General features: G+C 69.3%; 87 protein-coding genes, 3 tRNA genes and 2 pseudogenes. 35 read left to right on the forward strand and 57 right to left on the reverse strand.

What is annotated here, in order from left to right; translation table 11 throughout:
- Positions 1 to 322, reverse strand: a pseudogene (locus AC16DP_RS09795) (AHH domain-containing protein); the annotation flags it as partial.
- An 89-nt stretch (positions 323 to 411) separates the two neighbouring features.
- Positions 412 to 487, reverse strand: a tRNA-Thr gene (locus AC16DP_RS09800).
- Between the two features lie 312 nt (positions 488 to 799).
- Between AC16DP_RS09800 and AC16DP_RS09805 the strand changes: the two genes are divergently transcribed.
- Complete coding sequence (locus tag AC16DP_RS09805) at positions 800 to 2350, forward strand: Glu/Leu/Phe/Val family dehydrogenase (RefSeq protein ID WP_329731001.1); 1551 nt, start codon at positions 800 to 802, stop codon at positions 2348 to 2350.
- Between the two features lie 77 nt (positions 2351 to 2427).
- On the opposite strand, the gene AC16DP_RS09810 is transcribed toward AC16DP_RS09805, so the two are convergent.
- Positions 2428 to 2793, reverse strand: coding sequence for a PilZ domain-containing protein (locus AC16DP_RS09810; protein WP_329731002.1), 366 nt, complete (start codon positions 2791 to 2793; stop codon positions 2428 to 2430).
- Between the two features lie 202 nt (positions 2794 to 2995).
- Between AC16DP_RS09810 and AC16DP_RS09815 the strand changes: the two genes are divergently transcribed.
- Complete coding sequence (locus AC16DP_RS09815; protein WP_329731003.1) at positions 2996 to 3673, forward strand: DUF6066 family protein; 678 nt, start codon at positions 2996 to 2998, stop codon at positions 3671 to 3673.
- A gap of 12 nt (positions 3674 to 3685) precedes the next feature.
- Here the strand turns inward: AC16DP_RS09815 and AC16DP_RS09820 are convergent, their stop codons facing one another.
- The 7 genes from AC16DP_RS09820 to AC16DP_RS09850 all read right to left on the reverse strand — a co-directional run bounded on the left by AC16DP_RS09820 (position 3686) and on the right by AC16DP_RS09850 (position 11183).
- A complete protein-coding gene (locus AC16DP_RS09820; RefSeq protein ID WP_329731004.1) occupies positions 3686 to 5134 on the reverse strand; it encodes a trypsin-like peptidase domain-containing protein in 1449 nt (482 codons plus the stop codon).
- A 151-nt stretch (positions 5135 to 5285) separates the two neighbouring features.
- Complete coding sequence (locus AC16DP_RS09825) at positions 5286 to 5906, reverse strand: nucleotide exchange factor GrpE (protein WP_329731005.1); 621 nt, start codon at positions 5904 to 5906, stop codon at positions 5286 to 5288.
- 50 nt (positions 5907 to 5956) lie between these two features.
- Positions 5957 to 6202, reverse strand: coding sequence for a hypothetical protein (locus tag AC16DP_RS09830; RefSeq protein ID WP_329731006.1), 246 nt, complete (start codon positions 6200 to 6202; stop codon positions 5957 to 5959).
- 117 nt (positions 6203 to 6319) lie between these two features.
- On the reverse strand, positions 6320 to 8383 hold the full coding sequence (ftsH, locus tag AC16DP_RS09835; protein ID WP_329731007.1) for an ATP-dependent zinc metalloprotease FtsH: 2064 nt from the start codon (positions 8381 to 8383) through the stop codon (positions 6320 to 6322).
- A gap of 206 nt (positions 8384 to 8589) precedes the next feature.
- On the reverse strand, positions 8590 to 9534 hold the full coding sequence (locus AC16DP_RS09840) for a hypothetical protein (RefSeq protein ID WP_329731008.1): 945 nt from the start codon (positions 9532 to 9534) through the stop codon (positions 8590 to 8592).
- A 1-nt stretch (position 9535) separates the two neighbouring features.
- The gene (locus tag AC16DP_RS09845) at positions 9536 to 9943 is read right to left on the reverse strand and encodes a (deoxy)nucleoside triphosphate pyrophosphohydrolase (RefSeq protein WP_329731009.1); all 408 of its coding nucleotides are present in this window, start codon (positions 9941 to 9943) and stop codon (positions 9536 to 9538) included.
- 88 nt (positions 9944 to 10031) lie between these two features.
- Positions 10032 to 11183: a serine/threonine-protein kinase gene (locus AC16DP_RS09850; protein ID WP_329731010.1), complete on the reverse strand. Its 1152-nt coding sequence runs from the start codon at positions 11181 to 11183 to the stop codon at positions 10032 to 10034.
- Between the two features lie 238 nt (positions 11184 to 11421).
- Between AC16DP_RS09850 and AC16DP_RS09855 the strand changes: the two genes are divergently transcribed.
- The 5 genes from AC16DP_RS09855 to AC16DP_RS09875 all read left to right on the forward strand — a co-directional run bounded on the left by AC16DP_RS09855 (position 11422) and on the right by AC16DP_RS09875 (position 15163).
- Positions 11422 to 11838, forward strand: coding sequence for a helix-turn-helix transcriptional regulator (locus AC16DP_RS09855; protein WP_329731011.1), 417 nt, complete (start codon positions 11422 to 11424; stop codon positions 11836 to 11838).
- 135 nt (positions 11839 to 11973) lie between these two features.
- Positions 11974 to 12462 (forward strand): cytochrome c-type biogenesis protein, encoded by a 489-nt coding sequence (locus AC16DP_RS09860; RefSeq protein ID WP_329731012.1) that lies wholly within the window; start codon positions 11974 to 11976, stop codon positions 12460 to 12462.
- On the forward strand, positions 12459 to 13376 hold the full coding sequence (locus AC16DP_RS09865) for a tetratricopeptide repeat protein (RefSeq protein WP_329731013.1): 918 nt from the start codon (positions 12459 to 12461) through the stop codon (positions 13374 to 13376). Before AC16DP_RS09860 ends, AC16DP_RS09865 begins: the two co-directional genes overlap by 4 nt.
- A gap of 146 nt (positions 13377 to 13522) precedes the next feature.
- Positions 13523 to 14524, forward strand: a complete 1002-nt coding sequence (locus tag AC16DP_RS09870; protein WP_329731014.1) for a hypothetical protein — start codon at positions 13523 to 13525, stop codon at positions 14522 to 14524.
- A 3-nt stretch (positions 14525 to 14527) separates the two neighbouring features.
- On the forward strand, positions 14528 to 15163 hold the full coding sequence (locus tag AC16DP_RS09875) for an ankyrin repeat domain-containing protein (protein WP_329731015.1): 636 nt from the start codon (positions 14528 to 14530) through the stop codon (positions 15161 to 15163).
- Between the two features lie 74 nt (positions 15164 to 15237).
- On the opposite strand, the gene ppsA is transcribed toward AC16DP_RS09875, so the two are convergent.
- The 6 genes and pseudogenes from ppsA to AC16DP_RS09905 form a co-directional block, all read right to left on the reverse strand.
- The gene (gene ppsA / locus AC16DP_RS09880; protein ID WP_329731016.1) at positions 15238 to 17844 is read right to left on the reverse strand and encodes a phosphoenolpyruvate synthase; all 2607 of its coding nucleotides are present in this window, start codon (positions 17842 to 17844) and stop codon (positions 15238 to 15240) included.
- 202 nt (positions 17845 to 18046) lie between these two features.
- Positions 18047 to 19738: a polysaccharide deacetylase family protein gene (locus AC16DP_RS09885; RefSeq protein WP_329731017.1), complete on the reverse strand. Its 1692-nt coding sequence runs from the start codon at positions 19736 to 19738 to the stop codon at positions 18047 to 18049.
- 127 nt (positions 19739 to 19865) lie between these two features.
- Positions 19866 to 20177 (reverse strand): annotated as a pseudogene (locus AC16DP_RS09890) (sensor histidine kinase); the annotation flags it as partial.
- 89 nt (positions 20178 to 20266) lie between these two features.
- Positions 20267 to 21478, reverse strand: a complete 1212-nt coding sequence (locus tag AC16DP_RS09895) for a GNAT family N-acetyltransferase (RefSeq protein WP_329731018.1) — start codon at positions 21476 to 21478, stop codon at positions 20267 to 20269.
- A 59-nt stretch (positions 21479 to 21537) separates the two neighbouring features.
- Positions 21538 to 22713 (reverse strand): DegT/DnrJ/EryC1/StrS family aminotransferase, encoded by a 1176-nt coding sequence (locus tag AC16DP_RS09900; protein WP_329731019.1) that lies wholly within the window; start codon positions 22711 to 22713, stop codon positions 21538 to 21540.
- Complete coding sequence (locus tag AC16DP_RS09905; RefSeq protein ID WP_329731020.1) at positions 22701 to 23819, reverse strand: GNAT family N-acetyltransferase; 1119 nt, start codon at positions 23817 to 23819, stop codon at positions 22701 to 22703. The genes AC16DP_RS09900 and AC16DP_RS09905 overlap by 13 nt, the downstream gene beginning before the upstream one ends.
- A 230-nt stretch (positions 23820 to 24049) precedes the next feature.
- Here AC16DP_RS09905 and AC16DP_RS09910 point away from each other — a divergent pair, with 230 nt between their 5' ends.
- On the forward strand, positions 24050 to 25465 hold the full coding sequence (locus tag AC16DP_RS09910; protein ID WP_329731021.1) for an FAD-dependent oxidoreductase: 1416 nt from the start codon (positions 24050 to 24052) through the stop codon (positions 25463 to 25465).
- Between the two features lie 30 nt (positions 25466 to 25495).
- On the opposite strand, the gene AC16DP_RS09915 is transcribed toward AC16DP_RS09910, so the two are convergent.
- The 6 genes from AC16DP_RS09915 to AC16DP_RS09940 form a co-directional block, all read right to left on the reverse strand.
- A complete protein-coding gene (locus AC16DP_RS09915) occupies positions 25496 to 26554 on the reverse strand; it encodes a gluconeogenesis factor YvcK family protein (protein ID WP_329731022.1) in 1059 nt (352 codons plus the stop codon).
- An 89-nt stretch (positions 26555 to 26643) separates the two neighbouring features.
- Positions 26644 to 28029 carry a sugar transferase gene (locus AC16DP_RS09920; RefSeq protein WP_329731023.1) on the reverse strand — a complete coding sequence of 462 codons (1386 nt, stop codon included), beginning with the start codon at positions 28027 to 28029 and terminating at the stop codon, positions 26644 to 26646.
- A gap of 98 nt (positions 28030 to 28127) precedes the next feature.
- Positions 28128 to 28865, reverse strand: a complete 738-nt coding sequence (locus AC16DP_RS09925; protein ID WP_329731024.1) for a CpsD/CapB family tyrosine-protein kinase — start codon at positions 28863 to 28865, stop codon at positions 28128 to 28130.
- Between the two features lie 40 nt (positions 28866 to 28905).
- Complete coding sequence (locus AC16DP_RS09930; protein WP_329731025.1) at positions 28906 to 30327, reverse strand: GumC family protein; 1422 nt, start codon at positions 30325 to 30327, stop codon at positions 28906 to 28908.
- Positions 30328 to 30354: 27 nt separating this feature from the next.
- A complete protein-coding gene (locus AC16DP_RS09935; RefSeq protein ID WP_329731026.1) occupies positions 30355 to 31509 on the reverse strand; it encodes a hypothetical protein in 1155 nt (384 codons plus the stop codon).
- Between the two features lie 57 nt (positions 31510 to 31566).
- On the reverse strand, positions 31567 to 32208 hold the full coding sequence (locus AC16DP_RS09940; RefSeq protein ID WP_329731027.1) for a polysaccharide biosynthesis/export family protein: 642 nt from the start codon (positions 32206 to 32208) through the stop codon (positions 31567 to 31569).
- A 359-nt stretch (positions 32209 to 32567) separates the two neighbouring features.
- On the opposite strand from AC16DP_RS09940, the gene AC16DP_RS09945 reads away from it, so the two are divergent.
- A complete protein-coding gene (locus AC16DP_RS09945; RefSeq protein ID WP_329731028.1) occupies positions 32568 to 32768 on the forward strand; it encodes a hypothetical protein in 201 nt (66 codons plus the stop codon).
- 54 nt (positions 32769 to 32822) lie between these two features.
- Here AC16DP_RS09945 and AC16DP_RS09950 read toward each other — a convergent pair whose 3' ends face one another.
- Positions 32823 to 32993, reverse strand: coding sequence for a hypothetical protein (locus AC16DP_RS09950; RefSeq protein ID WP_329731029.1), 171 nt, complete (start codon positions 32991 to 32993; stop codon positions 32823 to 32825).
- 305 nt (positions 32994 to 33298) lie between these two features.
- On the opposite strand from AC16DP_RS09950, the gene treZ reads away from it, so the two are divergent.
- The 3 genes from treZ to pip are packed head-to-tail and all read left to right on the forward strand — an operon-like array spanning position 33299 to position 38199.
- A complete protein-coding gene (gene treZ / locus AC16DP_RS09955; protein WP_329731030.1) occupies positions 33299 to 35179 on the forward strand; it encodes a malto-oligosyltrehalose trehalohydrolase in 1881 nt (626 codons plus the stop codon).
- Entirely contained in the window at positions 35176 to 37212 is a 2037-nt protein-coding gene (locus AC16DP_RS09960; protein WP_329731031.1) for an amylo-alpha-1,6-glucosidase, read from the forward strand. The genes treZ and AC16DP_RS09960 overlap by 4 nt, the downstream gene beginning before the upstream one ends.
- A 27-nt stretch (positions 37213 to 37239) precedes the next feature.
- Positions 37240 to 38199 carry a prolyl aminopeptidase gene (gene pip, locus AC16DP_RS09965; protein WP_329731032.1) on the forward strand — a complete coding sequence of 320 codons (960 nt, stop codon included), beginning with the start codon at positions 37240 to 37242 and terminating at the stop codon, positions 38197 to 38199.
- A gap of 68 nt (positions 38200 to 38267) precedes the next feature.
- Here pip and AC16DP_RS09970 read toward each other — a convergent pair whose 3' ends face one another.
- The 3 genes from AC16DP_RS09970 to AC16DP_RS09980 form a co-directional block, all read right to left on the reverse strand.
- Positions 38268 to 38708 carry a DUF6918 family protein gene (locus tag AC16DP_RS09970; protein WP_329731033.1) on the reverse strand — a complete coding sequence of 147 codons (441 nt, stop codon included), beginning with the start codon at positions 38706 to 38708 and terminating at the stop codon, positions 38268 to 38270.
- A gap of 220 nt (positions 38709 to 38928) precedes the next feature.
- Entirely contained in the window at positions 38929 to 43044 is a 4116-nt protein-coding gene (locus AC16DP_RS09975) for an MG2 domain-containing protein (RefSeq protein ID WP_329731034.1), read from the reverse strand.
- A gap of 66 nt (positions 43045 to 43110) precedes the next feature.
- Complete coding sequence (locus AC16DP_RS09980; protein WP_329731035.1) at positions 43111 to 43479, reverse strand: ATP-binding protein; 369 nt, start codon at positions 43477 to 43479, stop codon at positions 43111 to 43113.
- A gap of 47 nt (positions 43480 to 43526) precedes the next feature.
- Between AC16DP_RS09980 and AC16DP_RS09985 the strand changes: the two genes are divergently transcribed.
- From AC16DP_RS09985 to AC16DP_RS09995, 3 genes are all read left to right on the forward strand, one after another.
- Positions 43527 to 44414: an RNA polymerase factor sigma-32 gene (locus AC16DP_RS09985; protein ID WP_329731036.1), complete on the forward strand. Its 888-nt coding sequence runs from the start codon at positions 43527 to 43529 to the stop codon at positions 44412 to 44414.
- 85 nt (positions 44415 to 44499) lie between these two features.
- Positions 44500 to 45168, forward strand: a complete 669-nt coding sequence (locus AC16DP_RS09990) for a spermidine synthase (RefSeq protein ID WP_329731037.1) — start codon at positions 44500 to 44502, stop codon at positions 45166 to 45168.
- A gap of 139 nt (positions 45169 to 45307) precedes the next feature.
- Positions 45308 to 45511 (forward strand): cold-shock protein, encoded by a 204-nt coding sequence (locus AC16DP_RS09995; protein ID WP_043433126.1) that lies wholly within the window; start codon positions 45308 to 45310, stop codon positions 45509 to 45511.
- Positions 45512 to 45601: 90 nt separating this feature from the next.
- Here AC16DP_RS09995 and AC16DP_RS10000 read toward each other — a convergent pair whose 3' ends face one another.
- Entirely contained in the window at positions 45602 to 47080 is a 1479-nt protein-coding gene (locus tag AC16DP_RS10000; protein ID WP_329731038.1) for an amidase, read from the reverse strand.
- Positions 47081 to 47102: 22 nt separating this feature from the next.
- Here AC16DP_RS10000 and AC16DP_RS10005 point away from each other — a divergent pair, with 22 nt between their 5' ends.
- Together AC16DP_RS10005 and AC16DP_RS10010 are read left to right on the forward strand one after the other, a co-directional pair.
- On the forward strand, positions 47103 to 47543 hold the full coding sequence (locus AC16DP_RS10005) for an EVE domain-containing protein (protein WP_329731039.1): 441 nt from the start codon (positions 47103 to 47105) through the stop codon (positions 47541 to 47543).
- Between the two features lie 78 nt (positions 47544 to 47621).
- Positions 47622 to 48569, forward strand: a complete 948-nt coding sequence (locus tag AC16DP_RS10010; protein WP_329731040.1) for a hypothetical protein — start codon at positions 47622 to 47624, stop codon at positions 48567 to 48569.
- A 123-nt stretch (positions 48570 to 48692) separates the two neighbouring features.
- On the opposite strand, the gene AC16DP_RS10015 is transcribed toward AC16DP_RS10010, so the two are convergent.
- The 5 genes from AC16DP_RS10015 to AC16DP_RS10035 form a co-directional block, all read right to left on the reverse strand.
- Positions 48693 to 49301 (reverse strand): hypothetical protein, encoded by a 609-nt coding sequence (locus AC16DP_RS10015; protein WP_047858431.1) that lies wholly within the window; start codon positions 49299 to 49301, stop codon positions 48693 to 48695.
- A 48-nt stretch (positions 49302 to 49349) separates the two neighbouring features.
- Positions 49350 to 50804: an amino acid permease gene (locus AC16DP_RS10020; RefSeq protein ID WP_329731041.1), complete on the reverse strand. Its 1455-nt coding sequence runs from the start codon at positions 50802 to 50804 to the stop codon at positions 49350 to 49352.
- An 85-nt stretch (positions 50805 to 50889) separates the two neighbouring features.
- Complete coding sequence (locus AC16DP_RS10025) at positions 50890 to 51489, reverse strand: periplasmic heavy metal sensor (protein ID WP_329731042.1); 600 nt, start codon at positions 51487 to 51489, stop codon at positions 50890 to 50892.
- A gap of 50 nt (positions 51490 to 51539) precedes the next feature.
- A complete protein-coding gene (locus AC16DP_RS10030) occupies positions 51540 to 52112 on the reverse strand; it encodes a hypothetical protein (RefSeq protein ID WP_329731043.1) in 573 nt (190 codons plus the stop codon).
- Entirely contained in the window at positions 52109 to 52666 is a 558-nt protein-coding gene (locus AC16DP_RS10035) for an RNA polymerase sigma factor (protein WP_329731044.1), read from the reverse strand. The genes AC16DP_RS10030 and AC16DP_RS10035 overlap by 4 nt, the downstream gene beginning before the upstream one ends.
- Positions 52667 to 52778: 112 nt before the next feature.
- Here AC16DP_RS10035 and AC16DP_RS10040 point away from each other — a divergent pair, with 112 nt between their 5' ends.
- Complete coding sequence (locus tag AC16DP_RS10040) at positions 52779 to 53222, forward strand: GNAT family N-acetyltransferase (protein ID WP_329731045.1); 444 nt, start codon at positions 52779 to 52781, stop codon at positions 53220 to 53222.
- Between the two features lies 1 nt (position 53223).
- Here the strand turns inward: AC16DP_RS10040 and AC16DP_RS10045 are convergent, their stop codons facing one another.
- On the reverse strand, positions 53224 to 53811 hold the full coding sequence (locus AC16DP_RS10045; RefSeq protein ID WP_329731046.1) for a tetratricopeptide repeat protein: 588 nt from the start codon (positions 53809 to 53811) through the stop codon (positions 53224 to 53226).
- 290 nt (positions 53812 to 54101) lie between these two features.
- Entirely contained in the window at positions 54102 to 54902 is an 801-nt protein-coding gene (locus AC16DP_RS10050; RefSeq protein ID WP_329731047.1) for an NAD-dependent epimerase/dehydratase family protein, read from the reverse strand.
- 386 nt (positions 54903 to 55288) lie between these two features.
- On the opposite strand from AC16DP_RS10050, the gene AC16DP_RS10055 reads away from it, so the two are divergent.
- Together AC16DP_RS10055 and AC16DP_RS10060 are read left to right on the forward strand one after the other, a co-directional pair.
- Positions 55289 to 57334, forward strand: a complete 2046-nt coding sequence (locus AC16DP_RS10055) for a sensor histidine kinase (RefSeq protein WP_329731048.1) — start codon at positions 55289 to 55291, stop codon at positions 57332 to 57334.
- 79 nt (positions 57335 to 57413) lie between these two features.
- Positions 57414 to 58757 carry a sensor histidine kinase gene (locus tag AC16DP_RS10060; RefSeq protein WP_329731049.1) on the forward strand — a complete coding sequence of 448 codons (1344 nt, stop codon included), beginning with the start codon at positions 57414 to 57416 and terminating at the stop codon, positions 58755 to 58757.
- 15 nt (positions 58758 to 58772) lie between these two features.
- Here the strand turns inward: AC16DP_RS10060 and AC16DP_RS10065 are convergent, their stop codons facing one another.
- Entirely contained in the window at positions 58773 to 59258 is a 486-nt protein-coding gene (locus AC16DP_RS10065; protein WP_329731050.1) for an Imm26 family immunity protein, read from the reverse strand.
- Between the two features lie 174 nt (positions 59259 to 59432).
- Here AC16DP_RS10065 and AC16DP_RS10070 point away from each other — a divergent pair, with 174 nt between their 5' ends.
- Positions 59433 to 61169, forward strand: a complete 1737-nt coding sequence (locus AC16DP_RS10070) for a DEAD/DEAH box helicase (RefSeq protein WP_329731051.1) — start codon at positions 59433 to 59435, stop codon at positions 61167 to 61169.
- A 108-nt stretch (positions 61170 to 61277) separates the two neighbouring features.
- Here AC16DP_RS10070 and AC16DP_RS10075 read toward each other — a convergent pair whose 3' ends face one another.
- The 3 genes from AC16DP_RS10075 to AC16DP_RS10085 all read right to left on the reverse strand — a co-directional run bounded on the left by AC16DP_RS10075 (position 61278) and on the right by AC16DP_RS10085 (position 64343).
- Complete coding sequence (locus AC16DP_RS10075) at positions 61278 to 62924, reverse strand: sigma-54 dependent transcriptional regulator (RefSeq protein ID WP_329731052.1); 1647 nt, start codon at positions 62922 to 62924, stop codon at positions 61278 to 61280.
- A 72-nt stretch (positions 62925 to 62996) separates the two neighbouring features.
- A complete protein-coding gene (locus tag AC16DP_RS10080) occupies positions 62997 to 63935 on the reverse strand; it encodes a GGDEF domain-containing protein (RefSeq protein ID WP_329731053.1) in 939 nt (312 codons plus the stop codon).
- Positions 63936 to 64064: 129 nt separating this feature from the next.
- Positions 64065 to 64343 carry a glutaredoxin family protein gene (locus AC16DP_RS10085; protein WP_329731054.1) on the reverse strand — a complete coding sequence of 93 codons (279 nt, stop codon included), beginning with the start codon at positions 64341 to 64343 and terminating at the stop codon, positions 64065 to 64067.
- A gap of 21 nt (positions 64344 to 64364) precedes the next feature.
- On the opposite strand from AC16DP_RS10085, the gene AC16DP_RS10090 reads away from it, so the two are divergent.
- Positions 64365 to 65537 (forward strand): DUF4388 domain-containing protein, encoded by a 1173-nt coding sequence (locus AC16DP_RS10090; RefSeq protein WP_329731055.1) that lies wholly within the window; start codon positions 64365 to 64367, stop codon positions 65535 to 65537.
- Positions 65538 to 65550: 13 nt separating this feature from the next.
- Here the strand turns inward: AC16DP_RS10090 and AC16DP_RS10095 are convergent, their stop codons facing one another.
- The 3 genes from AC16DP_RS10095 to AC16DP_RS10105 form a co-directional block, all read right to left on the reverse strand.
- A complete protein-coding gene (locus tag AC16DP_RS10095; protein ID WP_329731056.1) occupies positions 65551 to 67230 on the reverse strand; it encodes an RluA family pseudouridine synthase in 1680 nt (559 codons plus the stop codon).
- 23 nt (positions 67231 to 67253) lie between these two features.
- A complete protein-coding gene (locus AC16DP_RS10100) occupies positions 67254 to 67871 on the reverse strand; it encodes a hypothetical protein (RefSeq protein ID WP_483956689.1) in 618 nt (205 codons plus the stop codon).
- Between the two features lie 144 nt (positions 67872 to 68015).
- Positions 68016 to 69455, reverse strand: coding sequence for a penicillin-binding transpeptidase domain-containing protein (locus AC16DP_RS10105; protein WP_329731058.1), 1440 nt, complete (start codon positions 69453 to 69455; stop codon positions 68016 to 68018).
- 163 nt (positions 69456 to 69618) lie between these two features.
- Between AC16DP_RS10105 and AC16DP_RS10110 the strand changes: the two genes are divergently transcribed.
- Both AC16DP_RS10110 and AC16DP_RS10115 read left to right on the forward strand, forming a co-directional pair.
- The gene (locus tag AC16DP_RS10110) at positions 69619 to 70482 is read left to right on the forward strand and encodes an ABC transporter permease (RefSeq protein ID WP_329731059.1); all 864 of its coding nucleotides are present in this window, start codon (positions 69619 to 69621) and stop codon (positions 70480 to 70482) included.
- On the forward strand, positions 70479 to 71393 hold the full coding sequence (locus tag AC16DP_RS10115) for an ABC transporter ATP-binding protein (RefSeq protein ID WP_329731060.1): 915 nt from the start codon (positions 70479 to 70481) through the stop codon (positions 71391 to 71393). The genes AC16DP_RS10110 and AC16DP_RS10115 overlap by 4 nt, the downstream gene beginning before the upstream one ends.
- 101 nt (positions 71394 to 71494) lie before the next feature.
- On the opposite strand, the gene AC16DP_RS10120 is transcribed toward AC16DP_RS10115, so the two are convergent.
- The gene (locus AC16DP_RS10120; protein ID WP_329731061.1) at positions 71495 to 71734 is read right to left on the reverse strand and encodes a sulfurtransferase TusA family protein; all 240 of its coding nucleotides are present in this window, start codon (positions 71732 to 71734) and stop codon (positions 71495 to 71497) included.
- Between the two features lie 219 nt (positions 71735 to 71953).
- On the opposite strand from AC16DP_RS10120, the gene AC16DP_RS10125 reads away from it, so the two are divergent.
- The gene (locus AC16DP_RS10125; RefSeq protein WP_329731062.1) at positions 71954 to 73933 is read left to right on the forward strand and encodes a DsbA family protein; all 1980 of its coding nucleotides are present in this window, start codon (positions 71954 to 71956) and stop codon (positions 73931 to 73933) included.
- Positions 73934 to 74013: 80 nt separating this feature from the next.
- Here the strand turns inward: AC16DP_RS10125 and AC16DP_RS10130 are convergent, their stop codons facing one another.
- Both AC16DP_RS10130 and AC16DP_RS10135 read right to left on the reverse strand, forming a co-directional pair.
- Positions 74014 to 74400, reverse strand: coding sequence for a RidA family protein (locus AC16DP_RS10130; protein ID WP_329731063.1), 387 nt, complete (start codon positions 74398 to 74400; stop codon positions 74014 to 74016).
- Positions 74401 to 74586: 186 nt separating this feature from the next.
- Positions 74587 to 76815, reverse strand: coding sequence for a RelA/SpoT family protein (locus tag AC16DP_RS10135; protein ID WP_329731064.1), 2229 nt, complete (start codon positions 76813 to 76815; stop codon positions 74587 to 74589).
- 119 nt (positions 76816 to 76934) lie between these two features.
- Here AC16DP_RS10135 and AC16DP_RS10140 point away from each other — a divergent pair, with 119 nt between their 5' ends.
- Positions 76935 to 78020, forward strand: coding sequence for an FHA domain-containing protein (locus AC16DP_RS10140; RefSeq protein WP_329731065.1), 1086 nt, complete (start codon positions 76935 to 76937; stop codon positions 78018 to 78020).
- Positions 78021 to 78086: 66 nt separating this feature from the next.
- Here the strand turns inward: AC16DP_RS10140 and AC16DP_RS10145 are convergent, their stop codons facing one another.
- Positions 78087 to 79826 carry a protein kinase domain-containing protein gene (locus tag AC16DP_RS10145; protein ID WP_483956691.1) on the reverse strand — a complete coding sequence of 580 codons (1740 nt, stop codon included), beginning with the start codon at positions 79824 to 79826 and terminating at the stop codon, positions 78087 to 78089.
- Between the two features lie 293 nt (positions 79827 to 80119).
- Here AC16DP_RS10145 and AC16DP_RS10150 point away from each other — a divergent pair, with 293 nt between their 5' ends.
- On the forward strand, positions 80120 to 80878 hold the full coding sequence (locus AC16DP_RS10150; protein ID WP_329731066.1) for an FHA domain-containing protein: 759 nt from the start codon (positions 80120 to 80122) through the stop codon (positions 80876 to 80878).
- A 64-nt stretch (positions 80879 to 80942) separates the two neighbouring features.
- Here AC16DP_RS10150 and AC16DP_RS10155 read toward each other — a convergent pair whose 3' ends face one another.
- Positions 80943 to 81305, reverse strand: coding sequence for a TraR/DksA family transcriptional regulator (locus AC16DP_RS10155; RefSeq protein ID WP_047858457.1), 363 nt, complete (start codon positions 81303 to 81305; stop codon positions 80943 to 80945).
- Positions 81306 to 81440: 135 nt separating this feature from the next.
- Between AC16DP_RS10155 and AC16DP_RS10160 the strand changes: the two genes are divergently transcribed.
- Entirely contained in the window at positions 81441 to 82322 is an 882-nt protein-coding gene (locus tag AC16DP_RS10160; protein ID WP_329731067.1) for a DNA integrity scanning protein DisA nucleotide-binding domain protein, read from the forward strand.
- A gap of 150 nt (positions 82323 to 82472) precedes the next feature.
- On the opposite strand, the gene AC16DP_RS10165 is transcribed toward AC16DP_RS10160, so the two are convergent.
- The 7 genes from AC16DP_RS10165 to dnaK all read right to left on the reverse strand — a co-directional run bounded on the left by AC16DP_RS10165 (position 82473) and on the right by dnaK (position 92182).
- On the reverse strand, positions 82473 to 82904 hold the full coding sequence (locus AC16DP_RS10165) for an acyl-CoA thioesterase (protein ID WP_329731068.1): 432 nt from the start codon (positions 82902 to 82904) through the stop codon (positions 82473 to 82475).
- Between the two features lie 20 nt (positions 82905 to 82924).
- The gene (locus AC16DP_RS10170; RefSeq protein ID WP_329731069.1) at positions 82925 to 84232 is read right to left on the reverse strand and encodes a hydroxyacid-oxoacid transhydrogenase; all 1308 of its coding nucleotides are present in this window, start codon (positions 84230 to 84232) and stop codon (positions 82925 to 82927) included.
- A 16-nt stretch (positions 84233 to 84248) separates the two neighbouring features.
- Positions 84249 to 84821, reverse strand: coding sequence for a PspA/IM30 family protein (locus tag AC16DP_RS10175; RefSeq protein WP_329731070.1), 573 nt, complete (start codon positions 84819 to 84821; stop codon positions 84249 to 84251).
- A gap of 13 nt (positions 84822 to 84834) precedes the next feature.
- Positions 84835 to 87138 (reverse strand): vWA domain-containing protein, encoded by a 2304-nt coding sequence (locus tag AC16DP_RS10180; protein WP_329731071.1) that lies wholly within the window; start codon positions 87136 to 87138, stop codon positions 84835 to 84837.
- 14 nt (positions 87139 to 87152) lie between these two features.
- Positions 87153 to 89678: an AAA family ATPase gene (locus tag AC16DP_RS10185; protein WP_414640761.1), complete on the reverse strand. Its 2526-nt coding sequence runs from the start codon at positions 89676 to 89678 to the stop codon at positions 87153 to 87155.
- A gap of 56 nt (positions 89679 to 89734) precedes the next feature.
- Positions 89735 to 90142: a thiol-disulfide oxidoreductase DCC family protein gene (locus AC16DP_RS10190; protein WP_329731073.1), complete on the reverse strand. Its 408-nt coding sequence runs from the start codon at positions 90140 to 90142 to the stop codon at positions 89735 to 89737.
- Between the two features lie 120 nt (positions 90143 to 90262).
- Positions 90263 to 92182, reverse strand: coding sequence for a molecular chaperone DnaK (gene dnaK, locus AC16DP_RS10195; protein ID WP_329731074.1), 1920 nt, complete (start codon positions 92180 to 92182; stop codon positions 90263 to 90265).
- Between the two features lie 326 nt (positions 92183 to 92508).
- Here dnaK and AC16DP_RS10200 point away from each other — a divergent pair, with 326 nt between their 5' ends.
- Positions 92509 to 93603 carry a diacylglycerol/lipid kinase family protein gene (locus tag AC16DP_RS10200; RefSeq protein WP_329731075.1) on the forward strand — a complete coding sequence of 365 codons (1095 nt, stop codon included), beginning with the start codon at positions 92509 to 92511 and terminating at the stop codon, positions 93601 to 93603.
- Positions 93604 to 93700: 97 nt separating this feature from the next.
- Here AC16DP_RS10200 and AC16DP_RS10205 read toward each other — a convergent pair whose 3' ends face one another.
- The 4 genes from AC16DP_RS10205 to greB all read right to left on the reverse strand — a co-directional run bounded on the left by AC16DP_RS10205 (position 93701) and on the right by greB (position 97015).
- Positions 93701 to 94459 carry an SAM-dependent methyltransferase gene (locus tag AC16DP_RS10205; RefSeq protein ID WP_329731076.1) on the reverse strand — a complete coding sequence of 253 codons (759 nt, stop codon included), beginning with the start codon at positions 94457 to 94459 and terminating at the stop codon, positions 93701 to 93703.
- Positions 94460 to 94528: 69 nt separating this feature from the next.
- Positions 94529 to 94852 carry an HP0495 family protein gene (locus AC16DP_RS10210; RefSeq protein ID WP_329731077.1) on the reverse strand — a complete coding sequence of 108 codons (324 nt, stop codon included), beginning with the start codon at positions 94850 to 94852 and terminating at the stop codon, positions 94529 to 94531.
- A gap of 27 nt (positions 94853 to 94879) precedes the next feature.
- Positions 94880 to 96202: a PhoH family protein gene (locus AC16DP_RS10215; protein WP_043398497.1), complete on the reverse strand. Its 1323-nt coding sequence runs from the start codon at positions 96200 to 96202 to the stop codon at positions 94880 to 94882.
- A 270-nt stretch (positions 96203 to 96472) separates the two neighbouring features.
- Positions 96473 to 97015, reverse strand: a complete 543-nt coding sequence (gene greB / locus AC16DP_RS10220) for a transcription elongation factor GreB (RefSeq protein ID WP_329731078.1) — start codon at positions 97013 to 97015, stop codon at positions 96473 to 96475.
- A 182-nt stretch (positions 97016 to 97197) separates the two neighbouring features.
- On the opposite strand from greB, the gene AC16DP_RS10225 reads away from it, so the two are divergent.
- The 6 genes from AC16DP_RS10225 to hrpA all read left to right on the forward strand — a co-directional run.
- Positions 97198 to 97270: transfer RNA gene (locus AC16DP_RS10225), tRNA-Lys, on the forward strand.
- A 5-nt stretch (positions 97271 to 97275) separates the two neighbouring features.
- Positions 97276 to 97348 (forward strand) — tRNA-Glu (locus AC16DP_RS10230).
- 78 nt (positions 97349 to 97426) lie between these two features.
- Positions 97427 to 98317 (forward strand): NAD(P)-dependent alcohol dehydrogenase, encoded by an 891-nt coding sequence (locus AC16DP_RS10235; protein ID WP_329731079.1) that lies wholly within the window; start codon positions 97427 to 97429, stop codon positions 98315 to 98317.
- A gap of 737 nt (positions 98318 to 99054) precedes the next feature.
- Positions 99055 to 100632 (forward strand): DUF262 domain-containing protein, encoded by a 1578-nt coding sequence (locus AC16DP_RS10240; RefSeq protein WP_329731080.1) that lies wholly within the window; start codon positions 99055 to 99057, stop codon positions 100630 to 100632.
- Entirely contained in the window at positions 100629 to 101528 is a 900-nt protein-coding gene (locus AC16DP_RS10245; protein ID WP_329731081.1) for a hypothetical protein, read from the forward strand. The genes AC16DP_RS10240 and AC16DP_RS10245 overlap by 4 nt, the downstream gene beginning before the upstream one ends.
- A 776-nt stretch (positions 101529 to 102304) precedes the next feature.
- On the forward strand, positions 102305 to 105937 hold a 3633-nt coding region (hrpA, locus tag AC16DP_RS10250; protein WP_483956690.1), incomplete at its 3' end, for an ATP-dependent RNA helicase HrpA.

A 105937-nucleotide genomic window follows, 5' to 3' on the forward strand; every position in this document is an offset into this window, starting at 1 on the left:
GGTGGAGATAGAGAGGGACAGGGCAGTCGGCCAGCCGCAGCGGCACGTTCAGCACCAGGGTGGCCAGGGCGTCATCAAGCTCGGAGTCGCTCACCCGCACCGCCCCGAACCGGGTGGGCACGGAGAGGTGGACCCGCTCGTCCCCGGCTTCACCCACCGCGACCACCGGAGGTGGCCCGGAAGGGGACTCCACCCGCCTGCCGCCCCGAGGCACGCTCGTGACACACGCGGCGTGGAGCAGGAGAACGATGAGGGCCCAGGCGCTCAGCCCCGGACGCCGCCGCGCGCTCGCCGGAGGCATGCCCATGGGAGGGGTACTCAAGCGTCACCTCCCCAGCGCGCCGCCCAGGCAGGAACGGGGAGCCTGAAAAAGAGAACGGGTCGCCAGGCTTTCACCTGGCGACCCGTTCATGGAGCCGACACCCAGATTTGAACTGGGGACCTACTGATTACGAATCAGTTGCTCTACCGACTGAGCTATGTCGGCACAACCACAGCGCTTTTCGGCGTCACCGAAGATGGGCGCGAAGTAACACGCGGTTCCGGACAGGGCAAGCACTTCTTTCATCCCCCCCACTTCTGGCCCCCATCCACCCTTCCCCGGCCCCGCCACGGCCCAGGAGAGCATGCAGGCGAGCACCCGCCGTGAATGACACGCCGCGTTGGCTAACTACCTGAAAAAACTAAAAGTTTGGATTCCAACAAGCCTGTCCAACGGTTGACCTCATGGGGGGGCCTATGCGCATAAGGGCCCCGCCTCTACTCAACAATCGCCTTTCCCCAAGGAGCGATTTTTCACATGGCCAGCGAAGAGAATTTCATGCGCGCCCCGGCCCCGACGCCCAAGCGCACCGTCTACACGGAGGCGATGGAGATCTTCCATCGCGCCGCCGACCTCATCGGTCTCGACAAGCGCGTGCGTCTGGAGCTCGAGGAGCCCGACTACGAGCACATCTTCTACGTCACCGCGAAGCTGAAGGACCGCCTGGTCCCGCTCGCCCCCGAGCAGGCCAAGGACTTCGCCAGCCTCTCCGTCACCCAGGTGCGCAACCCCGAGGGTCTCGAGCGCCTCGCCGACGGGAAGATCATCCTCAACGGCCGCGCCCTCCTCGGCTCGGACGTGAACATCAGCCGCGGCCACCTGCGCCTGCCCGACGGCAACGTGTACCAGCTGGTGCCCGGTGAGTCCCAACGCTTCAAGGCCTACCGCGTGCAGCACAACCAGGCCCGCGGCCCCTACAAGGGCGGCATCCGCTATCACCGCGAGGTCTCCCTGGATCTCTTCAAGGCGCTCGCCGCCGAGATGACCTGGAAGACCGCCATCTCCGAGGTCCCCTTCGGCGGTGGCAAGGGTGGCATCCAGATCGATCCGCGCTCGTACGGCCGCGAGGAGCTGGAGAACATCACCCTGCGCTTCATGTACAAGCTCAAGAGCCTGATCGGCCCCAACATCGACATCCCCGCTCCCGACGTGGGGACCAACGGGGACATCATGGCGCTCATGTACCGCCAGTACTCGGACGGCGAGCGCGAGCGGCACAACATGCGCGGCATCGTCACGGGCAAGGACGTGCGCATCGGCGGCTCCGAGGGCCGTGCGGCCGCCACCGGCCAGGGCGTGGCCTTCTGCATCGAGGACTACTACGCCGAGAAGGGTGAGACCCTGAAGGGCAAGACCTTCATCCTCCAGGGCTTCGGCAACGTGGGCAGCCACGGCGCCGCCATCCTCCAGAAGATGGGCGCCCGCCTGCTCGCGGTCAACGACGCCGACGGCACCATCTACAACGGTGACGGCATCGACGTGCCCGCCCTCATCGCCCACGTGAGCGATCCGAAGAACCTGCGCAAGAGCGTGCTCGGGTTCCCCGGCGCCCAGAAGATCGAGAAGAAGGACTTCTGGGAGGTCCAGGCCGACATGTGCATCCCCGCCGCCCTCGGTGGAGAGATCACCGCGGACGTGGCCGAGCGCCTCAAGGTCAAGCTGATCGCCGAGGGCGCCAACGGCCCCACCACCCCCGAGGCCGATCGCGTCCTGCAGAAGCGCGGCATCGACATGATCCCCGACATCATCGCCAACGCCGGTGGCGTGACGGTGAGCTACTACGAGTGGATCCAGAACAAGCGCATGGAGCGCTGGAGCGAGGCCGAGGTCAACCAGCGCCTCGAGCACGCGATGAAGCGCAACTACCGCATCATCCGCGACATCTCCCGCAACCAGGCCCGCCGCTCGGACACGCACGACAGCCGTCCGTTCTGCATCGGCAAGGAAGTGGATCCCCGCTGCGCCGCGATGATCCTCGCGCTCAAGCGCATCGAGGCCCACTACCTCCTCGAGGGCTTCTCGCAGTAAGCCCCTACCCCTGAAGCACGAAGGGCACGGCCACTCTCAGCGGCCGTGCCCTTTCGCTTTTCCCGCCCCCCGCGGCTTCAGTGCATCACGCGCTCGCGCGCCACCAGCAGCAGGGGCTGATCCTCCGCCACCTCGTAGGCCACCACCCGCAGGCCCACGCCGCGGCTGTTGCCCTCGCGCCCATCCTTGCGCCCGTACGCCAGCGCCACCTGGTAGCGCACCTCGCACAGGCACGTCATCTCCGTGCCGTCCTCGCCCGCGAACGTCACCTTCACCCGCTCGCCCAGCGACAGCTGCTCCCGCGTCTCCACGAACAGGCCCTGGGCGCTGATGTTGCGGCCGATCCCCCGGCTCAACCCCCCCTCCGTCGAGAGGTAGATGGTGAAGACCTTGTCGAAACGAAGGTGGGAACGCCGCTCGCGGACCTGGGCTTGGGGTGCCATCCGGTGACTCCGGGTAGGGGGTGAGGTGGGACGGAAACTACATGGTGAGAGCATGTAGTCAAAATCTCCACCAACCCATACCGCCACATACCAGCACGTACCGCCACGTACCCATCTCCGGAGTGCCCGGAGGGGCCCGGGGGTGGCACCATCGGCCTCCCCGTCCCCTGTTCCCTTCCCCTTTTCCTGGAGTAGCCCCCGCGTGAGACGTCTCTTCCTGGCCACCCTGCTGCTGCTGCCCACGCTCGCCCTGGCGGACGTGGATGCGCGCTTCGCCCAGCTGAGGGATCAGGCCGAGGCCCTGGGCAGCCTCTCGTCGTTCCTGGACAAGTACATTGGCGAGTGCGCCGGCCTGTTCGTCAGCCCCTCCTGCCGGAGCGACGCCGAGGCGTTCCGCGCGAAGTACGGCGGCCGGAAGCTGTACATGATCGTCGGCGAGGAAGCGGCGACCATGCTCACCCCGGGCCCGTACCAGCCCGGCAGCGGCAACTACACCATCCAGGTCATCCCCTACTTCCCGGGGGAGGGCTATGCGCTCACCCAGGGCACGCCCACGCAGACGGACTCGGCGGGCAACCCGCTGCTGCCCCTCATCCGCATCACCGGCACCACCCCCGAGGGCTGGGCCGCCACGGACTTCCTGCGGCTCTTCTCCGCCCGGCAGATCCGCGCGCAGATCGTCTTCACGCCGCAGGGGGTGTGGACGCTGCCGCGCAAGCAGGGCGGCAAGGCGCAGGGGGTCGCGGCGCGGATAGAAGCCATCCTCCTCACGCACGCGCGCACGGGGAATCCGCTGGGCCTGTGGTTCGCCGAGCAGCCCACGACGGCCGCCCCCAAGGAGCCCGCGGCCAAGGGTGGCAAGAAGGGCAAGAAGAAGTAGCCGCCGGGGGGCTCAGTACTTCAGCGCGACGTACTGCTGCACATCCCCGCGCTGCACGCGCAGCAGCACCGAGGCGCCCGCGCCCTTCTCCAGCGCGCTCCGCACCGCCGCGACGTCCTTCACCTTGCGGCGGTTGACCTCCATCACCACGTCGCCCGTGCGCAGCCCCGCGCTCGCCGCCGGGCTGCGTGGCAACACCCCCGACACCAGCACCCCCGCGTAGGGCTCCAGGCCCATGGGGGCGGCCACCTCGGGGGTGACGTCCCGCAGCACCAGGCCGAGCTCGCCCAGGTTGCCCGGGCTGTTCATCGCCGCCAGCACCTCCTGCGCCGGACGGGCGGACAGCTTCACCAGCACCTCCTGCGACACCCCGTCCCGCAGCAGCGTCAGCTTCGCCTCGGAGCCCGGCGCCATGATGGCCACCTTGCGCAACAGCTGCTGGAACGAGTCCACCTGCTTGCCGTTCACCCGCACCACCTGATCTCCCGGGCGGATGCCCGCCTGCGCCGCCGGGCTGGTGGGGTACACCCGCGTCACCACCGCGGCGCGCGTGCCCACCTGGGGCTGCTCGTCGATCACCACGCCCAGCCAGCCCTTCTGCAGCTGGCCGTTCTTGCGCAGGTTGGGCAGCAGATCCTTCACCATGTTGATGGGCACCGCGAAGCCGATGCCCTGCCCCTCGGAGATGATGGCCGTGTTCACGCCCACCACCTCGCCGCGCATGTTGAAGAGCGGCCCGCCCGAGTTGCCCGGGTTGATGAGCGCGTCCGTCTGGATGAAGTCGTCGAAGGGGCCCACGCCGATCACCCGCTCCTTGGCGGAGATCATCCCGTGCGACACCGAGTGGTCCAGGCCGAAGGGGTTGCCGATGGCCACCACCCAGTCCCCCACCTCCATCCGGTCCGAGTCCCCCAGGTACACCGCCGGCAGCCCGCCCACGCCCTTGCCCAACAGCCGCAGCAGCGCCACGTCCGTGGACGCGTCCCGGCCCACCACCTCGGCCTGGAACTCGCGCCCGTCCGACAGGCGCACGAGGATCTCACTGGCGGCCTCGTTCTCGCGCGCCACCACGTGGTTGTTCGTCACCACCAGCCCGTCCGGAGTGAGGATGAAGCCCGAGCCGCTCGCCGCGCGCGTGGGGCCCCGCAGCGGGTGCACCGTCTTCATGACGTTGATGTTCACCACGCCCGCCTCCACCGCGCGGATCAGCGGCGCCAGCGACGTGGGCGGCACGAAACCCGGCAGCATCGGCTCGCTCGAGGCCCACTCCCGCCACAGCCCCATGGGCCCGCTGTTCACCCGGTTGGAGTCCTCGGCCCACGCCGCGTGCTCCCGCGCCCGGGCCTGGAGCCACGGAGCGAGCGCTCCCTGCTGCGCCCGGGCACCCGGGACCAGCACCAGCGAGAGCAGCGCGAGGAGGGGAAGGAGGACGGGAGCTCGGGGATTCACGACACGGGCCATGGCGATGGGCTCGAACAGCCACTCCCCGCGCCTATTTCCCAGGATTGTCCGGATCCGCGTCCAAAGCACGGAGGGGCGAGGGGGGAGACCCTCACCCTAGCCCTCTCCCAAAGGGAGAGGGAACACCCACGATGGGGCTCTGGGGGGCGGATCAGGCCTGGGCGGGGGCGATGTACTTCGCCACCTTCACCCGGGCCGGACGGATGATCCGCTCCTTCAGCTTGTAGCCCGCGCGGGCCTCGGCCACCACCTTCTGGTCCTCGTCCGGGCTGGTGGTGATCTCCATGTCCGTGGCCTCGGCCGTGTTGGGGTCATACGGCAACCCCACCACCTGGATGCGCTCGATGCCCATCTGCTGCAGCTTCGAGAGCAGCCCGTCACGGATCATCTTCACGCCCTGCGCCAGGGGCGACGAGACGTCTCCCCCGCTCATGGCGAGGGAGCGATCCAGCTCGTCCACCGCCTCCAGCAGCGTGGTGGCCACGTTGCCGCGCTCCACGTCCATCATCCGCTCGCGCTCGCGGGTGAGGCGCTGCTTGAATTCCTCGCGGTCCTTCTCCAGCTCCTGGTAGGCACGGGCGAGTTGATCCACGCGCCGCCGGGCCGCGTTCAACTCCGCCTCCAACCGCTGCTTCTCCGCATCCACCACGGGCGCGGCCTCCTGGGCCGGAGTCTGCTGCTGCTCGGTGGACGCCTCGGGCGCAGCCGTGGCGGCGGCCTCCTGGGCCTGCGCGTCCTGGGACGGACCGTCTGTCCGGGGATTGCCGTTCATGCGGCGAACGTAACCAGCCCCGGGGTTGTGTCAACGCTCTGACGACGAGACTAGTGCTCGGCGGGGACGGCGGGCTGCTCCGACATGAAGCCGTGATCCACCTGGCCCGTCACCTCGTCGATGATCTCCACCTGGGCCGCCCGCAGCGAGTAGTACAACAACCACCGCTCGGCCGCCGTGAGGGTCCCCGCGGGCAGGGCCTGCTCGATCTCCTGCACCGACAGGCGGCCCTCCCTCAGTCCCTTGGCGAAGAGTGCCTTGCGCGCCGTGTAGCTCTTTCCGATTCGATTCTCCACGACCTCTCCCTCCTTCCCGGCCAACATAATTTCGCCCTTCCCACACCGCAGAACATGCGGCGTGAAAGGGCGATGGCAAGGCCAGTGAGCAACCGGGCAGGCGCCCGGAGGCCCGGTTCAGGCGTCGGGGATCTTCCCGCTGGAGTGCTGGGCCCCGGGCGGAGGCGTCTCGTCACCGCCCGCCGGGTGGGCGGAGATGACCTGACGGGCCTCCGGGTGCAGCAGTCCCCGGGCGGCGGTGGCCTTGGGGCCGAGGATGCGGAGGATCTCGTCCTCATCCACCACCTCGGTGGCGAGCAGCCGGGCGGCCAGGGCCTCCACCTTGTCGCGGTGGGTGGTGAGCACCTCCCGGGCCCGGTCGAGCGCCTCGGTCACCATCTTGCGGATCTCTTCATCCACCATCCGGGCCGTCTGCTCCGAGTAGGAGCGCACCTCCGGACCTCCCGCCGAGCGCAGGAAGGCATTCTGCTCGCTGCCCAGGGCCACGGGGCCCAGGGAGCTCATGCCGTAGTCGCGCACCATCAGCCTGGCGATCTCCGTGGCCTGCTTCAGGTCGTTGGAGGCACCGGTGGAGACCTCGCCGATGAAGATCTCCTCGGCGGCGCGCCCGCCCATCATCGCGGCCATCTTGTCGCGCAGCTCGTCGAAGGACATGAGGTACCGGTCCTCGAGCGGCAGGGACATGGTGTAGCCCAGCGCGGCGAGGCCACGGGGGATGATGGACACCTTCGTCACCCGCTCCGTGTAGGGCAGCATCCACCCCACCACCGCATGGCCGGCCTCGTGGTGCGCGACGATGTCCTTCTCGCGCTCGTTCATCCGGCGGTTCTTCTTCTCCAGGCCGGCCACCACGCGTTCGATGGCCTCCTCGAAGTCGGCGCGCATGACGAAGTCGCGGTTGCGGCGCGCGGCGAGCAGGGCCGCCTCGTTCACCACGTTGGCCAGGTCGGCGCCCGCGAAGCCCGGGGTGCGCGAGGCGATGGACTTGAGGTCCACGTCCGGTCCCAGCTTCACGCCCCGGGAGTGGATCTCCAGCACCCGCTCGCGGCCACGCTTGTCCGGACGGTCCACCAGCACCTGCCGGTCGAAACGGCCCGGACGCATGAGCGCGCTGTCGAGGATCTCCGGACGGTTGGTGGCCGCCAGGATGATGAGGCCGGCGCGGCTGTCGAAGCCGTCCATCTCCGCCAGGAGCTGGTTGAGCGTCTGCTCGCGCTCGTCATGGCCACCGGCGACCCCCGCGTTGCGGCTCTTGCCGATGGCGTCCAGCTCGTCGATGAAGATGATGCACGGCGCCTTGGCGGTGGCCTGGGCGAACAGATCGCGCACCCGGGCGGCGCCCACGCCGACGAACATCTCCACGAACTCGGAACCGGAGAGGCTGAAGAAGGGCACGCCCGCCTCACCCGCCACGGCCCGGGCCAACAGCGTCTTGCCCGTTCCCGGCGGGCCCACCAGCAGCACCCCCTTGGGGATGCGGCCGCCCAGCCGGCGGAACTTCTCCGGCGTCTTGAGGAACTCGACGATCTCCCGCAGCTCGTCCACGGCCTCGTCCACGCCCGCCACGTCCTTGAAGCCCACGCCGGTGTCGGCCTCGGCCTGTACCTTGGCGCGTGTCTTCCCGAAGCTCATGACGCTCTGCGGACCCTGGCCAATACCTCCAGCCATCCGCCTCATCATGAAGCTCCACAACACGAAGGCGAACGCCAGCGGCAGCAGCCAGACCAGCAGCACATCGCTGAAGCCGGACCGCACCACCGCCTCGTACGGGACGCCCTGCTGCTCCAGCAGCGGGACGAGCTGCTCGTCTCCCTCCACGCGATAGGCCATCCACGGCAGGTCGCTGAGCTCGGGGCGCAGGCGCTCGGCTCCTCCCGAGGGAGTGCCGGACGTACGGGCCGCCGAGCTTTCCTTGAGGAAACCCTTCACCCAGTCCGGCGCGACCTGCACCTTGGAGAACTTGTCCTCCTGGATGGCCGTCCGGAACTCACTGTAGGTCTTGCGCTGCACGCCCGCGTCCTGGAAGACGTTCTTGAAGAGCATGAAGCCCAGGAGGAGCAGAGCGATGTAGCCCAGTGGCGAGCCGAACCGGAACCCCTTGTTGGCGGGTGGAGGCTGAGGCTTTTCCTGTTTCTTTCCGCGAGGGCTCATCCCCGGCGGCATGGTGTTCTGAGGCTTCATCGTCGACGCACTCCCCCTCCCCCATTGCACGTACCCCTGGTGGTACGTGGTACGACTGATCCGCAGGCAAAAGATGTCCACACCCGCCAGCCGGTCAACCCGGCATGCCCCACTCAGCTGGGTAATGGTGGTAACGCCGGAACAGCGCTCGTCCATCCGGGCGACAGCAATGCCCGGCAGCGAACACCTCATGCGGGGAGACACCGCTAGCGGCAGTCCACCCGGTACATGAACTGGGCGGCGAACTCGGAGCCGAGCACGAAGGAGCGGCCACCGGGCAACCAGGTGATGGCCTCGGACTGGGCCTGGCTGGGGCCGGGCACCTCCACCACCTGCCCCCGCACCAGCTCCTCCAGCCGCGAGGCGCCCGGGGCGCGCACCTCCCACACCCGGGTATAGGTGCGCAGGAGCATCCGCTGGCCGGACGGATGGAGCGCCGCCGACGTGGTGCGGTAGTCCACCCCCCCGGGCGCATGCAAGGTGCCCAGGTGCGTGGCCTTCGCCACCGTGCCCGGCGCGAGCCCCTCCAGCGCGAACACCTCGCCCAGCGAGCCGCGCTCCTTGGTGATGACCGCCAGCCGGCCCGTGCCCGGCTCGAGCACGAGCGACTCGGCGTCATGCGGCCTGTCCGGGTACGTGAAGGCCAACGTCTCCACGGCGACACTGCCGTCGGCCACCTCCGGCTCGGGGAAGCGGACGATGCGCACCCGAGGCCGGCGCTCGAAGTTGTCCCCGGTGTCCGCCAGGTAGAGGCACGTGCGCGCATCGCCCGGGGCGCACGGGCCCAGGGTGATGTCCTCCAGGTCCATCCTCGCCGCGTCCTTCGGCTCCAGCCCGGTGAGCGTCACCGTGGCGAGCACCTTGCCGGACATGTCCAGGGCGAACACCCGGAAGGCGTTGCCGGAGTCGTTGTGCGCCCACAGCACCCCCTCGTGGCGGGTGCTGGCGGCGAGGCCGGACAGCTCGGCCAGCTCCAGCGGCACCTGGCCCACGCGCCGGGGCTCCCCATAGAGCACACAGCCGGGCAGGCCCTCGGCGGGCGGGTAGCGCGGATCGGCCGCCGGGGTGGAGGCATCCGGACTGGAGGGCTTCTTCGTCGTGCAGGCCCCGAGCAACAGCCCCGCGAGCACCAGGGCGGTACGACGGCCCACGTCAGGCTTCCAGACCCAGCAGCTTGGCCAGCGTCTTCGCGTCCGCGTCGGGGAACTGGTACTTCGCCATCTCCTCCAGCGTCACCCAGCGGTGATCATGCACGCGCAGGTGCTGGATGGCCGACTCGGCGCTGGTGAGCCGGCAGCGGTAGACGCGGAAGTCGATGTCGTAGCTCGGGTAGTCGTGATGGGTGTGGAGGGCCTGCTCCATCACCTCCACCTCCACGCCCATCTCCTCGCGGATCTCCCGCGCGAGGGCCCGCTCGTCGGACTCCCCCTCCTCCACACGGCCACCCGGGAACTCCCACAGCAGCGGGAGGGTCGCCTTGGGCGGGCGCTGGGTGATGAGGTAGCGCCCCTCGGCGTTCTGAAGCATCGCGCCCACGACGCGGATGTGACGACGAGCCATTTCCGGACTCCTTCTCACGGAAGCAGGAAGGGGGGCGGACTAACACGGCCCGGGGCCCCAGGCCAAGCCTCAGGGCCCCCCGCCGCCCTCAGGAGGCCTTTCCCGGCCCTCCCCGGCGGCCCCGGGTCGCCGCTCCCCTGCCCCGCTTCGGGGTGCCCGGGGGCTGCTCCAGGTCCTCCAGGACGGCCTGGTGGAGCGCGGAGACCTCCGCCACCAGCTCGTCCCGCCCGTACCGCTGGCCCGAGCCCCACAGATGATCCCTCAGCGCCCGGGCCAGCTCCGCCCCCGTGGCATAACGCTCCTCCCGCTGGGGCGCGAGCGTCCGGTGGACGATGGGCCGCAACCCCTCCGGCAGCGAGCGCGTCGCCGCCTGCACGTCCTGCGGGCTGAGCTGGCGCATGCGCTTCATCAACTCGCCGGTGCGCACGGTGCCCAGCTCCTCGAGGCCCGGCACCCGGCCGTCCCCCCGCGCCCGCAGCTGGCGGCTGAGCAGCTCCGCCTCGTGGCGCTCGGCCGCCGCCAGCAGGTGCTGGCCGGTGAGCAACTGCAGGAGGATCAGCCCCAGGGAGAACAGATCCGAGCGCCCATCCAGCTGCTCCAGCATGGCGCGCTCGGGGGAGCTGTAGGCCAGGTTGCCCAGATCGCTGTCGCCCTCGGTGGAGATGCGCCCCTCCAGCCGGGACCAGGCCGCCCCGAAGTCCATCAGCTTCACCTCGCCATGGCGGCCCACGAGGATGCCCTGCGGTGTCACGTCCCGGTGCACGACACCCAGCGCGCGGCCCCGCGGGTCCACGAGCGCGTGCGCGTAGTGCAATCCATCCGCGACCTCGGAGGTCACATGGCAGGCGAAGGCCTCGGAGAAGGAGCGGCCGGCCCGGGCGGCCAGACGCATCAGGTCACCCAGGGGCCGGCCCTCCACGTACTCCAGCAGCAGCAGCGGCGTGTCCGCGCTGCCCCCGAGCATCTGCACCGAGACGATGTTGGGGTGGCGCATCTGGCTGCCCAGACGCGCCTCCTCCACCAGCCGCTGGTAGTCCTCCTGGCGCACCACGCGGTTGAGCCGCTTGAGGACGGTGTAGCCGCCCTCTCCGTCGTGGTAACGCTGGCGCGTGAGCAGCAGCTCACCGTGATGGCCCTGGCCCAACGAGCGCACCAGCTCGTAGCTCACCATCCCGGCATCGAATACCACCGGGTGGGTCTCACGTGGGGAGGTTGTTTCAGGGGTCGTCCGGATCGACATGCGAAGTACTCCTTGGGGGTTTGCACGGGCTGACTCCAAAGGTAAACATGCGCCCCCCGAAGCACCAAGAACGATGACGGGGATCCAGCAGGGCGGACGTTCAGGCCATGACCTCCAAAGTCGTGTCTACCTCTCACATGACTCTTGAAGTCACCACTTTTCCGGTTATCTTAGAAGTCACGTAGGCCCGGGTGCTCCGGGCCCTGCGCCTTCCACTTCTTTCTCAGGATCGCACGGCATGGCACTCCCACGAGGACTGGCTGGGACCATCGGGACAGCGGCCCGGGCGGCTCGGGTCCAGGCCAATCTCACCCAGGAGGACGTGGCCGAACGGGTGGGTCTCGCCACCGAGGTGTATGGACGGTTGGAGCGCGGCGGCATGCTGCCCAGTGTCCCCACCCTGAAGAAGCTGTGTGAGGTCCTGCGCATCCCCTCGGACGTGCTGCTGGGGTTGACGCCCGCCCAGGAGAACTTCTGGACCAAGGAGCCGCCGGCCCGGCCCGTCGAGGAGCCGGGGGAGATCCGCCGCCTGGTGCGCACGGTGAAGCGGCTGGAGCCGGCCGAGTTCCGCCTGCTGAGCCTCATGGCCACCGGCCTGCTGCGCCTGCGGCTGATGCGCCACGGCCGCTCCTCCCACGACTCCTCTCCCCCCTGAGCGTCCCGTCCCTGGACCCTCCGCGGTGCCGGGGGAGCGGGCGGCCGGGGGAGGCTCCGCCCTCCTACCCTCGGGTTTCCCTGGGCAACACCCGGCCCGGGGCGCTAGGTAGGTGTGCCGGATTCCGGCCACCCCATGACAGCTGCCCTCCTCACGCTCACCCTCTTTCTCGCCTCGGGACAGTACGCGCCCCAGCAGGCTGGAAGTGAACCCCTCGCGCCGGCCCTCGAGGCCCGCGTGCAAACGCTCGGCAAGGAGCTGCGCTGCGCCGTGTGCCAGGGCCTCTCCGTCTCGGACAGCCCCTCGTCCATGGCCCGCGCCCAGCTCGATAAAATCCGCGAGCTGGTGTCCGAGGGGAAGTCGGACCAGGAGGTCCGTGACTACTTCGTGGCCCGCTACGGCGAGTGGGTGCTGCTGCAGCCCAAGGCCGAGGGCGTGAATCTGCTCGTGTGGCTGGGCCCGGTGGCCCTGCTGCTGGGCGGCGCCTTCGTCATCTTCCGGCAGGTGCGGCGCGAGCCCGCCGCGGCCACTCCGGCCGCCTCCACGCCCGCGACGCCCCCCGCCGCTTCCACCGATTCCGAGGACCCCTACCTCGCGGCCGTGCGCCGGGAGCTGGATCAATGAACCCCACTGCCACCAACTGGGCTCCTGGCCTCATCGTGCTCACGGTGGGCTTCATCGCCGCCGCGTTGTTCATCTTCACCCGCAAGGTGGCCGCGTCCTCGCCCGAGGCGAAGGATGACGTGCTCGAGGATCTGGAGCGGCGCTACCAGTCCCTCATCGAGCAGCTCAAGGAGCTGGCGGCGGAGAAGCACGCGCTGGAGCCGGAGCGCTACACGGCGGAGCGCAAGCGGCTGGAGCTGGAGGCCGCGGCGGCGCTGCGTGCGAAGGACGAGCACCTGAAGCACGGGGCCACCCCGGGCGCGCGGCGGGAAGCCCCGGCGACGAAGGGCCTGCTGTCACCGCAGCTCAAGGGCGCGCTATGGGGCGGAGGGATCGTTCTGTTCTTCGCCACGCTGAGCTACACGCTGGTGTCCGAGCAGCGCACGCGGGGCGAGGAGGATGCCGCCACGGGCCGGGTGCCGCCGGGCATGGGCGGCACCGCGCAGCAGCCGCAGGAGGATCCGCAGCTGACCGAGGCGATGGAGCGCTTCAAGAACAACCCGTCGGATCTCGACGCCGCGGCGCTGCTGAGCCACGAGCTCATCCGGCGGCAGATGTACGAGGAGGCGGATCGCATCACGAACCGGGCGCTGGCGGTGGATCCATTCAGCGTGGAGCTCCGGGTGCACCTGGGCGTGCTGAAGGCGGTGCGCGGGGACGAGCTGGGCGCGGAGCAGGATCTGATGAAGCTGGTGGACACGTACCCGGACGCCCAGGAGGCGCTGCTGTTCATGGGCGCCATCGCGATGCGGCGGGGAGACAAGGCGAAGGCGCTGGAGATGTTCGAGCGCTTCGCCGTGGAAGTGCCTGGCGAGATGCACCCGCCGCCGCTGCTCGCGGCCATCCAGCAGCTGCGCGGCGAGCTGGGCCGGTAGAAAGCCAAAGCCTGTCCCGATGGGTTCGAATCCCGTCAGGGACAACCTGGAAGGCCCAGCAGAGCCTCACGGACAGATTGCGCAGGCATACTCCGCTCAGCCCCACCAGGACCCTTCAGGTCTTGAAGGGGTTTGAGGACGTAGCCATGCGTTTCCGAGTGTGCATCGCACTTCTGCTTCTTGCATCGGCCTGCGCGAGCGCGCCCGCCCCACTGTCGATTCCACGGCGTCATACCTTCGTCCCGACTCCTCCCTCGGGCCCGAGCATCCGGCTCGTGTCCGCGCCGATGGACCCGGTGCAGCAACAGTCGCGGATTGGAAAAGCGGACCTGGACCAGGCCAGGGCGCTGCTCTCTCGGGCGCGCACGGACCTGGAGCCGCGTCAATGGGAAGCGTTGGACGAGAAGCTCACCGCGGCGGAACGAGCTTTCGAGCGCTTCTCCAGAGCCGCGAAGACGCGCGGGCACGCTGCCGAGGTGTCGAGGGGGGTGGAGGGGGCCGCGCAGGCTGGACGCGCCAGGACGGTCGCTGAAACGAGCCCCCGTGTGGGCCCGTTGCTCGTGGTGCTCGTCCTGCTCTATCCCTTCAACACCGCCCCAGCGGAGATCGACCGCCGCCCGGAGTGGGTCGACGCTCAGCGGGAGTACGAGTCGCGGCTGCTGGACATAGCGGAGGAATCGCGGCGGCTCATGGAGGAATTCGAGCGTCAGGAAGCAGAGGAGGTCGTCACGGCTCCCACCCATTGGCGGAAAAAGACCAATCCGGCGACGGGCAGCAACTACACCAGCGTGGAGGAGTACGACCGAGTCCCCCGCCACGCGGATCAGACCTGCAAAAACAGCCGACTCGACGAGCTTCAGGAGGAGAAGGATCTGCTCACCCGCTCAGTCCCACCCCTCGATCCGAAGTCGCCCAGATCGAAGAACAAAGAGAAGCTGGACAAGGTGCCGTGCTCCAGGATCCGGCTGCGTCTTGAAGCGATGAAGAGAGTTCTGGAGAAGCGGTGGGAGATTGAGAATGAATGCTTTGGAGGAAAACCCGATCCGCGTCACGACCTGGCAATGATCGAACTTGAAAAGGGCATTGCGAATACCGAGAAGCTCGGAAAGCAGAATTGCGCCCCGGGTCATCCGATGGCGGAGCTGTGAGCCATGTCGAAAGAACTCTTCGCGGCGATCAAGCAGCACGATACAGCCCTGGTCAAGGCACTGCTGGCCAGAGGAACCGATCCGAACGAGCCGCAGCAGGAGTGGCCGGGGCTGCTTCCGCTGCAGGTGGCCATTCACGCACTCGACGATGGAGGCGAACTCGATGTGCTCCTGGCACTCCTCGAGCACGGCGCGGACGTCAACGCATGGGATGCCGAGCGGGACAGGACTCCCTTGTTGGAAGCAGTCTGCGAAAACCAGCTGGCGGCAGTCGAAGTACTCCTGAAGGCGGGGGCCGAGCCCAACGTGCGCAGCAGTGAAGGGGACACGCCGCTGCGGGCGTGCGCGGAGATGGGCAACGTGGGAATGGCTTCTCTCCTGCTGGGCGCGGGGGCCATCCGGACGATCAACGACTGGGGCGGGTTGACCGGATGCACCGCGCTCGGGATTGCGATATCGCGGCTGGACATTCCGATGATGAGACTGCTTCTCGAGGCGGGCGCGGATCCGGAGGCCCCGGACGACAACCGCCAGCCCACCCGCGAGCGCCTGCCGCCGCGCGATGAATCCGATTCCCAGACATGGGACGCCGCGTTCGAGCTACTGGGAGGAGCGCAGGGCCGCAACCCGGTAGGATAGAAGGCGCGCGCCTCCGGCTCACGGAGGCGCCTCCATGGAACTGCTACTTCGCTCTCGCTCTACAACCTCGCTCTCTACAGCACCTCCACATACCCGTCCGTTCCATTCACCCGGATCCGCTGCCCGTCCTTGATCAGCCGGGTCGCATGCTGCACGCCGACAACCGCCGGTAAGCCATATTCGCGTGCGATGACGGCCCCGTGGGTCATCAGTCCGCCCACTTCGGTGACCAGCCCCTTGATGGAGACAAACAGGGGTGTCCAGCTCGGATCGGTGAAGGCCGTGACCAGGATGTCCCCATCCTCCAGATCGGCGTCTTCCATGGTGAGAAGGACGCGGGCCCGTCCCTCCACAACCCCGGAAGAAACAGCCAGTCCGACGATGGCCTGGGCGGGAAGCGCTCCCCGTTTGTACGCGCCTGCGATGCACTCCCCCTCAGACGTGATGACCCGCGGGGGACTCAGCTTTTCATACCGCTTGTACTCGTCCTTCCGCCTGGTGACGACCTGGTCATCCAGCTTGTTCGTGCGAACCACTTCGCGGAACTCTTCAAAAGAGAGGTAATAGGCATCTTCCTTCTCATGAAGAACCCTGGCTTGTACGAGCCGCTCGGCTTCTTTCAGCAAGGCCTGTTTGTACACGAAGTAGCGGCTCACCATGCCGTACTTCGGATACTCCCGGTAGCCGATGAGATTCCGGACCAGGCTGATCATTCGCTTCGCCTCCGTGGCTTTGCGATCACCCTCCGGTAGTTGCGCCAACCGCTCCAAGAGCTCCTGCTCTTTTTTCAAAGCCTCCTGCCGCCCCTGCTCGAATCTCCGGCCGCCGGCACCAGGCTCGAAGTTCTTGATGTTGCTGAGGATCGTGGAGACGAGCGTCGCTGGCTTTTCACTCCAACGCGTCCGGGTGATGTCGATTTCCCCGGCACATCGCATACCGAATCTGTCGAGAAACGCTTGGATCGCGTCCCGGGCTTCCCGTCCGCCCTCGAACTTCAGCAACCCGTCCAGAAAGCCATCGTCCGTGGCATGCCGCAGATAGGCAAGCACTTCCGGATATGGACGAATCACATCCGCGACATCCAGGAGCGCCAGACCCATTTCCGACGTGATATTGCCTGACACGGATTGCGTCAGCGTGTCTGCCGCATTCTTCTCACCCAGCCACTCCTTCATGTTCTCATTGATCCACGAAGAAGCATTCAGCGCAGCCATGATCAGGCCGAGGCCTTGCGGATCGAACAAGAGCCGCCTCAACTCCTGGATATCGTCCAGAATGAAATCAAAGAGCTCCGCTCCTGACCTTGTCTGGATGTCCCGCTTCAACGCCTCTATCGAGGCCTGACTGCGCGCAATCAGGGTTGCCGGATCGGTTTCGGTCTGGGCCTGAAGACCCGCAGCCGGCGCACCGGCATTCCCTCCACTGGGAACCGGCGCTTTGTTCTCATCCAGCACCGGCTTGACGAAATCTCCCCGCTCCATGACGGTCAAGAGAGCGTCCTTGATGAGCGGATCGGATTTTCCGAGGCCCTCTATCACCAGGTTCCTGCTGGCAGGCGAAGCCAGTCTCTGGGTGACATCCACGAACAACCTTCCACCCGCTTTGCGCATGGGCGCGGGGGTGGTGAGCAGGAAGAACGACAATCCCAGGGGCTTGATGGGATCGGTCATCATCTGCTGATGACCGACGGAGACGTAGACGTGATTCTCCTGATCACTCGCTTCCGGGACCGGGAATAGCGTGGTGATCGGCCGGCTCTGGACGATGTGGAATGCATCATCCGCCAGGCACCATTCGATGTCCTGGGGCTGGCCGAAATGTTCTTCGATCTTTCTGCCCAAGCGCTCGAGCCGCTGAATCTGCTCGTCCGTCAGCACCTGCCGGTTTTGCTGTTCCGGCGCAATCTCCTGTTCGCTCGTGCCGCCGCCTTTCGCGGCATGAATCGCCAGCTTCTTGGTGGAGATCTTCTTGTCGACGATCTCGCCGTTGCGCACCTTGTAGCTGTCCGCATTCACCCATCCGGAGACCATGGCTTCACCCAGTCCGAAGCCGGCATCGATGGACACCACCTTCCTGTTCGACGTGACGGGGTCCGCGGTGAACAAGATTCCCGCCGCCCGCGGGAAGACCATCTTCTGCACGACCACGCACAACTGAACCTTGCGGTGGTCGAAGCCGTTCTGCATCCGGTAGATGATCGCGCGGTCCGTGAACAGCGAAGCCCAGCATTTGCTGACATGCGCCAGGATGGCCTTTTCTCCGATGATATTCAGATAGGTATCCTGCTGCCCGGCGAAAGAAGCCGTCGGCAGGTCCTCGGCCGTAGCACTGGACCGCACCGCAAACGCACCCTGCTCACCCAACTTCGCGAGAGCGCCCGCGATCTCTTCGGCAATCCCCTCGGGAATGGGAGCTCGTTCGATGGCCAGACGAATCTTCGCGCCGATCCCGCTGATCCGCTCCCGCTCTTCCGCCTTCAGATGCGTCAGCTCATCCAGCAAGCGAGCCAGCCCCTGATTATCGCGGGTCATTGCTTGATACGCTTCGGTGGTCACGCAAAAACCCGCCGGGACCTGGATCCCCTTGATTCCGGACAGCTCGCCCAGGTTGGCGCCCTTGCCGCCTGCAAGCTTCAGCTTCGTTCTGTCGATCTCGTGAAACCCAAGCACGTATGCGTTCATGGATTGTTCCTGGGGAGCAAGAGCTTCAACGAGCCGGTGCCCGCGTTGGCGGACCTGTTGGAGCTCTCGAGTGTCGAGCTGGGCGGAGGGGTGACCCCTGAAACGCGAGACGGCTCAGGGCCCCGGGTTCTCTGGAACCTGGGGCCTTGAGCCTTCTCTAGCGCCGCATCCCCCCCCTTCTAGGGGTTGGGAATGGGGAGTCTCAGGGGAGCAGTTGCACGTCGTCGAGGTAGAGCGTGCCCTGATCGACGCCCGACTGATCCTGGATGTAGACCTCGCGGAGCGTACCGTTGCTCACCCCCAGCGCGCTGAACGGGAGGACGATCCGCTCCCACGTACCCGGCTGGATGGGGTGGCCCAGCGCCTGGTCCAGGCGGATCTCCCCGAGGAAGCTCGAGCCGTCGCTGAAGATGATTCGCGCGATCTGCCCGCCCGAGGTGCCACCGTGCACCCACATCGAGAGGGTCTTGTAGCGGCTCAGGTCCACGCCCGCGCTGGTGTGGAAGTAGAGGGACGACCAGCTGTCCAGCTCGACGGAGAGGGCGGACGTGCCCGCGTGGACGGTGCCGCTCGAGTAGAGGTCGTGCGTGGCCCAGCTCCAGTCATCGAAGCCGGCGCCGAGGCCATCCGCGTAGAGCGAGAAGGCCGCAGGCGGCGGAGGCGGCGTGGTCGTGCCGGCCTTCAACAGCCGGATGTCGTCGAAGTACACGGTGGCCTGGTCTCCGCCCGTGTCGTCCTGGAGGTAGATGTCGCGCACGGTGCCGGTGGACAGGCCCACGGTGCTCAGCGGAACGGTGACCTGCTGCCATGTGCCCGCCAAAATGGGGTGGCCCAGCACCGCGTCCAGCCGCACCGAGCCGAGCAACCGCGAGCCATCGTAGAACACCAGCCGCACGCCCTGGCCACCCGAGGTGCCGCCGTTCACCCACAGCTCGAGGGCCGAGAACTGGTTCGCGGCGAGCCCCGTGTTGTGGTGCAGGAAGAGGGCATTCCAGCCATCGAGCTCGGCGGAGATGGACGTCAGGCCGCTGTGCACCACCGTGCGGTCGGCGAGGTTGTGCGTGGCATAGCTCCAGTCCGCGAAGCCATCGCCCGGGGCGTCGTCATAGACGGTCGCGTTGCCCGAGGTGTCTCCCGTCAGTCCATCCATCAGCGCCACGCCCTGCGCGACGGTGACGGGCTGGAGATTCTTCGTCTGGAGGTAGTCGAGGATGGCCTCGAAGTTGGCCTGGTTGATCTCCATCGACTGGGTGGGCGTGCCGCTCACGAACTGGTGGAAGGTGAGGATGAGCCAGCTGCCATCGGCGGCGGCGCTGTCGATCCACCCGCGCACGGTGTCCACGGTGACGGCGCTGTGCACGTCGTAGGCGCGGAGCTGGAGGATGTTCGAGTCCTTGAAGTTCTGCCCGCCGTTCACCGTGCGGTGGCTGCCGTAGTACTTCTGCACGGTGGCCAGCACGCCCGCGTTGTAGGCGCCGTAGGGCGAGGCGAACGAGGGCACCGCCGCCAGGCCGAACTGCGTCTTCAGCCACGCCTGCGAGTCGCGCAGCTCGGTCTCCACCTCCGTGGCGGACAGGGTGGTGAGATCCCGGTGCATCATCGTGTGGGCGCCGATCTCGTTGCCCTCGGCGATGAGCGTCTGGATTTGCGGCACCGTCATGTAGCCGAGCCACCCGTTGCGGATGCCCTCGGTGACCAGGAAGTACGTGGCGGGGATGCCACGCGCGTTGAGCGCCGGGCGCGCGCCCGTGAACTGCGACGGCCAGCCATCATCCAGCGTGATGCTCACCATGCCCCGCTGGAACGGCGTCGAGGCCCTCGCGGTTCCCGCTCCCACCCACACGGCCACCACGAGCCCGCACAGCACTCGATACAACCCGGTCAATCCGCCCATGTGCACCTCAATGTCATGGATCCCCCCTCGTCCAAACGGCCGCCATCATAGAGAACGTGAAGGGAACGCAATGAATACCGCTCTCCCTTGAGTTTTCCGGATGCGGTTGGATCACTCGAAGTGCGGGTCACCCGTGCCTGGCGGCCTCGAGCCGTTTCATCCACCGGAGCAACGGGTTGGATGCGGTTTCCACGTAGGCGGAGGCCGCCTGGATCCTCACGTCCACCTCCGTGCCGCCCTCCGGCGCGCTGCTCATCCGCAGCGCTCCCCCCAGGCGCCTGGCGCGCTCGAACATGCCCTTGATGCCGTAGCGGCCCGGCTTGCCCTGGTGGTTGGCATAGAGGGGCTCCAGGCCCCAGCCGTCATCCCTCACGCACAGGCTCAAACCGTGCGCGTCATAGGCCAGGGACACGGCGATGGACTGGGCCTTCGCGTGGCGTACCGCGTTGCCACGCTGTCGAACTGTGAAGCACCAGTCCCTGCACGCCCTGGAGAAGCGTGTCGGCTACTCCTGGCTGGCTCGAGGGCTCAACCGCGGACCGCGGAGAGCTTGCGCCGCAACCGGCGCACCCGCTCGACCATGTCCCGCGGCAGCACGCGCCTGGCCACCTCGCGCACCTGCCTCATGGCCTCCTCGCGCCGCACCAGCCACTCCCCTGCCCCACCGGGCGACAGCACGCGCACCGACACCGTGCGCCGCTGCTGCGTCGTCCAGTCGGACTTGTAGGACTCGGTGCCGCGCAGGAAGTCGTACTCGGTGAGCCCCGCCTCGATGGCGTCCTTGAACGTCTCGCCCACCAGCACCAGGCCCACGCTCCGGTTGCGCCACGCCGGATCATAGCCGGACTGGAAGTAGACGAACGTGTCCCGGTGCAGGATGCCGTACACCGAGGCCACCGCCTGGCCTCCCACCTTCATCGTGTACAGGCGCAGCCGCCCCCGCTCCGCCAGCAGCTGCGTCGCGTCACGGTGGAAGGACTCCACGCCCTTCCCTCGAATGCCCTGCGAGCCCCCGTCCGACTCCCACCGCGCCGAGTGCAGCCGGAAGAAGTCCGTCAGCGGCCCCGCCAGCGCCCCAGGCGCCTCCGTCTTCTCGATGCGGTAGCCCTCCTGCTTCTCCAGCCACTTCTTCCGCCGCAGGAAGTTGTCCCGCCGGCTCGTCCGCTTCAGAAAGCCATCGAAGGTCTCGCCCTTCGGCAACGACTCGTACGGGCACACGTACCGCGTGGACATCCGCAGGTCCGCCCGGTACTTCTCGAACGTCTCCCGCAGCACCCGCACCGTCACCGAGTCCTCGCGCAGGTCCGTCAGGTCCAGCACGTCCCACTGATCCCTCAGCTCCCACAGGACCTCGGCGAAGACACGCGCCACTTCTTCCTCGCGGCCCCTCCGCGCGACCACGTCCAGGTAGTCGCTGCCCACGTGCGTCTCGCCCAGGAACGCCAGCCGCCTCACCGGCCTCCCCAGCATCCAGTGGTACTCGAAGCCCAGCGGCATCAGCCCCACCAGCGCCCCCGTCCGATCCTTCGCCTGCAACACGAAGGGTTTGCGGTCCGCGCCGATCCGCCGGCACCACGGATACAGCCACTCCCACGCGTTGAACGGACCCGCGTTGCTCGCGTCGAGCAGCTCGCTCCACGTGCTTCTCAGGCTCGCCAGCTGGGACAGCTCCCGTACGGTGCCCACCTCCAGCCATCGCGCCGGGCTCGGAGTGGGTGACAGTTCCGCTTCGTGGATCACGGTTCGACCTCGTGGGAGGGAGGGACGTCTGGGATGGGTTTCAGGGACGGATGGGTGGATCAGCCCGCGTGCTTGCGGGTGCGCCGGTCCTGCGTCAGCGCTCCCCTCACCGCCAGCGCCACCTCCGCCATCACCTCCGGCGAGAGATCCTGGTGGCACGGAATCTCCACGATGCTCCGCCTCAACTGCATCACCTCGGGGAAGGCCGAGGCGTCGCACGCCGGGTGCATGTGCCTCCAGAAGTCGATGGCCTCGATCCCCCGCGCGTGCAGCCTCGCCAGCACCTCCGCCTTGTCCTCCACCACCAGCGGGTAGAAGAGCGGGCTCACCCCCGCCGGCAGCTGGTTGAACAGCGGCGGCGACACGTCCCTCAGCCGCCCCAGCAGGAAGAAGTAGTTGCGCCGCCTCCGCTCGACGATCGCCTCCAGATCCTGCGCCTGGGCGATCCGCTTCGCGAACGGGCTCATCCCCAGGTCCACGTGCCGCCGGTCGAAGTGCTGCGTGCCCGTGGCCACCCGCTGGATGTCCGCCGCCTTCACCGCGCCCTTGCCCAGGCTCCGGATGAAGCTGCGCACCCCGCGCCCGAACCGGCCCCCGCGCAGCTCCAGGTTCTGCAGCAGCGCGGAGAGCGTGTGGCTCAGCGTGGACGTGAAGGGCGGCGTGGGCGGCTCGGGCAGGCTGTACTGTCTCGGGCCGTTGACGACGAGCGCCCCGCCGTGCGGCAGCGGCAGCGTCTTGTACAGGCAGAAGATGCCAATGTCCCCCGTCGTCCCCAGCTGCACCGAGCCATCCGCGCTCAGCAGCGACAGCGCGCAGTCCTCGATGAGCGGCAGCCCGTGCTTGTCCGCGATCCGCCGCATCTCCTCGGCCGGGCCGGGGAAGCCCGCGTAGTGCGTGAGGTAGAGCGCCTTCGTGTTCGGCCCGATGCGCCGCTCCACGTCCTCCACGTCCACGTCCCACCGGCTGCCCACCCGGTAGAAGCGCGGCGTGGCCCCCGCGTCCGCCACCGCCTCCACCTCCACGCCGTGGTGGTAGGCCGGCATCAACACCTCGCCCTTGTCCAACCCCAGCATCTTCACCGTCAGCCACACGGCGTTGCGGGCGAAGTAGAACCAGCGGACGTTGGGCGCGCTGAAGGGCATGAAGCCGCTCGGCTCACCGCGGCCCAGCAGCATGCCCGGCCACAACGTCGGCAGGGCGGGGACGAACAACTTCGTGGTCTTCAGCGCTTCCATTTCGCCACCACCTCCCTGGCCACCGGGGCCCAGCGGAACTTCGCCGCGCACATCGCGCGGCCCAATGCCGTGTCGTTGAAGACGTAGAGCCACGTGTGGCGGCGCACCTTGTCCGTCCAGTCGCGCTTCCACACCATGTCCGGCCCCAGGAAGTCGAACTCGCGCAGGCCCCGCGAGATGCAGTCGCGCAGCACGTCCTCCATCAGGAGCTGGCCCGGGCTGCAATCTCCCAGCGACTCGTCGTAGCCAGGCTTCAGCAGGAAGTAGCGCCCGCCGTACTCCAGCGCGTACTGGAAGGCCACCGCGCGCCCGTCCAGCCGCATGTAATACAGCGCCAGCCGGCCCGCGTACCCCGCCGTGCGCGCCAGCTCCGAGTAGAAGCCCCGCGTCCGCGTGTCCTGCGCCATCGCCGTCCCGCGCTGGCCCTTCCAGCCGCTCGCCTCCAGCGCGAAGCCCTCCTCCAGCTTCGCCTCCAGCTCCAGCCCGCCCTCCACCCGCTCCACCGTGACGCGGCCCTTCTCCTCCAGCTTGCGGCGCCGGCGGCGGCAGTTGGCCTTGAACTTGGACTGCAGCGTCTGCTGGTACGCCTCCCACGAGCCCGGCAGCGGGATGTAGGGCGACTGCAGCGACTCCCACGTCCCCACCGACAGCCCCGCCGACTTCGCCGCCTCATGGAGCGACCAGCCGGCCCCACCCTCGGGCACGTCCGTGAGCAGCAGCACGTCCCAACTCTTGTCCGCGCGCAGGTGCGAGAAGAACGCCTCCGCGGCGGCCCCGGGCTCGCGCGCCACCACGTCGAAGCGGCACGAGTGGGTATTGGCCGTGGCGCTCAGCTGCCGCACCGGCACCCCATACATCGACGCCCGCCCCGCCATCAGCGGCAGCACGGCGCTCAGCCGCCCCGCCTCGTCGCGCAGCGTCAGCACCCGCGGCCGAGACTCCGGGGCGAAGTTGTCCACCCACACCCGGATGAACTCGTGACGGTAGAAGGGCTCATCGGCCGTGGACTCCACGAGCGCGTTCCACTCGGGCTCGAGCGCCATGAAGGCGGTCCGATCCGGCACCTCGATGACGCCCGGCGCGGGGGAGAGCTGTCTGGCTTCCATGTGAATGTATCCGGCTCCTGACGGCGCGGAGCCCCAAGGGTCCGCGTGCGCCGGAAGGTGGTAACGGACGCGCCCGCCCACAACCCACGCGCGGCATTTCCCTCTGGCCCCCGGGTACGAGCACACATGGTGGGAACCGGTCGCTCCGGGCAGGCAGGCTGTCAGGTGTTCGACGTTCAGGCGGGTTGTCGCCTACGCTCCAGGCCCTCATCCGCGGCACCGAGGTCCTCATGAGCACTGCGACTCCCCTCTCCCCCCCGCCTGCCGGCAAGCACGCCCTCGTCTATGGCGGCAGCACGGCCGGGTTGATCGCCGCGGGCGTCCTGTCCCGCCACTTCGAGCGCGTCACCCTGGTGGAGCGCGACCGCCTGGAGAACAGCCCCCAGCTGCGCAAGGGCGTCCCCCAGGGGGCCCACGTCCACGGCCTGCTCACGCCCGGCATGAACGCCCTGTGCGAGGTCTTCCCCGGCTTCCGCGAGGAGCTCCAGGCCGCCGGCTCCCGCTTCGTCGACTTCACCGGCGATCATGCCTGGTTCATGGGCGGCTTCTGGCGCCCCAGGCTCCGGTGCGGCCTGCACTTCTACGCGCAGAGCCGGCCGCTGCTCGAGTGGATCATCCGCAAGCGGCTCCTGGCCCTGCCCAACGTGACCGTGCGCGATGGCCGCGAGGTGACGGGCTTCCAGACGAGCGCGGACAAGGGCCGCGTCACGGGAGTCCACCTGCGCGTCCCCGGCGGAGGCCAGGAGGAGACGCTCGAGGCCGAGCTGGTGGTGGACGCCAGTGGCCGCGGCTCGCGCACGCCCCAGTGGCTGGAGGCCCTGGGCTACCCGCGCGTGGAGGAGACGCACATCCAGGTCGACGTGGTCTACGCCAGCCGGCTCTTCCGGCGGCCTCCGGACCTGGTGGCGGACTGGAAGATGATGACCCTCGCGCCCCAGCTGCCCACCGAGCCGCGGATGGCCGTGCTCTCCACCATCGAGAACGACCAGATGCTGCTGCTGCTCGGCGGCTGGCATGGCGTGCAACCGCCGCTGGATGATGCCGGCTACGTCGAGTTCACCCGGACCCTGGCGCAGCCCCACCTGTACGAGGTGCTCCAGCGCGCCGAGCCGCTCGGGCCCATCAACGTCTTCCGCTACTCCCACAACCAGCGGCGCCACTACGAGCGCATGCCCCGCTTCCCGGAGGGCCTGGCGCCCGTGGGAGATGCGTTCTGCTCCTTCAACCCCATCTACGGCCAGGGCATGACCACGGGCGCGCTGCAGGCGCGGACCCTGGGCCAGTGCCTGAGCCAGGGCCTGGACAGCGTGGTGCAGCGCTACCGCCGGCAGGTGGGCCAGCTCCTGGAAGCGCCCTGGGTCATGGCGACGACCGGGGACCTGCGCTTCCCCCAGGTGGCGGGCAAGCGGCCTCCCGCGTTCGCCCTGACGAACTGGTACGGCGACCGCTTCCAGCGGCTCGCGTGCTCCGACGAGGAGGCGCTGCTCACCTTCGTGCGGGTGATGCAGATGATCGAGCCCCCCACGGCCCTCTTCTCGCCGCGCCTGGCGCTGAAGGTCCTCACCTCCCAGCCCACCGCCGCCACGCGGGAGCGCAAGCCGGAGCCGCCCTACGCCCCGGCCGCCGTCAAGGAGCAGGCGGCCTGAGCGGGCGGCTCCCCCGGGAGGAGCCCTCGCCTACAGCCCGGAGCGCGCCATCTTCAGCAGGCAGCGCGCCACCTTGCGGCTGTCGTGACGGACGCGCGGGCCCTCCTTGAGGAGGTCCGCCTCCACCGGCACGACGCCCGCGCTGATGAGGGCGCGGCGATCCACCCGGACGGGGAACTGCCCCTTGAGGGCGTAGCGCTTCGCGGCCTCCTCGGACGGCAGGGCGCCGTTGATCAGCACCGCGTCCAGCACCGGGCCCACGTGGTCGATGACGGCGCGCACGTGGTCCAGGCAGTCCATGCCGTCCGTCTCCCCCGGCTGCGTCATCAGGTTGGCCACCATCACCTTCAGCGCCCGCGTCTCGCACAGCGCCTGGGCCACCCCGTCCACCAGCAGGTTGGGCATCACGCTCGAGTACAGCGAGCCCGGCCCGATGGCGATGAGGTCCGCGGTGCGGATGGATTCGATCAACCCGTCCACCGGGGGCGGCGAGCGCGGGCTGAGCAGCACCTTGCGGATGCGGCCGTGGGCGCGGCTGATGTTGCGCTCGCCCACCACCTCGGTGGCGTCCTCCATCTGCGCCACCAGCTGCACCGGCGAGGTGGTGCTGGGCAGCACCCGGCCCTTCACGCCCAGCAAGTCCCCCGAGACGCGCACCGCCTCCAGGAAGTCGCCCTTGAGCTCGGCGAGCGCGGCGATCAGCAGGTTGCCCACCGCGTGACCCGCCAGCCCGCGCTTGCCCGCGAAGCGGTACTGGAAGACCTCGCTCAGGGGGCTGTTGCCCTTGCCGCCCGCCAGGGCCACCAGGCAGTTGCGCACGTCCCCGGGAGGCAGCGTCCCCCGCGTGCGCCGCAGCCGGCCGGAGCTGCCGCCGTCATCACTCATCGCCACCACGGCGGTGATGTCCAGACCCGGGTCTCCCAGCTTCGGATCCGCGCGCCGGGCCAGGCCGCGCAGCACCATGGGCAACCCCGTCCCACCCCCCATGGCGACGATCCGCGTCGGCCGGACATCGAGCGCCTGCAACAGCTCGTTGCGGTTGCCCGTCCGGCGCTCCTCGCGCGCCTCCCACTCCAACGACTCGAGCATGTCCCATCCCTCCAACGCCCATCCCCACCACCACCGCCGGGCCCCCCGGCGGTGTCCACCCGACCCGAGCCACTCCGGCCCGTACCGCCCTACCGCGCTCCCCGCGCCAGCAACACGTGCCGCACGGTGTGGAAGATGATGCCCATGTCCAGGAACAGGGAGCCGTTCTTCACGTAGTACAGGTCGAACTCCAGCTTGTTGCGCGCGTCCTCCACCGAAGCCCCATACGGGTAGCGGATCTGCGCCCACCCCGTGAGGCCGGGCTTCACCGCCTCACGCAACCCATAGAAGGGAATCTGCTGCTTGAGCTGCTCGACGAACACGGGGCGCTCCGGCCGCGGCCCCACGAAGCTCATGTCTCCCGTCAGGATGTTGAAGACCTGGGGAATCTCGTCGATGCGCGTCTTGCGGATGAAGCGGCCCACCCGCGTGACACGGTCATCATTCGCCCGGGCCCACACCGCGCCGTCCTTCTCCGCGTCGGTGCGCATGCTGCGGAACTTCCACAGCCAGTACGTCCTGCCATGCAGCCCCACGCGCTCCTGCCGGTAGAAGAGCGGCCCCTTGGACTCCAGCTTGATGGCCACCGCCACCAGCAGGAGGAAGGGCGCGGCGCACAAGAGCAGCGTCGAGGCCACGGCGATGTCGAAGACACGCTTGGCCCACCGCCGGGGGCGCGACACCGTCAGCTCGTCCGCGAAGGCGAAGTCGCTGGTGCGCAGGTGCGCCACCGGGAAGCGGCGCAGCACGCGCTCGCAGAAGCCGGCGGCCTCGTACACCCGGCGCCCGGCCAGACGGCAGCGCAGCAGCGCCTCCATCCAGTTGGCCCCGCGCATGTCGTCCGCCGCCTGCACCACGAACTCGGCCCCGAGCCGCTCGGCCATCACGTCCACCGGCTCGGCCGGCTCTCCGTTGGCCCGCGGCTCGCGCGGATCCACCAGCGCCACCACCTGGAAGCTGCCCTCACCGCCCTGCTCGATGGCGTTGGCCACCGAGCGCGCCTTGAGGCCATCCCCCACGATGAGCACGCGGCTGGGAACCCCCACCACCGCGCGCAGCGAGGAGCGCACCAGCAGCGTCCCCACCAGGGCGCCCACGGCCCCGCCCAGCAGCGCCCCGGGCGGCAGCTGCACCGGCAGCACCGCCGGCACCGCCAGCATCAACAGGCCCACCACCGCCGTCGTGACGCCCGCCGCCTTGAGCAACCGCGCGCCCCGGCCCCGGTCCTCCGCCGCCACCTTCAGGTTGTACAGATCCATCAGGTAGAGCGAGAACTGGAAGGTGGGAACGAACGTGGCCCCCAGCAGCAGCAACCCCGGCATCGCCTGGTGAAGGGCCAGATGGGTGTCCGCTGGCGCCAGCATCCTCGCGCAGGCCGCCGCCCCCAGCACACACGCGAGGGCAATGGCGGCGCCCTCGATGACGAAGAGCGTCAGCTTCCTGGATGAAAAGTAATGATGGAAAACCCGAAGCACGTATCTCCCTCCGACCGCCTCGCCCAATCCCCCCTGTGCTGCCCCGCGACACCCGGCCACGCACCGCTCCCGCGTGGCCGGGTGGACCGCACCGTCCGCTACTTCCGGACGTAGTTCTTCAGGTACGGCGTGTCGCTCATCTCCGCGCCGTTGAGCACGCAGCCCAGGATGGGCGCGCCGCCCAGCTGCTCCACGGCCTGGTTGACGGCCCGGGCCGGGGTGACGTTGGCGCGCACCACCATGAGCAGACCGTCCGTCTGGTGCCCCAGGATGGCCGAGTCCGCGAAGGGCAGCGTCGGCGGCAGGTCCATGTAGACCTCGTCGAAGTGCTCGCGCACCACCTTGAGGAACTGCTTCATCTTCCCGCTGGCCAGCGACTGGGTGGGCTCCTCGGGCGTGGAGCCCGCGGTGATGACGGCCATGCGCGTGGCGTGGAAGCGGCGCACCAGCTCGCGCACCTCGCACTCCCCGTTGAGCAGCTCCGTCAGGCCGGGCCGGCCCTTGATGCCGAGCACGTCCGCCACCTGGCCGCGGCGCAGGTCCGCGTCGATGAGGAGGATGCGCCGCTCCGGATTCGCCCGGGCCGCCGCCAGGGCGAGGTTGACGGTGGTGACCGTCTTGCCCTCGCCGGGCATGGCCGAGGTGACCCCCACCACCTTGAGCGGACGCAGCTCGCGCATCCGCTCCAGCCGGTAGTAGAGGCTGCGGTACTGCTCCGCCGCACTCGACGCCGGCGCCGTCAGCGACACCACCCGCCTGTCCACCGCGTTGGGCGAGCCCGCCGATTCATCCACCCGGGGAAGGAAATTCCCCGCCCGTTCCATTTGCTGCTCCATTCCATTCCTCCCGGATTCCGCGTTGTTCACCCGAAGTCTCCTAGTTGAGCGGCGAATCGTTCGTGGACGACGTCACCACTCCATTGCGGTTCCCCGTGGCGGGCATCAGCACCCGCTTCTCCGCCTTGCCTTGCATGTTCGGGACCACCGCGAGCACGGGGAGGGGCAGCCGCTCGCGCAGCTCCTGGGTGTCGCGGATGCTGTCGTCGCGCATCTCCATCACCACCCCGGTGAGCACGCCCACGCCCAGGGCGAGCAGGAAGGCGATGAGCAACCCGCTGACCCGGTCCGGCCTCGCCGCCGCCACCGGCACGCCGGCCGGGGAGATGGTGTTGAAGAGGCTCGCGGCGCTCTTGGCCTCGAGCTCCTGGGCCAGCTCCGCCTCCACCCGGCGGGACACCACGCTCTGGTACTTGGTGCGGGCGATCTCGTAGTCCCGGTTCAGCACGCCCAGCGCGTGCGCCCACTGCGGGGTGCGATCCAGGCGCGACTGGTACTCCTTGGCCTGCACGTGCAGCCCCTCGATCTCCTTCTGGATGTTGGTGATGAGGTCGGCCACGCGGGCGCGCTCCTGGCGCTCGGCGAACTGGCGGCTCTCGGCATCCTTGCGGCGCTCACGCAGGGTGTTGAGCTCCTGGGTGATGCGCTTCACCTCGGGGTGATCCGCCGTCCACGAGGAGCGGGCGGCCACCAGGCCCTGGGTGAGGGTGCTCTCGGCGGCCTCGAGACGGCCGGCCTCGCTGTCCGCGGCGTTGCGGGCCCGCGCCAGGTCGGAGCGGCGGGCCTCGGCCACGCGCAGCTCCTCGGACTTCGTCTGCAGCAGCGCGCCCACGCGCTCCAGGCCGCGCATGTTCATCTCCAGCTGCTCGGGCAGCTCACCCTGGTGCTCCACCTTGAACTGGGCGATCTTCTTCTCCCACTCGGTGACGCTCTTGGAGAGCGCGACCACCTCGTCCTCGAAGAGCTGGGTGGCGCGCGCCGCCTGCTCCTGGCGGGACTTCTGCGCCTCCTCCGCGAAGAGCTGCGGCAGCCGGTTGGCCACCCGCGCCGCCACGTCCGCATCCGTGCTGGCGTACGTCAGCTCGAAGGCGCTCTCCCCCTCCACGCGCACGGTGATGTCCTTGCGCATGCGGTTGACGGCCGCCTCCATGCCCTTGTCCGAGACGATGTCCGGATAGAGGTTCATCTCCTCGATGGCCTTCTGCAGCACCGGCCGCGCCATGAGCTCCTGGCGGACGGTGAGCAGCCGCTGCTCCACCAGCTCACTGACGGTGCGCTGCACCATCTCCTCTCCGGGGCGCTGGTGCTGCACGCGCACCACCGCCGTCGCCTCGTACACGTTCGGCTGGCTCAACACGATGGCGGCTCCCACCGCGAACACTCCCAGCACGATGGCCCCGACCAGCACCTTCCGGCGCCACAGTGCCTTGAGCACCTGGTCTGCCGTCATCCCACGCTCCATGTGCGCTCCTCCTCCTCGCTCCACGTGTCACCAAGCCTTCATGTGCAGCCGGACCGCCGCGACGTTCCGGGTCAGGTTCATTCCCGCCGCCACTTCCTCGTCCATCCCCACCTGCGCGATACGGTCCACGGCCGTCTGCATCGACACATACCGGTTGATCTTGAACTCGAGCCCCGCGCCCAGCGCGTAGCCCTGGGCCACCCGCGCCCCCCCATCCCAGGTGAAGGCCCCCTCCCCTGGCGCGCGTCCATTGCGGAAGAAGCTGGCCATGCCGTAGACGGACACCCGGTCGTTGAAGTGCCGGTTGAGCACCAGGCCCGCGAAGTCCGCCCACAGCGCGTTGGTGAAGCCACTGGCTCCCACCAGGTCGTGCCCCGCGACGAAGCCCAGGTCGAACGGCCCCGCCTCGTGCAGCAGCTCCAGCTTCACCCGGGGAATCACTCCCCCGGTCCCATCCTGGGCGGTGAAGAACACCGGGCCACCGCGGGCGGTGAACGTCGTCTGCCGCGACAGCCGGTAGCGCAGCGCACCGAAGGCACCGTGCGCCTGCTGGAAGTTGTCGCCGAAGACGAAGCCCTGGTAGCGGTACTCCGCCCCCAGCGACAACCGCCGCGTGGTGCGCAGCCACAGCTCCGCGAACGGGGTGTGCACGAAGCCGGCGTCGCTGCCCGCAACCTGCACCCTCACGCCCTCGAACGCGTAGCCGGCGCCCACGTCCACCACCCGGCTCAGCCGCCCCGACGCGTACACCCGCGACTGGCCGTACAGCACCGGGTCCGTCGAACGGGCCACGCTGTCACGCGGCAGCGAGGCCGGGTCCGTCACCCGGTAGATGTTGCCGGACACCTCCACCCGCAGGCGGCGCGACAACCGCTTGTTCACCAGCAGCCCGCTGCGGTGATCCAACGTCACCCGGCCACTGCCATGCCGCATCAGCAGATCCGCCGCGTAGTAGCACTCCAGCTTCAGCGTCGGATCCTTCGCGTCCAGCCCGATCCGCGGCGTGACCTTGGTCATCATCTGACCGCCCGTCACACCGGCGTCGTTGAGCCGGAAGTCGTCGTCGTAGCGCTCCTCGAGCGACACCCGGGCCCGAGGCTCCACCACCGTGCTCGCGAGCGCGGCCGGAGAGGTCCCCACGACCGCCGCCGCCGTCAACCATCTCTTCCAGGAAACCCTCACGGCACCCTCCATCCCCACGCACCCACCCAGACCACGCCCCGCGGTGCCTCGTCTCCACTACGGCACGATGATGGTGTCACCGGGCCGCAGGATGAGCGGCTCGTACTTCTGCGGCTGCTCCACCAGGTCGCGGTAGCTCACGGAGATGTAGTCGCCCTGCGTGGCGCCCTCCGTGTCACCCGAGCCACCCGTGCCCGAGCCCTCCGCCTTGTTGGCCTGCTGCGCCGCCGAGCGGCGCAGCACGACGATGGCGTCCTGGTCCGCGAAGTCGGTGAAGCCACCCGCCAGGGCAATGGCCTGGAGGATGGACACCCGGCCGCGCAGTGGGTATGCGCCGGGGTGCGTCACCTCGCCAGTGATGAAGACGCGGCTGCTGTTCACCTCGCGGACGATCACCGTGACGCGGGGCTCCTGCACGTACGGCTTGAGGGCCTCGCGAATCTCATCGGCCAGCTCGTTGGGGGTGCGGCCCTCGGCCTTCACCTCGCCCACCATGGGCAGGGAGATGAAACCATCCGGGCGCACCGGCAACGTGCGCGAGAGATCCGCGTCACGCCACACCGCCACATCGAGGACGTCCTCACGGCCGATGCGGTACGGCTGGTCCGAGTTGTCCACCCGCGCCGTGCCCCGGTGGGCACACCCCGACAGGAGGAGCAATCCCAGCACCACCCACCACCTCGCGCTCGTCTTTCCCATCGCTCGCCTCTCCCCAAAGTCCCCTGCCTCCCAAAAGGACAGGGCTCACATGTTCGCGGGAGGCATTAGCAGCGGGTGTGCCAAAGCCCCCGGGCGGGCAAAGTCCCCGGATCGTCATGGGTTACGCGCTACACCCCTGAGGAAGAGGGAGGGATGTCCGGGAAAAAATTCCGGCATCACACCGTGGGGAGGATGCGGATCACTCGCCCGAGGGCACATACAAAGGGAAAAGCATTTCCCACACCGTGTCAGGGCTTTTCCCATCTCCTCGGGGGAAGACGTGGCACGCCGCTTGAAATCATCTCTCGCGGAACCCGGGCGCGGGAAAGGCCCGGGCGAGCGAGGAGTGGACGGCGGCTATGCGCAAGGCGGCGGCGGGGGCGGTGGTCGGGATGTTCGCGGTGGGAGCGGGAATGATGACGCTGCTCGGCTCGGTGCTGGGCACCTACGCGGAGGCGGCCTCGCTGGCGCTGGTGGGTGTGGGCCTGTTCGCGGGCAGCTCCGTGCTCAGCGGCGGCAAGGAGACGGTACCCACGGCCGGCATCGCCAAGGAGGCCTGAAAAAGCGACGGAGAAGGCTCGCGGAGTGGATGGGAACTCCGCGAGCCCAGGAGGTCAGGCCCCCTTCCCCGCGTCCTGGAAGGTGGCCTGGTGGCAGAGGAAGTTGCCCTGCGTGAAGTAGAAGCCGGTCGAAGCGGAGGTCGCCGTCGAGCTGTAGCAGAGACTCACGACGATCTGGGCGCGCTCCCGGTTCTCTCCCGACACGGTGTAATCGCTGGCGGCCATCAAACAGGTCCCGTCCGTGACCGACCCATTGGTCCTCACCAGGAAGAAGCCGCATGCTGACTCCCCCTCCAGGGATCGCATACGGCGTTCGAGCCCGCTGCTAGCACACTGGCGGCCACGGAGAAGAGGTCGGGCGACACCCACCTGGGTGCCCCGCCCGCTCCCAGGAAGTCGCTTGGCTTCGGGAGGCATGCGGGCGGGCATGCGCAAGGCTCGCCAGGAGAGGTGTCGAGGGAGGCACGCCTTCTCCTGGCGCATGACCCTGCACACCCTCACGGCATCCCCATTCCGCTTGGGAGGAGCCATTGGGGTCCAGAAGCTTCCAACTCACCCTCGGCGCCCGCCTGCTCGAGAATGGCCGCACCCATTTCCGGGTCTGGGCACCCCGGCGCCGGCGGGTGGACGTCTGTCTCCATGAGCCGGGCGGTCTGCGCTACCTGCCCCTCGAGCACACCGGACGCGGCTACTACGAGGGCACCCTGCCCGTCCCGGCGGGCAGCCTCTACAAGTACCGCCTGGACGGCGGAGAGGCCTTCCCGGATCCCTGCTCGCGCTTCCAGCCCGAGGGCCCGCATGGCCCCTCGCAGGTGGTGGATCCCACGCGCTACGCCTGGAAGGACGAGGGGTGGCCAGGCATCACCGTGAAGGGCCAGGTGCTCTACGAGCTGCACGTGGGCACCTTCACCCCCGAGGGCACCTACGAGGCCGCGGCCCGGAAGCTGCCACTGCTCCAGGAGCTGGGCGTCACCACGCTGGAGCTGATGCCCCTGCACACCTGCCCCGGCCGCTTCAACTGGGGCTACGACGGCGTGCAGCTCTACGCGCCCCACCCGGCCTACGGGAGCCCGGACGCGCTGCGGCGCCTGGTGGACGAGGCCCACCGGCTGGGGCTCGGCATCATCCTGGACGTCGTCTACAACCACCTCGGGCCGGACGGGAACTACCTGGCCCAGTACTCCGAGGGCTACTTCAACAAGAAGTACCCCAACGAGTGGGGCGACCCGACCAACTTCGATGACGGGGAGGCGGCCGGCCCCTCGCGCGACTTCTTCATCCAGAACGCCTGCTATTGGGTGTCCGAGTTCCACTTCGACGGGCTGCGCGTGGACGCCACGCAGAGCCTGTACGACGCCTCGCCCCGCAACATCGTCGGGGAGCTCGTCGAGCGGGTGCGCGAGGCCGCGGGGAAGCGGAACGTCCTCCTCATCGGGGAGAACGAGCCCCAAGACGTGAAGCTGGTGAAGCCTCCCACCCAGGGAGGGTACGGCGTGGACGCCCTCTGGGTGGATGACTTCCACCACTCGGCGAAGGTGGCGGCGCTGGGCCGCTCCGAGGCCTACCTGCAGGACTACTGCGGCACGGCGCAGGAGCTGCTGTCGTGCGTGCTGCGCAACTCGCTGTACCAGGGGCAGTACTACCAGTGGCAGAAGAAGCCCCGGGGCACGCCGCTGCTGCGCACGGAGGCGAAGCACGTCGTCTTCTACCTGCAGAACCATGATCAGCTCGCCAACGCCCTGAAGGGCGAGCGGCTGCACCAGCAGGCGGGGCCCGCGCGGGCCCGGGCGCTGACGACGTTCCTCCTGCTGCTGCCACAGACGCCCATGCTCTTCATGGGCCAGGAGTTCTTCGCCTCCTCGCCCTTCCTCTACTTCGTGGACCACCACGCGGAGCTGCAGGAGCTGGTGCGCAAGGGCCGTAATGACTTCCTCTCCCAGTTCGCGAGCGCCCGCCATGCGCTGGAGAAGGAGGGATACCAGGTGCCCTTCGGCGAGGAGGCCTTCCGTCTGTCCAAGCTGGACTGGTCCGAGCGCGAGAAGAACACCTCGGCCCTGGCGCTGCACCGGGATCTGCTGAAGCTGCGGCGGGAGGATCCGGTGTTCGCGGCGCAGGACCTGAGGAACATCGCGGGGGCGGTGCTGTCACCGCACGCGCTGGTGCTGCGCTACTTCGGAAGCGAGCAGGAGGGCGACCGCCTGGTGGTGCTGAACCTGGGGACGGAGCTGGAGGTGGCCCCGTGCCCCGAGCCGCTGCTGGCACCGCCTCCGGGAAATAAGTGGAGCCTCCTGCTGGCTTCTGAGCAGGTCCGCTACGGCGGAATGGGAAGCCCCTCCTTCGCGAACGAGACGCGCATGAGGGTGCCTGGACAGACATCGCTCGTGCTCGCGAGCGAGGAGACGAAGACGTGACCCCTGGAACTGAGTGCCCCTCCCTGCCCCGGCTCGCCTTCGATTGGCCCACCGGCGCGGACTTCTCGGACGTCATCACCCGCGAGTGGCTCGTGACCAACGGGCGGGGCGGGTACGCCTCGGGCACGGTGGCACGGTGCAACACGCGGCGCTACCACGGGCTGTTCATTCCCGGCATGGAGAAGCGCGGCCGCACGGTGATGCTGGCACGGCTGAGCGAGCATGCCATGGTGGAAGGCCGCACGTACCGGCTGGACGCGGAGGAGCGCGCGGACGGGACGCAGGTGGCCGAGGGCCCCACGCTGCTGCGCGGCTTCCACCTGGACGGCCTGGTGCCGCATTGGATCTACCAGGTGGGCGAGGCGCGCCTGCAGCGCAAGCTGGCGCTGGTGCACGGGGAGGACACGCTCGTCGTCCTGTGGGAGCACCTGTCGGGACCGGAGGTGACGCTGCGGCTGCGCCCCTTCCCGGCCCTGCGCATGCACGATGACAAGCTGCACCACACGCTGCTCGAGCCCGTCGTGCACCTGAGGGGCGCGCGCGTGGAGATGCAGGCCACGGACCACGCGCCCCCCATGCGGATGCGCATCTACTCGCCCTGCTCGGTACCGTTCGTGAGCCTGAGCGAGACGAGCACGCCCCAGTTCTTCCGGGTGGAGAAGTCGCGCGGGTACGACTACGAGGAGACGCTGACGAGCCCGGGCTGCTTCGAGTGCACCCTGCGGCCGGGCGAGCACCTGGCGCTGGGCGTCACCACGGAGGACTGGACGATCCTGGAGCGGGACCCGGTGGAGACGCTGAAGCTGGAGTACGAGCGCGAGCGGCGGCTGCTGGTGCGGGTACCGGAGGAGGCGCGCGCGGGCGTGCCGGCGCGGCTGGTGCTGGCGGCGGACCAGTTCATCATCGACCCGATGCGCCCCGCGGACGACGCCTGGGCGCGCGCGGTGGGTCAGGACGCGCGCTCGGTGATCGCCGGCTACCACTGGTTCACGGACTGGGGCCGGGACACGATGATCTCCCTGGAGGGGCTGACGCTGTGCACGGGCCGGCCCCGCACGGCGGCGGCCATCCTGCGCACCTTCCAGCACTACGTGCGCGACGGCCTGCTGCCCAACCTCTTCCCCGAGGGCGGCCACGAGGGCCTGTACCACACCGCGGACGCGACGATGTGGTTCTTCCACGCGGTGGACCGGTACCTCGAGCACACGAAGGACCACGAGTTGCTGCGGGACTTCTACCCGACGATGGCGAGCATCATCGAGCACCACCAGCGGGGCACGCGGCACAACATCCGCATCGATCCAGCGGATGGTCTGCTGACGCAGGGGCAGGAGGGCTACCAGCTCACGTGGATGGACGCGAAGGTGGACGGCTGGGTGGTGACACCGCGGCGCGGGAAGCCGGTGGAGATCAACGCGCTGTGGTTCAACGCGCTGCGGTTGATGGTGGAGTGGTCGGAGCGGCTGGGCAAGGACGCGAGGCCCTACGCGGCGGCGGCGGAGAAGGCGTATGCGAGCTTCAACCGGCGTTTCTGGAACGCGCCGGAGGCGTGCCTGTTCGACGTGGTGGATGGAGAGGACGGGCGGGATGATCCGGCGGTGCGGCCCAACCAGGTGTTCTCCATCTCGTTGAAGTACCCGGTGCTGAGGCGGGACAAGTGGGAGCCTGTGCTGGAGAAGGTGCGCAGGGAGCTGCTGACGCCGGTGGGCCTGCGGAGCCTGGCGCCGGGACATACGGACTACAAGCCGAAGTACGACGGAGATCTGCGGGCGCGCGACGCGGCCTACCACCAGGGCACGGTGTGGGGCTGGTTGATCGGCCACTACGTGGACGCGACGCTGAAGGTGAACACGGACAAGACGGCGGCGCGGGCGTTGCTCAAGGGGCTGGAGGAGCACCTGGAGCACTCGGGCGTGGGGCAGATCAGCGAGATCTTCGATGCCACGGAGCCATACCGGCCGCGCGGATGCGTCGCCCAGGCGTGGAGCGTGGCGGAAGCGCTCCGCGTCTTCCTGAAGACCGGCGTGCATTGAAGCGACCGTCTGCTAGGGTGCGCGCCCATGGCCACCACCGAGCTTCGCACCCTCTACCCGCCCATCGAGCCGTACAACACCGGCCGCCTCCGGGTGTCCGACCTCCATGAGCTCTACTTCGAGGAGAGCGGCAACCCGAAGGGCAAGCCGGTGGTCTTCGTGCACGGTGGGCCGGGCAGCGGCACGGATCCCAAGCAGCGGCGTTTCTTCGATCCGGCGGCGTACCGGATCGTCCTCTTCGACCAGCGCGGCTGTGGCAAGAGCACGCCCTTCGCGAGCGTGGAGGAGAACACCACCTGGCACCTGGTGGAGGACATGGAGACGCTGCGCCGTCACCTGGGCATCGACAAGTGGCTCGTGTTCGGTGGCTCGTGGGGCAGCACGCTCGCGCTGGCCTACGCGCAGAAGCACCCGGAGCACGTCTCGGAGCTGGTGCTGCGCGGCATCTTCCTGCTGCGCCAGCAGGAGATCCGCTGGTTCTACCAGCACGGCGCGCACACCATCTTCCCGGACGCGTGGGAGGACTACCTCGCGCCCATCCCTCCCGAGGAGCGGGGAGACCTGGTCCAGGCCTACTACCGGCGGCTGATGGGGGACGATCCCAAGGTGCGCCAGGAGGCGGCGAGGGCCTGGAGCATCTGGGAGGGCCGCACCAGTTACCTGGCGCCCAACGCGAACTACATCGCGCACCTGGGCGAGGACGACTTCTCACTCGCCTTCGCACGCATCGAGTGCCACTACTTCGTCAATCGCGCCTTCCTGCGCAATGACACGCAGTTGCTGGACGACGTGCCGCGCATCCGCCACATCCCGGCCGTCATCGTCCAGGGCCGCTATGACATGTGCTGCCCCATGGACAGCGCCTGGGCGCTGCACAAGGCGTGGCCGGAGGCGGAGCTGAAGATCATCGCGGACGCGGGACACGCGGCCTTCGAGCCGGGCACCACGAGCGCGCTCGTCGAGGCCACGGACAAGTTCCGCCGGTAGACGCCGGAGCAGGGCCTCCAGACCCTGCTTCAGCCCGACTCGAGTCCCCGTGGGACTCCCCCCACCGCTCAGCCGCCGTGCTTCTCGAGGAGCTTGCCGATGCGGGGGATGGCGGCCTCGACGTTCTTCTTCGCCGTGCCGCGCAGCTTCTCGTAGGTGCCCTTGACGAGCCCGCTCTGCGCGTTGCGCACCTTGCCATCCGTGATGGTGAGCAGCGCATCCGCGGCGCGCCCGGCGTTGGACGTGATGTGCGCCCCCACCGGCTTCCCGCCCGTCTTGGCCTCCTGGAAGAGCGGATCCAGCGCCTTGGCGAAGTCGGGGAGGAGATCCTCCACGGCGTGCCGGATGAAGCCGGGCTTGATGTTCTTCACGGCGCTGTAGCCCGCCTTGATGGCGAGCCCCGAGATGCCGCCCTTGTCGGCGACCTCGGCGTCGATGAGCGTGCAGCAGTCGTCAATGACCGCCGCCTTCTTGTTCGGGTTGGTCAACGTCTCGGTGAGTGACGCCATCGAATCGTGCCTTTCGTTCACTGGACGTGAAACGTGCCCGAAGGCAGCGGAATCCCGTCCGGCCCGCCTGAGCGCATAGCACAACAACCCACCCACGGGAGGGTCCTCGCGCCTCGGTGCGATGCGTCAGGTAGACACGCGAGGAGTCCGAATCAAGGAGGGGGACGCACCGGATGTCCGGGTCCTGGCAGGTGTGAAGGCCTGCCCGGCCGGGAAGCACTCACTGCTTCGGAGCGATGGACACCTTCAGGCCGTCGCGCCAGACCTTGTGATTGTCCGCGTAGTAGAGGTACGCGCGGCTCGCCGGACCCGTGTAGGTACCCGGCACCGCCGCGATGAGCGACAGCGGCACCTCCAGCGTCTTCCGCGGCTCCATGCCCCGCCAGTAGAGGACGACGTCGCGGCCGATGACCTCGTAGGCGTCCACCGTGTGCTTCTTCACCAGCTCCTTGAGCTGGTCATGCCGGACCTCGAGCCCTCCCGGCACGCCGAAGATCGCCACCGTGGTGGACAGCTTCTCGTCGCTCCGGTTCGTCACCCGGACGCGCGCCTCGGTGGGCTCGCCCTCGGACAGGGAGTTCTTCGCCAGCGCCACCTCCAGGTCCACCCGGGTGTCCGGCGAGCTGGCCGGCACCAAGGCGTTGTAGGTGACCTCGATCGAATAGGGCAGCTCCGAGCCGCCTTCCATCCGCAGCTCGATCTTCCGCTCGCCCGCGCTGAGCAGCTCGGACACGTCCGGCAGCTTGAGCGCCTCCTGCGTCTTGCCATCGAACTTCACGGCGCTGCCCACGGGCCGGCCGTCCACATAGACGCGGACCGAGCCCGGCGCCCGCTTCGCCGAGCGCACCTGGTCGTAGGCGACGATGGCTCGCAGCGCGAGCACCGTGCTCTGGGTCGAGCCGTAGCGGCCTCCCTCGCACGAGTCCGCCAGGAAGCGCATCGAGCGCTCCACGTTCACCAGATGAGCAGGCTCCCTCAGCCAGGCCAGCACCGCCAGCGCGGTGGTCTCGATCTCGAGCGTCTCGCCCGAGCTGCCAACGATCGACTGCGTGCCCCCCTCCACCACCCCGGTCTTCCCCTGTTTCGCGGCGAGCCGCTCCATCAGCTTGCGGGCCTCGGCCCCCTCCCCCGCGAGCTTCATCACGTTCGCGGCGAGTGCGAGCACGTAGCTGTTCTTGCTCTGGGTGGCGGCCGCCTTCAACGCGCCCACCTCCTTGGCCAGCTCACGCGCCTGCTCCGCCGGCTTGTCCGCGCTCTCCAGCAGGGCCCAGAGGATGTAGGCATTGGAGGTGTCGGGGTCCTCGATCCAGGTGTGCAGCGCGCGCCGCTTCCGCTCGAAGCCGCCCTTGCCATCGCGCTGCTTGAGCAGCCAGGCCCGCGTGCGCTCGAGCATCGCGGCGTCCACGTCCCGCACCTGCTTCATGTCGCTGAAGTGCATCAACCCGAACGCCGTGAGCGCCTCGTGGCCCGGATTCTCTCCGAACCACTCGTAGCCCTTCTCCGGGCACTCGAAGCCCACCAGCCGCTTGTAGCCCGTCTCCAGCTTCTCGCGCGCCGACGCCACCAGCTCGGGGCTCACCCCGCTGTGCGTCTGGAAGTACTGCTGCGCCATCGTCATCGGATAGGTGGTCGAGCTCGTCTGCTCGAAGCAGCCGGAGGGCTCCTGGATGAGCCGCGCCAGCGACTCGGTCATGTTGGCCAGGGGCGAGGGGTACACCGCGATGGAGGACTTCACGCTGCCGCGCACGAGGTTGGCCGGCAGCGTCACCGCGTGCACCACCGGCTGCCGTGACGACAACAGCCCGCCGAACGAGGCATGGATGGGGAAGCCATTGGGCTTGATGCTCAGCGTGCGCTTCACCGTGTCCACGTAGTTGCCCGCGCTCGCCGTGAGCGACACCTCCACGGGCCGGGACTGGGAACCGACCTTCAGCTCCAGGATGCGCCGGGCCCGCTCGTTCGCGGCCAGGTTCACCCCGCTGAAGGAGGACGCCTTCACGTCACCGCGCAGGTCCACCTTCACCGCCGCCCCCTGGAGCGCCGTGGACGTGCCATTCACCAGCGCCAGCGGCAGGTGGATCACATCCCCGGACGTCACCTCGAGCGGCAGCTTGGGCTCGACATAGAAGGGCTGCACCGACTCGATCGTGGCCACCGCCGAGCCGAGCGCGCCATCGTCCCCCACGCCGCCCGCGAACGCCTTGAAGCTGGTGACCGAGTCGTTCAGGCCAAACGAGACGCGGACCTCTCCCGTCTTCGCATCCGTGCGCACGCCCGCGTTCCAGAAGAGCGTCTCGGTGAAGTCCATGCGGTCCCCCGGCTCGCGCCCGGGCCGCACCGTGTGGGCGTACTCGCGGAAATAGACCCTGACCTCTTCGTCCTGGGTCATTTCCCGCATGAGCACCTCCGCTGGCATGTCCCTGTCCGCGGCGATCGCCTGTTTCCGCGGGGCTTCCTTCCTGGCCCCGCGCTCCGCCTCCACCCTGCCCCTGGGCGCCACGGGTTTCGCGGCAACGGCCGCGGGCGGCGGAGCCTTCACGGGCGCGGGAGCCGGCACGGCCTTGGCAACCGGCGCGGCCTGGGGCACCCCCGCGGCCTGGGGCACCAGGGCGCGCATGCGGGGCGGCCCTCCGGCCATCACCCCGGCGGGGGCCGCCTCGAAAACCGGCTCCGGTTGCGGCAGTGGCACCCGGACGGCGAGCGCGCGCCGGGCCAGATCTCCATGCTGGGCCACGAACTGCTCGGCGTCCGCCAGCGCGAACCGCCGCCAGCCCTGGGTGCCCAGCAGCAGATCCACCGCCAGCTTCGCCTTGGGGTTCTTCTCGTCGAAGTAGATCTGGGCGTCGGCCAGCTCCCGCACCTCGGGCTCGAGCAGCACCATCACCGGCAGCTGGGGCGCCTGATCCCGCTTCTCGATGAGCTCCAGCACCGCGTCGTCCGTGACGGTGAGCATCACCAGGGCCGGCACCGGCTTGCCTCCGCGCGTCGTCCGGGCGGTGAGCTCCACCCGGTCGCCCGGCACGTAGCGCGGCTTGTTCGCCTTCAACTCGATGGACAGGGCCTTCGCGGGCTGGCGGAACACCAGCCGCTCCGCGAGCGGACGGCCGTCGGCGTCCCACACCGTGGCGATGAGCACCCCGTCCGCGTCCTTCGGGTTGAGGATGACCTTCTCGTTCGGATCCACCACGGACGAGGCCAGCTCCACCTCCCGCTGGCTCAGGGTCAGCTTCGCCTGCTTCACCCCCGACAGCCCCACGGTGAGCACCACGGGCTGTCCGGCGGGGATGACGTCCTCGCTCGCACGCAGCACGGCGCCCCGGGCCTTCACCTCGGGCAGCGGGAAGGGCGTGCGGATGCCCGAGGGCTCGTCGATGCGCAGCGCGTACTTCACACCGGCCTTCGGGGTCAGCTCGAAGCGGCCCCGGCCCTCGTGCTCCGAGCGCACCCGCGCCACCACCTCGCCCGTGGCCAGGTTGATCACCGCGCCGGACAGGTCCGCGGGCTCGTGCGCGGGCGTCAGCGCCTGGAAGTAGACGCGCGAGGGCAGCCCCGCCACCAGGTCACCGCCCTCCGGATACACGGTGAGATCGAGCGTCCGCAGCAGGATGGGGATCGTCTTGGCCGCCGTCTCGACCACCCCGCCGTCCTCGATGGCGAAGGCGAGCGAGCCCTCGCCCCGTTCGATCCGGCCAGGCAGCTTGAAGCTGACGGTGCACAACCCCCGCGCGTCGACCACGCCCGTCACCTGCGCCGCGGTGACGCCATCCACCAGGGCGGTGGCGGTGACCCGGGCGCCCGAGGGAATGCCCCCCTCGGCCCGCTTCACGTCGAGCGTGGCGGTGACCGTGTCCCCCGGTCCGTAACCATCACGGAGGAACTCGATCTGCGACTTGAGCCGGGGCGCCCGATAGGCCCGGACGTCGAACTTGCGCTCGGCGGGGGCCTCGCCCGTATGGGGATAGGAGACGCTCAGCGTGTACTCGCCCCCGGCCATGTCCTCCGGAACGGTCCAGGAGTAGCCCCAGACCGAGTGCTCGCTCACCACCTGCGAGGAGGTGACGACATCCCCCTTGGGACCCCGGATCTCCACGTGGGCCAGTACCTGGTTGGCGAGGGGGGTATGACCCTGGGCCTCGAGCACGAGCCCTCGCGCCATCACCTGCTCACCGGGCCGGTAGAGGGGCTTGTCGGTGCTGATGAAGGTCAGTTGCCGGCCGGGCCCGCCGAGTGAACCCGTGTCCGCCCGGGCGGCCAGGATCTGCTGATGGACGGGGGGAAGGACGAGGCCCACGGTGAGGAGGGCGAGGAGGGCGCGTGGGACGACGTGTTCGAGCATGGATTTCCCTGGACCCGAGAATAGGAGCCCACGGGGAACGGCCGTGCACGTCGAAAGTTCTGGGGTTCAGGCCACGGAGTGACGCCCGGGCGCCATGGGGCGCGGCTCCTCGGAGAGCGTTCCTCCCAGCCCCCGGACGATGTCGTGGCTGATGGACAGCCCCAGGCCCGTCCCCTCTCCCACCGGCCTGGTGGTGAAGAAGGGCTCGAAGATGCGCTCGAGGTTCTCCACGGGAATCCCGCAGCCGCCTACCCGAGGGCAGGAGGTGGGCCTCCGTACGTCCAGGTGGGGCCCGAAAAAACCTCCAAAACCGGCCCTGTAAATACGACAGGGTTCCGCCCTAGGCACGATGGGCTCGCGATGCAACCCCGCGCATTCACTGAGGAACGGTGCCAGTTGGCGGCTGGCATCCCCGTTGCTCTTGGCAATGGGCACGAAGTCGCAGCGCGAAGCTCAACGTCCTCCATCCCCCGAGAGACTCCATGCAGGCCTCCCACTCCCTCTCCTCCGCCGAAACCCTCACCACGTACCTCTCGGACATCAGCCAGTACCCGCTGCTGACCGTGCAGCAGGAGCAGACGCTGGCCCGGAACTTCCGCTCGGGCGACCTGTCCGCCGGCCACCGCCTGGTGACGAGCAACCTGCGGTTCGTGATGAAGGTGGCCTACGAGTACCGCTCCTACGGCATCAAGATGTCCGACCTCATCCAGGAGGGGAACATCGGCCTGATGAAGGCGGTGCAGAAGTTCGATCCGGACAAGGGCATCCGCCTCATCTCCTACGCGGTGTGGTGGATCCGCGCGTACATCCAGAACTACATCCTGAAGAACTGGTCGCTGGTGAAGCTCGGCACCACGCAGGCGCAGCGCCGGCTGTTCTTCAGCCTGGCCCGCACGCGCCGCGAGCTGGAGAAGCTGGGCTCGGGGGATGGCGCCATCGTGGACGCCGAGGAGATCGCCCGGAAGCTCAACGTGAAGGCCTCCGAGGTACGCGAGATGGAGCAGCGCATGGGCGGCCGTGACTTGTCCCTGGACGCCCCCGTGGGCGAGGAGGGCGACGCCACGCACCTGGACTTCGTGGAGTCCGAGTCCGCCTCCCAGGTGGACGAGGTGGCCGACCGGCAGCAGGCGCAGATGACCCGCGAGCGCATCCGCATGGCCCTGCAGCGGCTGGATCCGCGCGAGCGCTTCATCATCGAGAACCGGGTGATGGGCGACGCGGAGATGACGCTGAGCGAGCTGGGCGAGCACTTCGGCTTCTCGCGCGAGCGCGCCCGCCAGCTGGAGATCCGCGCCAAGGACAAGCTCAAGGCCGAGCTGGCCTCGCTGATGGCCGAGGTGGGCCAGGACGAGTCGGCCGAGGCCCGCTAGGGGGCGGCGGACCCTCACCCTCTCCCTCACCCAGGGGGAGAGGGGACCTCCACGCTGCCTCGGGAACGCGTAAGGTAGCGGGACGATGAAGCCGTGGAAGGTGATTGATCGGGCGCCCGCGCCGGGCGGCGGAGAGCTGGTGCTGCACCAACGGGGCGAGGAGTTCGCCATCCGGGTGAATGGCCGCGAGCTCATGTCCAGCCGCCAGCACGGCTCCGAGGAGAAGATGGCCGAGGTGGCCTGCACGGGCCTCGGCGGCAAGCGGCCCCGGGTGCTCGTGGGAGGCCTGGGGCTGGGCTACACCGTCCGGGCCACGCTGGAGCGGCTCCCCCCGGGAGCCGAGGTGGTGGTCTCGGAGCTGGTCCCCGCCGTCGTCACGTGGAACCTGGGTGTCCTCGGACCCCTGGCCGGACGGCCGCTGGAGGATCCCCGGGTGAAGGTGGAGACACGCGACGTGGGGGAGCTGCTCCGCCAGGCGGAGGGGCACTATGACGCGGTCCTTCTGGACGTGGACAACGGCCCCGAGGCGCTCACCCAGGAGGAGAACCGCTGGCTCTACGGCGAGCGGGGGCTGGCCTCCATCCGGCGCGCCCTCAAGCCCCGGGGCGTGCTGGTGGTGTGGTCCGCCTCACCGGACGGGGCCTTCGTCACGCGGCTGAAACGGGCCGGGTTCGCCACGGACGTCGTGGAAACCCCGGCACGAGGCAAGGGCGGTGGGCCGCTCCATACGCTCTTCATCGGACGTTCCGGGTGACTCCCCGACACTTTTCGCCAAGAAATGAAAGGGGGGACTTCCTTTGTTCCCTCAAAGCTGCCAGATAGGGGCCTCCGATCGCACAGAGCGGCGGAGATCCGGCGCATTCCACCGCGTCGGACGAGAAAGAAGACAAGTAATGGCGACTGGTACTGTGAAGTGGTTCAACGACGCGAAGGGCTTCGGTTTCATCACGCAGGAGGGCGGTGGCGAGGATCTGTTCTGCCACCACACCGCCATCCAGACCGAGGGCTTCCGCACCCTGGCCGAGGGCCAGCGCGTTGAGTTCGACGTCGCCCGCGGCCCCAAGGGCCTGCAGGCGCAGAACGTGCGCCCCATCTGATGGGGACCTGAGCCACTTCGCTCGACGATAGAGGCTCGATCCAGGGCCTGCCTCCCAACCTCGGGGGCAGGCCCTTGGTGTTTCTGGAGGTCAGGACGGCTTGCGGCCGGCCCACGGGCGCGCCTGCTCGAGCTGCGAGGCGAGGCGGAACAGCGTGGCCTCGTCCCCGAAGCGCGCGGCGAACTGCACGCCCACCGGCAGTCCGGCGGCATTCCAGTAGAGCGGCACGGACATGGCCGGCTGCCCCGTCTGGTTGAAGAGCTGCGTGTTGGGCGTCCGCTCCAGGGAGTTGGCGGCGAGCACGTCCAGCAGCTTGAGGAACACGGGCTTGAGCGGGAGCCTGCGCAGCATGGCCATCGCCGCGAGCTCGGCGGGCTTGGGCGCCAGCTCGCCAATGCGCACCGGCGGGTACGCGAGCGTCGCGTCCAGGAAGAGATCGTACCGCTCGTGGAAGGCCGCCATCATCCGGCCGGCCCGGTGCATGGTGTTGCGCGCCCGCTGCAGGTCCGCCGCGGTGAGGATGCCGCCGAGCTGCACCAGCGCCCAGGTGGAGGGCTCGACGTCGTCCGCCGTCACGGGCTTGCCGGTCGCCCGGGCGATCTCGTCCATCTGCACCGTGGTGTTGGCCGCGACGTTCACCAGGTACGAGCGCACCAGCTCCTCGCGATCGAATTTGGGCGCGTCCTCGACGAGCTCGTGGCCCAGCTCCTGGCAGAGCTTCACCGCGTCCTGGACGGCAGCCTTGCAGTCCGGGTGCACGTGCTTGCCGTAGAGCGAGGCGGTGGAGAAGGCGATGCGCAGGCGGCCGGGCGGCGTGCCCACCTCCTGGAGGAAGGGCCGCGCGGGGGGAAGTACCGCATAGGGCGCGCCCAGGTCCGGCCCCTGGGTCGCATCGAGCATCGCGGCGCTGTCCCGCACGCTCCGGGTCAGCACGTGCTGCTGGACGAAGCCACCCCACCCCTCCCCCACGTCGGGGCCCAGTGGGTTGCGGGCGCGGGTCGGCTTGAGCCCGAAGAGGCCGCACGCGGACGCGGGGATGCGGATGGAGCCACCGCCATCGCCGCCGTGCGCCATGGGCACCACCCGGGCCGCCACGCACGCCGCCGAGCCTCCGCTGGAGCCGCCCGGCGTGTGCTCGGGGTTCCACGGGTTGCGCGTGGGCCCGTTGAGCACCGTCTCGGTGACACCGAGGATGCCCAGCTCGGGCGTGGCCGTCTTGCCCACGATGACGACGCCCGCGCGGCGGAAGCGCGCCATGAGCTCCGCGTCGTGGTCCGGGACGAAGCCCACCAGTGCCCGGCACCCGCCCGCGTAGGGCTCGTTCGCCAGATAGCCGTCCAGGTCCTTCACCAGGAAGGGCACCCCGGAGAAGGGCCCCTGGGGCAGCGGGCCCGCGGCGGCCTTGCGCGCCTGGTCGTACATCTTGTGGACCACGGCGTTGAGCTTCGGGTTGACGGCTTCGATGCGCGAGATGGCTTCTTCCACCAGCTCGATGGGTTGGAGCTCCTTCTCGCGGACCCGCTCGGCGAGCGCCGTGGCGTCGAGTGCGTCGTATCCCTGAATGGCCATGGGCCTGCTATCTAGCACCGCCATGGCGAAACCCCAGTACTGGCTGATCAAGAGCGAGCCCTCCGTCTACGCCTACGCCCAGCTGGAGAAGGACGGCAGGACGGAGTGGACGGGCGTGCGCAGCTTCGAGGCGCGCAACAACCTCCGGGCCATGAAGCCCGGGGACCTGTGCCTCTACTACCACTCGAACGAGGGCAAGGCCGTGGTGGCCGTGGCCCGCGTGCTCTCCGGGCCCACCGAGGACCCCACCGCCCCCGGCGAGGACTGGGCCTCCGTCGTGGTGGGCCCCGTGGCCGCCCTGAAGGAGCCCGTGACGCTCGCCACCGTCAAGGCCACCCGCGATTTGAAGGAGTTCCCCCTCATCACCCGGAGCCGCTTGAGCGTGGCCCCCGTGACGCCCGAGCACTTCCAGCGCATCCTGGAGCTGGGCGGGACGAAGCTGCCCAGGGCCCGCGCCTCCTGAGCCGGCCCGCTGTCGCGCAGGAAGCAGGTGCTCCCCGGGACCCACGCGCCTCCGCGTGCACCGCGCTACGGTGCTCGCATGGCTGATGGTCCCGCAGAGTCCGCTCCCCCGAGCTCCGATGCCGCCCTCGAGCCCTCGGATCCGCTCTCCGCGCTCAACATGGCCTTCCGCGAGGCCTATGCGTCCCGCCGGGATGCCATCCTCGCCAGCATGGGCCCGGTCATCGCCCAGATCGATGACCTGCTCATCCTCCGGCGCGGCGGGCAGCGCCTCGTCGGGCCCGCGCGCACCCGGCGCTACCACGAGCTCAAGGTGGTCGCCCACGTTCCCCTCGCCCTTCATGTGCTGCTCTCGGGCCGGCGTGGTGGGGTGGACCCGGCTACGCGGGAGCGGCTCGCTGGGATACAGCGGATCATCTCCGCCGCCCTGGAGGGTCTCGAGCGCCGTGGGTTCACCCAGGAGCAGAGCGCACGCCAGCGCCGCGTCCTCGAGGCCTCGGCCGCGATTCTCGAACAGGTGCTCTCCGCGGGCGGTGTCTCGGCCGAGGCGCTCTCCGCCTATACCCGCGCCCAGGTCCCCGACATCCTCCGCAATGCCGAGGACGCCGCCCGCGATCAGATCGAGACCATGCACGCCACCATCGAGGCCTGGAAACAGCAGATGACCCCGGAGGAGCTCGCCCGGCTTCGCGCCGTGGTCGCCGTGTCTCACACCGCTCGCCCCGGGAACGTGGCCCTTCAGTACTTCTCCGTCACCCTCGGCGAGACCTGGGAGGGCCGCTTCGACCAGGAGGACCTCCAGCCCGGCAAGCGTGTGCTGGCCTCCGAGACCTCCTTCGACGAGGGCGCCGCCTTCGCGCTCCTCGCCACCCACGTGCTCGATACCTCCGTGGGGTCCCGGTTCTTCGGCGAGGAGATCCGGCTCGAGCGGGATCTGCTCGCGGATGCCGCGGAACGGATCCTCGCACGGATGTTCCACAAGGACCCGGAGCCTCCGGCTACTCCCGATACACCGGCCCCCGGGTGACAGGTTCAACCCGGGGTCCGGATACCCTCACCCCGTCCCTCTCCCGGGGGGAGAGGGGAAATTGAGGGGAGATGGGCGTGGTGTGAACGGGGTTGGTGCGGACGATGGGTGCTGGAAATGGGCTCAGGCATTCGCCGAGTGCAGCTTCTGCTGCAACAGGTTCGCCCGGTTGCGCGCCGACAACAGTTGCTGACGCAGGGACTCGGCATCGCGCGACACGTCGATGAAGTCCTGCGCCTCCGCGTCGCTCGCCAGCTTCCCCGCTCCCTCCGCCACCTCCGTCATCCGCTCGTTCACCGCCTGCAACGAGGCGATGACCTCCTCCGTCTTCATCGCCTGCCCCTGCTGCGTCATCCCCGCCACCTGGTGCATCTGCGAGCTCAACGACGCCGCCTGCTGCCCCAGCTCGCCGAAACGCTCCATCAGCGTCTGGTACACCTTCGTGCGCTCCTGCAGCTCCAGCGCCCGCTCGTTCACCTCGGCCGCCAACGTCTGCTGCCGATCCCTCCACCCGTTCAGCACCCCCAGCAGCGTGCGCATGTGCCCCACCATCCGCTCGTCGCAGTCCGCCACCTGGGTCAGCAGCTTCCCCATCTTCTCCAGGTTCTTCTGCGACTTCATCGTCCCCGTGCGCACTTCCTCCGCCAGTGACTCGAACTTGCGCAGCTCCTCCTCGATGGACGCCGCGGCACTGACCAGCTCGGAGGACTCGGATTGCTGCCGCTTGCTCATACGTGTGCCACTCCAGAAGAAGGGACGTCTCTCGCGTCCTAGCAGATCTCACTTCCCGGAACCCGCCTGGACTGGTGCCGGCGCCAGCAACGTCACCTTCGGCCCCACGAACGTGTGCCGCTGCGATGCCGCCCAGTAGACAATCAGCAGGCCCAGCGCGCCCGCGAAGGTGTACCCCGCCAGCGCGTTGGGCGGCAGGATGAAGAGCACCATCACCACCGCGCTCCAGCCGAGCGCCACCCCGTTCACCAGCGGCGAGAAGCGTCCCAGGTCCCACGGTCCCCGGTGCGCCCACGCCCCGTTGCGCCTCGCCCGCCAGCCCACCCAGATGGGCAGCGCGTACGACGCATAGAGCGCCAGCGTGCTCAGTGCCACCATGGCCGCGTAGGCCCCGCTCCAGATCGCCACCCCGAAGGCCGCCGCCACCGACACCCAGATGGCCACATGCGGGCTGCGGAAGCGCGGAGACACCCGCGCCAGGTGCGTCGAGCCCGGCAATCCCCCGTCCCGCGCGAACGCGAACAGCATCCGCGAGTTGGACGTCACCGAGGACAGTCCGCAGAACCACATGGCCCCGATCGCGATCCACACCAGCGCCCCGCCCAACGCCGGCCCGAGCGACTCGCGCAGCACGTACAGGAAGGGGTTGGGCGCCGCGGCCGCCGCCGGCAGGTTTCCAATGGCCAGCGTCACCCCCACCAGCAGCGCGTAGCCCACCACCGCGCTCACCGCCACCGACAGGAAGATGCCCCAGGGCGCGTTGCGCGTCGGATCCACCGTCTCCTCCGACACGTGGGCGCTCGCGTCATAGCCGGTGAACGTCCACTGCGCCTGCAACAGGCCGATCAGGAAACCGTACGTGTAGACGTTGGGCTCGGAGGTGAAGCGGGTGAGCAGGAAGGCCGCGTCCTGCCGGGGCGCGAAGGCCACCAGCGCGCCGATCACCACCGCCACGCCCGCCACGTGGTACCAGGCCGACAGATTGTTGAGCAGCGCCACCGCGCGCACGCCCACGTGGTTGAGCACCGCGTGCGACAGCAGGATGGCCGCGTAGAGCGGCAGCACATAGCCCCGCTCCCGCGGCATCCCGAGCATGTCCGCCAGGAACTCCGCCAGCCCGAAGTCGATGCCCGCGGTGATGGCGAACTGGCCCATCGTGTTCAGCCACGCCGTGAAGAAGCCCACCCGCGGGCCGCCCAGCATCGCCGACCAGTGGTACAGCGCCCCCGCCGTGGGGAACGAGGAGGCGAGCTGCGCGAGGCTCGCCGCCACCGTCAGCGTCATCACCGCCACCAACGGCCACCCCACCGCCATGACGAACGGCCCGCCAAAGCGCAGGCCATGGCCATAGAGCGTCACCGCCCCGGTGAGGATGGAGATGATGGAGAAGGAGACGGCGAAGTTGGAGAAGCCACCCATGTCACGCAGCAGTTGCTGCGCGTACCCCAACCGCTGGAGCTGGGCCGCATCCGCGTCCAACTGGTGCTTCTTGTCGGCGTCCATGCCCGGCACCATGAACACTCGGCCGGGAGATGGAAGGGGACGCCGGTGCGGAGTGTGGGCTCGTCGGCACTCCGGGGAGGCGGACCTACCGCTTGCGCTCCTGGGGCTCCTGCCCGGGGGGCACGGGAGCGCCCGGCGGGCCACCCCGCGGATCCTCGATGCGCCGCAAGACGTGGACCCGGCGCGGGAAGCCTCCCATGCTCAGACTCCCCATCTCCGCCTCCAGCTTCTGCCAGTTGTCGGGGCCCAGCGCCTTCTTGATGGCCACCATCAGGCCCACCCGGTTCTGCCGCACCGCCGTCTCCGCCCGGCCCACCTTCTCCACCAGGTCCTTCACGCTCCCCTCGTTCGGGGCGGGCTGACGCAGCTCCTTCTCCAGCGCGAGCTGCGCCCGCTTGAGATCCGCCTCCAGGCCGATCAGTGCGTCATTGGCCTCGAAGCTCAGGTCCTGCACCTTCTGCACGAGGGTCTGCGGCAGGCCGATCCTCGCCGCCACCTCCGGCGGAATCCCGAAGGAGGGCGGCCCCATGGGGGGCTCGGGAGGCATCGGCGGCATCGGAGGCCGGGGCGGCATCGGCGCGGCGCCCGGCCCGTGCATCCGGACGCGCACGTCCTCCTCCTTGTCCTGCGCCAGCGAGGGGACCGCGGTGAGGACCACGAGGGCACACAGCAGCTTCTTCATCATGGCTCTGCTCCTTTGTTGCGCATGGCCCTCTCCCAGGGGGAGAGGGGAGATCACCGGGACACCTCGAGGACCGCGAGGGCCGTCTGGAAGGGCTCCGAGTCGAGCGCCGTGACATCCGGCGGGCGCACCCACGCGGCCAGCGCTCCGAAGGGCGCGTACGCCTCGTCCTCGACGCTCGGGTTGGTGCGCGTGTAGCCGTGCACCTCGTCGACCAGCACCTCGAGCGAGACGACCTCGCTCCCCTGCCCCACCGGTGCCTCGGCCACGGGCTCCCCGGCCCGCAGGGAGCCCTCGACGGGGCCTCCCACCACCGGCTCGTTCTCGACGCTCACCGGCGTCCGCACCCGGGGCGAGACAAGGAGCACCAGGGCCACCACGGCGGCCGTGGCGGTGCCGCTGGCCACCCTGCGGCGGCGATGCTGGCGGCGGCGTACCTCGCCGAGGATCGCCTCGCGAGGAATCCGGGCGGGGACCGGCGGGTCCGGCAGACGCAGCGAGTTGGCGGAGGCGTGGAGGCCGGCGAGCGCGCGGCACGCGGCGCACTGCTCCAGGTGGGCCTGGAAGCCGGGAGGCCTGGGCAGGCGCTCGTCCACGAGGGCCGCGGCGAAGTCCTGGCAGCTCATGGGGTGTCTCCTTGGAATTGGAGCGCGTCAGCGGCCTTGAGCTTCTGCAACGCGCGGTAGAGGTGGATGCGGACGGTGCCCCGGCCGATGTTCATGGCATCGGCGATGGCATCGAGGTCGAGCCCCTCCAGGTAACGCAGGGAGAAGGCCGTGGCCTGCTGGGCCGGGAGCGTGCGCAGGGCCCGGCCGAAGGCGCGCCAGCGCTCGGCACCGGCGAAGCGCTCCTCGGGTGAAGGCTGTGGAGCGGGCCCCAGGTCCAGCACCTCGCGCACCACGTTCCACACCCGGCGGCGGCGCAGCAGCCCCATGGCCCGCGAGACGAGGATGCGCCGCAGCCAGGCCGGACCGGCCTTCGGATCCTTCAGGGTGTGGCGCTTCTCGTAGGCATCGGCGAGGGCGGACTGGACCAGGTCCCTCGCCTCCTCCCCGTCCCAGACGAGCCGCCGCGCCAGGCGCAGGAGGGCCGCCTGCTCCCCCTCCACGAGCACGTCGAAGTCGAGGGGGCTGCCCCTCGCTTCCATCGGCGTCTCGTCCATGACGGCGGTGCCCTTCAAGGTTGGACCTCGTTGCCCGGTTTCCAGGAAGGAGGACGCACGAGGCGCCCGGGCGGCATACCGGTGGATTTTCCCCCTATTTTCCGGCCCCTCCGGGAGAATCCCCCGCACCATGGCCCCGTACGAGCTCCAACGAGTCCCCGCCTCGGAGACGCGCTACCTCCGCCACGTCGTGCTCCGCCCCCACCAGCGGCCCGAGGAGCTCATCTACCCGGGCGACGACGCCCCGGACACCGTCCACTTCGCGCTGTACGTGGGGGGCCAGCAGCATGGGGTGGCCTCGCTCTACCGCGAGCCCCGGCCGGGCACGAAGTCCACCACCGAGTGGCGCCTGCGCGGCATGGCGGTGCTCGCCTCCAACCAGGGCAGGGGCTACGGCGCGGCCCTGCTCCAGGCCTGCATCGATCACGCGGCGCGTCAGGGCGGCACCCGGCTGTGGTGCAACGCGCGCACGACGGCGTCCGGCTTCTACAAGCGGCTGGGCTTCAACGTGGAGGGGGCCGAGTTCGAGCTGCCCGGTATCGGCCCGCACTACCTCATGTGGCGCCCGCTCTGACTCAGCCCCCGGAGGCGCGCAGGAGCCGGCCCGCCAGCTGGGTGTACTGATCGCGCTTCTCGGTGTCGCCGAGGTGCGCCCAGACGTCCGCGAGGGACCTGGCCGCCTCGGTGAGCGCCGGGTACAGCTCCAGCGCCATCTCCAGCACGTGGCGCGCGTGCCGGTAGCGCGCCTTGCCCGTCAGCCCGATGCCCCGGGTGCGGTGCTTGCCGGACTCCGTCAGCAGCGCCTCGCCCAGGTTGGCGATCTCCACCGCCGCCGCCTCGCGCCAGGCCAGCTCGGTGTTGAGCTGCAGGGCCTCCTCCAGCAGCCCCCTCGCCGCCTCGGGCTCGTCCAGCTCCAGCTGGCAGATGGCCGCGTTGCGGTAGTGCTCGGCCGTCTCGGGGTCCAGGTCGATGGCGCGCTCGAAACACTTCAGCGCCTCGTGTGGACGGCCCAGACTCGTGAGCGAGGATCCCTTCGCGCTCAGCGCCAACACGTGGCTGGGATCCTGGGACAGCACGCGGTCGAACACCTTGAGCGCGGCCTCGTGGTTGCCGGACATCGAGTGGCTGACGCCCTCGTTGAATGCCGCTAACAGCGTGGACATATGGCCCCTTCTCGCCGGCCCGCTTGCCGGCCCGAGTTCCCGGTCCTTCAGTGTACAGCCGGGGACCCCGAGCGTGACAGGCCGGGGGGCTCGCCGAGAACCCGCAAACGAGAGGCGCTTCTCCACCTGTGGCCCGGGCCACACCGCACACCGGGCGCCCGGCTTCTCCGGGCGGAAAGCACATCTTCTGCACGGGCGCACCCCGCGCTGCGTCAGGGGCGAGGGCCCTTCTCCAGCACGAGCGAGGACTGCGAGAGCGACGGCGGCGTCAGTCGGCGGAATCGCGGCTGTCAGCGCGAGGCGCCGGGGTCCAGGAGGGCCGAGAAACCCGCGATGAAATCCGGGTAGCGGGGCCGCCAGCCCAGGGCCTTCAGCCGGGCATTGGAGATGGCCCGATCGCCCTGGAGGGACTCGTGCAGGGAAGCCAGGGGCACCGAGGGTGGAAGGGGCAGCCCCAGCCGGACGCACAGCCACTCGGCGGTCTCGGCCTGGGTCGCCGGACGGTCATCCGCCACGCACCAGGTGCCTCCCGGCTCGCCGCGCTCCAGCACCACGCGGATGGCCTCCACCAGGTCGTCCACGTGCACCCGGGAGATGCGGCCTCCCCCGCTCTCGGGGATGCGGAGCGTGCCGGTACGGATGCGCTCGTGCAGGCCCCGGCCGGGGCCGTAGATGCCCGCGATGCGCAGGCTGATTCCACCGAGCGGACGGTACGTCGCTTCCCCTTCGATGCGGCCCTGGGCCCTCGGGGAGGCCGAGTCGACGGGCGTGTCCTCGTCCACGTGTCCCCGCGCGCCGCCGTAGACCGCCGTGGAGGAGAGGTAGACGAGACGGGCGGGAGCCGTGCGCGCCAGGGACTCGGACAGGGAGGCGTCGAGCCCGGCCTCCGGCGGGATGGAGAGGACCACGTGGGCGCCTTGCGAGGACGCCACGGCTTCGTCCAGCGAGAGGAGCTGGACACCTTCGCGGGACAGCTCCTCCCGGCGAGCCGCGTCGCGCGTCACCGCCCGTACGGGACGTCCCCGCCGGGCCTCCTCGCGCGCCAGCCGCGTCAACGTATAGCCACATCCCAGCAGGTGGAGAGGAACCATGTCCGAGCCTCGAGCACGCGCGACACCGCCTCGAGCTTCGTCCCCGTGGCCCCGGCCCGTCTACCCCCCGCTCACCTGAAGCACTGCTGGCCAGCGCGCGGAGCCATGGTTGCAGCTCAGGAAAGCAGCCGGGCTTCTCTGGCCGTCCACAGCTGTCAGCGCGCCTCCCGGAGGGCCGTTACAGCCCCCGTGGGCTCATCGAGAAGCACGGAGTCTCCGATTCCGGAGGACCCCCGCGCTCGAGCGGCGAATCAAGGAGGCCCCCGCCCGGGGGAGGAGACCAGGAAGTCCCAGGCAACGTCACCGAAGTCACCCCCATTCCAAGGAATAGAGATGTTTCGATGCAGGCTCCGGCGGGGCCTGCTTTGGGTTCGGGTACCGTGCCAATGACTGCGCCAGGAGGCTCGCCGCTCGAAGTGCTCCTGCGGATGACGGAGCGGATGGAGCAGGCCGGGGAGCCCGAGCAGCGGCTGCAGGCAGCGCTCGGCTGTGCAATGGAGGCACTGGAGGGCTGCCTGGGAGCCCTGGTGCTGAAGGAGCCAGGAGGGCCCCTGCTGCGCGCCACCCGGGGGGAGCCCCGGGAGCGGTGCGCCCCGGAGCCGTACCTCTGCACCTGGATGGCGGCCCGGGCGATGGAGTCCGGACACCCGCTCGAGCTGGAGGAGGCCCGCCCGCACCTGCCGGGCGCCCTGCGGAGCACGAGCCTGGGCGCGCTCCTGGCCATCCCCTTCCACGTGGCGCCGGGCACCCTGCGCGGAGCCCTCTGTCTGGGGACCCGGGCCCCCCGGCGCTTCCGGCCCGAGGAGGTGATGCTGCTGCGGCTGATGGCGGAGCGGCTGGGGCTGGCCCTTGAGCAGGAGCGGCTGCAGGCCGGGCAACGCTACCTGCGGGCCATCTTCGACCAGGTGCCGGATGCCCTCCTCATCGCGGATGATGAGGCCCGGTACCTGGAGGCCAACCCGGCCGCTTGCGACATGCTCGGCATGCCGCTCCCCCAGCTGCTCGGCCGCACCGTCTTCGACCTCGCGGGGGTACCGCCGGAGCACACGAGCGGGCTCTGGCACCAATTCCTCGAGCAGGGCGCCCAGAAGGGTGAGTTCGAGCTGCGCGGCCAGGGAGGACGGCGGCTCTTCGTGGAGTACGCCGCCAAGGCCCACATCATCCCAGGACGCCACCTGTCGCTCCTGCGGGAGGTGACGCGGCGCAAGCGGGCCGAGATCCTCCTGGAGCTGCTGACGGAGGCGAGCGGGGTGCTGGTGGGCTCGCTGAGCCAGACGCAGGTGCTGGAGGCCGTGCCGCCCGTGGCGGTGAAGCAGCTCGGCTCCTTGTGCCTGCTGCGCCTGCTGGAGGAAGGGAGCCCCTGGCACATGGCCCTCTCGCCGCAGTCCCTGGAGCTCGAGGCCCTCCCGCCGGAGCTGCGGCACTACCAGCCGCCCGCCTCCTGGTGGGAGCCGGCCTTGCAGGCCCTGCGCTCGGGCCAGGTGCTGGAGGGACAGACGACGCCGCTGCGGGCGGCCGCGCGCATGGAGGACGCGCGGGTGGCCAGGTGGTTGCTCGGCCTCGAGCCGTACGCCTACCTCGTGGTCCCGATCATGGCGCGCCAGCGGCTGTCGGGGGTGCTCGTGCTCGTCTCCACCCGCCCGGGCTTCCGCTACGAGGAGGAGGAGCGGGTGGCGGCCCTGGAGCTGGCACGGTTGACGGCGCTGGCGCTCGAGAGCGCCCGCCTGCACGAGCAGGCCCGCGACGCGCTCCGGCTCCGGCAGGAGATGATGGCCATGGTCACGCATGATCTGCGCAACCCGCTCAATGCCCTCCTGCTGCGCTCGATCTCCATGGAGCGCAAGGCCTCCAAGGCGGGGGACACCACCACGCAGGCGGACGCCAAGGCCCTCCAGCACATGGCGCGCCACATGGAGCACCTGCTCATGGACATGGTGGACATGGTCGTCATCGAGACGGGAAAGCTGTCCCTCGAGCTTCAACCCCAGTCCGTGGGCGAGCTGCTGAACGAGGCGATGGAGCTGGCCGAGCCGCTGGGAAGGCAGCGCGGGGTGGAGGTGGAGCTGCGGCCCCTGGAGGGCAGCCCCCAGGTGAGGTGCGACCGCCAGCGCATCCTCCAGGTGCTCTCCAACCTGCTGTGCAACGCGCTGAAGTTCACCCCGGCCGGTGGCCGGGTCGTGCTCAGCACCTTCCCCCGGGACGGCCAGTTCGTCTTCTCGGTGAGCGATACCGGGCCCGGGCTCAAGCCCGAGCAGCTGCCCCATGTCTTCGACCGGTACTGGCGGGCCGCCGAGGCCCGGGGCACCACCGGGCTGGGGCTGGGGCTGGCCATCGTCAAGGGCATCATCCAGGGACACGGCGGCAGGGTGTGGGTCGAGAGCCAGCCAGGGCATGGCAGCACCTTCCTCTTCGCCCTCCCGTTGCCGTCCTGAGACGCGCTCCAGGGTGTTCTAAATCGGATGTTTGTGGGGGCACCTCCCTGGCGCCGCCGTGCCGCCGGAGCACCGCGACGTGGCAGCGTTCACTTCGATGCTCGCAGATGACACCGCGCTCCAGGCCCCGCTCCGAGTCAAGCGGAGGATCTTCTTCGTCTCCGCGAGCATGATCCTGGCGATCCCCCTCGTGCGCCTCCTGATCACCGGTACCGTGCTCCCCGAGCTGGCGCTCGTGCAGCTGCTCTGGGGACTGAGCTACCTGCTGCTCGGAGCAGGTGTGGGCAGGGGACTACTGGCCCCCTGGCTCGCGGGCACCGTGGCCGCGATGGTGTGCGTCCCCGCGGTCTCGGCGCTCATCCATTTCACCGGCGGACCGGCGAGCCCCTTCTTCGTGGCGATCGTCTGTGCGCCCCTCATCATCGCGCTGTTCGCCCCGGACTCCCGCCTGCCGACGCTGGTGTCCTACGTGGGCATGCTGGGCGCGGTGGCGGTGTTGAACGTCCTGGCGGGAGTCCCTCCGCGCGCCTGGCTGCACCAGGTCGTCGTGTTTGGCTGCGTCGGGGCCTTCGGCCTCTACGGCGGGCGCACCTACCGGCGGCTCCGGGAAGCGGAGAAGGTGGCGCAGGAGCAGCGGCTGAAGGCATTGGAGCAGCTGGCCGTGAGCGAGCGCCTCCGGCTCCGCGCCGAGCGCGAGCGTTCCGAGGTGGAGCGGCTGGTGCTGGTGGGTCAGCTCGCCTCCGGGGTGGCGCATGAGGTGAACAATCCCCTCGCCTTCGTGAAGTCCAACCTGCACTACCTCGAGCGGGAGCTGCTGGACGCGGAGGGCTACGAGAACAAGGCGGAGCTGCGCGAGCTGCTGGACGAGACGCGGCAGGGCGTCCTGCGCATCCAGCAGATCGTCACGGATCTCCGGCGCTTCTCCCGGGAGGGCCACACGTCCAGCGAGCCGGGCTCGCCGCTGGAGGCCATCGAGGAGGCCCGGCGGCTGGCGTCGGTGCGCCTGCGCAGCCTGGGCGCGGTGGAGGTGGACGCCACGCCGAGCCTGCCCGAGGTGGGGCTGGGGCAGCGGCACCTGGTGCAGGTGCTGGTGAACCTGCTGCTGAACGCGGCGGACGCGGTGGAGGAAGCAGTGCCTCCCCGCCGGGCCCGCATCGTCGTCCGGGCCAGACCGACGGACGGCGGGGTACGGCTGGAGGTGGAGGACAACGGCACGGGAATTCCGCCCGAGGCGCTGCCGCGGCTCTTCGAGCCCTTCTTCACCACCAAACCGCCCGGAAAGGGCACCGGGCTGGGGCTGGCGCTCTGCCACGAGTACGTCAGCCGCACCGGGGGGACGCTCACCGCGGAGAACCGGCCCGAGGGAGGCGCTCGCTTCGTGCTGACACTGAAGGAAGTGGCCGAGACCGCCTCGGCGGCGTGAGCACCCAGGGACAACCTAACGTAGCCGTACCTTCAGGTGCTCCTCAGCCGCATTGGTCCGCCCCAGGAGGTTATCGAGCAGGCGTTCCTCGATGGAGTCCTGTTCCCAGACTGCGGCCCGCTCGAGGCCCACACATTCCTGGGGTTCGGCGGCCCTGCTGTGACCAGCCGTGTCGAAGATCGTGCAGCGGCGGAAGTCTCCCACGTCCTGCATGAATCGGACGAGCGGCCGACACAGGTGCTCCTCGAGCGCTCTCCACCCGATGAGTTCCCACGCATCCAGGGCCAGGTGGCGGACAGCCGTCTTGAAGAGCACGGGTCTCGTGCCGATCCCGTCCAGATCAGAATCCGGACTCATCGTTCTGTGTTGATAGAAGGCCACATAAGGGGATTCGAGCAGCCTTCCGTACCCGAAGGAGCCATCGGCGAGGGCCATTCTCACGAAAGACCCTGGCTTGTGTCCTGGCTGAGGCATGAGGGGCCTCCTGGTTCTGGCCCCCATCGCGGGACCTCGACTCGAAGCTACAGGTAGCTCGAGGGCACCGTCGAGACTGCTGGCGGCGAGCGCCTGGCGCCAGGTGCCCGTCCAGCCTCGGCGGGCAGTGCCCTCATCCCGCCCCCCCCTGCACACAGCGGGAGACCTCGGGCGGCAGGGGTGGTACAAGCCCGCTCCATCGTGAGCACCTCTACCGAGAACATTCCGACTTTCGAACAACTGGGCCTCGGGTCCGCCCTCGTGGAGGCACTCAGCGGCCTTGGTTACGAGGAACCCACCCCCATCCAGCGCGCCGCCCTCCCGCCCCTCCTCGCGGGCAAGGATCTGCTCGGCATCGCCGCCACCGGCACCGGCAAGACGGCCGCATTCTCCCTGCCGCTCCTCCAGAGGATTACCCCCGGCAAGCTCGCGGCCTTCTCCACCTCCGCGCTCGTGCTCGTCCCCACCCGCGAGCTCGCCATGCAGGTGGCCGAGGCCATCCACCGCTACGGCCAGAAGCTCGGCGTCACCGTGCTCCCCCTCTACGGCGGCCAGCCCATCGGCCAGCAGCTGCGCGTGCTCAAGCGCGGCGTGGACGTCATCGTCGCCACCCCCGGCCGCGCCCTGGATCACCTCAAGCGCCAGTCCCTCCTGCTCGACTCCGTGCGCACCGTCGTGCTCGACGAGGCCGACGAGATGCTCGACATGGGCTTCGCCGAGGACCTCGAGGCCATCCTCGAGGCCACCCCCGAGGGGCACCAGACCGCCCTCTTCTCCGCCACCCTGCCCCCCCGCATCGCCTCCATCGCCGAGCGCCACCTGCACCAGCCCGTGCACGTGCGCATCGCGAAGGAGAAGCTGGCCCCCGGGACCGGCCCCCGCGTGCGCCAGACGGCCTACATCGTCCCGCGCGCCTTCAAGGCCGCCACGCTCGGACGCGTGCTCGATGTGGAGGCCCCCACCGCCGCCATCGTCTTCTGCCGCACCCGCACCGAGGTGGATGAGCTCACCGTCTCCCTCAACGGCCACGGCTGGCGCGCCCAGGCCCTCCATGGCGGCATGGATCAGGCCCAGCGCGACCGCGTCCTCAAGCAGTTCAAGACGCACGCCGTGGATCTGCTGATCGCCACCGACGTGGCCGCTCGTGGACTGGACATCGAGAAGCTGTCCCACGTCGTCAACTACGACGTGCCCAATGCCCCCGAGGCCTATGTGCACCGCATCGGCCGCACCGGCCGCGCCGGGCGCGAGGGCGTCGCCATCACCCTCGCCGAGCCTCGCGAGCACCGGCTGCTGCGCAACATCGAGAAGCTCACCGGCCAGAAGATCGAAATCGCCACCGTGCCCACCGTGGCCGATCTGCGCGCCCGCCGCCTCGAGCTGGTGCGCGCCTCCCTGCGCGAGGCCCTCGTGGCCGGCGAGCTCGACTCCTACCGCTCCGTGGTGGAGAGCCTCGGCTCCGAGTTCGACCTGGTGGATGTGGCCGCCGCCGCCGTGAAGCTCATCCACGACGCGCAGGCCGAGGGCCGCGACGAGGCCGAGCAGGACATCCCCGCGCTGCCCCCGCCCTCGGAGAAGCCCCCCAAGCCCGGCAAGAACGCCCGGGCCGCGGCCCGCCCCGGGTTCGGCGATCGGCCGGGTCCGGGTCCCAAGGGGCCCAAGGGTGACAAGCGGCGCGCGGGCCCTCCGTCGCAGGACTTCGACATGGCCCGGCTGTTCATCGGCGTGGGACGGCAGGCCGGGGTCCGGCCCGCGGACCTCGTCGGTGCCATCGCCGGTGAGGCCGGCGTCGAGGGCCGGCGCATCGGCGCCATCGAGATCGGTGACAACTACTCCCTCGTCGAGGTGCCCGAGCCCCTCGCCGAGCAGATCATCACCGCGCTCCGTCAGGCCACCCTGCGCGGCAAGAAGGTCCAGGTCCGCCGGGACAAGGGCTGACCTGAGACGGAAAAAGCCCCATGCGCCAGAGTGGTGGCACATGGGGCTCAATTCAAGGGCCTGTATACCCTCACCCCGTCCCTCTCCCAGAGGGAGAGGGGTGGTGGCTCAGAACTCGGCCGAGGCCCTCGGGTCCACGATGCCGCATTCCTTGATCTTGTAGAGCAGCGCCTTGTAGCTGATGCGCAGCTTGCTCGCCGCCCGGCGCTTGTTCCACGCCGTGCGCTGCAGCATCGCCAGGATCGCCTCCCGCTCCGCCAGCATCGCCGCCCGCTTGCCGATGTCCTTCAGCGACATCTCCCCTTCCGGCACCGTCGGCGGCGGAGGCGGCGGCTGCGGCACGTCGAACGGATTCGCGTACTTCGGCTGCGCCACCACCTGGTTCACCGGCACCTCCGCCGCGGGCACCGCCCCGCGCGCCGACATCTCCAGCACCTGCACCGCTCCGCCCGGACCCGCCACCGGCACCGGAACCGCCGCCACCGGCACCGGCGTCCGCATCGTCGGCGCGGGCGGCTCCACGTCCCCGTCTCCCGCGTACGACGTCGGCAGCGACGGCGCACTCGCCGGCGTACGGCCTCCCGAGCGCAGCTCGTCCAGCACCAGCGTCGGATCCTTCAGCACGCACAGCCGGCGCACCATGTTCTCCAGCTCGCGCACGTTGCCCGGCCACTCGTACTCCGTGAAGGCCCTCAGCACCTCGGGCGGCAGCTCCGCCACCCCGCTCATGTACTGGCGCCCGTACTTCTTCAGGAAGTGGTCCGTCAGCGGCACCACGTCCTCCGGCCGCTCGCGCAGCGCCGGCAGCCGGATCGCCACCACGTTCAGGCGGTAGAAGAGATCCTCGCGGAAGTTGCCCAGCTCGATCTCCCGCTCCAGCTCCCGGTTCGTCGCCACCACCACGCGGCTGTCCACCCGGACGCTCTTCTTGCCGCCCACCCGGAAGAACTCCTCGTCCTGCAACACCTGCAGCAGCTTGGCCTGCAGGCGGATCGCCATCTCGCCGATCTCGTCCAGGAAGATGGTGCCCTGGTCCGCCAGCTCGAACTTGCCCGGCTTCTCCGCCGTGGCGCCCGTGAAGGCGCCGCGCTCGTGGCCGAAGAGCTCGCTCTCCAGCAGCTCGCCCGGAAGCGCCGCGCAGTTCACCTTGATGAACGGCCGGTTGCGCCGGTTGCTGCGCGCGTGGACCTCGCGGGCAATCACCTCCTTGCCCGTCCCGGACTCGCCCAGCAGCAGCACCGGCACGTCCGTGTCCGCGATGCGCTCCACCAGCGCGCGCACCTTGCGCATGGCCGGCGAGTGCGAGATGAGGATCCGCTCACCGCTCGCCTCCTCGCGCGACGCCCCCGCCGCCGCCGCCTGGGCCGCCGCGGCCTGACGCGCCGGCATGCGGCTGCCGAGCGCCCGGCTCATCGCGTCCTCGAGCTCGTCACTGCTGAAGGGTTTGGACAGGTAGTCGCTGGCGCCCATCTTCATGGCGCGCATCGCGTCCTCCGCGCCCGAGAGCGCCGAGAGCACGATGACGGGTGCACCGCCGCCGGAGGCCCGGTAGCGCCGCAGCACCTCCAGGCCACTCATCTCCGGCATCATCACGTCCAGCAGCACCACGTCGAACGAGCCACCGGAGAGCATCTCCAGCGCCTGGGAGCCACTCGACGCGCAGCGCACCTGGTACCCCGAGCTGCCCAGCAGCTCGCCGAGGAACGTCCTCACCTGCTCCTCGTCGTCCACCACCAGCACCGCGATCCGATCCATCCCCTCGCCTCCCCTCACCCTGTCCATCTCGATTCACTCCGTGGGACGCCCACCGCCGGGCTCATCCCTCGCTCAGACCGTCAGTCCCATTCCGGTGCCGCTCCGGCGCTCCTCGCGCGCCCTGCGCAGCGACTGCAGCGCCTGGGTCAGCAGTTGCACCGGCGATCCCATCACGTCCGGGTAGCTCACCGCCCCCAACGCCAACGAGGGGCGCAGCACCTTGCCCTCCACCTGCAGCCGCGCCAGGGCGAAGCGCTCGCCCACGCGCGCCATCACGTCCGGCACGCCCTCCGCCGGTGTCCCCGGCAGCAGCACCGCGAACTCGTCCTCGCCCACGCGCGCCACCACGTCCGCCTCGCGCACCGTCTGGCCGAACACCACCGCGCAGTACACGAGCAGGCGCTCGGCCAGGCCCCTGCCGGACTCCTTGCGCAGGGCGCGGAAGTCGTCGAGCGCCCCCGCCACCACCGAGAAGCTGCCGCCGAAGCGCTCGATGCGCCGCGTCTCCAGGGCCATGAGCTCCAGCAGGAAGGTGCGGTTGTAGAGCCCGGTGAGCGGATCATGAATGGCCGCCGAGCCCGCGTCCTCCGGCAGCATCGCCCGGCGCACGGAGGCCTTGAGGCGCAGCTGGGCGCGCAGGCGCAGCACCAGCTCCTCGCCCGAGCCACTGCGCGGCACGATGTCCACGCACAGCCCCTTCTCCAGGCAGTGCCGCCAGGTGTCCGGCTCGCCCGCGTCCACCAGGTACAGCATGGGGACCGCGCCCCGGCCCATCTGCCGCAGCCGCCGCGCCACCGACACCGCCGCGTAGTCCGGGGCCTGCGCCGCCAGCACCACCGCGTCCGGCCGGATGGCCTCGAACAGCGGCCCCGCCGCGTCGAAGCGCGTCACCGGCACCACCCGAAAGCCCGCCTCACCCAGCACCACCCTCGTGCGCTCCAGGTCTCCCGCCCTCGGCTCCACCACCAACACCGTCAGTGGCTGATCCGCCCTTTTGTGCTTGCTCCTCAACGCCACCGTGTCCCCCGTCCGGCCAGAACCTTTTTCCCCATCGTTCCTCCGGCGTTCTCCCCAGGTTTACAGCCCTACCCGCCGCCGCCCCTTCGCATCCCCCTGTTTTTCCTGAGGGTGGGAAGGGAGTTACTCCCCATGCTCCCTGGAATGAGCAACCGGCGTGCCATGGAGTGCCCTCCGGAGGCACGCCTCGACCTCGGATTCCTCCAGCCGGAGCTTGAAGGTGTCCCGGCCGTCGATGATGACCACGGGGATGTCGTAGCGGTACGCCGCGAAGGTGGCGGGATCGGCGCGAATGTCCTCCTCCACCAGGTCGAAGGGGATGCGCTCGCGGACCCGCTCCAGGACTTCCTTCGCCTGGTCGCAGAGGCAACAGTTCGGTTTCGAGTAGAGTCGGACAATCATTCGGCAGAAGGATGTGACGTCATGCGCGGCCTGTCAGGTGACTTCTCGACGATGCCGTTGAGGGATCTGGTCGCCTACCTCGGCGGCCGGCGGCTCACGGGCACGCTGCGGGTCATGCGGGCGGGCGTGCGCAAGCTCATCCTCGTGCGGGCCGGACAGGTGATCAGCGCCAGCTCCAACCAGCCGCGCGAGTTCCTCGGCCAGTTCCTCATCAACATGGGGCACCTGAGCGAGGAGCAGTTCAGCAAGGCCTACGCCACCCAGCGCGAGACGCAGGTGCCGCTGGGGAAGATCATCGTCATGACGGGGCTGGTACCCGAGCCGACGGTGCGCGCCACGCTCTCCCTGAAGTTCCGCGAGACGCTGCTGGACATGTTCCGCTGGGAGGAAGGCGAGTTCTCCTTCGACACGGGGGCGGTGGCGGAGGTGGAGGGCGTGGACACGCGGGTGGACCTGGCGGAGGTGCGCCGCGAGGGCGACTTCCGCGAGACGGCCTGGCAGTCCATCCGGGCGGCGTTCCCCTCGGGCAACCTGTACCTGACGGTGGACGAGGGCCGGCTGCCGGAGCCGCCCCGGCCGGGCACCCTGGACGCGAAGCTGGTGAAGCGCATCCGCGAGGGGCTGACCATCGACGAGATGGCCAAGGTGCTGCACGCCTCGGACTTCCTGGTGTACCAGCGGCTGTACGCGCTCCACCGGCTGGAGGCGGTGAAGGTGTCGGCCACGCCGCCGCCGGGACGCCAGCGGCCCGCGCCCTCGGAGGAGGAGGACGAGGCGCAGGTGGTGGACATGGAGGTGATCGGCACCGAGTCCCCCACGAGCGAGGTCATCCAGGCGGCGCAGTCCTACCTGGAGAACGGCAACTTCCGGGACGGCGAGGCGCTGGCGCGCCGGGCGCACGAGATGGAGCCCACGCCGGAGACGGAGGCGCTGCTGCGCTCGGCGGAGGCCGCGCTGGTGGGCGCGCTGCGCCGGGAGATGCTGGACAAGCCCCAGGTGCCCTCGCTGCTGATGTCCGCGGCGCAGCTCAAGACGCTTCAGCTGAGCACCCCCGAGCGCTACCTGCTGTCGCGCATCGACGGCAAGCGAGACCTCGGCGCCATCATCTCCATGTCCCCGCTCAAGGAACTGGAGGCGCTGAAGTACTTCCAGTCCTTCGTGGACGGCGGACTGGTGAAGCTCACCCCGCGCTGAACCGTCGCACCGGTCAGAACGGTGCCGGCCGCTCGAAGGAGACGGGCCGGCCCGTCTCCGGGTGCAGGAACGAGAGCGACTCCGCGTGCAGATGCAGGCGGACGTCCTCGTGGCCGTAGAGGCGATCCCCGACGATGGGGGCGCCGAGCCCGAGCGGATGCGCCGCGTGGACGCGCAGCTGGTGGGTCCTCCCGGTGAGGGGGAAGAAGGCCACCCGGGTGCGCTGTCCGCGCCGCTCGAGCACCCGCCACCGCGTCACCGCGGGCTTGCCGTGCACGGGGTCGTGGATCTGCCGGGGCCGGTCATCGAGGTCGACGCGCATGGGGAAGTCGATGGTGCCCTCCTCTTCCCGGACGAGCCCCTCGACCCAGGCCACGTAGCGCTTGTGGATCTCCCGCTGGGCGAACTGCCGTTGCAGGGCCGCGTGCGTCCGGGAGTCGAGCGCCGCGACGAGCAGACCCGAGGTGTCCAGGTCGAGCCGGTGCACGAGCAGCGGGCCCGTCGCATGCGGGTAGCGGGCCCGGAGCCGGGCGAGCACCGAGTCCGTCACCGAGGTGTCCCTCGCGGGCACGGAGAGCAGGCCCTCGGGCTTGTCGACCACGACGATCCAGGCGTCCTCGAAGACGACGGACAGGCCTTCGGTCACGGCGGGCGGTGGCGCGAAGATCCTCGGGGGGTCGACGCGCAGGCCCTCCAGCATGAAGGGAAGCAGGGGCGCGCACTTGTCGCGGCAGGCCGCGTAGAACGCCCCGGCGGCACGGCCCCCCGAGGGCGGTGGCGTCCCCCACCAGAACTCGGCGAGGGCCAGCGGGCGCAGGCCGTGCGCGAAGGCATGGGCGAGGAGCTTCGGGGCCGCGCAATCGGCGGCACCCGAGGGCGGCTCCGCGGGGGCGTACAGGGCCCGGAGTGGACGGCGCTCGCCCCGGGCATTGGGCACCCCATAGGTGTCGTGGAGCCGCTTCATGATCGCGCGGCAGACGATCCACCGCAGACGGTCGAGGGCCCGCAGGCGACGCTCCAGCCGCGACAACCTGGGCTCGATGGCCAGGCGTTCGGCCTCCTGGGCCGCGTCCATCCGGCGCTTCTCGGCCTTGTCGCCCCGGCTCTCCTGATCGAGCGCGTGGAGGGCCGCGCGCTTCTCCTCCGCCGTGAGTGATGCCGAGGACTCCAGCTCGGCCCGGCGCGTGTGGCGCCGCCGCTTCTTCTCCTCGTGCCGGGCGCGCAGCTCCGCGCGGTCCGAGGCATGGCGCGCCTGCTGCGCTTCATGGGTGGCCCGGAGCCCCACGAGCTCCGGCGAGGTCCTCATCTCCTCGGCGCGGGCGAGCAGTGCCTTCACCACGGCCTCACCCGCGGGCTCCACCCGCTCGCGAGCCTCACGGTCGAAGAGCGGCGGGACGAAGCCCGGAACCTCCCATCGCCCGGCGAGCATGCCGGAGAAGGAGCGGAGGAATCCGATGCGTCCATCGGGTGCCCGCACGACCAGCACGCCGAACATCTTGCCGCCCTCGGGACCGTCGAGCAGCGAGGCCGGAATCCCCGGGGCGACGAAGCCCGCCCGGAACTCCGCCTGCAACAACTCCGCGGCCCGGCGCGCCAGGGCGTGGGGCCCGAGCTCGTCGAAGGGGCTCGGGAAGGACCCGGCGACGGCGTCAGGGGCGGGCTGCGGCTCGAAGGGTGTGACCCACGTCTCCACGGATCTCCCGTAGCACGAACCGCTCAGCGATCCACGTCGTTGAGCTCGTTGTAGGGCTCTCCCGGGGCGATGCGGGTGCCATCGGCGGCCACTCGCTCCACCGTGGCGATGGACCAGCAGTCTGGCGTGGCGTCATCGTCGATGTTGGCCGCCGCGGCGCCGATGAACACACCCGGGCCGGACCCATCTGCCGGGAGCGTGACTCCCAGGCCCGCGGGCGTCCCATCCGGCAGCGTCGCGAGCGTGAGCGGACAGCCCGTCTGGGCGAAGGTCTCGAAGGTGCCCCGGAACCTCGGGCTCCCCGGGTCGGCGGGGATGATCTGGTAGGCCATCGTCCTCGACCAGCCCGCCTTGGACCTGGCGGCCTGGCGCTCCCTGTGCGTCAGCACACGCCCTCGGGGGGCCGAGAAATACGTGTACCGGTTCCCCAGTTCCGGCTCGAACCCCATCTGGTTCATGTCCTCCGAGAAGGCCTCGAACTCCTGAACCCAGGCCCGCTCGGTGATGTACAGGGCCTTCAGGTTCGCCTTCGCCTCGTTCACGGGGGCACAGCAATGGTGCCCGGGCAGCAAGCGCGCCACGAGCCGCATCCCCACGACGCCCGTGACGCCGATGAAGGCCAGGACCCCGAGGGACAGCAAAAACCACTGCAGGACGTGAGGTGACCGCGCGGAACCCGGCTCCATGGAGTGCCCCCCTCTGCGGATGGAGACACCGTAGCCGGTCGCGGGTTCCCGCGCTCGGGGACGACCCTCACCCCTACCCTCTCCAGGGGGAGAGGGAGCTCAGGGCCGCGTCATCGCCGCCTTGCTGCCCGGCTCGGCGTGAGCGCCGGCCACCGGCTCGGAGGAGGCTTCCTCTTCCTCGGACTCCTCGTCCGCGGGAGCCTGCTCCTGCGGCTCCTCGTCCTTCGCGGGAGCCACGAGGGAACCCGGAGGCAGGCGCGCCAGCCCCAGGCGCATGGCCTCGCGGCCGAGCCACGTGGCCCGGATGTGCCAGATGGGCTCGTTGACGATGACCGCCGCCACCGCCACCTTCGGGTTGTCCTTGGGCGCGAAGCCCACGAACCACGAGTAGTCGCGGAAGGGATTGCGGTCCGCCAGCGTGCCCGTCTTGCCCACCGCGCCCGGCACGCCCATGCCCCGCTCGCGGAACGTCCGGCGCGCCGTGCCCTTCGTCACCGTCGCCTCCATCAGCGTCGTCAGGGCATGCGCCACCTCGGGAGACAGCACCTGCTCGGCGGGCTTGTGGGCCTGGGCGTCCGCGCCGGTGTCGAAGAGGACGGGGTCCTTCCACACACCGCCGTTGGCCGCCACGGACGCCAGCAGCGCGCCATGCAGCGGCGAGAGGTACACGTCCCCGAAGCCCGCGCCCGTCTGGGCGAAGCGGAACTCGTCCTCGTCCGGCACGGCGGCGAGCGACACGTCCGTGGGCACCGGGAAGGACAGCTCCCGGTTGAAGTGGAAACGGGCCGCCGCGTGCTTGAGCGCCTTGGGCGACAGGTAGCGCTGCGTCAGCTTGGCGAAGATGACGTTGGCGCTCTTGCCCATGGCGTCGGCCAGCGAGTGGCACTGGCCATCCCGCGCGCTGTCCTGCAGCAGCTTCTCGGAGAGCCGCCGCTTGCCGCCGTGGAAGCACGTCTCGTCCGCGGGCGTCACCCCGGCCTCCAGCAGCGCGGCGCCGGTGACGATCTTGAAGATGCTGGCCGCGGGGAACACCGCGCGCGTGGCCAGGCCGCGCAGCCCCGGCTGGGCCCGCGAGTGCTCGGCCATGGCGAGCACGCGGCCCGTGGAGGGCTCCAGCACCACCACCGCCCCATAGGGCACCCGGTACTGCGAGAGGATGCCGGTGAGCTGCGACTGGAGGACCGGGTCGATGGTCAGCGGCACGTCGCCCTGGGGCCCCGGCACCACCAGACGCCCCTGCGCGTCCTTCTTGGCGCGGGCGAGCACGTCCTGCTTCGCCGTCAGGGAGCGCAGGCGGGTGATGGGCGGATCCGACTCCCGCGAGGGCACCGGCACGGGCGGGACGAGCCCCAGCGGCTCCCCGCTCCCGTCGCCGTCCTTGGCTCCGGCGGCGCTCGCCTCCGCCTGACTGGCCTCCGGGGAGGCGGTCTCGGCCACCGGCGCGGTGCCCTCCTCCACGGGGCGGCCATCATCCGCACCGACGAGCAGGAGGAACAGGGGGAGGAGCAGCGTGGCGGGGAGGGCCCGGGGGAGCGTCATGCAGAACCGTCGCGCGAGAGGAGGTGGGGGGGTGGGCATGGTACCCGCCCTTGCGGAGACGTCCATTCCGCCGCGGATGTTCCCCTGGAGAGCGAGAATCCTGGCGAGCCCTTTCTGGGCCCGGTAGGGTTCACCCGCCTTGAACGTCTTGAATGAGACTGCAGTGATCTGGAGCGCCGAGTGCCGCCGCACGCTCCGCAGCGCCCGTGTGCTGGCGCTGCTGGCGCTCTACAGCCTGTTCTCCATGCTGGTGCTGCTGGTGGTGGGCGGCATCACCCGGGCGCTGCGTGAGCAACTGGACATGCAGATCGCCCAGGCCGGTGCGAACGCCGCGGCGGCCGACCAGGTGACCGCGGAGTTCCGCAAGGGCTTCCTCGGGTTCCTGGTGGGAGGCGACCAGGCCGTGATGGAGGCCCTGTCGCAGGTGCCGCTGGTGGTGGTGGTGGTCTTCAAGGCCACCCTCTTCTTCCTGCCGCTCTACGTGGCGATCATGGGCTTCGATCAGGTGAGCGGCGAGGTGGGCCCGCGCTCCATCCGCTACCTCACCGTGCGAGCCCGGCGCCTGTCGCTGCTGCTGGGCAGGTTCCTGTCGCAGGCCACGGTGCTGTTGGGGCTGGTGCTCATCATCGACGCGGGCATCTTCGTCTACGCCTGGCTCACCACGCCGGACTTCACCTTCGGGTCCTTCACGTTCAACCTGCTGAAGTTCTGGCTGGCGGCGATGGTGTTCTCGCTCTCGTACCTGGCGCTCACCACGCTGTGCTCCAGCCTGTTCCGCGCGCCGGCGCTGAGCCTCGTGGTCAACATCTTCGTGCTCTTCGGCTTCTGGCTGGTGAACCTGATCGGCGGCTTCGCCGAGAAGGACAGCCCGGTGGCGTACGTGCGCTACCTGTCGCCGTCGCACTACGCCAATGGCCTGCTGCACCCGGGGCTCGCCGAGTTCGCGGTGAGCGGCCTGGCCTATGTCTTCTTCACGCTGCTGTTCCTCGGCGGCGCCATCGTCATCCTGCGGGAGAGGGACCTGTGAGCGAGCGCGCCATCGAGATCGTCGAGGTCACCCGGCGTTTCGGAGCCAAGGTGGCGGTGGACGGGGTGAGCCTGTCCGTCAACCGGGGCGAGGTGTACGGGCTGATCGGCCCCAACGGCGCGGGGAAGACGACCACCTTCTCCATGATGTGCGGCTACCTGCGCCCCAGCAGCGGCACGCTGCGGGTGATGGGGGTGGACCCCCGCGAGGACGGTGCCCTCAAGGGGAAGATCGGCGTGCTGCCCCAGGACGCCATCCTGCCCGGAGGCTGGAAGGTGGGGCCCCTGCTCACGTACTGGGCCCAGTTGAGCGGCGTGGCCAACCCCGAGCAGGAGGCGCGCACGTGCCTCGAGCGGGTGGGCCTCATCGAGGCGTGGGGCGTGGAGACGCACGCGCTGTCGCATGGCATGGCCAAGCGCACGGCCCTGGCACAGGCGCTGATGGGCCGTCCGCCGCTGGTGCTGCTCGACGAGCCCACCGCCGGGTTGGATCCGCGCATCGCCAACCAGGTGCGTCAGGTCATCCGCGACCTGAAGGACCAGCACACCACGGTGGTGGTCTCCAGCCACAACCTCCAGGAGCTGGAGCAGCTGTGCGACGCGGCGGCCATCCTCGACAAGGGCAGGCTGGCGCAGGCCGGCACCATGGCCGAGCTCACCGGCCAGTCCGCCGAGTTCCGCGTCCAGGTGGCCCGCGGCACCGTCATCGTCCCGGAGCTCGAGGCCCTGCCCGGCGTCACCTCTGCGCGCATGGAGGGCGAGACGCTGCTGCACGTCCGCTTCGACGGCCAGGGCCACAAGCCCGAGGAGGTCATCAGCCGCGTGGTGGGCCACCTGCTGCAGACCGGGGTGCTCATCCTGGGCGTCTCGAGGGGCCGCCGGCTGGAGGAGCGGGTGCTGCAGCTCACGTAGCGGGCAGGCCCCCGTGGGGCGGAAAAAATCCCCCGGAAAATCCGGGGTGAAACTCCGGGGCGGTTCATGTCACCAGCGTACCGATGGTGCCCCGCTCGCTCTCACGCCCCTCCGTCCGCCTTGCGGACCCAGGCCACCCAGGCCGCCCCGCGCCTCTCCAGGCCGAGCAGGGCGTGGCCGGTGGCCTCGCACCACGCGGGCAGATCGGACTGCACCCCGGGGTCGGTCGCCACCAACTCCACCAGCGTCCCCGGGGCGAGCCGGCGAACGGCCTTGGCGATCTCCAGGATGGGAACGGGGCAGAAGGTCCCCGAGGCGTCCACGCGCACGTCTGGCTGCATGGGCCCAGTGTAGGCCTGGAGCGTGGGAGTGGCTGGAGGAATTTTCGCCGAAAACCCTTGTGTTTCCGGGGCCCTGGGTGGCGTCTTCACCCAGTCCGCGCACGCCTGCCCGCCTTGCGTGCTCGGAACGGGCTCTGTTATCTACCCGCGCCCTGCTGACTTGATAAAGCCCGGGATCGTAGTCGGACCTGACGACGTACTTAGGAGCAGAACAGACTCATGAAACCCAATGTGATCGTGGCCCTGCTGGTGGGCCTGGTGCTGGGATTCGCTGGCGGCCGCGCCATCAATGGCGGCACCACGTCTTCCCCCGCTGCCAACAAGCCCACGGCGGCCGCTGCCGCCAACGCGCCTCGCCCGAACAATGCCCGGCAGGTGGACCCCACCGTCTTCAAGGTGCCCATCGACGGCTCGCCCACCAAGGGCAGCGCGGACGCGCTCGTCACGCTCGTCGAGTTCTCCGACTACCAGTGCCCCTTCTGCTCCCGCGCCGACGCGACGGTGAAGCAGCTCCAGAAGGACTACGGCAGCAAGCTGCGCGTGGTCATGAAGCAGAACCCCCTCTCCTTCCACCCGCGCGCCAAGCCCGCCGCGCTGGCCGCCATGGCCGCCGGTGAGCAGGGCAAGTACTGGGAGTACCACGAGAAGCTCTTCGCCAACGCGAAGGCGCTCGAGGACGTGAACCTCGAGAAGTACGCCGAGGAGCTCGGCCTGAACATCGCCCGCTGGAAGGCGGACATGGCCAAGCCGGAGTTCACCGCCATCATCGACCGGGACCAGGCCCTCGCCGGCAAGCTCGGCGCCAACGGCACCCCGGCCTTCTTCATCAACGGCCGCTTCCTCTCCGGCGCCCAGCCCATCGACAACTTCAAGGCGCTGATCGACGAGGAACTCGGCAAGGCCGAGGCCCTGACGCGCTCGGGCACCCCCGCCAGCCAGGTGTACGCCGCCATCATCGCCAAGGGTGTGGAGTCCGCGCCCAGCAAGGCCCCGCAGGAGCAGCAGGCTCCGGCCCAGGCCTACCGCAAGGTGGAGTTCCCCGCCGACGCCCCCTCCTTCGGCCCCAAGGACGCCAAGGTCACCATCGTCGAGTGGTCCGACTTCGAGTGCCCCTTCTGCAGCCGCGTCGGCCCGACGCTCAAGCAGATCAAGGAGACGTACCCCAAGGACGTGCGCGTGGTGTTCCGCCACCAGCCGCTGTCCTTCCACCCGAACGCCAAGGGCGCCGCCGAGGCCTCCATGGCCGCCCATGAGCAGGGCAAGTTCTGGGAGTACCACGACAAGCTGTTCTCCAATCAGAAGGCCCTGGATCGCGCCAACCTCGAGAAGTACGCCCAGGAGCTGGGGCTGAACATGGCCCAGTTCAAGAGCGCGCTCGACACCGGCAAGTTCCGCGCGAAGGTGGAGGCGGACGCCGCCGCCGGCGCCGCGGTGGGCGCCAATGGCACCCCGACGTTCTTCGTCAACGGCCGTGAGTTCGTGGGCGCCCAGCCCTTCGAGAGCTTCAAGCGCATCATCGAGGACGAGAAGGCCCGCGCCGACAAGCTGCTGGCCGCTGGCACCAGGTCCGCGGACCTGTACGCCAAGCTGATCGAGGAGGGCGTGAAGTCCAACGGCTCCGCTCCCCAGGCGCAGGCCCCGGCCGAGCCGCCCGTGCAGAACATCGAGGTCGGCAACGCCCCGTCGCGTGGCGCCAAGAACGCCCCGATCACCATTGTGGCCTTCTCCGACTTCGAGTGCCCCTTCTGCGGCCGCGTGCTGCCCACGCTCAAGCAGATCGAGGACGAGTACAAGGGCAAGGTCCGCGTGGCCTTCAAGAACCAGCCGCTGCCCTTCCACGCCAACGCCAAGCCGGCCGCCGCCGCCGCGCTGGCCGCCAACGAGCAGGGCAAGTTCTGGGAGTACCACGACAAGCTGTTCCAGAATCAGCGCGCCCTGGATCGCGCCTCGCTCGAGAAGTACGCGCAGGAGCTGGGCCTGAACATGAACCAGTTCAAGGCCGCGCTGGACTCGGGCAAGTTCGACGCCCAGGTCACCGCGGACATGAACGAGGCCACCCGCGTGGGCGTCAACGGCACCCCCACCTTCTTCATCAACGGCCGCTCGGTCGTCGGCGCGCAGCCCTTCGAGGCCTTCAAGCGCGTCATCGACGAGGAGCTGTCGAAGAAGAAGGGCACCGTCGCGGCGGACCAGAAGTAATCCCCGCGTCCCGTGAATGAAAAAGGCCGTCGGACCAATCGGGTCCGGCGGCCTTTCTCTTTGCGGGGCGGGGCGCTCCCTCAGGACACGGCGATGGCGTCGATCTCCACCTTGGAGCCGCGGGGCAGCGCGGCCACCTGCACGGTGGCGCGGGCCGGGGGCGCCCCGGTGAAGTAGCGGCCGTAGACCTCGTTCACCTTGGCGAAGTCACCCAGGTCCGTGAGGAAGATGGTGCAGCGCACCACGTGCGAGAAGTCCAGGCCCGCGGCCTTCAGCACCGCCTCCAGGTTCTTCATCACCTGCTCGGACTGGTCGACGACGTCCCCCTCCACCATCTGCATCGTCTTGGGGTTCAGGGGGATCTGCCCGGACAGGAAGGTCATCTTCCCGGAGTCCACCTGCACCGCCTGCGAATAGGGGCCAATCGCCTTGGGCGCGTCGTCGGAGTGCACAATCTTGCGAGCCATGAGTTCACCTCGGAGACGAGGCGGCCGGGAGCGGCCGCGCGTCCGCGGCGGCTCTAGCATCTGCACGGCGGGCGGCCAACCCCTCGGACGACTGGGGCGCGGAGTGGAGAACGGTGACGGGCACCCTCACCCCGGCCCTCTCCCGGGGGGAGAGGGAGAGGAGTGACAGCGCCCGTCCTCCGATTCTCAGATGCGCTCGACGGAGTAAACGCCCGGCAGACGCTCGATGGTGCGCATCAGGTCGGTGAGCTGCTTGAGGTCGGAGATGGTGACCTCGAAGGTGTTCACCGCCCGGTCATCCCCCGTGGCCCGGCAGTTGGCCTGGGAGATGTTCACGCCCTTCTTCGAGAAGGTGTTGGAGATGTCCGCCAGCAGGCCCGTCCGGTCCGCCGTCAGCACGCGCAGGGTGACGGGCCGCTTGAAGTCGCCCCGCACGTCCCACGACACGTCCACGCGACGCTCGGGATCCGTGGCCAGCGCCTTGTCGCAGCCCACCGTGTGCACCGTCACGCCCCGGCCCCGGGTGATGAAGCCCGCGATGGGGTCTCCCGGCACCGGGTTGCAGCACCGGCCGAAGCGCACCAGCACGTCGTCCACGCCGCCAATCTGCACCCCGCTGCTGCTCTGCTTCCCCACCAGCTTCTTGGCGAAGTCGGTGACCCTCGACAGCCCCGGCAGCATGCTGGAGCTGCTCGTGCCGCCGCTGCTCGAGCCCTGGGCCTCCGCCGAGCCGGGCTTGCCATCACCGGTGCTGGCCGCCAGCTTCTCCGGCGGCACCACGCGGACAATCACCTGGTTGGGCACCACCTTGCCGTAGCCCAGGGCCACCAGCAGATCGTCCTCCACCCGGAAGCCGAGCTCCTCGCACGTCTTCTTCAACGCGCCGGTCTTCAGCAGCTTGTTGAAGTTGAGCTGGTAGCGCTTGAGCTCCCGCTCCAGCAGCTCGCGCCCCAGCTGCAGGCTCTTCTCGCGCTGCTGCTGCTTGATGAAGGCACGGATGCGCTGCTGGGCCCGGCTCGTCTTGACGAAGGTGAGCCAGTCCTTGGACGGGTGCGCCTGGGGGCTGGTGAGCACCTCCACCGTGTCCCCGTTCTTCAGCTTGTAGCGCAGCGGGACGATCTTCCCGTTCACCTTGGCGCCCACGCACCGGCCACCCACGTCCGAGTGGATGGCGTAGGCGAAGTCCACCGGCGTGGCCCCGCGCGGCAGGCTCTTCACGTCCCCCTTCGGGGTGAAGACGAAGACCTCGTCGGTGAAGAGGTCCACCTTCACCGTCTCGAGGAACTCCTTGGGATCCTTGAGGTCCTGCTGCCACTCCATGAGCTGGCGCAGCCAGGCGAACTTCTCGTCGTCCTTGCTGACGGTGAGGGCCTTGCCCTCCTTGTACGCCCAGTGCGCCGCGATGCCCTCCTCGGCCACCTTGTGCATCTCCGGGGTGCGGATCTGCACCTCGATGCGCTCGCCCAGCGGCCCCACCACCGTCGTGTGCAACGACTGGTACATGTTGGGCTTGGGGATGGCGATGAAGTCCTTGAAGCGGCCCGGCACCGGCTTCCACAGCTGGTGCACCAGGCCCAGCGCCTCGTAGCAGCTGGGCACCGCGGGCATGAGGATGCGGAAGGCGATGATGTCGTGGATCTGCTCGAACTCGATCCCCTGCGACTTCATCTTCTTGTAGATGCTGTAGACGTGCTTGAAGCGGCCGCTCACGTCGCCCTTCAGGCCGCGCTCCTCCAGCTTGCTGCGGATGAGGTCGCTCACGTCCTCGATGTACTTCTCCCGCTCCTTCTTGCGCTTGTTGAGCTTGTCCTGCAGCGCGAGGAAGTCCTGGGGTTTGACGTAGCGGAAGGACAAGTCCTCCAGCTCGGTCTTGATCCAGCTGATGCCCAGGCGGTTGGCCAGCGGCGCGTAGATGTCCAGGGTCTCCTGGGCGATGCGGCGCTGCTTCTCCTCGGCCATGTGATCCAGCGTCCGCATGTTGTGGGTGCGGTCCGCCAGCTTCACGAGGATGACGCGGATGTCCTGCGCCATCGCGATGATCATCTTGCGGAAGTTCTCCGCCTGCTTCTCCTCCTGGGAGAGCGTGGCCGAGGCCGAGAACTTGGACAGCTTGGTCACCCCGTCCACCAGCTGGGCGACCTCTGGGCCGAAGAGCTCGGTGAGCTCCTCGGACGTGGCGAGCGTGTCCTCGATGGTGTCGTGGAGCAGGCCCGTGACAATGGAGGCCTCATCCAGCTTCAGCTCCGCCAGGAGGCCAGCGACCTCGAGCGGGTGGATGAGATAAGGCTCTCCCGACTTGCGTAGTTGGCCCTGATGAACCTTGGCCGAGTAGACGTACGCCTTCTTGATGATGTCCAGATCGGGGTCCGGATGATAGGAGGCAACCCGCTGGAGGATGTCGTTGAGGCGAATCATCGAATCGTCAGCAATGCTAACTGCCGCCCCCAGGGGGGGCAACGTCACAACCTCGGGATTCGCGCGGGACTCGCTTTCGTTGACCCGGCGTTACAGCCACTCCTAGAGTCGATCTGCCCATGTCACAGCTCCTGCTGTCCGCCCTAGCCGTGGTCTGCCCGAACTGTGACGGCTACAACCCCCCTCGCGCCGAGGTCTGCGCGAGCTGCGGCACCTCGCTGAGCGAGGCGCCGGCCACGGCGAAGCCGCCACCTTCGAGGACCCCGCCCGCCTCCTCTCCGGGCAAGCCCGGCGCCAGTACCCCCCGCGTGCCCCCAGGGCTCGGCCGTCCGCCCGAGTCCCCGCCCGGTCTGCGGCCGGCCGCCTCCCGGACCCCGCCCCCCGTGGCCTCGGCCGGGGGGATTCCGCTGGCCTCCCGCGCCGCGCCTGGAGTGGCCGCGCCCCGCTCCCCGGCGGCGCCCCTGCCCTTGACGCGCCCGGCCGCGCCGCCCTCGGCACCTCCCGTGGCCGCGCCCAAGCCGGCCGTGCCCGCCTCGGGAGCCCGTCCCGTTCCCGCCGCCTCGCGCTTCGGGCTGGCCGTGGTCGCCGGTTCCACCCGGGGCCAGCGCTTCAAGCTGCCCGTCACCGGCTGCACCGTGGGCCGGACCCGCGGGGCCATCCTCTTCGCGGACGACGTCTTCGTCTCCGCCCAGCACGCCACCTTCCTCATCAAGGACAACGTGCTGCATGTGCGCGATGAGTCCAGCGCCTCGGGCGTCTATGTCACCATCCCCGGTGCCGAGACGATCCCGCCCATGTCCTTCTTCAGTGCGGGCCAGCGCCTCTTCCGCTTCCTCGGCAAGCTCGAGGCCCCACCGCCCCTCGCCGGGCGCCCTACCGTCTACGGTGCCCCCGTCCCTCCCGGGCAGGGTGTCTATGGCGTCGAGGAGGTCCTGGTGGGTGGGCGCAGCGGCCGTACGGTGGTGACGTCCGCGCCGCTGCTGACCATCGGGCAGGCCAACTGCGACTTCAGCTATCCGCAGGAGGAGGGTCTTGCGGGCCGGCACTGCGAGCTGAGCTTCACGCCCGCGGGGGCCCAGCTGCGAGACCTCTCCGGAGGCCTCGGCACCTATGTGCGGATTGCGCCCTCGATGGAGCGGCCGCTGCGTCCCGGGGATCGGGTGCGCCTGGGCCAGCACATCGTCCAGGTCGAGCTGATGGGCTGAGGACCGGTGGCGCTCCCGCTCCCTCTGGGAGAGGGCGGGGGTGAGGGTCTTCACCCCCGTGTTCCGCTAGCGGCTCCCGGCGGCCGAAGCCAGCTGCGGCTCCTTGCTCAGCAGGGTGGCACGAGCCTGGGAGGCCGGCAGGTCCCGCAGGTGGCGCTTCCACCAGGCGCGCGCCTCGTCGTGCTTGTCGAGCGCCCAGTACACCTCGCCCAGAATCAACGACAGCTCCGGCGACGGAGCGGCGGCGAAGGCGGCCGAGTACTCGGTGGCGGCGGCTTCGAGGTCGCCATTCTTGAAGGCGGCGTACCCGGCCTGCTGCCGCCGCTGAGCCTCCCGGGGGTTGCGCTTGTCGCTCGGGATGTCCTGCTCGTGGAGCGGCGCGCCCGGGGCGGGCACCAGGGCTCCGGACTCCTGGCCCGGGATGGGGGCGTTCTTCGGCGGAACGAAGGGCTGCTCCTGGGCCTGGTTGCGCCAGTTCGTGTACAGCCACCAGCCCACCAGGCCGAGCGTCACCAGCGCCAGGGTGAGCACGAAGGCCTTGAGGAAGCCGAAGTTGCCACCCGCGTCGGGGATGGTGGCGACGATGGCCTCCGTCTTGTCGTGCATGATCGCCGTGTCAGGCGTCTGCGAGCGCTCCACGAGCGAACGCTCGGTGGTGGCGCGCTCGAGCGGAGAGCGCTCCGGGGGGAAGCGATCGGTCGCGGAACGCACGGAGGCGAGGGGCGCGGGGTGGGGCCGCTCGCGCTCTGGAGCGGGCCGGCTCGGAGGGGCGAGCTGCGTACGCTCCGCCGAGGCCCGGGCCAGGGCGGCACCGGGCGGCATGCGCTCGGACATGGGCTGCATGCGCTCGGGCATGGCGCGCACGGTGGCATCGGACTCGCCGCCCCAACCCGGAGCGGTGACATCCGTGCTCACACCCGAGGGAGGCGGCGTGGCCCTGCGCGGCAGCGGCGCGAGCACGCCCTGGGCGGGACCCCCGCGGCGGACGGGCGGCGCGGCAGTGGCGCGGCGCTCGCGCTCCTTCTCCACGGCGAGCAGCTCGGCCTTGAAGGCCTCGGCGTCCTGCGGCCGGTCATCCGGGCTCTTGGAGAGGGCCCGCATGATGAGCCGCTCCATGGCCGGCGACACGCGGATGTCCGAGCGCTTGCGCGACGGCGGGAGGGGCTCCTCGGTGAGGTGCTTGGTGGCGTAGCCCACGGCCGAGTCGGACTCGAAGGGGAGCCGGCCGGTGAGGAGCTGGTAGAGGATGACGCCCACGGCGTACAGGTCCGAGCGGTGATCCAACGTGGCGCCGCGGGCCTGCTCGGGGGACATGTACTCGGGGGTGCCGCAGACGAAGCCGGTGCGCGTGAGGGCGGGCCCCTCCCCTTCGGCGTCCTGGATCTTCGCGATGCCGAAGTCGAGCACCTTCACGAAGTCCGGCTCGTTGCGGCGCTGCTCCACCATGATGTTCTCGGGCTTCAAGTCCCGGTGGATGACGCCGGCGTTGTGCGCGTCGTAGAGGGCGGAGAGCACCTGGCTGACGATGCGGACGATGCGCTGCTCGGGGAGCGGACCGTCCTTGCTGAGCACGGTGTGCAGGTCCTGCCCCGGGACGAACTCCATCGCGATGAAGAGCGCGCCGTCCTCGGCGATGCCGAAGTCGAGGATGCTGATGGAGTTGGCGTGGTTGAGGCGGCTGGCGGCCTTGGCCTCGCGCTTGAAGCGGGCGACGGTGCGGTCATCACCCAGGAGCGTGTGGCGCAGCACCTTGAGCACCACGAGCTTGTCCAGGGCCACCTGGCGGGCGCGGTACACCTTGCCCATGCCGCCCTCACCGATGAGGGCTTCCACCTGGTACTTCTGGGCGATGGTACGGCCGGTGTACTCGTCCGGCTCCCCACTGGAGAGGGGGGCGTCGCAGGAGGGGCAATACTTGGAGACGTCACCGGCGTCGGCGCCGCAGCTGGGGCAATGCAAGTGGGGCTTCCCGGAATGCGGAGGAATCGGGTGTGGGGGCCCCGAACTTCCCACGAGCGTCGGGTCGCCCGCAAGGTGGACGGGCGATGTTCAACGCCCGAGCAACCCCCGGCGGGGCTTGATATGTACCTCAGCCCGCCATGGCCTCCTTCTGCCCCCGTTGCGACGCCGAGAACCCCGATAACGCCTCCACCTGCCATGCCTGTGGCTCGCCCATGCGCTCCGGCACCATGGTGATGGCCGCGCCGAAGCTGGCGGCCAGGCCCCAGGTGGCCCTCCGGGTGGTGCGGGCGGACGGCGGCCCCGAGTCGGTGGTGCGGATGACGGGGGACACCCTCACCTGCGGCCCCCAGGGGGACCTGGCGCTGACGGATGATCCCTTCATCATGCCCGAGCAGGCGCGCTTCTTCTTCTCGGGAGGGCGGCTGGCGGTGGAGGACGTGGGAGGCGCCAACGGCGTGTTCGTGCGCCTGCGCCAGGAGCGCGAGCTACCGGTGGGCGGAGAGCTGCGCCTGGGGCGGCAGCGGCTGGTGCTCGAGCCCATTCCGGCCGCGGCGGTGGGCCCGGGCGGCGCGCACATCTGGGGCTCGGCGGATCCAGGCTACCGGCTGCGGCTGGTGCAGATCCTGGAGGGGGGGCTGCGCGGGGCGGCCTTCCCGCTCAAGGAAGGCGACAACCAGCTGGGGCGCGAGCAGGGGGAGATCACCTTTCCCACGGACGGCTTCGTCTCGGGGCGTCACGCGCTGCTGAGTGTGAAGCAGGACCGCCTGCGAGTGCGGGACGTGGGTTCGTCCAACGGCACGTTCATCCGGCTGACGGGTCCGGTGTTCGTGGACAACGGGGACCACTTCCTCATCGGCCGCCAGCTGCTCCGGGTGGAGATCCAACTGGCGGCCTGACGAGCGGCAGGAGCGCTTTCACGCGGGCCCGTGCGTGGGGGAGCGCCCCTGCCCTGCCACGGCCTCAGCCGTAGGACTTCTCCTTCTTCTCCTGCTCCTCCTTGCAGCGGATGCAGAGCGTGGTGACGGGCCGCGCCTCCAGCCGCTTGGGGGAGATCTCCTCCTCGCACCGCTCGCAGATGCCGAAGGTGCCCTCCTCGATGCGAGTCAGGGCCCGATCGATCTTCTGCATCAGGAACTTCTCGCGGTCGCGCAGGCGGAAAGCCATCGACTGGGCATACTCGGAAGAGGCCTGGTCGATCTCGTCGGGGAGATCATCGGTATCGAAGCTGGCTTCCTCCACCAGCGTCTTCTTGGCGCTCTCCAGCAGGCTCGTCTTGCTGTCCTCGAGCATCTTCTTGTAACGCTTGAGATCTTTCTGGTTCACAGCCTTAGGCTCCCGTGCGGCGGGGAAATGGGCCCGACACCCCGTAAAAAAGGGCCGGAAAGCTTTATTCACGTGCGGTCTGGTGTCAAGGAGACCCGGACCACCTCATGAAAACAGGCGGCGAGGTCGTACCCAATGAGCGATGCCTCGAAATTCGACCGGGAGTTCTTGCGAGCCGCACTCTCGCTCGCTGGGAAGGGGGACGTGGACCACTTCCTCTACATCAGCGACGTGCCCATCGCGCCCGAGGACCTGCGCCGGCAGCTCGCGAAGCGCAAGCTCGTCTACGCGGTGACGTCTCCGCGGATCGCCGAGGAGTTGTTGGCAAGCAAACAGAAGGCGCTGGTGATTCCGGCCTATGACTACTCCCGCACCGAGCGGGTGAAGGTAGCGCTCGTGTCGGCGCTCTCCCAGGGAGCCTTCAAGGAGGGGGACCTGGTGCTGTGCATGACGGGCAAGCTGGGGCGCGCCCCGGACACGCTGATGCAGATGCGCATTGGCGGCTCGCTGGACGACCGGCTGACGATCGAGGGCGTGAAGCTGGGGGACGAGTTCAACTCGCAGGTGGTGGATGCGCTCATCCAGCTGGCGTTGCAGGTGGGCCAGGAGGGCTTCGAGGGCCATCCCATCGGGACGATCATCACGATCGGGGACCACACGAGCGTGATGGAGAAGAGCCGGCAGATGACGATCAACCCGTTCCAGGGTCTGTCGGAGGCCGAGCGCAACGTGTTGGATCCGAAGATCCGCGAGGCGATCAAGAACTTCTCGGTGCTGGACGGGTCGTTCGTGATCCGGGAGGACGGGGTGGTGCTGGCGGCGGGGCGCTACCTGTCGGCGTCGGACGAGATGGTGAAGATTCCCCTGGGCCTGGGAGCGAGACACGCGGCGGCGGCGAGTATCACGTCGACGACGAAGTGCATCGCGCTGGTGGTGAGCCAGACGTCGGGAGCGGTGAGACTCTTCAAGGGCGGCAACATCGTGCTGGAGCTGCACCAGACGGCACGGCGCACGTAGCCCCCTGCCCCACTCCGCGCACCATCCACGCGCCATCCACGCGCCATCCGCGCGCCATCCACGCGCCATCCCCTCTCCCCCCGGGAGAGGGACGGGGTGAGGGTATCCGGCCCTCGGGTTGTGCCCCACCGAGTCCCCGCGGATCCGCGCTCAGCCCACGGAGATCCGCGCGAGTGCCTCGCGCATGCGCTCGGGCATGGGCACGGCCTTTCGGGACTGACGGTCCACGAACACGTGCACGAAGTACCCGTGGGCGGCGGCCTGCTCCTCGCCCTCCTTGAAGATGCCGATGCCGTAGGTCACGGAGCGATTCCCGAGCTTGTCCACGCGCAGACCCGCGCGCAGGCGGTCGGGATACGCGAGCGGAGCCTTGTAGGTGCACCGGGACTCCACGACGAGTCCGATGATGGGGCTGCTGACGATGTCCAGGCCGCCTTCGTGGATGAGGAAGTGGTTCGCGACGGTGTCGAAGTAGCTGTAGTACGTGACGTTGTTGATGTGCCCGTAGGCGTCGTTGTCCATCCAGCGGGTGGTGATGGGCAGGAAGTAGCGGTAGCGGTCGGAGGTCTCGACGTCGGACATGGCAGTGGTCCCTGCTTCGGTTACCAGTAACGCAGCGCCTGGCGGAACAGCTCGGAGAGGACGGGCTTCGTCATCTCGCGAGGAGCGTTCTGCAGCAGGCGCTGCTGCGGATGGGCCCCTTCCGTGAGGGCGGCCAGGTCCGCGTCGGTGTAGCCGACCCCTCCGAGGCCATTGGGAATCCCCACGGCGCGCATGATCTGGATGAGCTTGCCCGCGAGCACCTCGCCGGCATCACCGGGCGCTGCACCGCGCACGTCCGCGCCCAGGAACTGAGCGGCCTCCAGGTGGCGCTCGGGGCTGACCTCGGCGGTGTAGCGGAACACGGCCGGGGCATTGACGATGACGGCCATGCCATGCGGCACCAGGGGCTCGCCGTCCGGGTAGCCCGAGGGCCGGAAGTCGCGCACCAGTCCGGCCACGGCGTAGGCCATGCCGTGCGGCGCGTGCACCCCGGCGTTCCCGAAGGCGATACCGGCCAGCGTGGAGGCCCACATCAACTGCTCGCGGGCCTCGTGGTCCCGCGCATCCTTCACCCCGCGCTCGAGGTACAGGCCCATCAGGCGCAGCGCCTCGCGGCAGCCGAGATCGCTCCACGGATTCGCCCCCTGACTCATGGGCCGCAGGCTCGGCCGGGGCGGCGCGGGACGGCGCACGTACGGCCGCGCGGTATAGGACTCGAGCGCATGCGACAGCACGTCCAGCCCGCTGGCGGCGACCACCTCGCTCGGCAGGGTCGCGGTGCAGTCCGGGTCGACGAGCGCCTCGGTGGGCCGCAGCGCGGGCGAGGCGATGCCAGTCTTCGCCCCCATGGAGAGCAGATCGAAGATGGTGATGCCGGTGACCTCGCTGCCCGTGCCCGAGGTGGTGGGACAGGCGATGTGCGGCTTGAGCGGGCCGGGAACCGGGCGCCCATCCCCCACGGGCGCGTTGACGTAGGCCAGGAAGTCGGCCGGATACGTGGCGTAGAGGTTGGCCGCCTTGCACGTGTCGATGACCGAGCCGCCGCCCAGGGAGATGTAGCCATCCGGCCGGGACTCCGAGGCGAACCGCGCCGCCTCCAGGAACGAGCGGTCCGTGGGCTCGACGTGCACGTCCGTATAGACGGCGACATCCAGGCCGGCGGCGAGCAGGGACTGGCGCACCTTCTCGAAGTGCGGCAGCCGGGCCACCCGCTCGTCCGAGAACAGCAGCACGCGCTTCATGCCGAGCGCCCGGGCCCGGTCGCCCACCTCGGCCAGGCAGCCACGGCCGAAGGTGATGCGTGAGGTGTCCACGGTGAAGGCGCTGTCACAGCCCTCGCCGACGGGGTGGTAGTGGCAGCAACCCATCACGTCCCTCCTGGGATCAACCCGGCTTCACGGCCTCGCCACGCTCCTCGCGGTAGATGTCCGCGAGCGCATGGGCCCGCTCCACCTCGTCCCGCGCGGCATCCACCGCGAGCACCTTCTCGAAACGCTCCACCTGCGCCTGCAGGGCCGTGGAGACGAGCCCGCCCACCGCGAGCCGGGCCGAAGCACTCTCGCGCTCGATGCGCAGCTCGGCCACCCGGTTGCCGAGATCCGCGGCGGCCTCCAGCAGCAGCTTGCCATCCGACTCGGCGCGCGCGAGCGACTCGCGCGTGGTGCTCAGCAGGGACTCGGCCTGCACGCGGTCGCGCTCGAGCGTCGCGGAGATCTTCCCATCCCCCTGCTCGTCGGCCTGGGCCTTCCGCTTCGCGAACTCCTCCAGCCGCTTGACGTAGCGCGCCTCCGAGCGGGCGAGATCGCCCCGGAGCGCCAGCAGCGTGGCGGCGGACTTGCGGATCTCGGCGCCCTGACGCTCCAGGTCCTCGATCAGCTGATCGAAGGCCGCGAGCGGATCCGTGGGCCGCTCGGGCTTCTTGGGCGTCTTCTTCTTGCGCAACCAGTCGAAGAGCATGACTGGCGGCAGCCTACTCGAACGGGCGGCAGAGGAGGCGGACACGTGCGAGGCGCTCGTGCACCTCTGAACCTCCCGTGGCGAGCGCGGCGAGGTAGCGGGCCGGAGGAATCTGGTACACCCCGAGCAGGTGCTGCAGGAGGAAGAGGCCCTCGGTGGGACGGCGCTCGGCGGGAGCGAGCGCGGCGGCCTCCACGATGGCGTCGAGAATATCAGCCACGCGGGCGAGCACCTCGGGGCCGGGGCTCTCCGCCCCCTTCTGCCCGGAGAGCCGCTCGAGTTCCGGGAAGAGCGCGTCGAACGAGGCCTCGGTGGCCACGGGAGCGGCCGGGAGCGTGCGGCCGGCGGCGAGCGCCTCCAGTGCCTGGAGGTGGGGCGCGAGCGCCTCGATGGCCTCCGGGGTGACGGGCACGTCGCGCGGCAGCAGGGTGCGCCAGGGGCTGTCGAACTCGGTGCGCGCCCACTGGATCTCCTGGTCGGAGAGGTGGTGGTAGAAGGCGCGGCCGCCCCGGGCCCGCTGCTCCATCACGAGCGACTTGAGGTCCGGGTTCTCCTCGCCGAGCGAGATGAAGCTGAGCGAGATGTCCAGCGCGTCCATGGGCGCGCGGGTGCGGCGGATGAGCTCCATGTCCACGCGGTCCTCGCCGTCGGTGATGAGCACCACGGTGGCGCGGGCGAGGTACGGATCCCTCCCCTGCGCGGAACGGATGGACTCGAAGGCGGACATGAGCGCGAGGGAGATGTCCGTCTGTCCCTCGGCGGGCGAGTCGCGGAAGAGCTTCTCGATCTGCCGGGTGGCCTCGCGGGCGGTGTCCACGCGGGCCAGCTCGGTGGGGATGTCGTTGAAGAAGGAGAAGTAGAGCGGATCGAAGGGCTCGCCCTTGCGCGCCTTCACGCGGAGGTTGTTGAGTTCGGCGATGATGATGGCGTCGCGGAAGCGGGCCCGGGCGCCGTGCATGGAGCCCGAGGCGTCACACACGTACACGCGCACGGCGGTGCGCTTCATCTTCTTGGGCCGGGGAGGCGGCTCGTCCTCCAGGTAGGCGCGCACCCTCTGGCTGTGGCCGGCCAGGTCGTACAGCACCATGCGCGGATCCGAGATGACGAAGTCGTGCACCTCGTGCAGGCCACCCGTGCGCTCGAACGTCATGTTCTGGGTGGGGTACGGCACCCGCCGGGGCACGGGGCGCACCTTGCGGGTGTTCATCTCGACGATCTCCTCGGTGAGCGCGTCCTCCACGTCGAAGTAGCGGCCACAGCCCGCCGCCAGCTCGAAGGCGGAGAGCTGCTCGGGCTGCAGCGAGAAGGCCAGGTCCGCGAGCAGATCATCCGCGGTGGAGGCCTTGGGCGGCTCGCGCAGGCCGTTGGGGCCCTCGTGCGCGGGGGGCTTCTCGCCGAACCAGCGCGTCAGGTCATCGCGCTCGGAGGACTCCAACATGGCCCGCAGGGGCTGCCCACGGGGCATCAGCGGCTCGAGCGCCGCGCGAGCCGCCTCCGCCAGTGGGGCGTCATTCGCCTCCAGCGCGCGCTCGTAGAGGCCCCGGAGCGAGCGCCACGCCATCTGGGGCTCCCTGCTCGCGGTGCGCCTCACCTCCCGCACCAGCTCATCCAGGGAGCGCGCCGCCGGCTGCTCACGGACCCGATCGCGTGCCTGGGACACCTCGCTGCGCAGGGCCACGCCCCGGTCGCGATCGTGCTCCATGCCGATGCGCAGGAGGATCTCATGCGCCATGTCCAGATCGCGCCGCTTCTGGACGAGATCGTCCACGTTGGCGCGCGCCCGCTGCGCGAGGAACTCGGCCACGGCCATGCGGGCCGTGCTCGGCGCCACGCGGTCGTTCCACGAGGGACCGGGCCGCGCGAAGATCTCGAAGCGGGCCTCCTCCTGGGACGGAGGCGTGGGGGACATGAAGAGATCCGCCACGCGCAGCACGCGCGTGAGCCGGACGAAGCCCCGCTCCAGCGCCGTGCGCGCCCCCGGAGGCGTCCGGCCCACCCGGAGCATCTTCTCCACCGCGTCGAGCGTCCGCTCGAACTCCTCCAGGGCCTCCTGGGAGCGGGTCTTCAGGCCCGTGGCCAGGTCCCCCACCCTGCCCTTGCGCACACCCAGCTCGAGCAGCAGCCGCGCGTCCGCGAGCGTGTGCACCCCCACCCGCTCCATCGCCCTGTCGAGCGCCGTCAGCGTGGGCAGGGACAGGTCCACCTCGGCCGGGGCGGTGAGCCCGAGCCACCAACCCCGCAAGCCCTCGGCCTGGAACGGCGCTCCCTGGAGCGCGTCCAACCGGAGCCGCAGGCGTGAGAGCCGCGAGGCGAGCACGCGTCAGCACCTCCTCACAGCGAGGCCCGCGTCTCCAGCAGTTCCTTGCTGAAGCGGGTGAAGTCTTCGTCGATGCCGCGCAGCACGTTCTCCAGCTTGCGCGCGCTCTCGCCCAGCTCGCCGGGGATGGAGACCAGCACGCCGAGCACCCCCTTGATGCGTACCAGCTCGCCCTCCTTGAGCGCGAGCAGCGGGAAGCGGCTCTTCACCAGGCGATCGAAGATCGAATCCGCCAGGGGACGGCGCTGGAGGGTCTTGGGGGGCGGCAGCTCGGTGAGGAGCTGGGTGAGCCAGCTGCGCAGGAACTTGAGGCGCGTCTGCACGAAGGCCAGCTCCACCCGGGCCACCGCCGCGTGGATCTCGTTGGAGAGGAAGGACGTGGCGGAGGGAGGCCGCGCGAAGGCGAGCTGCCCGTCCAACCCGAGCAGCGCGGCGAGCTCCCCATCCTTGATCTGCGTGGAGAAGTCGCCCCGGTAGAAGTTGTAGGCCTCGCCGCTGATGGCGGCATGGGGGGCCGGCGGAGGGCTCGCCACCTCGCGGCCGATGTTCCGCACGTACTCGCGCAGACGCGCCTCGAGGATCTCCTTGCACTCGGCGAACACGGGCTCGGGGGCCAGGCCCTCGCGCCGGAGGTTCTCCGCCACCGTCTGCACCGTGCGAGAGAACTGGTCGATGCGCTCGAAGGGCGTGGTGGTCAGCACGTCCTTCGCGTAGGCCGAGCCGAGCGGCTGCAGCAGCTCCTGCTTGAGGCCGCGCTGGGCGGGGTCCAGCTTGCACAGGGCCTGTTCGAGCTGGGACAGCTGGCGCGAGTCCGCCGCGAGCGCATCGAGCGGATCCCTCCGGCCGCGCGTCGCCGGGTAGGCACTCGTCGCGCGCTGGCGCAGGGCGGTCACGGCCCGGCGGCGTGCCTCGGCCTCCGCGGTCCGCAGCCGTGCCACCAGGCTCGAGCTGCCCTCGGCGAGCAGCGCCAGGAGCTCGCCCACCCGGCCCAGCTCGTCGGAGAGGTTGTCCGTGAACGAACCGAGTGTATCCAGCCGCACCGCCTCGTCGAAGGCGAGGCTCTCGGCGTTGAGCGCCACCAGCTCGAGCGCCTGCAGGAGGAAGCGGGACACCGCGTCGCTCAGCGCGGGCAGCCGCTGGCGCAGCTCCGGCACCTGGCGGCACAGCTCCACCGTCTCCGAGAGCGCGGTGAACACGGCCGTGCCCGCCCGGGCCTCGGGGCCCTCGATGGGACCGCGCGCCATGCGCTGCTCCACCACCGAGAGCAGTCCCCGCGCGGCGCCCAGCAGGGCCACCCGGTTGTCCGGGTGCCGCGGTCCCGGGACGAGCTTGGCGCGCAGGCGCTGCGCCGTGGTGGTGACGACGCCGGGCTGGAAGTTGCGCGCGACCGCCTCCACCGCCTTGAGCTCGTCGGCCGCCCCGAGCGAGGCCGCCTCGCGCTCCACGCCCGTGCCCAGCTCCGCCTTCACCTTGGCCAGCGCGGCGTCGAAGGCCTTCTGCTCGATGCGGACGATCTCCAGCTGCGCGCGCTCGCGCGGATCCACCGCCACCTTCAGGAGCGCCTCGACCTCCTCCGCCGGGGGCCCGCCGAGCAGGAAGAACCAGCGCAGGGCGTCCAGGTCCTCCACGGTGGCCTCGAGCGGCCGGTCCGGGCGGCGGTAGAGCTGATCCCTCACCACCACGGCCTTGAGGGCCCACAGCGCCTTCACCACCGAGCGCTGGGAGAAGTACTTGGTGGGCACGTAGTCCGGCAGCTTGGACACCTGGGCCATGAGCGCGCGCTCCAGCTCATCGGCGAGCATCTCGATGGCCTCGAGCAGGTGGCTGCCCACCGTCACCTGTTCCACCGCGGCCTGGAGCACATCCAACTGCTGCAGGGTGAGCGAGGCGCGCAGGTCCGGCCGGATACCATGGGCGAAGCGATGCAGCATGGCCGCGCGGCTGGGGCGCCGGGCGAAGGACTTGGGCACGAACGAGATGAAGCTGAGCCGGTCCGCGAAGGCCAGCAGCAGCTCCGGCGAGCGCGCCAGCACCTCCGAGAGGTAGCGGTTGCTCGTCATGATGGCGCATTCGATCCGCCCGCTCGTCACCCGGCGCCCGTGCTTGAGCTCGCGCTCGTGCAGGACGTTGAGGATGGAGCGCAGGAGCATGTCGCGCCCGTCGAACACCTCGTCGAGGAAGGCGTGGGTGGCCCCCAGCATGCCGTCCTCGGTGATGAACTCGGTGCGGCCCGTCTCGGTGAGCACCTTGAAGTCCACCGGACCGATGAGGTCCGTCTGCACCGTGGACTCGGCGATCTGCTTGGCGAAGAGCGAGGGCTGCCCCGTCTTCTCGTCGAGGATGCGGCCGAGCACCGCCGAGGCGATGGCGCTCTTCGCCGTTCCTGGCGGCCCGACGACGAGCACGTGCTCCCGGCACAGCAGCGCCAACTCGATCTGGGTGAAGAGCGTCTCACGCTCGAGGTAGGCCTCGCGCAGCTCCTGGAAGAAGTGGCGGAAGGCCTGCGCGGCCTGGGGAGAGACGGGCGTGGGCGGGTGGATCACGGGAGGCGCATCGTAGTCCCCCCTACCTGCTCATTTGAAGGGCTCGGCGACCCCTACTTGAAGTGAACCGCGCACGCTCCGTCCGGGCAGGCCCGCCCCGCGATGCGGAAGCGGTAGCGCGCGACGAGCCCGTACACCCAGTCCGCGAGCTGCCTCAGCCCCGGCACGTAGTACACGAAGAGCAGCTTGCCAGCCGGCCTGCGCCCCAGCGCCTGCACCACGGCCTCGGCCCCCTCGAAGATCCGCCCGTCCGCCTGGATGAGCTGAATGCCCTGCTCGCACCGCTCCAGCGCGATGCCGGGATACGCCGCCAGGACGCCCTCCTCCCGGAACGAGCGCAGCTGCGTGCCGTGGCCTCCCAACAACCGCTGGAACTGCTTCGCGGCCGCGATGCACAGGCGGCAGTGCCCGTCGTACAGGATGACGTCATGCCCCGGGGGCGTCGTCGTCAGCGCCTTCATGGGTCTCCTCATATCGTTGGAGTCGGGTGGGCGCGAATGAAACAGAAGGGCCGGATACTCCCTGTGGGGAGCACCGGCCCTTCCTCGGGGTTCAACCCCAGGGGCTCGCCAGAGGCGGCCTTACGACTGGCGGAACTCGGCGTCCACCACGTCGTCCTTCGGCTTGGCCGAGCTGCCCGGCGCCGAGCCCGTCGCACCCGCGTCGGCTCCCGGCGGCGGAGCGCCAGCACCCGGCGCCCCACCCGTGGCCTTGTACATCTCCTCGGCCACCTTGTAGCTGGCCTGCTGCAGCCGATCCAACGCGGACTTGATGGCGTCCTTGTCCTGGCCCTCGCGCACCTCGTTGACCGCCTTCACCGCCGCCTCGAGCGTCGACACCGCGTCCGGAGACAGCTTGTCGCGGTTCTCCTTGATCATCTTCTCCGCGGCGTACGCCTGGGCCTCGGCCTGGTTCTTCACCTCCACCAGCTCGCGGCGGGCCTTGTCCGCGGCCTCGTTCTCCTTGGCCGCGTTGACCATCTTCTCCACCTCGTCCTTCGCCAGACCGGACGAGTGGCTGATGGTGACCTTCTGCTCCTTGCCCGTCGCCTTGTCCTTGGCACTGACGTTCAGGATGCCGTTGGCGTCGATGTCCAGCGTCACCTCGATCTGCGGCACGCCGCGCGGCGCCGCCGGAATCCCCGTCAGGTGGAAGCGGCCGAGGCTCCGGTTGTCACCGGCCATCTCGCGCTCGCCCTGCAGGATGTGGATCTCCACCTGCGTCTGGCCATCCGCCGCCGTGGAGAACGTCTCCGACTTGCGCGTGGGGATGGTGGTGTTGCGCTCGATGAGCTTGGTCATCACGCCGCCCAGCGTCTCCACGCCCAGCGACAGCGGGGTGACGTCCAGCAGCAGGATGTCCTTCACCTCGCCCGCGAGCACGCCGGCCTGCACCGCCGCGCCCACCGCCACCACCTCGTCCGGGTTCACCGAGCGGTTCGGCTCCTTGCCGAACAGCCGCTTCACCGCCTCCTGCACCTTCGGGATGCGCGTGGAACCACCCACCAGCACGACCTCGTTGAGGTCCTTGAGGTCCACGCCCGAGTCCTTCAGGCACTTGCGGCACGGCTCCAGCGAGCGCTCCACCAGGGTGTCGATCATCGCCTCGAACTTGGCCCGCGTCAGGCGCACGTTGAGGTGCTTGGGACCGGTGGCGTCCGCCGTGAGGAACGGCAGGTTGATCTCCGTCTCCATCGTGCTGGAGAGCTCGATCTTCGCCTTCTCCGCCGCCTCCTTCAGGCGCTGCAGCACCATCTTGTCCTTGGAGACGTCGATGCCGTTGTCGCGCTTGAACTCGGCGATCAGCCAGTCCATCAGCGTGTGGTCGATGTTGTCGCCGCCCAGGTGCGTGTCACCGTTGGTGGCGAGCACCTCGACCACGTTCTCGCCCACCTCCAGGATGGAGATGTCGAACGTGCCGCCGCCGAAGTCGTAGACGGCGATCTTCTCGTCCTTCTTCTTGTCCAGGCCGTACGCGAGCGCCGCCGCCGTCGGCTCGTTCACGATGCGCCGCACGGTGAGGCCGGCGATCTCACCGGCGTCCTTGGTGGCCTGGCGCTGGGCGTCGTTGAAGTACGCCGGGACGGTGATGACCGCCTCCGTCACCTTCTCGCCCAGGTAGTTCTCCGCCGCGCGCTTGAGCTTGAGCAGCACCTGCGCGGAGATCTCCGGCGCGCTGTACTGCTTGCCGTCGATCTCCACGCGCGCGTCGCCGTGCGGGCCGCGCACCACCTTGTAGGGGACGAGCTTCGCCTCCTCGGTGGTCTCCTCGTACCGCCGGCCCATGAAGCGCTTGATGGAGTAGATCGTGCGCTCCGGGTTGGTGATGGCCTGCCGCTTGGCCACCTGTCCCACCAGCCGCTCCCCATCCTTCGCGAACGCGACGACCGAGGGCGTGGTGCGGGCGCCTTCCTCATTGGTGAGAACCTTGGGCTCGCGACCCTCCATGATCGCCACCACGCTGTTGGTGGTGCCCAGGTCGATGCCGATAATCTTGCCCACGGTGTGTAACCTCCCGAAATAACTGCGGAAAAGACCGCAAAAACGTCGAGTGCTTCCGATGTGTGACCAACGTAACCACCCACCTGGGGGTGTCAAACCGCGTCAAGATGCGTCACCTGCTCGCCACCGGCCCGCCACGGTGCGTAACGCGCTCTCCACCTCCGCCACCCGCGCGTAGCAACCGGCCAGGCATTCGATCAGTAGCCAACGCGCCAACCCCCCGAAACCATTGAGTCCAGGTGGGGTTGACACCTCGCGTCAGCCATTGGCTGAGAATGTGCACTGAGGCAGCCCGACGCCCCAACCCCCCCTCTGGAGGCAGCCTCATGCTGGTACAGCCACTTCGGTCCGTGGATCCGCGCCAGAATCCGTCCGTCGCCGGAGCCCCCGAGCACAAGGTCGCGGTGCTGCTCAACGCCAACGCCCGCCGGGTGGACGCACAACTGGTGAAGTCCCTCTCACACGTGGTGCCGGAGCAGGATCTCTTCCTGTCGCGCTCGGAGCTCGACTGCCGGCGGATCGTGCAGACGGTGCTCGAGCGCAACTACCCCCTGGTGTTCACGGGTGGCGGTGACGGGACGTTCCAGGGCTTCGTGAGCGAGGTGTTCCGTCAGTTGGAGCCGCGGGGCCGTTTCGCCGGCAAGCGCGCGCCGCGCTTCGGCGTGCTGAAGCTGGGCACGGGCAACGGCCTGGCCACGTACGTGAACGCCGGCAACGGCGCGGACGGCATCCTGCAGGACGTGGTGCGTGCGCGCGCGGGCGAGATCCCCGGCCACCGGCGGATGGATCTGCTGATGGTGGATGGCATGCGCACGGCCTTCGCGGGCATGGGCGTGGATGGGAAGCTGCTCAACGACTACCTGTGGGTGAAGGACAACCTGGGCCGCGGCGGGCTGCTCAAGAAGATGCTGACGGGCCCGGGCGGCTACTTCTCGGCGGTGGCGCTGAAGACGGTGCCGCACTACCTGTCCAACCCGACGTGGGTGGAGTGCGAGATCATCAACGGCCAGGCCGGTGAGGCGTACCGGGTGGGGCCGCAGGGCAACCCGGTGGGCGCGCCCATCGCCCCGGGGCAGCGCATCTTCCAGGGCAAGCTGATGATGGCGGCGGCGGCGACGATGCCCTTCTACGGGTACGGCTTCCGGATGTTCCCGTTCGCGGGCGAGCGCCGGGGGATGATGCACCTGCGCCTGGGCCAGTTGCACGCCACGAGCGTGCTGGCGAACCTGCCGAAGCTGTGGGCGGGCCGCTGGTTCCCCGAGGGCATCCACGACTTCTACGCCCAGGACGTGCACATCCGCTTCGCCCGGCCCATGCCCTTCCACGTGGGTGGAGACGCGGCGGGTTACCGCGACGACGTGAAGCTGAGCGTGGCGCCCGAGGCGGTGGAGCTGCTGGACTTCCACGGCGCGGTGCACTGAGCGAGGTGCACTGAAGGCGGCGCACTGAGCGCCCTGCCCTCCCGCCGTCCTCCCTCTCCCTCTGGGAGAGGGTCGGGGTGAGGGTCTGCCGCCCTGTCTACCCGCGATCGCGAGCGGCCGGAGGCTTCTCACCCGGCTCGCGGCGGCGGCCCACGGCGAACGCGTAGCTCGAGGTCGCCTTGCCGCTCTCCCGGTGCAGGGCGATCTCCTCCCGCAGCCAGGTGGCCTGCTCGGCCGAGGCCTTGGCGAGGTGGGGCTCCAGATCCTTGTAGAGGGCGTCCAGCTCGGCGTCCTGGAGGGACTCGACGGACTCGGGCTCGAAGCCGGACAGGGCCAGGTGCTGGAGCAGCTCGCGGGGCAGCAGGAGCGGTGCTCCCAGGCGGCGCTCCCAGAAGTCGAGCACGGCGCGGGGCGTCACCCGGCCCACGCGGACCGGATAGGTGAGGCCCAGCCGGCCATTGTGGGCCAGCAGGGGCCGGAAGGTGCCCACCGCATCCGCCAGCGCCAGGAAGATCCGGCCCTGACAGAGGACGGCGTCGAACTCGCCCTCCCGGAAGGCGGGCTTGCGCGGATCCACGCGCCGCACCTCGACCCGGCCGTCCAGCCCGAGCGAGCGCACACGGTCCCGCATGTGGATGAGGGACGTCTCGTCCGCGTCCGCGGCCACCACCGAGCAGCCGAACTCCTGGGCGAGCACCACGCTGGCCAAGCCGGAAGGGCCACAGCCGAGCTCAAGCACACGGCCGCCCTCTTCCAATTGCGCCACCTTCGCGAAGCGACGGGTCGCGATCTCGGAGCTGAAGGGGCGCCGAGCGTCACCAGGGAAGTAGAGCGGGAAGGGCTCAGCCGGGCTCATGAGGAGCCTCTTCTACACCGGTGGCCCGCAATCGCCAATTCCCCCCGCGCACCCGGGCGGGGGCCGCCCTCACAGGTAGTAGACGACCCGCTGCTCCTGCCGCAGCCGGGCATAGATGGAGCGGCGGTGCTCCTCGGACAGCAGGTACACCGACACGCTCACCGACACGTAGGTGCCCTTGCTGCTGGGCTGCTCCCGGATGGAGTCCGGGGAGATCTCCGTGCCCATGAGCGTGCGGAACAGCTCGCGCACATACCCGGCGAACCCGCCCGGCTCCTGCCGCCCCATGACCTTGAAGGTATAGACGGTGGGGTACTCGATGAGCGGCTTCTTCTCCTCGCCGTCACCCGCCGTGCCCTGGGTGGCACCATCTCCCGTACCTTCTGCCTTCATGACTGCTTCCTCGTGCGGCGCAGGGGGCTAGAGGAGGTTGGCCGCGAGCTCGGCCAGGGCGCTGCGCTCGCCCTTGGCCATGGTGATGTGGCCCGCGATCTTCTCATTCTTGAACCGGTTGACCACGTGAACGAGTCCGTTGTTGGTCGCGTCCACGTAGGGGTTGTCTATCTGGAACGGGTCCCCGGTGAGAATGATTTTCGTGTTGTCGCCCACGCGGGTGATGATCGTCTTCACCTCGTGGGGGGTGAGGTTCTGCGCCTCGTCGATGATGATGTACTGGTTGGGGATGGAGCGCCCGCGGATGTAGGTGAGCGCCTCGATCTCCATCAGCCCCAGATCGATCAGCTCGTGGTAGCCCCGGCCCGCCTTCTTGTCGGCGCGGCTCAGGTTCATCAGGAACTCCACGTTGTCGAAGATGGGCTGCATCCAGGGGTTCATCTTCTCTTCCAGGCTGCCCGGCAGGTAGCCGATGTCCCGGCCGAGCGGGAACACGGGCCGGCTGACCAGCAGCTTCTGGTACACGCCCTCCTCCGTCACCTTGTGGAGCCCCGCGGCGATCGCCAGCAGCGTCTTGCCCGTGCCCGCCTTGCCCACGATGGTGACGAGCTTGATCTCGTCGTTCATCACGAGATCCAGCGCGAAGCTCTGCTCCATGTTGCGCGGGCGGATGCCCCAGACGCCCTCGGACTTCATGCCGCGCAGCAGCGGCACCACCCGCCCCCGGGACGCGTTGAAGCGGCCCATGGCCGTGTGCGACGGGTTCGTCTCGTCCTTGAGCAGGATGAACTGGTGCGGCGAGAGCGACTCCTGCCCGGAGATCTCCACCTCGGCGCCGGGCTTGTACATCTGATCCACCATCTCGCGGGGGACCAGGCGCTCGGTGAAGCCCGTGTAGAGCTCGGTGATCTCCACCCGCTCGGCGTCGTAGTCCTCGGCGATGAGGCCCAGCGCGTCCGCGCGGATGCGCAGGTTGGTGTCCTTGGTGATGAAGACGGCCGGCGACTGCGGCTCGCGCTCCATCAAGTCGATGGCCACCGAGAGGATGCGGTTGTCCATCAGGTTGCTGTCCGCCATGGAGAGCGGCAGATCCCTGTCGGTGAAGCACACGCGCAGCACGCCCCCGTGCGGCAGGCGCACCCCGTCCTTGAGCGAGCCCTCCTCCCGGAAGGAGTCCAGGTAGCGCGCCACCAGACGCGCATTGCGCCCCAGCTCGGAGAGATCGCGCTTGAACTGATCGATCTCCTCGATCACGTAGATGGGGATGATGACGTTGTGTTCCTTGAAGCTGTAGATGGAGCGGGGGTCGTGGAGAAGGACGTTGGTGTCGAGGATGAAGTTCTTTCGCATCGTGTGGAGCGCGACCTCGTAGTGGGTGCGACCGCTGGAACCGACCGTGCGACGGGACTCCGACTGACGGACCGCTTCTGCGCCTGACTGCCAACCGAATATTAGGCCGGGCCTCCCACGCGGGAAGCGGCCCAGCACCGTTTGGGGCCTACCTCGGGTGTAACGCACACGCTAACAAGGTGGTTCCCACCACGCTCATGGATCCCCGGATCACTGGACGCCCGCCCCTCCTGCTGTTCCACGGGTCCAGATGTCCTCGGGCCAACACCCCTACAGGTAGCGGATCTGCACGATGGTGTATTCGATTTCCCCACGCGGGCGGATCACCTCGACGGTGTCGCCGACCTTCTTGCGCAGCAGGGCCCTGGCGATGGGGGACTCCACGCTGATGCGGCCCCCGGCGGTGTCGATCTCGTCCGAGCCGACGATCTGATAGGTCACCCGGGCCTCGTCCTCGTCCTCGAGCGTCACGGTGGCGCCGAAGTAGACGCGGCGGGTGTCCGGCTGCTCGGACGGGGTGACGATGGTGGCGGTGTCCAGGCGCTTCTGGAGGAAGCGGATGCGCCGGTCGATCTCCCGCAGGCGCTTCTTGCCGTAGATGTACTCGGCGTTCTCGGAGCGGTCGCCCTGGGCGGCGGCGGCGGACACCTCGGCGGTGACCTTGGGCCGCTCCTCGTTGAGCAGACGCAGCAGCTCCTTGTGCATGCGCTCGGCCCCAGAGCGGGTGAGGTAGCGCCGGTGGACCCCACCCTCCAGTTGCAGCGCGTCGTTCTCCTCGGGGGCTTCCTCGGAATTCCGGACGTCTCGGGACATGGCCTCTGTATAGCGCCTCCCGAGAGCGGCGGAAGGAAGCGCGGGGGCGGGCCGTTGAAGGGTGGCTGTCAGGTGACGGGGGGAACGATCGCCAGTAGAAGTCCGAGGCGAGTGCTGGTAGAGAGCGCCTCGCAGACGCCGGAGACCAAGGAATCCGGCGTCTGACCAAAAAAGAATAGTGCGAGTCGCTAGCTCAGCTGGTAGAGCACCGGCCTTTTAAGCCGAGGGTCGGGGGTTCGAGCCCCCCGCGACTCACAGAGGTCCCCGTCGTCTAGAGGCCCAGGACGCTGGCCTTTCAAGCCGGTAACACGGGTTCGAATCCCGTCGGGGACACACAAGCCGAGGCCGGAAGCCGCTGAGCAATCAGGGGTTTCCGGCCTCGGTGTTTTCAGGCTCCGGCGCGTCTCCAGAATGTCTCCAGATTGGAGACGTATCCCGCCGGACTGCATCGCCACCCTCGGAGTTCCCTACGCGCTGCGCCTGGTGTCCGGCCTGCGTGCGCCCAGGTCGCCGGTCCGCGGCTCGGACGTCGCCGGCGTCGTGGAAGCGGTGGGCGCCCACGTTACCGGCTTCGCACCCGGCGACACCGTGTTCGGCTCGGTGTGGACGGGAGGTTACAAGCGCGGCGCTCCCGGGACCTTCTGCGAATACACCGTGGTCCCGGCGACACAACTGGCGCACAAGCCGGCGCAGCTCAGCTTCGAGGAAGCCGCCGGGGCGGTGATGTCAGGCGTGACGGCGCTGGTGGCCATGCGCGATGTCGCTCGCGTCCGCGCAGGCCAGCAGGTGCTCGTCAACGGTGCCTCCGGTGGCCTGGGGACGTTCGCCGTGCAGATCGCCAGGGCCTTGGGTGCCAGGGTCACGGGCGTGTGCAGCACGAGCAACGTCGAGCTGGTGCGTTCACTCGGTGCCTCCCACGTCATCGACTACACGCGGACGAGCTACCCGGAGCAGGACGCGCGCTACGACGTGGTGATGGACAACGTGATGAACCACCCTCCGTCGGTCTCGGCGCGCGTCCTCACCGCGAATGGGATGTTGCTGCCCAACAGCATCGGCACCCACAAGTGGCTGGGAACGCTGCCTGGCATGGCGTTCGGGGCGCTCTTCAAGTCCAGGCAGTGGCGCACGATTCAATTCGTCCCGTCACGCAAGAATCTCGAGGACATCGGCGCGCTGATTCAATCGGGCGCCGTGAAGGTCGTGATAGACAGGACCTATCCGCTTGCGCACGCCGGCCAGGCCGTGGCGCACATGGTGAGCAGGCGCGCGCGCGGACAGATCGTGATCAGCGCCATGTAGGCGACGGCGAGCAGGCGTCCCCCCTTCTGTGCACTGGGATGGAGGTGCGGTACCACGAACGGGTCCGAGGCACCTGTGAGGCTCACGTACCGGGCCGCCAGTTCGCGCGCCTCAGCCTTCGCCGCCGGCCTGTACGCTCACCCACGGCGCGCTCTTCTCCCCGGACGTGCGGTGCCGCCAGAAGAAGAAGACCGGGGAGCATAGGCGGAATGGGAGCCCTGTTGCGGGCGAGGGCCGGGGTAGGTGGTCGTCCAGGGGTAGCGCGACACGCATTGGACGGTGCAGGAGGGCCCTGAGGAGGACCGCCCGACGCGCTCCAGGCACACCCCCTCCCCTGCGCAGGCGACCAGTCGCCTTGGGTTATGAGAGAGAGTGCATCCCTCAGCCGTGCGTCACTCCCACAGCGCATGCTGCGCTGGCCATCCTGGCAGGTGCCTGGGGTGAGGGCAACTCGGACAGGTGCAGGAGGCCTAGTCCACTCGCGGTGTCCTCTCCCTCCTCGGTTCCTTCCTGGTCGCTGCCTCAAGCGCCACGCTCGCCTTCTCACCTGCTTGGGGGAACTCCCATGACCGCGCTCTCCCGTGCCTCGGGCGACAGGTGCGCAGTACCTCATGGTCATCTCGGTGGTCGCGTGCCCCATCAACTCCTAGATGACCTTGTGTTCGCGGAGACGTACGATGCGGCCTGATTTTCGTGTTGCGCACCCACGACATCGACGGCGGGCGAACGGATAACTCATGAGTTTCCAGCCTCAAACCTACACGGTCGATAAGATCGTCAGCTGGATCAACACAGGGCGACTCGCCCTACCCGATTTCCAGCGGCGTTTTGTCTGGACGCCGAGCAAAGTGGCAGACCTCATCGACAGCGTGTCCCGCGGTTGGCCGATCGGATCGCTTCTGCTGCTGGATGGACCGCAGCCCTTTAAACCCAGGCCGATCGAGAATGCTCCGCCTCTGCGGGGAAACGTTGAGGTATTCGTCCTAGATGGCCAACAAAGGGTGACTGCTTTGTTCCACGCGGTCGCCGACGTGTCAGACGTCGTCTACTATATCGACTTCAATGCGCTTGAGCACGGCGACGAATACGTGAAGTGGCAGGAAAGAGCATCGTTTGAAGCAGCTTACCCGACGGTCACCGACCAAGCTGCGCGTCGCATCGCAAAGGTGTCGGTGGTCTTCGATGAGCCATCTTTTCACGAGTGGCAGCGACACCTGCCCCACGATGTAGGTTCGCTCATGGTCTCCTTGCGCGATCGAAACCTGCCGGGCCTACGGGCCAATGTGTACAAATTCATCGGCGTCGCCCTCGAACAGGACATCGCGCTTGAAGCGCTCGCTCGAATCTTCGAGACAACCAACCGTACCGGCGTTCGTCTTAACGCCTTTGATCTCATGATTGCCGTTCTCTATCCACAGAAATTCAACCTTTGGGAAGAATGGGAGAACGCGCGCGCTGAGCACGAACTCCTCGGAAATTTCGAGGTCGACGGAATCGAGATCCTGAAGCTAATCGCGCTTTGGGAGCGCAGGGAACAGCAGAATTCTGGCAAGCGGCTCACCGTCAAGGGTGTAAGGCAAGGTGACGTGCTAGCGGTCGAAGCCAGCCGCGTCCGGGCTCTATGGCCACGGGCAGTCGATGCATACGACGCTGCGCTTGAGTACGGCCGCAGGAAATTCGGGCTGGTGGACGCCAAAAGTGTGCCGTCCAGCGCAATGATCCTAACACTCGCATTCATGCTGGACGGGAAGTTCGCGATTTCGGCCGTCGACAACTGGTATTGGTCGTCGATCGCATCGCAGTCCTACGCTCAAGGTGCCAATACCCGAGTTGTGAGCGACGTGGATCGTGTAGCGTCCGGCTCTTGGTCTCGGTACCACGGGGCTCCTGAGCAGGAGGAAACTCTGAAGCTCGCGCTCATGGAGCCGGTGCGCCGCAATCGCTTGTTGACCCGAGGTGTTGGATGTCTCCTCGCATCGCGCGGCGCCCTTGACCCATTAACGAAGCAACCCCTTAAAGGCGTGAAAGAACTTCAGTTCATTAGCAGGACGGCCCTCCACAACCAGCTCGCAAATGCCAACGCCGATACGCCCATCGTCGACCAGATCTTCATGGATGCCACTTCGGCCAAGCGAGTGAGGGTTGCGATGCGGAAGGGGCGGAGTTTCAGCTCAGTCCTCGACCAGAACGCACTTGCCCAGCAGGGGTTCGCGCAACAAACAGTGTCTCCAGACGCTGACCAGCTCGATCGGCGGGCAGGGATCGTGGCGCGCTGGCTCGTAGACGCTGCGACTGGCACAGGAGACGCGCCGTGAGCAAGCCAAGAAACCGCGCCTGGAGTCCGTACTGGCCGATCGTCCTACTGGCCCTGGGCTTCTTCGGATTCTGGCTTGCGACGTTGTGGGTGGTTCCCACGACGGCTGCGTTGCTGGGGATCGAGCGGTGTGAGAATCGGATGGAGGTGATATCGTCGGCAGTTCATGGGGAAACGACTCCGGGACAGGAATGCCTTAAGCCCGTGGATGCATTGGCAGCCTACGGGACCATGGGCGACATGTTCGGGGCCGTTAACGCGCTGTTCTCTGGCCTTGCCCTCGCCGGGGTAGTTCTGACCCTCTACTGGCAGGCACGAGAACGCCGTCGTGACAACAAGCCCTTTCTGATCCCGTCACTTGACGAACAGGAGGATGGGACGGGAGGAGTCGTCATCTCGAAGCCCGGCAAAGCCAGCGCCGTCATCGGACTTCCAGTCGTATTCGGATTCTCGCTTACCAACTCAAGCCCTGCTGCGGCTCTAAACGTCCATGTCCAAGCTGGAATTGCCGAGACCAGCTTCAAGAAAGGAGAAGCACTCCCGTTGCCCATCGGCCCGAAGGGGACTTCCAACCTGAAATTGGCGGGGAAAATTGCTGGTACTGATGCGAACACGCTCGTGGAGAAGCTCAGGACCGGGGCTATCCTGACCCTGGAAGTCGAGGTCACCTACGGTAACTTGGAAGCAGTACGCTGGCGTACAGTGGTCCAGTATCGATTAAGCCTGGACGAGCACGCGAGAGAGAGAGATGGAACTCTCCTGCAGGCTGCAATCGATGATAGCCAACCTGAATCGGAATCGCCTGCGACCGGAGCATGGACAGGCACGACCAAGATTGCTCTTGTGCTCACCCCCGTGCAGGGATCCTGGAGCTTCGGGGAGGTCGAAGCCTCGTGACCTATTCCTTTCGCTCGGCGTTGCAAGTAACACTTCACTACCATGCCTTGGTGCCGGACGGCGTCTTCGTGCCATGGGAAGGCGGCGTGTGCTTCGAGACGTTGTCGCCGCCCACGCAAGGTGAGGTGGAGCGCTGGTTCGCCACCATGAAAACATCGTGCGCCAACTACCCTGACACAGGGGACAGGGGGAGCCTGTTGGCTGTAGCGCAGGGGGCAGATACTTCTCTGGCAAATGGCAATTGGAGGGTATGAGGAACGCCCATGAGCGACGAGCGCACGCCTGCTGAGCCCGAAGTCATGGAGCTCACGTTCTGGAGGAAGAACGGCTGGACGGCCAGGGTCATCAAAGAACGAGGAGGACGACGGCTGGGCCGTGGAAATCCGCAAGCAGGGGCTCGCCGAACCCGTCCTCATCAGTCCGTGGGTGGATGGGCTGCGATAAGAAGAACCCCAAGCCCTTGAGCATAGGCGGCATGGGAGCCCTGTTGCGGGCGAGGGCCGGGGTAGGTGGTCGTCCAGGAGGGCCGCGCGACACGCATTGGACGGTGCAGGAGGGCAGGCACACCCCTCCCCTGCACAGGCGACCGGTCGCCTTGGGCTGTGCGAGAGAGTGCATCCCTCGGCCGTGCGTCACTCCCACAGCGCCTGCTGCGCTGGCCCCCTGGCAGGTGCGTATTGCGCGCAGGGAGAATTCCTCCAGGAACGCCGGGCGTGCAGGCGCCCACACGATTCGTCAGAGGCGGAGCGGGCGCTTCAGTGATAGGCCATGCCGCCATGTCCGGCGACTCACCCGTCCCCGCCCCCGGCGGCTTGCCCACCCTGCGCTTCCCCCCCGAGCTCCCCATCTCGAGCCGGGTGGAGGACATCACCGCGGCCATCTCCGCCCATCAGGTGGTCATCGTCGCGGGCGCCACCGGCTCGGGGAAGACGACGCAGCTGCCCAAAGTCCTGCTCGCCATGGGGCGTGGCCGCCCGCGCCAGATTGGTGTCACCCAGCCCCGGCGTATCGCCGCGACGAGCGTGGCGGCTCGCGTGGCTCGCGAGCTCGGCACGGAGCTGGGCACGGACGTCGGCTACCAGATTCGCTTCGAGGACCGCTCGTCCCGGCAGACGGCCGTGAAGTTCATGACCGACGGCGTCCTGCTCGCGCAGATTCACAGCGACCCGCTCCTGAAACGCTACGACACCATCGTGCTCGACGAGGCCCACGAGCGCAGCCTCACCATCGACTTCCTGCTCGGGTGGCTCAAGCGCCTCCTCCCCAGGCGCCCCGACCTCAAGGTGGTGGTGAGCTCGGCCACCATCGAGACCGAGCGCTTCTCGCAGTTCTTCGGGGGGGCTCCCGTCATCCAGGTGGAGGGCCGCACCTTCCCGGTGGACGTGCTCTACGAGCCGCCTCCCGAGGACGCCGAGCTCGCCGACTCCGTCGCCGATGCGGTGGCGGACGTGCTCTCGCTCGACCCGGACGGGGACGTCCTCGTGTTCCTCCCCGGGGAGCGGGAAATCCGCGAGACCGAGAATGCCCTGAACGCGCGCGAGCTCCGCGGCACGGTGGTGCAGCCCCTGTATGCGCGCCTGTCGGCCGCCGAGCAGTCGCGCGTCTTCGCCACCATCCCCCAGCGCCGGGTCATCCTCGCCACCAACGTCGCGGAGACGTCCGTCACCATCCCGGGAATCGTGTACGTCGTGGACACGGGGGTGGCGCGCCTGTCGCGCTACGACCCACGCTCGGGCACCACGCGCCTGCACATCGAGCCGGTCTCCCAGGCCAGCGCCGACCAGCGCAAAGGGCGCTGCGGACGCGTGCGCGAGGGCATCTGCGTGCGCCTCTACGACGAGGCGGGCTTCACCTCGCGGTCCGCCTTCACCGACCCGGAAATCAAGCGCACCGGGCTCGCGGGGGTCATCCTGCGGATGAAGTCCCTCGGCCTCGGTGACGTCGAGGACTTCCCCTTCCTCGACCCGCCCCAGCCCAGGGCCATCGCCGAGGGCTGGCGGGTGCTCGAGGAGCTCGGGGCCATCGAGGGCAAGGAGCGCACCTTGACGCCGCTCGGGCACCAGCTCGCGCGCTTCCCGGTGGACCCGCGCATCGCTCGGATGATTCTCGCCGGCGCCGAGTACGGGTGCCTGGACGAGGTGCTCATCGTCGCCGCGGCGCTCAACCTGCAGGACCCGCGCGAGCGGCCCCGGGAGCTCGCGCAGAAGGCGGACGAGTCGCACCAGCGCTTCCGTGACGAGCACTCGGACTTCACGGGGCTCCTCAAGCTGTGGGCGTTCGTGCGCGAGGCCGAGGGCCGGGGGACGTCCCATCTGCGGCGCGTGTGCCGGGACAACTTCCTGTCCTTCCTGCGGGTGCGCGAGTGGCGGGACGTCCAGCGCCAGCTCGAGGAGACCGTCCGCGAGCTGCGCCTGCCGCGCAAGGGCCGGGGCGCCCCGGCGCGCGGGGACGCCCTGCACCAGGCGCTCCTCACCGGGCTCCTGTCCCGCATCGGCCAGTGGAATCCGGAGCAGCGCCACTATACGGGCTCGAAGCAGACGCGCTTCATGGTCCACCCCTCGTCGGCGCTCGCGAAAAAGCCCCCCGCCTGGGTGATGGCGTTCGAGCTCGTGGAGACGTCCCAGCTGTTCGCGCGCACCGTGGCGAAGCTCGACCCGGAGTGGCTCGCGGCGGCGGCCCCCCACCTGCTCAAGCGCAGCTACTCCGAACCGCACTGGTCGGAGAAGTCCGCGCGCGCCGTGGTGAAGGAGAACGCGACCCTCTTCGGGCTTCAGGTCTTCAAGGAGCGCCCCGTGGCCCTGGCCAGCATGGACCCCGCCCAGGCCCGGCTGATGTTCATCGAGCATGCCCTGGTGCGCGGCGAGTACCGCACCCGGGGGGCGTTCCAGGAGAAGAACCGCCAGGTGCTCGAGCGCGTGGCGCGCCTGCGGGACAAGGCCCGGCGCAGCGAGCTGCTCGACAGCGAGGCACTGCTGACGTTCTTCGACCAGCGCCTCCCGGAGGACGTGACGGACGGAGCGAGCTTCGAGGCCTGGCGCCGCAAGGCCGAGGCGGCCGACCCCGACGTGCTCGTCCTGTCGATGGAGGATGCCCTCTCGCACGACCCGGACCTGTCCCCGGCGCACTACCCGGACGCCATCACCCTGCACGGCGCGTCCGTGCCGGTGACGTACACCTTCGACCCCGCGGCCGAGGACGACGGCATCACCCTGAGCGTGCCGCTGCTGCTGCTCGCCCAGCTGGTCCCGGGTGAGCTCGACTGGACCATCCCCGGGTGGCAGCGGGAGAAACTCACCGCCCTGCTCGAGCAGCTCCCCCGCGCCCAGCGCAAGCAACTGGGGCCGGTGCCGGACCTGGTCGACCGTCTCGAGAAGGAGCTCGTGCCCTTCCGCGGGCCGATGATTCCAGCGCTCGCGCGTGCGGTGTCCCGGCTGTGCGGCGTGGACGTGCCCGAGGAGTCCTTCCGGGCGGATGCCGTGGTGCCGTACCTGCGCATCACGCTCCGGGTGCTGGACGAGCGGGGAAAGGAGCTCGCGCGGAGCCGCGACGCCGACGCGCTGCTCGAGCAGTACGGGGGACATGCACGGGCGGCGCTGCGCAGCGCGGCACCGGCTTCGGAGTGGGAGCGCAAGGGGCTGACGGCCTGGACCTTCGGCGAGCTGCCCCCCATGGTCACCCGGCGGGTCGGCAAGCTCGAGGTCCGCAGCTACCCCGCGCTCGTCGACCGGGGCGCTGCCGTGGACCTGGTGCTGCTCGAGACCTCCCCCGCCGCCGACGCGGCCACGCGCACGGGGGTCCGCCGGCTCCTGATGCTCGCCGCGCGCGGACACGTGGCCGTCAGCGCCGCGCGCATGCCGCCGCCCTTCCCGTCCCTGGACGGCGCGCCGCCCGCGCGGGGCCAGGCCGACGCCTTCCGGGCGCTCGTCCTCGCACGCAGCGTCGACGATGCATTCAAGCTCGCACCGGGTGCGCCGCTGCCCCGCACGAAGGCGGCCTTCGAGGCGCTGCTCCGTGAGGGCTCACCGCGCATCGAGCCTGCGGCCCTGGACTGGGCGGACGCCGTCGCCACCACCTCCCGGGAGCTCGCCGCGACGCTCGGTGCACTCAAGGCCGCATCCAAGGGGCCGAGCGGCGCGGCGGCCGTGCGGGACATCCGCTCGCAGCTCGGGCACCTGTTCCCCGCGAACCTCATCGAGTGGATTCCCTTCGTGCGCCTGCTGAACTACCCGCGCTACCTCCGCGCGGCCCAGGCACGGCTGTCGCGTGCGGTGGCGAACCCCGGCAAGGACGCGGGGAAGGCCGAGCCCTTCACCCCCCTGTGGGAGACCTTCCTCGCCAGGCGCGCCACCGTGCGTGACCAGGAGGCGGCGCAGGAGCTTCGGTGGGCCTTCGAGGAGCTCCGCGTGGCC

Source organism: Archangium sp. (genome assembly GCF_057119385.1).

Coding starts and splice junctions, on each gene's coding strand:
- AC16DP_RS09805 (WP_329731001.1), top strand. CDS start 800: ATGGCCAGCGAAGAGAATTTCATGCGCGCCCCGGCCCCGACGCCCAAG.
- AC16DP_RS09810 (WP_329731002.1), bottom strand. CDS start 2,793: ATGGCACCCCAAGCCCAGGTCCGCGAGCGGCGTTCCCACCTTCGTTTC.
- AC16DP_RS09820 (WP_329731004.1), bottom strand. CDS start 5,134: ATGGCCCGTGTCGTGAATCCCCGAGCTCCCGTCCTCCTTCCCCTCCTC.
- AC16DP_RS09825 (WP_329731005.1), bottom strand. CDS start 5,906: ATGAACGGCAATCCCCGGACAGACGGTCCGTCCCAGGACGCGCAGGCC.
- ftsH (WP_329731007.1), bottom strand. CDS start 8,383: ATGAAGCCTCAGAACACCATGCCGCCGGGGATGAGCCCTCGCGGAAAG.
- AC16DP_RS09845 (WP_329731009.1), bottom strand. CDS start 9,943: ATGGCTCGTCGTCACATCCGCGTCGTGGGCGCGATGCTTCAGAACGCC.
- AC16DP_RS09850 (WP_329731010.1), bottom strand. CDS start 11,183: ATGTCGATCCGGACGACCCCTGAAACAACCTCCCCACGTGAGACCCAC.
- AC16DP_RS09855 (WP_329731011.1), top strand. CDS start 11,422: ATGGCACTCCCACGAGGACTGGCTGGGACCATCGGGACAGCGGCCCGG.
- AC16DP_RS09860 (WP_329731012.1), top strand. CDS start 11,974: ATGACAGCTGCCCTCCTCACGCTCACCCTCTTTCTCGCCTCGGGACAG.
- AC16DP_RS09865 (WP_329731013.1), top strand. CDS start 12,459: ATGAACCCCACTGCCACCAACTGGGCTCCTGGCCTCATCGTGCTCACG.
- AC16DP_RS09870 (WP_329731014.1), top strand. CDS start 13,523: ATGCGTTTCCGAGTGTGCATCGCACTTCTGCTTCTTGCATCGGCCTGC.
- AC16DP_RS09875 (WP_329731015.1), top strand. CDS start 14,528: ATGTCGAAAGAACTCTTCGCGGCGATCAAGCAGCACGATACAGCCCTG.
- ppsA (WP_329731016.1), bottom strand. CDS start 17,844: ATGAACGCATACGTGCTTGGGTTTCACGAGATCGACAGAACGAAGCTG.
- AC16DP_RS09885 (WP_329731017.1), bottom strand. CDS start 19,738: ATGGGCGGATTGACCGGGTTGTATCGAGTGCTGTGCGGGCTCGTGGTG.
- AC16DP_RS09900 (WP_329731019.1), bottom strand. CDS start 22,713: ATGGAAGCGCTGAAGACCACGAAGTTGTTCGTCCCCGCCCTGCCGACG.
- AC16DP_RS09905 (WP_329731020.1), bottom strand. CDS start 23,819: ATGGAAGCCAGACAGCTCTCCCCCGCGCCGGGCGTCATCGAGGTGCCG.
- AC16DP_RS09910 (WP_329731021.1), top strand. CDS start 24,050: ATGAGCACTGCGACTCCCCTCTCCCCCCCGCCTGCCGGCAAGCACGCC.
- AC16DP_RS09915 (WP_329731022.1), bottom strand. CDS start 26,554: ATGCTCGAGTCGTTGGAGTGGGAGGCGCGCGAGGAGCGCCGGACGGGC.
- AC16DP_RS09925 (WP_329731024.1), bottom strand. CDS start 28,865: ATGGAGCAGCAAATGGAACGGGCGGGGAATTTCCTTCCCCGGGTGGAT.
- AC16DP_RS09930 (WP_329731025.1), bottom strand. CDS start 30,327: ATGGAGCGTGGGATGACGGCAGACCAGGTGCTCAAGGCACTGTGGCGC.
- AC16DP_RS09940 (WP_329731027.1), bottom strand. CDS start 32,208: ATGGGAAAGACGAGCGCGAGGTGGTGGGTGGTGCTGGGATTGCTCCTC.
- AC16DP_RS09945 (WP_329731028.1), top strand. CDS start 32,568: ATGCGCAAGGCGGCGGCGGGGGCGGTGGTCGGGATGTTCGCGGTGGGA.
- AC16DP_RS09950 (WP_329731029.1), bottom strand. CDS start 32,993: ATGGCCGCCAGCGATTACACCGTGTCGGGAGAGAACCGGGAGCGCGCC.
- pip (WP_329731032.1), top strand. CDS start 37,240: ATGGCCACCACCGAGCTTCGCACCCTCTACCCGCCCATCGAGCCGTAC.
- AC16DP_RS09970 (WP_329731033.1), bottom strand. CDS start 38,708: ATGGCGTCACTCACCGAGACGTTGACCAACCCGAACAAGAAGGCGGCG.
- AC16DP_RS09975 (WP_329731034.1), bottom strand. CDS start 43,044: ATGCTCGAACACGTCGTCCCACGCGCCCTCCTCGCCCTCCTCACCGTG.
- AC16DP_RS09985 (WP_329731036.1), top strand. CDS start 43,527: ATGCAGGCCTCCCACTCCCTCTCCTCCGCCGAAACCCTCACCACGTAC.
- AC16DP_RS09990 (WP_329731037.1), top strand. CDS start 44,500: ATGAAGCCGTGGAAGGTGATTGATCGGGCGCCCGCGCCGGGCGGCGGA.
- AC16DP_RS09995 (WP_043433126.1), top strand. CDS start 45,308: ATGGCGACTGGTACTGTGAAGTGGTTCAACGACGCGAAGGGCTTCGGT.
- AC16DP_RS10000 (WP_329731038.1), bottom strand. CDS start 47,080: ATGGCCATTCAGGGATACGACGCACTCGACGCCACGGCGCTCGCCGAG.
- AC16DP_RS10005 (WP_329731039.1), top strand. CDS start 47,103: ATGGCGAAACCCCAGTACTGGCTGATCAAGAGCGAGCCCTCCGTCTAC.
- AC16DP_RS10010 (WP_329731040.1), top strand. CDS start 47,622: ATGGCTGATGGTCCCGCAGAGTCCGCTCCCCCGAGCTCCGATGCCGCC.
- AC16DP_RS10015 (WP_047858431.1), bottom strand. CDS start 49,301: ATGAGCAAGCGGCAGCAATCCGAGTCCTCCGAGCTGGTCAGTGCCGCG.
- AC16DP_RS10020 (WP_329731041.1), bottom strand. CDS start 50,804: ATGGACGCCGACAAGAAGCACCAGTTGGACGCGGATGCGGCCCAGCTC.
- AC16DP_RS10025 (WP_329731042.1), bottom strand. CDS start 51,489: ATGATGAAGAAGCTGCTGTGTGCCCTCGTGGTCCTCACCGCGGTCCCC.
- AC16DP_RS10030 (WP_329731043.1), bottom strand. CDS start 52,112: ATGAGCTGCCAGGACTTCGCCGCGGCCCTCGTGGACGAGCGCCTGCCC.
- AC16DP_RS10040 (WP_329731045.1), top strand. CDS start 52,779: ATGGCCCCGTACGAGCTCCAACGAGTCCCCGCCTCGGAGACGCGCTAC.
- AC16DP_RS10045 (WP_329731046.1), bottom strand. CDS start 53,811: ATGTCCACGCTGTTAGCGGCATTCAACGAGGGCGTCAGCCACTCGATG.
- AC16DP_RS10050 (WP_329731047.1), bottom strand. CDS start 54,902: ATGGTTCCTCTCCACCTGCTGGGATGTGGCTATACGTTGACGCGGCTG.
- AC16DP_RS10055 (WP_329731048.1), top strand. CDS start 55,289: ATGACTGCGCCAGGAGGCTCGCCGCTCGAAGTGCTCCTGCGGATGACG.
- AC16DP_RS10065 (WP_329731050.1), bottom strand. CDS start 59,258: ATGGGGGCCAGAACCAGGAGGCCCCTCATGCCTCAGCCAGGACACAAG.
- AC16DP_RS10075 (WP_329731052.1), bottom strand. CDS start 62,924: ATGGATCGGATCGCGGTGCTGGTGGTGGACGACGAGGAGCAGGTGAGG.
- AC16DP_RS10085 (WP_329731054.1), bottom strand. CDS start 64,343: ATGATTGTCCGACTCTACTCGAAACCGAACTGTTGCCTCTGCGACCAG.
- AC16DP_RS10090 (WP_329731055.1), top strand. CDS start 64,365: ATGCGCGGCCTGTCAGGTGACTTCTCGACGATGCCGTTGAGGGATCTG.
- AC16DP_RS10105 (WP_329731058.1), bottom strand. CDS start 69,455: ATGACGCTCCCCCGGGCCCTCCCCGCCACGCTGCTCCTCCCCCTGTTC.
- AC16DP_RS10120 (WP_329731061.1), bottom strand. CDS start 71,734: ATGCAGCCAGACGTGCGCGTGGACGCCTCGGGGACCTTCTGCCCCGTT.
- AC16DP_RS10125 (WP_329731062.1), top strand. CDS start 71,954: ATGAAACCCAATGTGATCGTGGCCCTGCTGGTGGGCCTGGTGCTGGGA.
- AC16DP_RS10130 (WP_329731063.1), bottom strand. CDS start 74,400: ATGGCTCGCAAGATTGTGCACTCCGACGACGCGCCCAAGGCGATTGGC.
- AC16DP_RS10135 (WP_329731064.1), bottom strand. CDS start 76,815: ATGATTCGCCTCAACGACATCCTCCAGCGGGTTGCCTCCTATCATCCG.
- AC16DP_RS10140 (WP_329731065.1), top strand. CDS start 76,935: ATGTCACAGCTCCTGCTGTCCGCCCTAGCCGTGGTCTGCCCGAACTGT.
- AC16DP_RS10145 (WP_483956691.1), bottom strand. CDS start 79,826: ATGGGCAAGGTGTACCGCGCCCGCCAGGTGGCCCTGGACAAGCTCGTG.
- AC16DP_RS10150 (WP_329731066.1), top strand. CDS start 80,120: ATGGCCTCCTTCTGCCCCCGTTGCGACGCCGAGAACCCCGATAACGCC.
- AC16DP_RS10160 (WP_329731067.1), top strand. CDS start 81,441: ATGAGCGATGCCTCGAAATTCGACCGGGAGTTCTTGCGAGCCGCACTC.
- AC16DP_RS10165 (WP_329731068.1), bottom strand. CDS start 82,904: ATGTCCGACGTCGAGACCTCCGACCGCTACCGCTACTTCCTGCCCATC.
- AC16DP_RS10170 (WP_329731069.1), bottom strand. CDS start 84,232: ATGGGTTGCTGCCACTACCACCCCGTCGGCGAGGGCTGTGACAGCGCC.
- AC16DP_RS10175 (WP_329731070.1), bottom strand. CDS start 84,821: ATGCTCTTCGACTGGTTGCGCAAGAAGAAGACGCCCAAGAAGCCCGAG.
- AC16DP_RS10190 (WP_329731073.1), bottom strand. CDS start 90,142: ATGAAGGCGCTGACGACGACGCCCCCGGGGCATGACGTCATCCTGTAC.
- AC16DP_RS10200 (WP_329731075.1), top strand. CDS start 92,509: ATGCTGGTACAGCCACTTCGGTCCGTGGATCCGCGCCAGAATCCGTCC.
- AC16DP_RS10205 (WP_329731076.1), bottom strand. CDS start 94,459: ATGAGCCCGGCTGAGCCCTTCCCGCTCTACTTCCCTGGTGACGCTCGG.
- AC16DP_RS10210 (WP_329731077.1), bottom strand. CDS start 94,852: ATGAAGGCAGAAGGTACGGGAGATGGTGCCACCCAGGGCACGGCGGGT.
- AC16DP_RS10215 (WP_043398497.1), bottom strand. CDS start 96,202: ATGCGAAAGAACTTCATCCTCGACACCAACGTCCTTCTCCACGACCCC.
- greB (WP_329731078.1), bottom strand. CDS start 97,015: ATGTCCCGAGACGTCCGGAATTCCGAGGAAGCCCCCGAGGAGAACGAC.
- AC16DP_RS10235 (WP_329731079.1), top strand. CDS start 97,427: ATGTCTCCAGATTGGAGACGTATCCCGCCGGACTGCATCGCCACCCTC.
- AC16DP_RS10240 (WP_329731080.1), top strand. CDS start 99,055: ATGAGTTTCCAGCCTCAAACCTACACGGTCGATAAGATCGTCAGCTGG.